The following is a 113,006-nucleotide window of genomic DNA, read 5'->3' as shown; positions in this document are numbered from 1 at the left end:
GCTCCTGCCGCGCATCCTGCCGGCCGCTGCGCACGAGCGCCCAGCCGCCGTGCAGCTTCTCGCCGTCGAGCCGGAACGTCAGCTTGCCCGCGCGATAGCCCTTGCGCGCCTGCGCGACGCCGCCGTCCGGCTCCCACACGCCGGCGTCCCAGACGGTCACGGAACCCGCCCCATAGTGGCCCTTCGGAATCTCGCCCTCGAATTCCGCGTAGTCGAGCGGGTGATCCTCCACATGCACCGCGAGGCGCTTCACCGACGGATCGACGCTCGGCCCCTTCGGCACCGCCCACGATTTCAGCGTGCCGTCGAGTTCGAGCCGGAAGTCGTAATGCAGCCGGCGCGCATGATGTTCCTGGATCACGTAGCGCAGCGGCGCGGCGCCGCGCCGGGTGCGCGCGCCGTCGGGCTTCGGCCTGGCCTTGCGCTTCGGGTTCGGCTCCGGCGTCGCGTCGAAGCGGCGCTTGTGTCGATAGGGATCGAGCTTGCTGGGCATGATGTCGTCCTCGCGGGCCGCGTCACGCCGCCCGCTTCTTGTGCGGTGCGGCCTTCTTCGCCGCGCCGCGCGTCGTGTGCGTGCCCGTGCCGGCCTTCGTCGGCGTGCGCTTCGCGGCGGCCTTCTTCGCCGGTGCGCGCGCGCGCGGCGCGGCGCCGTCGTCCGCCGCTTCGTCGCGGGCGCCGCCCCCCTGGCGCAGGCTGCGTTTCAGCAGTTCAGTCAGGTCGACGACGTTCGCGGCCGCGCGCGCCGACGCGGACGGATGCGCGCCGAGATCCCCGACCTCCTCGATCTTGCCGGAGCGCACCTTGCGCTCGACCAGTTCGAGGATGTCGTCGCGGAACGTGTCGCGATACTGGTCCGGCGTCCAGTCGCCGGACATCTCGGCGATCAGCTTCTTCGCCATGTCGAATTCGCGCGCGCTCACGCCGGCGCGCCGCGCATCGGCGGCGGGCGCCGGCAGCTCGTCGAGCGGGCGCAGCTCCTCCTGCCAGCGCAGCGTGTCGAGCGCGAGCAGCGGCCCGACCGGAATCAGCGCGCCGAGATGCTGACGGTCGCGCATCACGACGTGCGCGATGCCGATCCGGCCGCTGTCCTTCAGCGCGTCGCGCAGCAGCGCATAGACCTTTTCGCCGTGGCGATCCGGCACGAGGTAGTACGGCGTGTCGAGATACAGGAACGACACGGCCTGCTCGTCGACGAAGGTCAGGATGTCGACCGTCTGCGTCGATTCGGGGTTGGCCGCGCGAATCTCGTCGTCGCTCAGGATCACGTAGCGTTCCTTTTCGTATTCGTAGCCGCGCACGATGTCGTCGCGCGTGACTTCCTTGCCGGTGCGCTTGTTGATCTGCCGGTAGCCGACCGGGTCCATCGAGCGCTTGTCGAGCAGCCGGAACGACGGCTTGACCGTGCGCGTCGCCGGGTAGAGCTGCACCGGCACGTGCACGAGCCCGAAGCTGATCGCGCCTTTCCAGATCATCCGGGATGCCATGGTGTGCCCTCCTTCATCGCATGGGCGCGGGCGTCACGGCTTGCGCCGGATCACGCTCACATGCCCGTTGCGCTCGAGGATCGCGGCCGACACGCCGGCGAGGCTGCGCTCGCCGAGCGCCTGCCGCACGCTTTCGTGGACGTCGCTCTCCGTGATGAGCGCCGCGCGCATTTGCGCATCGTCGAAGCGGCCGTCGCGATACACCTCGCGCTCCGCGCCCACCACGAGCCGCTCGAGGCGCGCCCAGCGCACGCACATCCACGCGAGCGCGCGATGGATGAGCACGATCGCGAGCGACGCGACCACCGTCGCGACGAACGGCGACGCGCCGACCACCGCGCGGCTCAGCGTCGCGCCGAGCAGGATGCCGACGACGTAGTCGAACGGCGAGCGCTGCCCGAACGCGCGCCGTCCGGCGATGCGGATCAGCACGAGCGCGATGAAGAACACGACGAGCGCGCGCAACGTCATCTGCATGGGGTTCAGCAGCCGGCCCTCGCCGAACAGCGTGACGATGATCTCCATGGCGTGTCGTCGCGCGTCACGGGCCGCGCACGGCCTCGTCGATCATCCGTGCGGTGACGTCGATCATCGCGCTGCATTCGATGCCGGCGTCCTCGACGCGCGGCGTGCGCGCGTCCACCGCCTGCCGTGCGATATCGCACAGCCGCGCGTTGACGCGCAGGCGCGCGTCCGCGCCGAGGGACGCGTAGTGCGCGAGCACGACGGGCGCGAAGCCGAGATTCACCGTGCAGCGCCATTCGCGGCCGCTCGATTCGTCCGGCACCGGCAGGCGGACCCACGACACCTGGATCGTGAGCCCGCCCGACGCGTCGTCCGCATAGACGACGACGGTCGCCTGCGACGGAAAGCCGTTCGCCAGCGCGCGTTCGAGTTCGGCCACCCGCTCCATCACCTCGGGGGGCGGCGTCGTGCCGCCGCGCTCGCGCGCGGACGGCGGCTGCGGAGTCGTCATCGTCTGACCACGCCCAGCAGCAGCGTGACCAGGAAGATCACGACGAAGATCACGAACAGGACCTTCGCGATTTCCGCGGCGCCGGCGGCAATGCCGCCGAAGCCGAAGACCGCCGCGATGATCGCAACGACGAAGAAAATGAGCGCGTATCGAAGCATCTTGCCCTCCCTTGAATGGAGATCGTGGAAACCGCGGCATGCGCTAAGCGTCGCGCTTGTGCTTCGGCTTGCCGCGCGTCGGCGTCGCCGCCATGTCCTCGAGCTGCTTTTCGCTCATCGACTTGTACATCGACTTCGACGGCGGCTTGAGGTCCTTCGCTTTCGTCGTGCCGCGCTTGGCGGACAGGGCGGCCCCGGCTGCGCGCTGCTGGGCCTGGGATTTTGCTGGCATGGTGTGACTCCCTTTCAGGTTCGCGTGCGTCCGGCGCACGATGCCTGTGCGGTCGCAATCGTCATTCCGGTGCTCGCCGCCGCATGCCGGCGGGCGGCGTTCGTTGCATGCGCAGGTGGATGACGTGCAACTTCCATGCCGATGGCCTCACGCGCGGGGCGCGGGCATCGGGCATCGATTCGCCCGTGCGGCATAGCGGCAGCGCCCTGCTTTTTTTACAAATCGCCAGCAAGTTTGGGGGCGCGCGCGGCAGGCGGCGCCGCCGCGCGTTCGCGCGAGCGGGCACGCGAAGTGCGTATTCGGGGCGCCGCCCCGGCGCGCTGCGCCGATGCGGCGCACACCTTCCATCCACCAACCTGCGTGGCGATCCGGGCGGATGCTCGCGGCGATCGCGCAAGGCAAGCGGGTTCCCCATCCGAGAGGACGACATGGCTTCCCTTCGAACCGTTGTGACTTTGTGCTCGATCGTCACCGCGCTGGCGGCATGCGGCGGCGGCAACGACGTCGGCACCGAGCTTGGCATCTCCCATCCGCAGGCCCGCTTCATCAACGCGGTGCCGGCCGGCCCGAACCTCGACTACTACCTGAACGCGAAAATCGACGCGTCGGGCGTCCCGTACAAGGGGGTGACGCGCTATCACGACGTCGACTCCGGCACGCAGAACGCCAGCTATGACGTGTCGGGCACGACGACGACCGTCGCGGCGCAGACGTTCAGCGCGGCGAACGGGCATCACTACACGACGATCGCGCTGCCCAGCACGCAATCGCCGATCTCGGTGATCGACGATCCGTTCGACAAGGGCCTGCTGTCGGACAAGGCGCGCGTGCGCAGCTTCAACGCGTCGCCGAACGCGCGGGACGTCGACGTGTACGTCGTGGCGCCCGGCACCGACATCACGACGCAGAGCCCGACGCTGTCCGGCGCGGCCTACCAGAACGCATCGCCGGCTACCGGGCAGGATTCCATCTACCTGAGCGGCGGCACGTACCAGGTGATCGTCACGACGGCGGGCAGCAAGACCGCGATCCTGAAGACCGCGCCCGTCAACCTGGCCAACAGCGCGGACTGGCTGCTGGTGACGATTCCGGCGGGCGGTATCGCCGATGTCGTGCCGAACCACATCCACGTGCTGGTCGCGCAAGGCAACGAGGCGGATACGGCCGCGCTGGAGCTCGGGCCGCAATGACGGCGCGATGACGGCTTCCAGGCCGGTGACGGGTGCGCGGATACGGCGCCCGTCGCCGCCTTGAGCATCAGCTGCATCAGCTGCATCAGCTGCATCAGCTGCATCAGCGGCGTCAGCGGCGTCAGCGGAATCAGCGGAATCAGCGGCGTCAGCTGCATAAGCGGAATCAGCGGCGTCAGCTGCATAAGCGGAATCAGCGGAATCAGCGGAATCAGCGGAATCAGCGGAATCAGCGGAATCAGCGGCGTCAGTCGATCCGCTCGAAGCGGATCACGTGCTCCGTGCGCGTGACGTCGCCATGCGCGATCTCGACCACGCCCACGTGGCGGACCTGCCAGCCGGGGCGCGTCGCGATCTGCGGCAGGCTGCCGCCCGGCCGGCTCTCGAAGCCGCCGAGCCCTTCGTCGGGCGTATCGACGCTGTCGTCGAGCGACGCGTTCGAGTAGATCACGTTGTCCTGCCATTCCGACGCGCCATGGCGCGCCTCCATGCCCTTGCCGTCGACGTCGACCGTGTTGTCGGTCGCGGCCATGTTCGCGTTGTCGAGCGTGACGATCCGGCTCGCGGCGCGCCGCACGGGGTCGACGCTGTCGCTCGCGTACGCATCGCGATCGATCGGCGGCAGGCCGGTCGGCGCCTTCGCCGCGACGGCTTCCGCGGACAGCGGCTTGGGCGGGTGCGCGAAGCCGGCCGCCTGGGTCTGCGCGTCCGGCATGTCGGTGCCGGCGGCCGGCGTTTTCACCGGGCTCTGCGCCGCGATCTCCTGCTGCTGCTTCGGTGTGGGGTTCGATTCGCTGTTCTGCATCGTGGCTCCCGGTACGTCGGCCGCGCATGCCGCCCCGTCGCCGACGGCACGGCACGCGCGGCGCGCGAGCGTCAAGTCAATAAACCGTCGCGGGCTGCGCGCCGGGGTTCCGGCTCTCGCCGCTCGACGGCGCGGTGCCGCCCATCGGCGCGTGCGTGTCGTAACGGCTGCTCGCGTCCGTGGTGGGGGCCGGCATCGCGCCGCTCTGCTGCTCGGTCGTGCCGGGGCGCGTGCCGCCATACGGGCCGTTCTGCGTGCATGCGGCCATCCCGCACGTGGCGACGATCGCGCAGGCGATCGCGCACAAGGTTCGATTCGGTTTCATTGGCTTTCCTCCGGAAAGTGACAGCCGGGCGCGTGTCGCGCTTAGAACCGGTTGATATGAAAATCCCCCGCATACGCGGAAGGGCTGCGCCGTGCCATCATTTCGGCGAATTTCGCGGCGATGCGCGCGAGCGCCCCACGCTTGCGCGGGGCGTCCCATCGGTCGAACGACGCGAATGCGTCGCGATCGAACGTGACGGCGACCACGGCGGGATGGCCGTCGATCCGGAAGCCGACACGCAGCGTATCGGCCGGCCGCTCCTCGATATGGAACGGCATGCCCCGGGCGTCGAAATACCCGCCGATCGTCTCGGCCAGCTCGCGCTTGATGCCGGGCGCCACGCGTATGCTCATCGCGCCCCTCCCGGCCGCATCGGGCGGCGGCAGGCGGACGGCGCCGCACGCACCGGCGGTTCGCGGCCGGGCGGTTCTCGTTCGGGCGGCCGGTGCTCCGGCGGGTCGCCCTCCGGGTGCCGATATGGCTCCGGCATGTCGGGCGGCAGGTCGTCGTTCTCGTCGGGCGGCGCCGGGTCCGGTTCGACGTCGGGCAGCGGCGGTTCGGGCCGATGGGACGTCAGCGGGTCAGGTTCCATGCGTCTGTCCTCCTGACGGATATGCCGCAGTGCCGCAACCGGCATGCCAGCCCGGCACGGGCCGTGGCGCCGCGAGCCGGCAGCGGTCATTGAAATAGCTACATCGGCCGGACAAATCTTTCATGCGTCGTATGCGGCCAGCACGAGCCACAGTTCGCGGCCGTCTTCGCGCGCAGGCGCGGCCAGCGCGAAATCGTCCTGTGGCCGGCAGGCTTCCTGCAGCGCACGGCGCGCGGCTTCGGTGTCGCCGAAGCAACGCGCGTCGAGCCGGCGCACCTCCGTCTTGCCCTCGAACATCAGCCGCCCGGGGCGCGCGATCAGCGGCTCGCGCTTCCATGCCTGGAAGCGCTCCTTGACCGTCTCGAATCTGCCGCCGCACACGTTGAGTTCGTAATGCACGCTCGGTGTCTGCTTTTGCGGTGCCATTCCCCCTCCCCTGTCGCCCAACGGGCCATGTGTTGCGGAGGCCGGTCGCCACGCCGACCTCGCGTCGTGACGGTGGCACCCTCCGTGCGGCAATGCGCATACCCATACCGTCATACGGGTACGGCCGTTGCGACAGCAAGCCCATCGTCAGCCAGGAGTCTCGACATGACCCACCCCAAACATTCCGGCCGCGACACGCCGGCCCGCGAGCAGGCCACGCCGCCGCTGAAGGAGCACGACCAGGCACGCACGCGCCATTCGGAGCGGCATATCGACAAAGCGCTCGAGGACACGTTCCCCGCCAGCGATCCGCCGTCGACGGGCGGCGTCACGCGCATCGATCCGTCCAGGCAGAAGAAAAAGTGAGCGCCGCCGCGGCATGCCGCTTGCGGAGGTCGCCCCACACCGATACGAGGAGAGTGCCATGCACCGCGTCAACGCAATCCTGCCGCCGGAGTTTGCTTGGCCGACGGAGCGCGACGACGCCGGCGCATCGCGCGACGTGCTCGCGACCACGCCCGAATGCGTGTCGCAGCCGAAGCAGACGTGACGGCGCGCTCGCACGGCGTGCCCGATCGATCGTTCCAACCGCGCGACACATCGCCCGCTACGGGCCTCGCTCGCGCCATCCAGGAGGACTACCATGCATACCCCCGACCAAGGCCGAACCACGATCATCCGCAAGGGGCGCGAAACGGCCGACGGCCCCGGCCCCGACGTGATGGCCGCCAGCACGCTGGAGGGCGACAAGGTCCTGACGACCGATGGCGACGACGTCGGCAAGATCAAGGAAATCATGCTCGACGTGAGTTCGGGCCGAGTCGCCTACGCGGTGCTGTCGAGCGGCGGCATCCTCGGCATCGGCGACAAGCTGCTCGCGATCCCGTGGAGCGCGCTGACGCTCGATACCGAGCGCAAGTGCTTCCTGCTGTCGGTGTCCTCGGAGCGCATCCGCAGCGCGCCGGGCTTCGACAAGGATCACTGGCCGGCGATGGCCGATCCGCAATGGGCCGGCCCGATCCACCAGTATTACGGCAGCGCGCCTTACTGGGACGTCGGCGACGATCTCGGCCTCGGCCTGCCGGAAGACGACGTGCCGCCGCCCGACTATCGTCCGGATCGCGGCCCCGGCCATCGCTGATCCATCCTTTGCGATTGCATCATCGCGGGCGCCTTGCGGCGCCCTTTTTTTCATGTGTCGCGCGCACCGCAGCCCGCTTTTTTACAAGCCGCGTGTAATGGCCCGTGCGTCGTGCGCGCGCCGCGCCCGTCACGGCGACGGCATGCCGATTGCGCGATCGAGCGCACGACCGAAAGGGAGCCGCAGATGCACGACCAATCGTTCCATGCCGCGCGCGCCGCCGGCGATGCGCAAACCGGCGCCGATCATGCGTAAGCCGCCGAACGACCCGCACGACGCTCCCGCCACGCTCGACGCGTGCCGGCGCTGCCCGCTGTGGGAGCACGCGACGCAGGCCGTCCCCGGCGTGGGCCCTCGCGATGCGCGCATCATGCTGATCGGCGAACAGCCGGGCGACCGCGAGGATCGCGCCGGCGAGCCGTTCGTCGGCGCCGCGGGCCACGTGCTCGATCGCGCGCTCGAGGATGCGGGGTTGTCGCGCGCGTCGGTCTACCTGACGAACGCGGTGAAGCACTTCAAATGGGAACCGCGCGGCAAGCGCCGGCTGCACAAGACCCCCGCTCAGCGCGAGGTCGACGCATGCGGCTATTGGCTCGACCGCGAGATCGACGCCGTCCGGCCCGAGGTGATCGTCGCGCTCGGCGTGACCGCGCTGCGCGCGGTGCTGCACGACCACGACGCGACGCTGCGCGGCGCCACGGCCACGCTGCAGACCGCCGACGGCTACGCGGTGGTTGCCACCTACCACCCGTCCTACGTGCTGCGCACGCGCGGCGCCGATGCGCGCGAGCACGCGTATCGCGTGCTCGTCGATGCGCTGCGGACGGCGGCCGGCCTCGCGCATGCTGACCGTCAGCGCGCCCATGCCGCCCGATGATGGGTCGATGACCGATGGGCGCACGCGTGCCCGGCGCGATCGCGGCGTGCGGCGGCGCGGCCGTGGTATCGGCGGCTCGGCCCCGGCCTGCTCGCCGGCGCATCGGACGACGACCCGAGCGGCACTGCCGTGTACGCGCAGGCCGGCAGCCGGTACGGCTTCCACCTGCTGTGGCTGCCGGTGGTCGTGCTGCCGATGATGGTCGAGGTTCAGCTCGCCGCCGCCTGTGTCGGGGTGCCGGACACGGCCGCTATCGCGAGGGCGTCGTCGCGGCGATCCGGCGGCACTACGCGGCACGGTTCGCGAAGACGCTGATCGCGCCGGTCGTGGTCGTCAACGTGATCCGCGCGCTGTACTGGAGCGCGCGGTGCTCAACGGCGTGGCGGCGGTTCCTGCTGGATTTACGCTTTGGCCGCGGCTGCGCTGCCCCGTAGCGAGAGCGTGAGCACCATCACACGCTGACGTTGAGCGCCGGGATTCCGGTCGCGTGAGGTTGACCTGCCCAAGGCGTCTATGTGCTTTCCCCACTGCCGCTGCCGGGCATCCTCGTGCTCCGGCGACGCGTGCCGCTCGGATGAAGCACGTCGAGGAACGTTCTGCCCTCGTCGGTCAGGTACGCGCGCCGTCCGCCTGCGGCGCACTGTTCCAGTGTCACCAGTTGGCGTTCGAGCAGCGCATCGAGCTCGGCGCGATTCATGTCGAGCTGGTCCGGCGCTTGGCGAACCAGCATCAGGGTCGCAAATTCGTGTGGACTGAGCATGTCCGTCTCCCGTGAAACTGGGCCCCGAATGCAGGGGAACGATGCAGAAAAACGAGCCGCGACGATGGAGCGTGCCGCCTGAAATCTGCCCGCCATCGTTGCACTTTGCGTGCTTGCCTTAGCTGTATTAGCCGATATCGATCGTCCGACTGGTGGGCCGCGCCGGCTCCGTCTTCGGCACGGTCAGCGTGAGTACGCCGTTGTCGAACTTTGCCAAGGTGTGATCGGGGTCGGCGTTTTCCGGCATCAGGATCGTGCGCATGAAGCTTCCATGAGCACGCTCCAGCCGGTAGCAGCCGTTTTCCTCGCTTTGCACATCCTGCTTTTTCTCTCCGCGCAGCACGATTGCCCCATCCTCGACGCTCACCTTCAGATCTTCGCGCTCCATTCCGGGCAGCTCGGCGGTCACGCGCAGCACCGGCCCTTCGTCGACGACGTCGATGCGCGGCTGGAAGCGCGATGAACTGAAGTCGCCGAACCATCGTTCGAGCGCGCCACGGCCTGCAAACGGGTCATGAAAGTACTCCTCCACTGCACGCCACGGGTCGCGCGAGAACAGTCGCGGGATGTCCGCCCACGAGGATCGCCACGGTTCGCTTGTCGGCGGGCTTTCCGGGCCTTCTGCGTCCGGCTTGCGGGCAGTTCCCCGCAGAAACTTGAAGGGATTCCACTTTCTCAAATCGGTATTCATGGCGTCCTCCGATTCAGCTTCGATCTGTTTTGTTTCGCGTGTGGCGGCCGGCCCATCCGGAGAGCGTGCGTGCGCCGAGTCTCAACGCGCCGCGCTTGTGCAACGCTCGCCGAAACACGGCAGGTGCGCGATCGCCGCCACCCGTGCTCCCGACCGCCGATCGTTGCCCACAGGTCAAGTGGTCTTGACTTCAATGCGCCGTGGGCGCGCCTCGTCGCGGCGTGGGATCGTCAGCTTCAGCACCCCGTCCTGCAGGCTCGCCTCGATCTTCGACGTATCGAAGTCCGGCGACAGCGTGAACGTCCGGGCGAAGTGCGGTTCGCGGACTTCGGCATGCTGCACACGCAGGTTTGCCGGCGTCGGCACCACCGCCTCGGCCTCGATCGCGAGGCTGCTGTCGTGAACCTTGACGTCCAGCTTGTCCTTCGTCACGCCGGGCAGATCGGCCCACAGCGTGACGCCGTGGCTGTCCTCGTATATGTCGACGGCCGGGACGAGCGTGATCCGGCGCGCGGGCTCATCGGTATCGCGACGGGCTACGGTGGACGGGTCGCGTTCAGTAAGTTGGGTCATGTCGTTCATGATCGGCTCCTCGAGTTACTGGACAGTGATGGCGCGCGGCTTGGACGACTCGCGCTTGCCGACGCTGATCGACAGGCAGCCATTTTCGTAACGCGCCTGGACCTTGTCGGGATCGGCGGTGTCGGGCAGCTCGATGACGCGCCGGAAGGCACCGACGAAGCGCTCCTGCGCATACGTACGCGTCTCGCCTCCAGTGTCGGGTCGCGTCGATTTGCGCTCGCCGCTGATGGTCAGCAAGCCCTTGTCGATCGATACGTCGAGTTCGGTGGCCTTGATGCCCGGGGCGAAGGCAACGATCTCGATCGACGCGTCGGTCGCGCCGATGTTGATCTGCGGAAACGCGCCGAGCCGGCCGGCGCGAATGCTGGACGGGAAACCGCCGAAGAGTTGCGCCATCTGCTGCTGCAGGCGGTCGAACTCGCTGAAGAGGTCGGTTCCGAAGTAAAGATCGCTCATGATCGTATCCTCCTCGATGGCAACCGGGAGGCGAACGGGCCTACGCGCTCCAGTTCGCCTGCCGGACGCCGGCAAACAAATCGAAACACGCAGCGCGCGGAATGGAACGGCCCGCGCGTCTGCCTGAGCGAACATCAGGATAGGATCTCTGCCGAAAATTTCAAGGGGGGCGGTGGCGGATTTCCTGCGGAACACGTTTTGCGCGACAGAGAGCCGGAACGATCCGCCGCCGGGCCGCCAGGCGACCGCGCACACCGACAACCGCCATCGAGGCCATCACATGTATCGGGTACCGTTATCGGTCTTGAGGCCGACCCAAATTACGATCGGCATGGACTACGTGCATGCCAAGGCGCTCATCACCGCCCGCTACAGCGGCACCCGGCTCAAGCGGTTCATGCGCGATCACGCGCTCCACGTCGTCGTCGGTCCGCACAACGCGCTTTATGTCGTCGATCATCATCACTGGGCGCGCGCGTGGCTGGATCTGGGTTACTTCGATGCGCCGGTTACCGTCGTCGCCGACTGGCACCACCTCGGGCCTCGGCGCTTCTGGAAAAAAATGCAGGCGAGGCGCTGGGTGCATCCTTTTGACGAGCATGGCAGGCGACGCAGCATCGATCACCTGCCATCGACGATCACCGGTCTGGTCGATGACCCCTATCACAGCCTGGCGGCGTTTTCCCGGCGCGCAGGCGCGTACCGCAAGCCGACGCGCGCGTTCGTCAGCTTCGTGTGGTCGGAGTTCTTGCGGCAGCATGTGGCTGCGCCCGACAAGGAAGCGGGGTCGTTCTCTTTGGCGTTGCTCAGGGCGATCAAGATTTCCCGCAGCAAATTGGCCGAAGGCATGCCGGGCTATCTTGGCGACAAGCTGCCGTGACCGGTGTCGCGACCGGGCCGGGATCGACGAACGTGAGGGCTTCCCGGCCAGCGCGGCGCCGGCATGGAGCCCACGCCGGCGCCGGCACGCGCAGGGCGTTGTGAGTGAACATGGAATCTCCTTCAAGAAGCCGCGTTCCGGATGGGCAGGAAACGCACCCATGGCAAGGACACGGACGCACATCGGACGCCATTGCCGTGTACACAGCCGATATCGACATACGCGCATGGCAGCCCTGCCCCGCATCGGCGTCGCGGGCGGCGTCCAGTGTCGAATTTTCAAAGGCTTGTCACAACGCATACCCCTATCGCGCACCAGCCTGGATCTGGGTCGCAAAGTTTCCCGGGTCCACACAGGCGATCGACGCAATGACCGCCGGACCGACGAACAGAAACGCCGCGGCCGTGCCTCGACGCCCGCCGGACAGCGTGTCCCGGATTGCCGGCGTTGTCTGGTCGGTGAGAGAAATTCGCGCCATCGGTTCGTGTGTTCAGTTTCGGATCGCGGCACCTGCGTGCAATCGCATCGGCCGCCGCAGCTTCAATATGGGAACATGCCGTGCGTGATTTCCGTTGCCCGATGTCGGGCGTCAACCGGAGAATCACCATGAACACCCAGCGGTCTGGTCACAAGGACGAAACCCAGCGCGACAAGAAAACGACGGAGCGCAGCCCGCATAGCGGGCAGAAGGACGAAGGCAGCCGCAGCAAGCACGAAGCTCGACAGGAGCCGAAGGAACAAAACCGGCCCACCGAACGGCGCTCGTGAGCGGCGATACGAAGCGGGTCGCGTTGCCTGGCACGATGGACCGGCGGCAACTTGATGTCGGCCCACGGCCGCGGCTCAGGCGACCCGCATCACCGGCTTCACGCAACCGTCCCCGCGCGTGCGGCAGCGCTCGTACAGCGCGGGGCCGTCCTCGAGCCGCCCGCGATCGGTGATGACGAACGCGGGATCGATCTGCCCGTTGCGGATGCGCGCGAGCAGGTCGTCCGTCCAGCGGTTCACGTGCGTCTGGCCGCCGCGCATCGTGAGGCCCTTGTTGACGAACGCGCCGAGCGGCACGTGGTCGACGAGCCCGCCGTACAGCCCCGCGATCGACACCACGCCGCCGGGGCGGCACGTGTAGATCATCTCGCGCAGCACGTGCGGCTGGTCGAGGCCCGGCACGATGGTTTCCTTGAAGCGATCGAGCGTCGCGTCGACCGCATCGGCCGCGTGCGCCTCGAGGCCGACGGCGTCGATGCACTTGTCGGGCCCGCGGCCGCAGGTGTGCTCGGTGAGCGTGTCCGACACGCTCAGGCGCGTGAAATCGACGGCCGTGGCACCAAGCTCGCGGGCGAGATCGAGGCGCGCCGGCACGCAGTCGATCACGATCACCTCCCCTGCGCCGAGCAGCCGCGCGGCAAGCGCCGCGTAGAGCCCGACCGGCCCGGCGCCCCAGATCGCGACCACGTCGTTCGGCTGGATCGCGCACTGCGCCGCGGCTTGCCAGCCGGTCGGCAGCGTGTCGCCGAGCGGCAGTGCGCGCTCGTCGTCGACGTCGTCCGGAATGCGCACCGGGCCGACGTCGGCGAACGGCACGCGCACATATTCCGCCTGCCCGCCCGGATAGCTGCCGGCCAGGTGGCCGGAGCCGAACAGGCCGCCGGTCGCCTGGCCGTAGACCCGCTCGACGAACGCGCGATTCGGGTTCGACGTCTCGCAGCACGCGAAATTGCCGTGCCGGCACTGATGGCACATGCCGCACGCGATCGTGAACGGCACCGACACGCGATCGCCGACCCGCAGGCGCCGGTTCTCATGACCGACCTCGACGACCTCGCCGAGAAATTCGCGGCCGAGGATCGTCCCGTCGTTCACGCCGGGCATGACCGCGTCGTACAGATGCAGATCGGCCCCGCCGATGCTGCAAAGCGTGACCTTCACGATCGCGTCGCGCGGATCCACGATCGTCGGATCGGCAACGCGCTCATGGCGCACCGCATGCTTGCCGTGCCAGCACAATGCCATCATGTCGTTCTCCTTGACTCAGCGGAACCGCGGCGCCGCGCACGCGCACGCGCCGGCGGCGATCACGTCATCTTGCCGCGTGCCCGCTCGGCCCGCGCGGCTTCGGCCGCGGAGCCGACCTTGCGCACTTCCTCGGGCGGCGGCAGCACGGCCTTGAAGCCCATCGACGCGATCCACATCTCGCGCGCCCAGCCGCGCGTGTGATAGAGGTGATGATCCTCGTCGGGCTCGACCTCGTCGTGCGCGTCCTTCAGCAGCTTCGCGGCGTCGCCGGACAACTGCTCGGCCGCATAGCCGATCAGTTCCCAGTTCAGGTGATCCTTGGTCTCGGCCAGCACCACGCATTCGGCCGCGACGATCTGCGCGGCGGCCGGCTCGGCCTGCTGCTTCGCCGTCTCGATCGTCTTCACGAGCGCGTGCCCGATCGACGAGACGGCCTTGCGTCCGGGCGTCTGCTCGTCGGGATCGAGCCCGAGCGCGTCGAAGATCCCGCGCAGCACTTCCTGGTGCCGCAGCGTCTCCTTGCGATACTTCTGCCACTCTTTGCGCAGGTCTTCGTCCGTCGCGCACGCGAGCGCGGCGTCGTAGAGCTTCTCGCCGCCAAGCTCGGTTTCGAGCGCCTGGCAGAGCAGCTCGCGAATGTCCGCGTGTTTCGGTTGCCGGTGGGCCATGACTGTCTCCTGAAAAACGGGCCGCGTGCGCGGCCCTCGGGGTTGAACGGCGCGCGCTATTGCGCGCCGACCTTGCGGGCAAGCGCCTGCGCCATCGTCAGGTGATGCCTGAGCGTCGGCAGCGTCGCCTGCGCGAATGCGCGCAGGCCGGCGTCGTGGCCGCCGCGCGCCTCGTCCTCGAACAGCCGCACCGCGTTTTGATGCGCGTTGGGGCCGGCCGCGGCGACGTACGCGGCATCGAAGTCGCGGCCGCGCTTGTCGCGCAGCGCCTCGACGTCCGGATCGACGCGCCGCGCCGACGGCTCGGCAGCGCCGTCGCGCGCCGCGAGCTGCCGCAGGCGTTCGTTCGCCTTGCCGTGATCGTCGATCATGTGTTGCGCGAACGCGCGCACGTCGGGCGACGTCGATTTCTCGAGCGCGAGCCGGCTGGCTTCCACCTCGCTCTTGCCGGCAAGCTCGGCCTTGTCGACGAAGTCGGCGTCCATGCCCCGCGCGCGCGCGGCATCGCGCGTGTCGCCGGCGTCCGGCGCCGGCTTGACCAGCTCGGGCGGCGTGCGGGGATTCGTCGCCGCGGGCTCGCTCGGCGTTTGCGCGTGCACGGCGGCCGCGAGGCCCAGTGCACCGGCGGCCAGCGCCGCGATGATCCGGATGTTCGGTTCCATGTGTCCTCTCCTGATACGGGCGGCCGCCTTCAGCCGCCGACGATCGACCCGCCGTTCGGATGCAGCGTCTGGCCGGTCATGTAGCTCGCGCCGTCGGACGCGAGCAGCACGTAGCAGCCGATCAACTCGTCCGGCTGCCCCGGGCGCTCGAGCGGCACCTTCTTGCCGAAGTGCGCGACCTGGTCGGCCGTGAACGTCGACGGAATCAGCGGCGTCCAGATCGGCCCCGGCGCGACCGCGTTGACGCGGATGTCCCGCCCGGCCAGCGACAGCGCGAGCGAGCGCGTGAACGACACGATCGCGCCCTTGGTCGCCGAGTAGTCGAGCAGCGTCGGGTTGCCGTGGTAGGCCGTGACCGACGCGGTGTTGACGATGTGGCCGCCGTGCGCCATATGCGGCAGCGCGGCCTGCACGCAGAACACCATGCCGAACACGTTGGTGCGGAAGGTGCGCACGAGCTGGTCCTCCGTGATCGCGTCGATGTCGGGCTGCGGATGCTGCTCGCCCGCGTTGTTCACCAGCACGTCGAGCCGGCCGAGCCGCTCGACGGTGCGCGCCACCGCGCCCCGCGCCTGCTCGCGCACGCCGATGTCGCACGCGATCGCCTCGCAGCGCCGCCCGGCCGCCTCGATCAGGCGCTTCGTATGCGCGGCGTCGTCCGATTCGTTCAGATAGACGATCGCGACGTCCGCGCCTTCCTTCGCGAAGCCGATCGCCACCGCGCGGCCGATGCCGCTGTCGCCGCCCGTGACGAGCGCCACCTTGCCGGCGAGCTTGCCGCTGCCGACGTAGGCCTCGGCCTCGTCGCTCGGTTTCGGCCGCATCTCGCGCTCGACGCCGGGCCGGCTCGATTGGGTCTGCGGTGGGACGGTGCGGGTTTCGGTCATGTCGTTTCTCCGGTTGAATGCAACGGCGCGGCCCCGCTCACGCGGGCCGCTTCGGCGCATCGCCAGGGCGGCGGGCCGGATCGAAATCGCACCATCGTCCGTCCTGCCAGTCACCGTCGATGCGCTCGATCGAGGTCGCGCCGCTCGCGCGCAGCACGGCTTCCGCCGTCTCCGCCGACGCTTCGGTGACGTGCGCGGCGAGCATCACGCCGCCGTCGCCGCTCTCGAACGGCCCGGCGCCTTCCTCCGCGCGCTCGCGGATCCCGCCGAGCGCACCGCCCAGCGCGCCGACGCAGGCGCCGGCGAGCGCGGCGATCGCGGGCACCAGACCGTCGCGCCAGCCGAGCGCGTAGACGCCGAGCCCGACCATGCCGCCCGCCAGCAGCCCGCGCAACGCGCCGGCCATCGCGCCGCGGCCGCCCGGCCGCCCGGCGGCATCCGCATATTCGTCGCCGTCGATCGGAAAGCGCGCATGGCGGCCGCGAGGATTCAGGAAAAAGATCGATACGTCGTCCTGGCCGAACGCGCGGTCGTACAGGCAGCGTGCGCTGCCCTGCGCGTCGTCGAACGTCGCGAAACGGCCTGCCACGATCATCGCCATGCCCGCCTCCTCGTGACGGCCCGCCGCGGCAGCGCGGCGGGCGCCGGCCTCAACCGAGCCGGCCGACTTCCTTCGACACCGATGCCGGCGTGTCGTACTCGCGATCGGGAATGCGCTTGAGCATGTCGACCACGTGGCTGTCCGCGTGCGAGCGCTCGGCGCACTTGACGACGTCGGCCTTGCTCGCCGGATAGTCCATGCCCTTCAGCGCCTTCTGCACGTCGACGGGGCTCGGCGACTTGCCGTGGCCGGCCTGGCGGCCGCCCTTGTCGGGGTCCTGCTGCGAGCGGTCGCCTTCGTGCGCGCGCGTGCGGCTCGTTTCATGGCCTGTATGGTGACGGGATGTCATAGCCTGCCTCCTTCGATGGTGGATTGACGTTCAGGATGCCGCCCGCCGTGCGCGGGCAAATGCGGTGACGACGAGCGCCGCGGCGGTCAGCGCGATCGCGCCGGCGACCTTCGGCCGTTGCACGACGGTGTTGTACGCGCAGCCGCGCAGCACGACGCCGTCCATCCCCTCGCGCTCCTGCAGCGCGCGGCCCGGCTCGTACAGCGCGTTGTCGTCGCGCGGCCGCGCGGGCCGCACCGTGCGCTGGCCGCGCGAGAACAGCGTCGCCGCGACGCGATCGAACAGCCGTGGCGCGTGGTATGCGCTCGCGGACGCGAACTTCGCGGCGCCGCCGACGAACAGCGCGCGGCGCGGATGCGCGGCCGCGAACAGGATCGCGTCCGCCGCGATGTCCGGGTCGTAGATCGGCGGCGCCAGCTTTGCCTCGACGTTCATGTAGTTCTTCGCGTGCATCACGAGCATCGTGTCGATCGCGGCCGGCTTGATCAGCGTGACGGACACCGGCAGGTGGTCGGCCTCCAGCTCGAGCCGCAGCGAATCGGTGAACCCTTTCACCGCGTGCTTCGATGCGACGTACGCGCTTTGCAGCGGCACCGGCGCGTCGGACGCCTCGCTGCCGAGGTTGATGATCGCGCCGCCGTGGAAGTCGCTCTTGCGCCGGAAGTGATCGACCGCGACGAGCGAACCGTGCACCACGCCCCAGTAGTTGGTGTCGAACAGCTTGCGCTGATCCTCGAGCGGCACCGCGCTCGACGTGCCGAAGATCGACACGCCGGCGTTGTTGATCCACGTATCGAAGCCGCCATAGGTTTCGACCGCCTGCGCCGCGACGCGCTGCACGTCCTCGTAGTTGCCGACGTCCGCGACCACCGGCACCGCGAGGCCGCCGTGCGCGCGGATTTCCTCGCACAGCGTGTCCAGCGCCTCCCTGTTGCGCGCCGCGAGCACCAGCTTGGCGCCCTGCTTCGCGGCCTTGCGCGCGGTGACGAGGCCGATACCGCTGGACGCGCCGGTGATCACGATCGTCTGTTCGCCGACCGGTTTCAGCATGCGATTCATGGATGCCCTCCTGGTGCGGCGCCGCCGTTTTACTTCGCACGGAGCGTGAGCTGGTCGCGCACGGAATGCACGCCTTCGAGCTGCTTCACGGCGTCGACGGCCAGCGTGCGCTGCTGCTCGTCCGGCACGCTGCCGGTCAGCGTGACGACGCCGCCCCGCGTCTTCACGTGGATATCGCCGGACGACAGATCCTTCGTGCCGATGAGTGCCGCCTTCGCCTTGGTCGTGATCGTCGCGTCGTGGATCTTCGTGCCGGTCGACGTGTGCATCGTCGATCCGCTGTCGTCGCCGGCCGCCATCACGCCCGGCGCGGCGCCGGCGCAGAACGCGGCCGCGGCGATCGCGGCGGTCGCGCCGAGACGCTTGGCCGGATGGCGCTTCAGCCATTCTTTCCACGCTTGCAATTGTCTTGCGTTCATCGTGACCTCCTTTCGTCAAGCCGGCATTGCGCCGGACATGCTGGCTGTCGCAAGGCGCGTACCGCGCGCCGGGCTTGCCGGGCGGCCTTGTCCACCGCGCCGGCCACGGCCGCCGGGCGTGCTTTCATCCAACGCGTTGTAATTTTTGCGTCGCGTCGAGATGCGTTGCGCGCATGGATCGACGGGTACATCGCTTGCGGGGTCGGCGCGCACGAAGCCCACATCGCGCGGTTCCGATCGACGGAGCAACCCTCATGCAAAGAATCGCGTTGATCAGCGACCATGCGTCGCCGCTGGGCGTGATCGGTGGCGTGGATGCCGGCGGGCAGAACATCTACGTGGCCCACGTCGCGAAGCAACTGGCGGAGCGCGGGCTCGACGTCGACGTCTACACCCGCCGCGACGATCCGCACCTGCCCGACGTCGTGCCGATCGGCGCGCGGATCCGCGTGATCCACGTCCCCGCCGGGCTGCCCGTCGAGGCGCCGCAGGAACGGCCGCTGCCGTACATGGGCGCGTTCGCGGACGACGTGATCGCCCGGCTGCGGCGCGAAGCCGCGACGATCGACCTGATGCACGCGAATTTCTTCATCTCGGGCGACGTCGCGCTGCGCGTGAAGCGGCGGCTCGGCATTCCGTTGGTCGTCACGTTCCATGCGCTCGGGCGCGTCAGGCGGCTGCACCAGGGCGCGGCCGACGGCTCCCCGACGCGCGCGTCACGATCGAGGACACGCTCGCGCGACGCGCCGACCTGCTGATTGCCGAGTGCCCGCAGGACGCGGACGATCTGCGCACGCTGTATCGCGCGGACGCGAAGCGGATCGCCATCGTCCCGTGCGGCTTCGATGCGGACGAATTCCGGCCGGTGGCGCGCGCCGCGGCGCGCGCACGGCTCGGCTGGCCCGACGACGCGTTCGTGGTGCTGCAGCTCGGCCGCCTCGTGCCGCGCAAGGGCATCGACACCGTGATCGACGCGCTCGCGCGGATGCCGCCCGACCCGCGGCGTCCGGCCCGCCTCTACGTGGTGGGCGGCAGCCAGTACGCGCCCGATCCCGCGCGCTATTTCGTCCAGCAGCAGGCGAACCGCCGCGCGCGCGGCGGCGAGCCGATGCGCGGCGCGCCCGTTGCGTCGCCCGTGCTCGCGCAGCTCGGCCTGCCAGGCCCCGCCGCACCGGCCGAATGACGCGGCACCGGACGGCGCGCGCCCGTCAGCCCGTGCCGTCCGTCGTGCGCGCGATCGCTTCCGCCAGCTCCCGCACGTCGACCGGCTTGCGCAGGTAACCGTCGAAGCCCGCCTCGCGCACGCGGTGCTCGTCCGCCTGCCCCGCATGGGCCGTCACGGCGAGCACGCGCACGCCCGCACCGCTCGCGTCGTGACGCAGCGCGTCGAGCAGCCAGAAGCCGTCGCCGTCGGGCATCGCGAGATCGGACAGCACGACGGTCGGGCGCACCTGCGCGACCATCTCCATCGCTTCGCGGCCCGACGATGCGACGTCGACCTGCGCGCCGAGCGTGGTCAGCGCGGCGGACAGGCTCGTGCGCGTGGTCGCGTCGTCGTCGACCAGCAGCACGTGCTGGCCGTCGAGCGCCATCGGCTCGTCGTCTTCCGCCTGCTCGGCCAGCCACGCCATCACGCCGACCGGCTGCCAGCCGATCGGCAGCATCACGGTGAAGGTCGCGCCGTGGTTGCGCCCCTCGCTCTCGACCGTCACCGCCCCGCCATGCAGCTCGACGATGTGCCGCACGATCGACAAGCCGAGGCCGAGGCCGCGGCGCGGCGACGCCGGCGATTCGTCCGCGCGGCTGAATGCGTCGAACACCTTCGGGATGAACCCGCGCGCGATGCCCTGCCCGGTGTCCGCGACGGTCAGCACCGCTTCGCTGCCGGCCCGCGCGAGGCCGACCGTCACGCGGCCGCCGCGCGGCGTGAACTTCAGCGCATTCGACAGCAGGTTCGACAGCATCTGCCGGAGCCGGTCGCCGTCGCCCGACACGACGCACGCATCGACCGCGCAATCGGTGTCGAGCACGATGTCGTTCGCCGACGCCGCCTTGCGGAACACGTCGGTGACATCGGTGACGATGCGCACGAGGTCGACCGGCATCGCTTCGAGGCGCAGCTTGCCCGTTGCGAGCGACGACACGTCGAGAATGTCGCCGACCATCCGCGACAGCGACCGCGCACTGCGGTCGATCGCGTCGACCGCCTGCCGGTGCAGGCTCGCGTCGGCGGAGTTGCGCAGCACCTCGACCCAGCCGTAGATCACGTTGAGCGGCGTGCGCAGCTCGTGCGAGACCATCGCGAGCAGTTCGTCCTTGAGCCGGTTCGACGTCACGGCCTGCCGGCGGGCGTCGCGCGCGCCGCGCAGCGAGCGCTGCGCACGCCGGTCGCGGCGGCGCTGGTCGGCGGCGCGCCGCACGCCGAGCGCCAGCGCGACGCGTTCGCGCATGCCGTCCTGCGGCGGGCACGCGGCGACCGTCGCGCGGAACCGCTCGCCGTCGACGCCCACGCACAGCAGGTCGAGGGGGCCGACCATGTGGCGCATGTCGCGAAACGCGTCGTCGAGCGGATGCCGCCGCAGCCAGCGCGCCGCGACCAGCATCGCGACGTCGCGCCCGAGCACGTCGTCGGTGTCGTAGCCGAACATCCGCTGCGCGGCCGGGTTCCAGCTCACGATGCGGCGCGCCGCGTCGATGCCGATCAGCGCATCCGGCGACGCGTCGATGACCGCGCGCACCGTCCGGTTCGCGTCGGCGCGCGCCCGCTCCGCGCGCGCGTCGCGCAGCAGCAGCACCGCGCCGTCGACGTTGCCGCTTTCGTCGAGGATCGGCGACGCGATCTCGACGATCGGCATCGGTTCGCCGTCGTGCATCAGCCAGTGCTGATCGGAGATCGCGGCATCGCCGCCGTCGAGCACGCGATCGAGCGGCGTCACCCGCACCCGCCGCCCCTTGCCGTCGTAGACGCGCAGCACGTCGTGCACGGGCCGGCCGATCGCGTCGTGCTGCGTGCAGCCGGCCAGCGCCTCCGCCCGCGCGTTGACGAACGTGACCCGGCCTTGCAGGTCGCTCGCCAGCACGCCCTGCGCGAGCGACTGCAGCATGGCCTCGTATTGCCGGCGCGCGATCGACTCGCGGCGCAAGTGCGTGCCGTGGACGAACCGCGCGCGGCGCAGCATCGTCGCGATCGCACAGGCGAGCACGCCGGCCAGCACGAAGGTGCCGAGCCGGATGAGCCGTTCCGGCAACGATTGCGTATAGGCGGACGGATCGGACAGGAACAGCGTCCACGCGAGCGCGCCGCTGGCGGCCGTCGCGGCGAGCCCCAGCGGAAACGACGTTGCCCACGCCACGCACGCGAGGATCGGGTAGTACAGCAGCAGCGGCAGGTTCACGCCGCCGAAGCGGATCGCGAGCGCCTGCAGCACCGTCGCGATCGCGACCAGCGTGATCGCGATCGCGACGCCCCGCAGAAATCTTGCACCGTGTGTCATCGCGTTGCCTCCCATCGCCGCGCATCGGCGCGCCGGTACGCGACTTGCGCGCACGCATGACGCCGCCCATCTGCGCGGCGCCTCATGGAGATCCGTTCATGCCCTTCCCGACGCGCTGGCTCGTCGTCTCGCCGCACCTCGACGACGCCGTATTCAGTTGCGGGCAACTGCTCGCCCGATCGCCGGGCTCGGTGGTCGCTACCGTGTTCGCCGGCATTCCGCCGCGCGGCACGCTGGCGCGCCGGATGGCACGCGCTTGCCGGGCTCGGCTGGACGCTTCGGGAGCGCCGCACGCTCGGTGCGCGCGTCGAACGGATGCGGCGGCGGGTCGCGGCGGGCGAGCCGGAGGGCGACAACTAGCCGCGTGCGCCTGTTCATCACGTGCCCGGTTTGTCCGGCGGCTTGCCGGATGACGCATCGGGCGTTGCGTCAGGTGTTGCGCCGGGCGTTGCGTCAGGCGTTGCATCGGGCGTCTCTTCGAGTTGCGCGAGCCGGTTGTAGATCGTCTTCAGGCTCACGTCGAGCAGCTCGGCCGCCTGCGCCTTCACGCCGCCGCACTGCGCGATCGTGCCCTGGATCAGTTGTCGGTCGACTTCGTCGAGCGACGTGCCGAACGGCACGACCACCCGATCGTCATGCGGATCGACCATCGCCGACAGTTCCTCGAGGATCGGCGGCGGCAGCGTGTCGATCACGTCGCCGTCGCAGAAAATGGCCGCGCGCTGCACGAAGTTGCGCAATTCGCGCACGTTGCCGGGCCACCCATACGATTTCAGCGCCTCGCGCGCGGCCGGCGCGAAGCGCAGGTTGCGGCCGCTCTCGGCGCAGAACTGCTGCAGGAATGCGTCGGCGAGCATCGGGATGTCGTCCTCGCGCTCCCTGAGCGGCGGCAGCGCGATCGGAAACACGTTGATCCGGTGATACAGGTCGGGCCGCAGCTTGCCGTTCGCGAGCGCGTCTTCCGGATCGCGATTCGTCGCGGCGACGATCCGCACGTCGACGTCGACTTCGCGCGTGGAGCCGAGCCGCGTCAGCTGGCCCGTCTCCAGCACGCGCAGCAGCTTGACCTGCGATTCGATCGGCATCTCGGTGATCTCGTCGAGAAACAGCGTGCCGCCGTCCGCGCGCTCGAAGAAACCCTTGTGCTGACGGTCCGCGCCGGTGAAGCTGCCGCGATCGTGGCCGAACATCTCGCTCTCGACCAGGTTCGCCGCGATCGCGCCGCAGTTGATCGCGAGGAACGGGCCGCGCCGCCGCAGGCTCAGGTCGTGGATGGTCTGCGCCGCCAGCTCCTTGCCCGTGCCCGATTCGCCCGTGAGCAGCACCGACGCCTCGGTGCGCGCGACGCGGCCGATCGCGTCGTAGGTCGCCTGCATCGCGCTCGAGCTGCCGATCATCCGTCCGAAGCGCCCGAGGCTCTGCAGTTCGGAACGCAGCGCCGCGATTTCCTCGTGCAGCGCGCCGGTGCGCGGCACCCGCGCGAAGATGCTGTTCAGGCGCTGCATGTTGATCGGCTTCACGAGGTAGTCGGTCGCGCCGCGCCGCAGCGCGTCGATCGCGGTTTCGAGGCTCGCGTGGCCGGTGGTCAACACCATTTCGCAGTGCGCATGTTTCGGCAATGCATCGAACAGCATCATGCCGTTTCCGTCCGGCAGCACGAGATCGCACAGCACGAGATCGGGTGCGCGCGTCGCCAGCAGCGCGCGCGCCTGTTCGACCGTGGCGGCGGTGTCGCACACCAGCTGCTGCGATTGCGCGAGCGCCGCGAGCATCGCGCGCGTATCGGCATCGTCTTCGACGATCAGGACATAGGGCATCGAGCCTCCCGGGGAATGCGCGCCGCCGGCTTCGCATGCGCGCGTTACAACAGATGAATCATGTGCACGGCACACCGTTCATCGAGTATAGAAGACGTGTGTCGCGCGTTCGGCGCACATCGATTAAATCTATCCGGCCGCGCGGCACGCATTGCGAGATTCAATAATCGGCGCGCATGAAAATCGGTATCCTTTCCGCATGAAAATCGCGAGACGGGCGGCAAAATTTTCGTCCGGCTGCGAGACGTCCGGTCAATTTCTCCCTATCTGACACCACATCATGTCGAGACCCGGCGATGACGGAAAGCGGCTGTTCGGCACCTCGCTGTTGATCCAGGCGCTGTTGCAAAAAATCGCGAAGGTCGCGACCACACGGGCGAGCGTCCTGATCGTCGGCGAAAGCGGCGTCGGCAAGGACATCGTCGCCCGGCTCGTGCACGACATGAGCGCGCGGCGCAACGGCCCGTTCGTGCCGGTGAATTGCGGCGCGATCCCGCCCGACATCGCCGAATCCCAGTTGTTCGGTCACGAAAAAGGCAGCTTCACGGGCGCCGTGTCGCAGCACGTCGGCTTTTTCGAAGCGGCGCGCGGCGGCACGCTGTTTCTCGACGAAATCGCCGAGATGCCGGCCGAATTGCAGGTGAAGCTGCTGCGCACGCTCGAATCGAACACGATCACGCGGGTGGGCGGTCACGAATCGATTCCGCTCGACGTGCGCATCATCTCGGCCACGCATCACGATCCGGTCGCGGCCGTGCGCGAGGGGCGCTTGCGCGAAGACCTGTTCTACCGGATCGCGGGAATCGCGCTGCACGTGCCGTCGCTGCGCCAGCGCGAGAACGACGTCGACAGCATCGCGCAGGCGTTCATCGATCGCCTGAACGTGCGCCATTGCACGCGCAAGCGGCTGTCGAGCCAGGCGATGAAGGCGTTGCGCGCGTATTCGTGGCCCGGCAACGTGCGCGAGCTGCGCAATGCGCTCGAACGCGCGTTCATCCTCGCGGACGATCAGATCGACCTGCATCTGCCGCGTCGCGCGGCGCCGCGCGACGAGATCCTGAAGAACGCGATGACGCTGCACTTCGGCACGAAGCTCGCACATTCGCAGCAGCGCTTCATCCTCGCGTCGCTGCGGCATTTCAACGGCGACAAGCCGCGCACCGCGAAGGCGCTCGGCATCAGCCTCAAGACGCTGTACAACCGCCTCGCGCTGGTATCCGAGCGCGAGCGCGAGCGCGAGCGCGACGCGCAGGCCCGGCGCCGCGCGTGACGCGTCAGCCCACGGCATCGCGCAGCGCCGCATCCCAGTCCCGCACGAACCGCTCGATGCCGAAGCGCGCGAGCGCGTCGCGGCGCGCGGCGGCGCCCCACTCCTGCGCGAGCGCCGGCTCGCGGATCAGCGCGCGCATCGCGTCGACCAGCACGGCGGGCCGCGTATCGGCGACACCGTTGTGCCCGGAGCGCACCAGCTGCGCCATTTCGGTCGTCGCGACCGCGATGATCGGCAGCCCGATCGTCATCGCCTCGATCACCGCGAGCCCGAGGCTCGTGTAGCGGATCGGATTGAAGAAGAACCGGTAGTGCGACAGGAAATGCGGCAGCGCCGGGTTCGGCACCTCGCCGATGCCGCCGAGCTCGGCCGAGCCCATCCCGACGAGATCGAGCGGCACGCTCCGGCGCACGGTCTCGAACACGTCCGCGCCGAGGCGCCGGCCGCGCCGCGCGAGGTGGTTGACGACCGTGACGCCCTTCGGCAGCGTGCCGCGATAGGCGACGTCGTCCGGGATCAGCACGCCGTGCTCGATCACGCGGGTCGGCGTGACGCCGTTGTCCCACATCAGCGCGTTGAACGGCGTCACGTGCACCAGCAGCATGTTCGGATCCTGCACGGGATGCAGCGCGTCGGTCGGGTGTTCGCGCGGCGGGTCGTGTTCGACGAACAGCGCCGGCAGCTCGCGCTGCGCGTCGCTCAGCACGTGCACGCGGTCGTGCCGATAGTGATCGTGATGCTGGTAGAGCACGCAGTCGAACGCCGTGTCGCGCACGCATTCGATCGGCACTTCCCGCACGTTGTCGCCCCACGGCAGATGGCCGACGCGGCCGGCGTAGCCGGGCGGATGCCGCGCCTTCGTCACGACCAGGAAATCGTGCGGCGCCTGCGACAGGTAGTACAGGTAGTTGCCGTGCACCTGCCAGGTCAGCACGCGCAGACGTCTATCCGACATGGCGCACCTCCCTGCCGAGCAGTTCGTCCACGCGGCCGATCACGTCGTCGACGCCGAGCGCGGTCGCGCAGACGTGCTCGTACGGACAGGTGTCGTACATGCATGGCCGGCAGGCCGGATAGATCGCGAGCACGCGATGCCGTTCGCGATCGAGCGGCGCCCAGCGCGCCGCATCGCTGCCGCACGCGACGACGATGCTCGGCGTGCCGACCGCCGCGGCGACGTGCGAGACGCCCGTGTCGTTGCACAACAGCAGCCGCGCGCGGCCGATCAGCACGGCGAGCGTGCCGAGCGGCGTGCCGCCGCACAGGTCGATGCAGGGCCGCTCGAGGCGGCTCTCGAATGCGTCGGCCAGATCCGCTTCCGCGTGCGTGCCGGTCAGCACGATCCGCAAGCCGTGGTCGGCCAGCCAGCGCGCGACCGCGGCGAAGCGCTCGACCGGCCAGCGCCGCGACGGCATGCGCGCGCCGGGATGCACGACCGCATAGCGGCCCGCCTTCAGGCCATGCTTGTCGGACAGCACCTGCCACGTCGCATAGTCGAGGCCGCCGAGCGGGAATTCGAGGTAGTCGCCCCAATCGTCGTAGCCGAGGCTGCGCATCAGCTGCAGATAGCGCTCGATCTCGGGCTTGTCGTCGGGCCACGGAATCGCGTGGTCGAGCGGCGTGGCGCGGCCGTCCGGCGGGACGAAGCCCGCCGTGCGCGCCGCGCCGAACGACGCGACCACCGCGTTCGCGTATTCGCCGCTGCCGTGCAACTGGATCGCGAGATCGAACGCGCGCGACCGGAACGTCTCGCGGAACGCGTCGGCGTGCGCGGCATCGGGCTCGGGTTGCTCGACGAGGCCCGGCGCGCCGGGAAATGCAATGAAGTCGTCGATGTATTCGGAGAATCGCGATGCGAATGCGCGCGCCCACGGCAGGCCGACCAGCGTGATTCGCGCGTTCGGTTCGCCGCGCCGCAAGGCGCGCAGCGCCGGCACCGCGCACAGCATGTCGCCGAGCTGCAGCGCCCTGAACACCGCGATGCGCGGGCGGCCGGGCGTGTCGGGCAGCGAGGGGGAAGGTTCGAGTTTCATAAGAAGATCACCTTGAAATGCAGCGCGCCGCGCACGCGCCAGAACAGCGACACCGGCGGAATGACGATCGACGTGACGATCATTTCCGCGACATGCGACGGCGTGCGGCGCGCGCCGCGCAGCCGCAGCGCGCAGAACGTGCCCGTGATCACCGCCCAGAGAGCCGCGCATGCGGTGCCCAGCGCCGTGCGCCCCGTGGCGAAGCAGGCGAGCGCGGCGCACGCTGCCAGCGTGGCCACGTAGTAATGCCACGGCGGCACGGCGCGGATGTGCAGCCGGTACAGGACGCGATGCTTCTTGTACAGCAGCGCGTCGAAGAACACCTTCGACTGCTGCGCGATGCTCACGCCCCATGGCGCGGGGCGCACCGGGTGGACGATGCGCGCGGCCTGCGCATCGACGATCGGCCCGGCCTGCTCGCGCAGCGCGAACATCAGGTCCGCATCCTCGCGCCACGCGCGCGTGAAGCGTTCGTCGAAGCCGCCGACGCGCTCGAGCGCCGCGCGCCGCACGAAGCAGTTCGCGGTCGCGAAATCGGCGGATGCGAGCCCCGCCACGTCGCGTTCGTAGTCGGTCGGCCGCGGCGGCAGCGGCACGTCGATGCGTCCGGCGGCGGCCGCCGCGCCAGGCTCCGCGAGCAGCGCGTCGGCGCCGTGCCGCAGCCAGTCCGGATCGGCGATCGTATCGTCGTCGGTGAACGCGATCACCGCGCCATGCGCGGCCCGCCAGCCGACGTTGCGCGCGGCGGCGGGGCCCTGCGTGGCGGGCGCGGTCAGGTAGCGCAGCGCGGGCCTGCCGCTCAGGCGCGCCCGATGCGCATCGACGACCGGCCAGGCGCTGCCGTCCGGGTCGTCGTCGACCACGAGGATTTCGTACGTGGCCGGATCGAACACCTGCGCGCACAGTGCGTCGAGGCAGCGCGCGAGCAGGTCGGGCCGGCGGAAGGTCGGCACGACGATCGAGATCACGGGCGGCGGCGCCGGCTGCGCGTTCATCTGCGCTTCTCCAGCAGGAACGAGCCGATCACGAGCGCGTCGAGCGGCGATGTCCAGAAGCATTCCACCGCGTCGCGGGGCGTGCAGACGATCGGCTCGCCGCGCGTGTTGAACGACGTGTTGACGAGCACCGGCACGCCGGTCAGCGCCTCGAACTCGGTCAGCAGCGCGTACAGCAGCGGATGCTGCGCGGCGTCGACCGTCTGCACGCGCGCGGTGCCGTCGATGTGGCACACGGCCGGAATCTCCGTATCGCGGCCCGGCACGATGTCGTAGACGAACAGCATGAACGGCGCGCGCAGGCGCGCCTGCTTGCCGCCCGCGAACCACCGGCTCGCCTTCTCCTCGAGGACGACCGGCGCGACCGGCCGGAAATCCTCGCGATCCTTGATCCGGTTCAGCCGCTGCTGCATCCGCGCATCGATCGGCGACGCGAGGATCGAACGTGCGCCGAGCGCGCGCGGGCCGAATTCCATGCGCCCCTGGAACCACCCGACGACCTGGTTCTCGGCCAGCAGCGCGGCCGTCTGCGCGGCAACGTCAGGCATGCGCCGGTACGGCACCTGTGCGTCCTGCAGGAACGCCTCGATCGCGTCGTCGTCGAACGCCGGCCCGAGATACGCATGGTCCATGCGCCAGTCGCCGCGCGCGCCGCGCATCCGGAAATCGGTCCATAGCGCGGCGCCGAGCGCGGTGCCCGCATCGCCCGCGGCCGGCTGCACCCACACGTCGTCGAAGCGGCCCTGGTCGCGCAGCTTCGCGTTCATCACGCAGTTGAGCGCGACGCCGCCCGCCATCGCGAGATGGCGCTCGCCGGTCGCGCCCGCGAGCCAGTCGGCCGCCTGCAGCACGGTGTCCTCGAGCACGCGCTGCAGCGCATGCGCGACGTCGCAGTGATGCGGCGTGATCGGGCCGCCGCGTTCGCGCGGCGGCCCGAACATCGCGGCGAGGTCGCCGTCGACGAGTTCGTACTGCCCGTCGCCGCGATAGCGCACGAGGCCTTGCATCGCATCGGCGAACACCGGCGTGCCGTACGACGCCAGCGCCATCACCTTGTATTCGTCGGACGAGTGCAGGAAGCCGAGATAGCGCGTGACGCGCTCGTAGAGCAGGCCGAGCGAATGCGGGAGGTCGACCTGGCCGAGGCGCCGGTAGCGGCGGCCGTCGAACGCGCCATAGCTGGTCGTCGCGCGTTCGCCGCGCCCGTCCATCGTCAGCACCGCGCATCGCTCGAACGGCGCGGCGAGAAATGCGCTCGCCTCGTGCGCGAGGTGATGCTCGACGAAATGCCAGCGATACGGGCCGTCGGGCGCGACGCCGCGCAGCCGCCGCTGCAGATGGTGCGGCGCGCCGCCGGCGAGCTGCCGCGGCGCGTTGACGATCGACGACAGGAACAGCGGATGCCACGGCGACCCGGCCGCGCCGCCGGCCGGCCGCGCGTGCGCGGACGGCGACAGCGGCAGCGTGAGCGCGGGCTCGGCGGCGTCGTGGCCGAGCTCGATCCATGGATCGTACGAATACGCGACGTGATGCACGTCGACGAGCGCGATGCCGGCCTGCGCGAGACAGCAATCGATCGCGTTGAACGGCAGCTCCCAGGTCGAGAACGGCACCGGCCGCTTCGCGTGCTTCACGTGCGTGAAGCGCTCCTCCTCCGCCGCGGCGAGCACCTCGCCGTCGCGCACCAGGCACGCGGCGCTGTCGTGGAAGGCGGCGTTGATGCCGAGCGTGTACAGCGGTTCAGGCGTTCCAGGCCGGGGCATCGGTTACCTCCTCGTGGTCGCGGACGCGAACGGAATCACGTTCGGGCCGTCCGCTGCCGCTTCGTCGTCCGTGCACCGGCCGGCCTGCGCCGCGGCGGGTTCGATCTCACGCCGCGCGCCCCCGCGCAGCAGGCTGTGCGCGGCGCGCACCACGTCGTCCACGCCCACGCCGAGCAGGCACGGATGGCCCGGCTGGTCGCACGCGCTGCGATAGCAATTGCGGCACGGCACGTCGACGTTCAGCACGCGGTGCGGCACCTGCCACGGCGTGTGCTGCGGGTTCGTCAGCGCGTACAGGTCCACCACCGGCGTGCCGAGCGCAGCCGCCACATGCACGGGGCCGCTGTTGTTCGAGATCAGCAGGTCGGCCACCTCGATCAGCGCGCCGAGCTCGCCGATCGACAGCGCGCCGGCGAAGCCGACCGCGCGCGGGCCGGCGCGCGCGCACACGGCCGCGACCAGCTCGCGTTCCGCGCTGCTGCCGGTCACGGCGATGCCGTCGAAGCGCGGCGCGAGCTGCGCCGCCACGTCGCCGAAGCGCTCGGCGGGCCAGCGCCGCGACGCCGCGCTCGCGCCCGGATGGACGACCAGCCAGCGGCCGAGCCCGTCGATCGGCCGGGCCGCGCCGTCGAGCCGGGGCAGCGCCGCGCGCAGCCGCGCATGGGCGGCGCGCCGCGCCGCGTAGCCGGGGTCGAACGTCATCCGCCAGTCGGCGGTCGTCGCGCCGACCGTGCGCACCAGCGCCATCTGGCGCGCCACCTCATGCCGCACGCGGCGGTGCGGCTCGGTCTCGGCGACGTAGTCGGTCAGCAGCTGGTACGGGTTCTCGCGGCAATGCGCGAGCCGCAGCCGGATCCCCGCGAGCCAGCACATCATCGCGGCCGGCAGCGCGCTCTGGCTGTAGACGGTGAAGATCGCCGCCGCATCGAAGCGGGCCGTCAGCAGGCGCGCGACCATGTCGAGATCGGCCACCGGGTTGCCCGGCGCATCCGGATGCTTGACCCACGGCGCGTCGTACGCCCACACGTCGTCGATCATCGGCAGGTGGCCCGCGAGCGACGCGGCGGCGCTCGAGGTCAGCAGCGTCAGGTGAACGCCGTCGCCATCGCCGCTTTCCTTCAGCGCGCGCAGCGCGGGCGTCGTCATCAGCACGTCGCCGAGGTTGTCGAGCCGCACGCACAGGATGCGGCGCGCGCCGAACCATGCCCCGTTCATCTGCACACCTCCGGATGACACCGCGCGGTGACGCGCGCGACGATCGCCGCCGCGTCGTCGAGGCGGCCGACGATGTAATGCGGCGTGCGGCTTGCGTCGATCCGCCATTCGGTCTCGTGGCCGCGGTCGACGAGCACCGTGCTGCAATGCGCGGCGCGGCCGGCCTCGACGTCGTCGAGGATGTCGCCGATCATCCAGCTCGCATCGAGCGCCACGCCGAGCGTCGCCGCCGCGCGCTGCAGCATGCCGGGGCGCGGCTTGCGGCATACGCAGTCGCATGCATAGGCCGGCACGACGCCGCCGGGATGGTGCGGGCAGTAGAAGAACGCCGCCAGCGTCGCGCCGTGCTGTTCGAACAGGTCGGCGAGACGCCGGTGGACTACGCCGAGCGCGCTTTCGGTGAAGCGGCCGAGCGCCACGCCCGGCTGGTTCGACACGACGGCGACCGGCATCCCGAGCCGGCCCAGCAGGCGCAGCGCGCGGGCCGCGCCGGGCGCGAGGCGCATGCGCGCCGGATCGACGTTGTACGGCACGTCGTCGAGCAGCGTGCCGTCCTTGTCGAGCAGCACGGCCCCGCGCGCGCGTTCCGGGCGACGAATCAGGGCCATGACGTCTCCCGCATCGGCAGCACCATCAGCTCCGGAATGACCGTGCCGGGCGGCTGCGTCAGCACGAAGCGCACCGTCGCCGCGACGTGCTCCGGCGGCTGCAGCGTCGCCTCGTCGATGTCCGGAAAGCGGTCGAGCAGGAACGGCGTGCGCATGCCGCCCGCGACGATCGCCGACACGCGCACGCCCGCCGGCCGCAGTTCCGCGTGCAGCGCGTGCGACAGCCCGAGCAGCCCCCATTTCGTCGCGTGGTACGCGGACGCGTTGGGCCATGCGCGCTTCGACGCGGTGGACGCGATGTTGACGATGTGGCCGTCGCCGCGCGCCTTCATCATCGGCACGGCCGCATGGCACACGAGGTAGGGGCCGAACAGGTTCGTCATCAGCACGCGCTGCCACGCGGCCACGCTGATGTCGTCGATCGGCGACGTCACGTCGATTCCCGCGTTGTTGACGATCACGTCGAGTTCGCCGAACGCTTCGCGGGCGTCGTGCACGGCCTGCATCACCGACGCCTCGTCGGCGACGTCGAGCGCCTGGCCGACGGCACGCCCGCCGTGGCGGGCGAGCTGCGCGGCGACGGCGGCCGCGCGATCGGCGTCCAGGTCGGCCACCACCACGTTCGCGCCCGCGCGCGCGAGTTCGTCGCAGATCGCCGCGCCGAGCCCGCGCGCGCCGCCCGTGACAAAGGCGGTCTTGCCGACGAGCGGCGGCCGGGAAGAATCGAGGGTTTGGCTCACAGGCGCCTCCGCGTACCCATCCGAACGGTTGACGCTTGTGGGGACAAGCGTCGCTGCGAGGGATCAAGCGAGATCCATGCCCGTGCGGCAATACGCGTCGACACGCGTCGGGCGCGCTCGCGGCAGAGGCGCCACGGCCCGGTCATGCGCGGCGGCCGATCGTTTTTATAAGCGGGTGTAAAACGGCCCCGCGCGGTTCACAGCGCGAGCGCATCGGGCGTTGCATCCGCCCGGTGCTTCGCGAACGCGCGCAGGCATTGCGCGATGCAGCCGGCGAACGCTTCGTCGAACCAGGGCAGCGCGCCGGACACGCCGACCACGATGCCGTCGCGCGCAACGCCGCCCCACAGGTTCGTGTCGCCCGCGCGCAGCCGGTGCGGCTCCAGCGCCTGCACGAGATGGCCGTCGCGGCCCGTCTCCCACGACAGCCGCGCTTTCGCGCGGGCGTACGCGCGATAGTCGGCGTCCCATTCCTTCGGCGCGGGCAGCGAGAACTCGTACAGGATCGCGTCTTCGAACGGCGCGTCGTGCGGGCCGAGCCCGGGATCCATGATCACGATGTGCAGGCAGCCGCTGTCGCCGATGGCGTCGCCTTGCAGCGCGGCGGACAGGCTCGGCAGCAACAGCTCGACGGCCGCGATCGCCGCCTGGCGATCGGCGAACGCGCTGCCGCTGCGGCGCACGGGCAGGCCGCCCGTTGCGGGGTTCAGAAGGTTCGACATGGTGTTCTCCCACGGTGGATCCAGGCGGACGACGGGCGGCGGCCGCGCTCGGCCGGCATGCCGGTCGTCACGCGGCCGCCGCCCGTCGCCGTCGCGATGCGTCGCGCGATGCGCGGCGCCGGTCCTGCCCGCGAGAAGCGTGCGCGGATCAACGGCGTGGCACGTCGCCGGTGGACGGCGTGTCGGCCGGCTCCTCCCGCAGCGGATTCTGCGTCGGGGTGACTGTCCGGTGGTCCGGACGCAATACCGTCGACGGATGCTCGTCGTCGTCGCGCTGCACCCGCACCCGGTTCTCGACGTCGCGCACGCACATGCAGCCGTCGGCGATATCCTCGACGCAATGCTTCATCCAGCGCGCAGGCACGGTGCCGTCCAGTTCGACCCGGCCCTCGTTCACCTGCACGCTGACGTTGCTCACGTCGATGTCGAGTGCGCCCGCCAGCCGTTCGCACACGTCCTCGCGGATGCGCTCGTCCGAGCGCGTATAGCCCTTCGGCCCCTGCCGCCGGCGCGGCGTGTCGGCTTCGCCGAAGCGCGGCCGGTCCTGCGCGCCGCCGCGGCCGCGCGGTTCGCCGCCCTGGCGCATCGCACTCCCGGCGTGGCTGCCGCCATAGTTGGCGTCGCCGTAACCGCCGTAACCGCCGTATCGGCCCGTCCGGTGCTGCCCGTGCAGCTCGGCGCGCTCGTCCGGATAGCCGCCCTGCTCCGTGCGCCGGCCGGGCTCGCCGCCGCGGCGCTGCTCGCCATAGCCGCGCTCGCCGCCGTACTCCGGCGACGACGCGCCGCGCCGGCCGCCGCCGTAGCCGCGCCGGCCGAGGTCCTGCGACGCGCGATCAGCCCACTCGCCCCATTCGCTGCCCCAGTCCTCGGGGCCCGTGTACTCCGACGCGAGCCGGTAGGCCGATTCGTATTCGTCGTCGGGCAACAGCGATTCGTCGTAATTCGGCGTGTCGCGCTCGCCGCGGCCCCAGAACGCGCGTTCGTTGCGCTCCTGCCAGTTCGATGGGCCGCGACGTTGCGTCGGCCGCCCGAGATATCGTCTTTGCATCGCACGTCTCCTTGATCGGGTTCCGCCGCCCCGGGTCGTTCCGCGCGGCGGAAATCGCGTCGCGGTCCCGCAATCGGCGTGCCGGGGCCGTCGCTCGCCCGGTTTCGCGAGCGACGGCGTCGCGCGTGCCGTGCACGACCAATCTGCAACGCGTTGAAGTTTTTGCGCGTATTACGCGTCGTCGGGCGGGATTTCGTCGCTTTCGTCGCTTTCGTCGCTTTGGCCGGCGTCGCTCAGCCGTTCGATGCGGTCGGGTTCGATGTCGGCGGCATCGCGCTCGCCGCCCTCCGCCGACGCGCGCTCGCCCGTGCCCGTGCGATCGGTATCGCTTTCAAGTTCCGCGTCGTCCGGTTCGGGCGCGTGCTCGTCGAGCGGCGAATCGATGTCGAACGGGTGGCGCTTCGCGCCGGCCGCGTCGCTGCCGCTGTCGGACGAGTCGCCCGGCCCGAGCGCACGGCCGTCGCGGCCGCGGCGCGCGTTTTCATCGTCGGGGCCGTAGGGCTCGTTGTCCGGATCCAGTGTGCTCATGTCGTTCACCTCGCTGCCAGGGCCGCGCGGCGGCGCACGTCGCGTCGGGCGGTGCGTCGCCGCGCCGGGAAACCCGTGTCGTGCAAGCGGCGTGCCGCGTCGAAGGGGGCCTCGGCGGCAGGAGGAACGGCAATTGCGACGGCGTGAATTGTCCATGCGGCCCGAACGGCTCGGGGCCCCTGCCGAATTCGGGGCCATCCGCACGTGGCAGACAGCCCGTTCGCCGCATCGAGACATCCCGGCCGAGCCGGCGCACGCCCTCACTTCTCCAACTACAGCGCCGCGCGATGAACATACCAGGCTCCGATTCGCCGCCCGAACGCGATCCGCTCCAGACACCCGATGTCCGGACGCTGACGCACCAATACGCGGAATTCCGCTTTCGCACCGTCGTCGAGTCGATCACCGACTATGCAGTGTTCATGCTCGACCGCGAAGGCCGCGTCGTGACGTGGAATGCGGGCGCGCAACGCATCAAGGGCTATCGCGCGGACGAGATCATCGGCCGTCACTTCTCGTGCTTCTATCCGCCCGACGCGATCGCGGCCGGCCGCCCCGCCCGGGCGCTCGCCGAGGCGGCCGCGCGCGGCCGCTTCGAGGACGAGGGCTGGCGGGTGCGCAAGGACGGCTCGCTGTTCTGCGCGAGCGTGACGATCAGCGCCGTGTACGACGACGCGCAAAACCTGCGCGGCTTCATCAAGATCACGCGCGACATGACCGAGCGCCGGCGGCTCGAGGAGCTCGAGGCATCGACCCGCCGGCTCAGCGTCTTCATCGCGATGCTGGCGCACGAGCTGCGCAACCAGCTTGCGCCGCTGCGCAATTCGATCGGCGTATTGCAAAGCCTGCCCACGGTCGATGCCGCGTTCGAAGCGTGCCGCGACGCCGCGGACCGTCAGCTCGCGCAGCTCACGCGGCTGGTCGACGATCTGCTCGACATCGGGCGGATCACGGCCGGCAAGATCGAGCTGGACAGCCGTCCCGTCGCCGTGCGCGACATCGTCTGTCGCGCCGCGGAGGGCATCGAGCCGCTGCTTGCCGCGCGCGCGCAGAGCATTCACATCGACCTGCCGACCGAATCCGCCGTGCTGCAGGGGGACGAGATCAGGCTGATCCAGGTGCTGCACAACCTGCTCGACAACGCGTCGAAGTTCTCGCCGACCGGCGGCCGGATCGACGTCGACGCCCGCCTCGACGGCCGGGCCGTCGTGATCCGCGTGAGCGACCGCGGCATCGGCATCGCCCCGCACGCACTGGAATCGATCTTCGACCTGTTCGTTCAGGAAGGCCAGGCCAGCCCGCACACGGTCGGCGGCTTCGGCCTCGGCCTCGCGATCTGCCGGTCGTTCGTCGAGCTGCACGGCGGCACGATCACCGCGCACAGCGACGGCCTCGGGCGCGGCGCGACCTTCGTGGTGCGCCTGCCGATCCGCCGCGCAAGCCCGGAGTCGATCGCGTCGCCGCGCGCCGGCGCGGCCCAGCCGGCCTCGCCGTTGCGGATCATCGTCGTCGACGACAACCGCGACGCGGCCGATACGCTCGAAATCCTGCTGCGCGTGAAGGGGCATGCGCCCCATGCGGCATACGACGCGCGACACGCGCTGGCGCTCGCGCAGGAACACGTTCCGCATCTGATGCTGCTCGACCTGTCGATGCCCGATGTCGACGGATTCGCGCTGCTGCGCGCGCTGCGATCGATCGATGCGCTCAGGCGAACGCGGTTCGTCGCGGTGTCCGGTCTCGCGCAGTTGTCCGACCGCCTGCGCACCGCGCGTGCCGGATTCGACGATCACCTCGTCAAACCGGTGGAGATGGCCACGCTCGACGCGCTATTGCAGCGGGTTGCGCGCGACCTGCTGCCGGAAGCCTAGGGCATGCGAATTGTTCCCGCTCACCTTTTCACGGATCGCGAACCCGCAGCGGACGCGTGAGTCCAGTACCACCATTCGTGGTGATCCAGGTTCCTCAGCAATTCCGCGCGACGATGCGCGCGGCGATAACGGCTCGTCGCGGCAATCACCGCACACGCCAGCACGCATGCGACGACCCCGAACCCGATCCATGCTTCGCTCATGGCAGCCTCCGACATCACTCAACGAATTCGCGACACCGCTTTCAGGACGGCGCGGCCCTCCGCCGTCACCTGGACGCGCCGGCGGCCCGATGCGGGTTCATCGACGGCGATCAGGCGATGCTCGATGAGCGTGACGAGTTCGTCACGCTCGAGTTCGATCTGATCGGGGGCGTCCCACGCGATCATCAAGGTCGTCATTTCGTGCGGACTCAGCATGGTCTGCATGGGTTGCTCGTATCGGAGAAATCGGATTGTGTGTACATGCGCAATCGCATGTCGCCCAGCGTTTCGCGTACTGCCCAATGATGCCTTGCCACACGCATTTCCGGTGCGCCGCCGCGTAGGGGGATGCCCTGACGCGTAAACGTTCTCATTGATTTCGATCATGCAGGCATGCGAAATGATCTGAGCATATAGCCTTCAGAAATCCATATAAGCACAGAGTCGTTCGTATTTGAAGCTGTCAGATCATGTAGCGCGCTATTTGACCGAAGCCATCGGCCCCGCTCATTCGACATCCTCACCTTCGTTGTATCGCTGGAGAGACAGCGCGAGTGCATCGACGTCGCCTCGATAGCCTGCAATGACGTCCGCCCGTTCCGGAAATCGTTCACATTGCAACGAAAGCGTTTCCATCGCGGCGGCATGCCGCCTGACGAGCTGCCCGCGCGTGACCCATTCGTAACTGCCTCCGGTGCCGGGCGTCTTCACGTGCTTCAGCACGCCGTCGCCGAGCACCTTGAGCGGCGCGTGTCCATTGATGAATTCCGCGTAGTGTCCGGAGAAGAACTGGTCCCACTCGAGCAATTCCCCGTCGTGCCGAAACGCGTGCAGATGCCCGTCGAGATCGACCGCATAGCGATAGGACAGGTCGTCATGCCCGTCGGCCGACGTCAGCTCGGCAGCCTTGTTCGCTCGATGAAACCGGTCGGCGAGCGATCCGTCGCCATCGGCGAGATGCGCGGCGAGAAAATACAGCGCCGCGCCGGACGGACAGCCGTTCCGAGCGATATAGAACGTGGCGTGGCCGCCGTGCTGCAACGCGAATGTGTAAGTCGCAACGATGCTCATTACGAATTCCTCGTATTTCCGGTGATGACGATCGGGCGCAATCTCAGTAGCAAGCGATATGCCATTGCATGCGATTCGATGTGCATGGCGACGTGAGCCCGAAATACGTGGAAATCCGGCGCGAGCAATTGAAAAAATGTTTCGGCACCGATACGTTTCGCACTGCCCGGCACGCATGTACGCGCCTGTTGCCGTCGCGCGAAGCGTGCGGCCGTCACGGAAGGTCTTGCCTGGCGCGATTCGGCCGCGCCCGCGGGTTTCCCGGCGCGCCTGATCGGTTGCAACCCTGAAACCCGACCGGCTGGCCGGTCGAAGCGCGCCATCGGGAACGTGGCTTGCGGCGGGATTGCCATGATGCCCAACCGGGAGTGAGAGATGCGCAACGGCCACACCGTCGGCAAGGTGGCCGCGTGGCTCGCCGTTGTCGTTGCCCTGACGATTGCCGCGCTGTTCGTGTTCGTCGTGACGTTCGACTGGAACCGTGCGCGCCCCTGGGTCGACGACAAGGTATCGGACGCGATCGGACGGCCGTTCGCCATCAACGGCGAGCTGCGCGTCGAGTGGCGCCGGCCCGCGAGCGAGCAAGGCTGGCGCGCGTGGGTGCCGTGGCCGCGCTTCAGCGCCCGCAACGTCACGATCGCCAACACGGACTGGGCGCGTACGCAGCATTTCGCCACGCTCGACGCGATCAGCTTCGAAGTCGAGGCGCTGCCGCTGATCGCGCGCCGCATCGTGATTCCGGCCATCGACCTCGTCAATCCGTCCGTCGACCTCGAACGCCTCGCGGACGGGCGCGACAACTGGACGTTCCACCTCAGGAAGCCCGATCGTCCGGGCAAGTGGACGCTCGACCTGCACGATGTCGCGTTCACCACCGGCAAGCTCCGCTACTACGACCAGCAGAAGCAATTCGACCTGAGCGGCGTGATCGACACGCTCGGCAAGCCGATTGCGTTCGGCGAGGCGATGAAGCAGCAGGCGGCGCTGGCGCGCAGCGAATCGGCGCAGGCCGTCGGCCAGGCCGGCCAGAAGAAGCTCGCGGCGCAGGCGCAGCGCGGTGCGGCGCCAGCCCCGGCACCCGCGTCGGGTGTCGAAGCGGCCTCCCGCGCATCGGCGGCGGCGTCGCAGGCGCTGGCCGCGGCGTCGCAGGCGTCGGCGGCAATTTCCACGACCAGAATCGCGCCGGCGGCATCGGCCGCATCGGGCGCGTCCGCGACGGCGGCGTCGGGCGCGAAGGCCGCCGCGGCATCCGGTGCATCGGCAGGCGCCGCGCCCGCGGCATCCGCCGGCGCGGCCGACTACACGATCGGGTGGACCGTCGACGGAACCTACAAGAAAGGGCACGTCGCCGGCAGCGGCAAGATCGGCAACGTGCTGGGGCTGCAAGGCGGCGGCGCGCAGCGCCCGTTTCCGGTCCAGGCCAGTTTGCACTTCGGCGATACGACGCTCGCGCTCGTCGGCACGGTGACCGATCCGGCGCACCTGGCGGCGGTCGACCTGCGCCTGTGGCTCGCGGGCACCAGCATGGCGCACCTGTACGACGTCACCGGCATCACGCTGCCCGAGACTCCGCCCTATGCGACCGACGGCCACCTGATCGGGCAATTCCGCGCGTCGGGCAACGTCTTCAAGTACGAGGACTTCACGGGGCGCGTCGGCGGCAGCGACCTCACCGGCACGCTGGTATACGTATCGCGCGAACCGAGGCCGCTCCTGTCGGGCACGCTGGTGTCGAAGGTGCTGCGGTTCGCCGACCTCGCGCCGCTGATCGGCGCCGACACGAATGCGAGCAAGGCGCGACGGGGCGCGCCCGCCGCACAGCCCGCGAACAAATCGCTGCCGGTCGAGACGTTCCGCACGGAGCGCTGGAAGAAGATGGACGCCGACGTCCGGTTCACCGGGCAGCGCATCATCAAGTCGCCGAGCCTGCCGATCACCGGCCTGACGACCCACGTCGTGATGCAGGACGGCGTGCTGACGCTGAACCCGCTGAACTTCGGCGTCGCGGGCGGCACGCTGGCGTCGAACGTCTACCTGGACGGCCGGGGCACGCCGCTCCAGGGGCGCTTCACGCTGCAGGCGCGGCACCTGAAGCTGAAGCAGCTGTTCCCGACCTTCAAGGTCATGCAGACGGCGCTCGGCGAAGTCAACGGCGATGCCGCGCTGTCGGCCACCGGCAATTCGCCGGCGGCGCTCGCCGCCACGTCCAACGGAGAAGTGAAGACGCTGGTCACCGACGGCACGGTGAGCCTGTTGCTGATGGAAGCAGCGGGGTTGAACGTGGCGAACGTGGTGTACGAGAAGCTGTTCGGCGATCGCGACGTGAAGATCAACTGCGCGGCGGCCGATTTCGTGGCCACCAACGGTGTGCTCGACTCGCGCGTATTCGCGCTCGACACCGAGGACGCGGTGATCGGCATGAACGGCACCGTGAACCTGCGCGACGAAACCATGAACCTGACGATTCGACCGCATACCAAGGGGTTCCGGATCGTATCGCTGCGCTCGCCGCTGTACGTCACCGGCACCTTCAAGCAGCCGCACGTAGGCGTGAAGCCGGGCGCGCTGATCGCGCGCGGCGGCGCGGCGGTGGCGCTGGGCCTGCTCAATCCGGTCGCAAGCCTGCTCGCGCTGATCCAGCCGGGCCGCAATCAGCCGTTGCCGTGCCACCAGATGCTGGTCGACATGGAGCGGCGCCCGAGCGCGCCGCCGCCGGGCATGCGCAAGGAGAAAAAGCCTGCGCCGGCGTACATGAGTGCGCCGCCTGCCTCACAGGCTCGCGCGCAGGCGGCGGCCGAACCCGAGCCGGCCACGCGCGCGGGCGGAACTTCCACGCCAGGGCGGTAATGCCGCGGGGTTGCGGCGCTTGCCGCCCTTGGCTGCGCGATTCGCGCGCGCTCCGCACCGCCGATCCGGCCAGCGCGGCGCCCATCGACCCGCGCTTCAGCTCGGGCGATCCGGCGCCGCCGTGCCGATGCTGCCGGCGCGGTGGCCCGCGACCATCTCGTCGAGCCAGTTCACGACCAGCGCCGTGTAGGCCCGCTGGCTGCCGGCGTCGGAGAGCGCGTGATCCGCGCCCTCGATCACGCGATACGTCAACGAATGGGCATGCAGGAAGGATTGCAGATAACTGGCGATGACCGTATGCGGAACGATCTGATCGTGTTCCGATTCGACCAGCAGCACATCGCCGCCGAAGCCGGCCGCCGCGCGCAATGCGCGGTTTTCCGTCGCCGGCACGATGCGCTTGCGATATGCAACCAGATCGTGCTCGACGTGCAGCGCGTATTTCGGCGTCGTCCAGCCGTCGTCGAGATACAGCGCGGGCACGCGCAGGCCGAGCCATCGCACCGGGCGCAGCTCGGTCAGGATCGTCGCGAGATAGCCGCCATAGCTGCTGCCGATCACCGCGATCGAATCGCGATCGACCAGCGGATGCGCGGCCAGCACGTCGTAGGCCGCGATCAGGTCGGCGAGATTCGTCTCGCGCGTGACCGACTGCTGCTCGCCGTGCGTGCGCGCATGGCCCGACAGGTCGAACGTCAGGCAGATGCAGCCCATCGCCGTCGCCTGCCGCGCGCGCTCCATGTACTGCTCCTGGTTGCCGCCCCAGCCGTGCACGAACAGCACGCCGGGCGCGGTCGTTTTCGGCACGAGCATCGTGCCGTCGAGATAGCCGTGCTCGACCTTGATCTGCAGCGGGTAATGATCAGCCTTCATCGACCGAAGCTCCCTGGCGCCGTCGTTCCTCCAGCGCGTAATACTTCGTGAGCGGGCCGGCCTGCGCGTCGACGCCGCGATAGATCACGCACGCCCCGGCGGGCGCCTGCGCATCGTCGCCGTAGATCTCGCGCGTCGATGCGCTGACCAGATACGTGTCGGGGTCTTGCCGGAATGCGCGCAGCGCGCCGATCTCGGCCCCCGTCGCGCCGCCGACGCGCCACGATTGCTCGAGCACGCCGCAATACGGCAGCCCCGCATCGTCACGGCCGCGCGCCACGTCGTAGTTGCGTCTCGATGCGAAGAAGCCGGCATAGTCGGTATGCACGGCCGCGTCGAACGCACGCGCCTTCGCCACGGCCTCGCGTATGTCCTGCGGGAGATCGAGTTGCTCGAGCGCATCGAAGCCGCCCCGCGCCACGACCAGATCCGAGCCGCCGTAGACGTGATGGCCGTGATTGTTGACGGTCAGGTGCTGGATGCCGTAATAGCTCGCGACCAGGTCGTCGAGCACCACCTGCCCGACGCTGTACGTGTCGATGTCGTCCAGATGCCGCTCGATGACGACGCCCTCCGCCTGCAGGGCCGCGTCGCCGATCGCATCGAGTTCCGCGTTCAGCTCCGTCATGTCCGCAACCAGTGTCTGTCCGGCGCCGCCGATGCCATAGGGCCGCTTGATGCGCACGCGGCCGCCTTCAAACAGCGCGTGCGCGGCATTGCAGGCGTCCTCTCGGGAGAACGCCGAGTAGCCCGGCAACACGAGCGATGCCGTATGCGCGCTGAACGCGTGCGACCAGCCAGGCGGCGCAACCGTTGCGCGGTCGGGCAGGCCGTGCGCGATCAGCTTCGTCGCGACGAACGGAAACGGCACGACGCCGCCATACAGGTCGCGCACGGAGCGCACGCCGAGCTTGCGCGCTTCGGCGAGGGTCAGCGTGTCGTCGGGAACCAGGTAACGATGGGCCGGATACGCACATCGTGCATCGAACTTCCCCGCAAACTGCGTGCCCTTGAGTTCCGCGATCTGGCGCGCCAGTTCCCGAAGCGTGTCGGCTTCGTGCCCCTGTTCCGGCGCGTTGCCTTCCTTGCGATGCAGAAGGACGACCGGTAGCGCAGGTGCCGCGCAAGCGGCGTCATCCGTCGATGGTTCCATGCTGCGCCCTCCGTCGCGATACGCTCGTGCAGCAATTTCGATGCCGGCGCCCGGGCCGCGATGGCGCGGCGCGTGATGGCGGCGACATGATGCGAAGCGTCGGCCGTTCATTCATCCACGACCCGATCCGCGGCCGGATCGATCTCGACGAGCCGGCCGTGCGCCGGGTCGTTCACGAACATGTGGCGGGATAGCGGTGCGCGCAGCGGCCGAAATCCATGCAGGGCGCAACTTCCGGACCCGGTCGCGATCACGGATATGGAGGGTCGAACCCATGCCGCCTCGCGCGGCCGACACTCAAGCCGTGTCGCGGCGCGCCCCCTCGTCGGCGTATGCAACGTCCACGCCCCGCCGGCCTTGCGCCGGCGGCACCATCACGTCGACCCGCTCGAACTGCTGGAACGCCTCGGCGATGTGCCGGCGCAGCAGCGCGACGTCCCACGGCTTGGTCAGCACCTTCTGCACCGATCCGTCGTCGAACGTGCCGGCAATCGCCTGCGCGTCGGCGTAGCCGGACAGCAGGATGCGCACGACGTCCGGGTACAGCGCCTTGACCCGCTGCAGCAGATCGATGCCGGGCAGCGCCGACACGATCACGCCCACGCGATGGCGCGCGAGCAGTTCGAGCGCTTCGCCGGAATGGGTCGCGCCGAGGATCTCGTAGCCGTCGCGGCTGAGCGCCCGCCGGATCATTTGCAGCGCCGACCGGTCTTCGTCGACCAGCAGCAGCGTGCGGTGCAGCAGCTCGCGCCGCCGGCAATGATCCGGCAGTTCGGTGCCGACGGCCAGCATGCCGGCGATTTCCGCGCCCGTGACGGGGTGGCTGAAGTAGTAGCCCTGCATCGCGTGGCAGCGATGCCGGTTCAGGAACGACAGCTGCGCCTCCGTCTCCACGCCCTCGGCCACCGTCTCCATGTTCAGCGACTCCGCCATCGCGATGATCGAGCGCGTCAGCGACGCCCCTTCCGCGCTCGTGGTCACGTCGCTCAGGAACGACTTGTCGATCTTGACGACGTCGATCGGCAGATCCTTCAGGTAGGACAGGCTCGAATAGCCGGTGCCGAAATCGTCGAGCGACAGCACGACGCCGAGGGCCTTCAGGTCCTGCAGCGTCTGCGCGATCGAGCGGCGGTCCTGCATCAGCACGCTCTCGGTCAGCTCGAGTTCGAGCCACGCGGGCGCGAGGCCCGTTTCGGCGAGCGTCGTGCGCACCAGTTCGGCCACGTTCTGCTGCTGGAACTGGCGCGCCGACAGGTTGACGGCGATCGGGATCGGCGGATGCCCTTCCTGCTGCCATGCGACGGCCTGCTCGCACGCGGTGCGCAGCACCCATTCGCCGATCGGCAGAATCAGCCCGGTTTCCTCCGCGATCGGAATGAACCGGTCGGGCGGAATCACGCCGATGCCGGGGCGCCGCCAGCGGATCAGCGCCTCGACGCCGCTGATCTGGCCGGTCTTCAGGTCGACCTTCGGCTGGTAGTACAGCTCCAGCTCGTTGTTCGTCACGGCCTGATACAGCGCGTTTTCGAGCCCGGCCCGCTCCTCCACCCGCACGCCCAGCTCGCGCGTGTAGAAGCTGTAGCCGTTGCGCCCGCGCTCCTTCGCGCTGTACAGCGCGGCGTCGGCCGTGCGCAGCAGCGCTTCCGCGCTGGTGCCGTCGATCGGGCACAGGCTGATGCCGATGCTCGTCGTCACGTGCAGGTCGTGCCCGTCGAACGCGAACGGCGCGACGAAAATGTCCAGTACCTTGCGGGCGACCACGTCCGCATCCGCCGGCGTCGACAGGTTCGCCAGCATCACGACGAACTCGTCGCCGCCGAGCCGCGCGACCGTGTCGCCGTCGCGCACGGCCTCCTTGAGGCGCACCGCGACGGCCTTCAGCAGGCTGTCGCCGACCGAATGGCCGAAGGTGTCGTTGACGTGCTTGAAGCGGTCCAGGTCGAGCACCATGACCGCGACCAGCTGCCCCGTGCGCCGCCCGTGCGAGATCGCCTGCTCCATGCGGTCGCTCAACAGGTTGCGATTGGGCAGCCCGGTGAGCGCATCGTGGTTGGCCAGGTATTCGATGCGCCCCTGCTGCACCTTGCGCTCGGTGATGTCCTGCACGATGCCGCGCAGGATGATCGCGTGGTTCAGGTCGCGGCCCGCCTCGGCCTGGTGCAGCACGTGGCGCTCGGTGCCGTCCGCGTGGATCAGCCGATGCTCGAGCGTAAACGCGGCGCCCTCGGTGCGCAGGCTCGTGAACGACTGGATCAGCAGCGGCTGCTCGTCGGCCGGCACGCATTGCAGCAGCCGGTCGAAGGTGGCCGGCGTGCGTTCGGGATCGAGGCCGACGATGCGGTACAGCTCCGGCGACCAATAGCCGTCCTGGCGGCCGGCCTGGTACGCCCAGTTGCCCACGTGCGCCAGCGCCTGCGCATGGGTCAGGCTGGTCTCGGTGTTCGCGAGCTGTTCGAGCGTGGCGGCGGCCCGCAGCAGATAGCGGATCCGGTAGCCGAGCAGCTTCCAGCGCATCGGCTTGGACACGAAATCGGTCGCGCCGGCGTCGAAGGCGCTGGCGATCGACGCGTCGTCGTCGTTGCCGGTCAGCATCACGATCGGCACGCGCTGCCCCTCGGGCAGCGCACGCAGCTGCCGGCAGCATTCGAAGCCGTCGCCGCCCGGCATCTCGACGTCGAGCAACACCAGGTCGGGGCGATGACGCAGGAACGCGTCGACGCCTTCCTGCGGCGCGGCCGCCTCCTCGACGCGAAAACCGTCGGGCTCGAGCGTTTCCACCACCAGCAGACGCGTCATCGCGTCGTCGTCGATGACCAGGATCACCGGTGCGTCGGATTGTCGATCGTTCACGGCTGGGTTCCCTCCTTCTCCGGCTGCGCGCGCGCGGCCGTGTTCGCGTCCACGTCCACCCGTTGCGCGCGCAGGACGGCCTGCGCGCGCGCGAAATCCGCAGCCGCGCCGGCGACCAGGCTCGCCGCCGCCGAGACGTCGGCCGCCCGCGCCAGCTGCTCGATCTCCCGGCAGCGGACCGACAGCGCGTGCGCGCCGACGTTCGCGCTGCTCGATTTCAGCGTATGCGACGCGAGCTTCAGCGCATCGGCGTCGCCGGCCGCGACGGCCGCGTGCATGCCCGCGATCAGCCGCGGCGCATCGAGGTCGAACTGGTCGATGATCCGCGTCAGCACGTCGGGCCGGCCCGGCCGCTGCAGCGCGCGCAACGCGTCGAGCGCCTTGCGGTCGATCACGTTCGCGTCGTCATCCGGGGCGGTGCTTGCCGAATCGGCGGTCGCTTCAGCGGCCACGTCGCCTGCCGCCTCGGCGGTCGTTTCGGCGGGCACGGCGCTTGCCGCCTCGGCGGCCGCTTTAGCGGCCACGGCGCCTGCCGAATCGGCGGCCGCTTTAGTGGCCATGTCGACTGCCGCTTCGACTGCCGCTTCAGCGGTCGCCTTAGCGGCCCCGGCGCCTGCCGCGTCGCTCGCTCCTTCATGCGCCCGCACCGCCGACCGCGCATCGCCCCGCGCAAAGCGCGCGAGCATCTGCAGCAACGCATCGCGGCTGAACGGCTTGCTCAGGTAGTCGTCCATGCCGGCGGCGAGACACCGCTCCCGGTCGCCACTGATCGCATTGGCCGTCAGCGCGATGACCGGCAGCCGCGCCGCGCCCGTCTCCGCCTCGCGCAGCCTCAGCCATTGCGTCGCCTCGAAGCCGTCCATCAGCGGCATCTGGCAGTCCATCAGCACGACGTCGAAACGGTCTTCAAGCAGCCTGTCCAGCGCCTCCCGGCCGTTTTCGGCCACCTCCACCGCATAGCCCGTGTCTTCCAGCATCGCCAGCGCGATCTGCTGGTTGACGGGGTTGTCCTCGACCAGCAGCACGCGCGCCGGCGCCGCGCCGTACGGCGGGCCGCCCTCCGGCGCAACGCCGGCGCCGGCATCGGCATCGACCGGTGCCGCCGACGGCAGCCGGGGCGGCGTCACGCGCATCACCGACGCGATGCACGCGTACAGGTCCGCACCGTGGAGCGGCTTGGTCAGGCGCGCGTCGATGCCGAGTTCGCGCGCGACCTGGATGCTGTCCATCCGCTCGAACGCGGTCAGCGTGATGATCCTGAGCGCGCGCAGCGCGGGATCGTCGCGGATGTGCCGCACGAGCGAGATGCCGTCCATGCCCGGCATCCGCACGTCGACGATGGCCAGGTCGAACGGCTGCCCGTCGTCGGCGGCGGCCCGCAGCTGCGCCAGCGCGTCGTCGCCGCCGCTGGCCGTGGCGACGCGCAGCTGCCATTCGATCGCATGCTCGACGAGCACGCTGCGATCGGTCTCGCTGTCGTCCGCGATCAGCACCTTCAGCCCGGCCAGCGACCGGCTCGCGCTCGTGGCGGCCGCGCCCGCGGCGTCTGCCGGCTCGAGCCGCGCCGTCACGGTGAACACCGAGCCCTGGCCCGGCGCGGATTCGACCGAGAGCGTGCCGCCCATCATCTCGGCCAACTGCCGCGAAATCACGAGCCCGAGCCCGGTGCCGCCATATTGGCGGGCGGTCGAGCTGTCGGCCTGCTGGAACGGCTTGAACAGTTGCGCCGACACGTCCGGCGCGATGCCGATGCCGCTGTCGGCGATCGTGAACACGACGAGGCCGTGCTCCGGCGACGAGACGGCCAGCTCCACCTGCCCGCGCTCGGTGAACTTGATCGCGTTGCCGACCAGGTTCGTCAGGATCTGCCGCAAGCGCACCGGGTCGCCGCGCACCCATTGCGGCACCGGGTCGTGCTTGCGCAAGCGCAGCGCGAGCGCCTTGCGCCGGGCCATGGGTTCGAGCAGCGACACGACGTCGTCGAGCAGCTGATACAGGTTGAACGCGATGCGCTCCAGCACCAGCTTGCCGGCTTCGATCTTCGAGAAATCCAGGATGTCGTCGATGATCGTCAACAAGGTCTGGCCGGACCGGTACACGGTGTCGACGAAGTTGCGCTGCTTCGCGGTGAGCGTCGTGCGCTGCAGCAGCTCGGTCATGCCGAGCACGCCGTTCATCGGCGTGCGGATTTCGTGGCTCATCCGCGCGAGAAACTCCGACTTCGCCGAATTCGCCGCTTCCGCCGCCGCGATCGCGGCCTGCAGCTCGACGTCGCGCCGCTCGATTTCGTCGAGCATCGTGTTGAAGCCCGCGATCAGCGTCGCGACTTCGTCGGTGCCGCGGTGGCGCATGCGCAGCGACAGGTCGCTGCCGCCGCGAATGCGCGCCATCGTGCGCGTCAGGTTCGACAGCGGGCGCGAAATCGACGTGCCGATGCGATGGCTGATCGCGAGGCCGACCACCGCGAGCAGCAGCGACACGACGACGATCATCGCGACCGCGCCCGCCATCGCGCGGTACACCTGCGACACGATGCTGCGCTGCTGCAGGTCGACGCGCAGCACCGCCTGTTCCGCGGCAGCCTCGAGGCGGTTCGCGGTGGTGTCGATATCCGCGACGATGCGCTGCATGGCCGCGTCGTTGGCCAGCGTCCGCTGCTTCGTCGCGACGATGCGGCGGGCCGATCCGGCCAGCTCGGCCGCCAGCGGGACCACGTCCTGCGTGCGGCTCAATTCGCCCTGCCCGCTGGCCACGAGCGCCGCCCGCAGCGCATTCGCCGATTCGCCGAGTGCGTCGACGCCGGTCCGGATCTCGCGATCGGCGCGCGCGAGCTGCCCGGTGTCCGCGCTTTGCGCGGCCACGCGCAAGTGGGCCGTCAATTCCTCGATGCGGCCGTTGACGAGCACCGACAGGTACTTGATCCGCGCGGCCTGCTGCTGGAACGCGGTCGCTTCGTCGAGACGCCGGCGCGCCTTGAAGATGCGCATGGCGTACGGATCGACGATCTCCGCGAGCGTCGTATCCAGCGACTGGAGCGACGTCGAGAGGTCGGCCTTCGCGGCCCGGTAGCGGGCCTTGACGGCCGGCTCCGCGAGCGCCCTGCCGCGCAGCGCGACGAGGCCTGCGGCGCCGTCGAGGAGATCCGTCTCGAGCCGCCCGAGCGTCGCCACGACGTCCCGCGTCGCATCGGCATCGCCATTCGCCGCGGCGATCGCCACGCCATTGCGCGCGCCGTCGAGCGCGGCCTTCAGCCGCTCGCCCAGCGGGACGAGCCGGTATCGGGACGGCGCGTCGTCGATCGCGTCGACGAGGACGATGACATCCTTCACGTCCGCACGGGCCTGGTCCAGCGCATGAATCGCCCGGTTGGACGCGGTGTTGGCCGCCAGCGCGTCGGTCACGGCCGCCACGGCCCGGCTGTCGAGCCGGCCGGTTTCCTTGCCGATGACGTCCAGCAGCGCCGCGCTGCTTTCCCGGACATGCGCGACCCGCGCGCTTTCGGCGTCGAGCATCGCGTTGTCCCGCCGACGCTGGCCGACGCCTGCGTTCATCGACGCGAGCATGCTGCGCAGCTCGGCGGAAGGCACGTCGACGCCGTGCGCGTCGATCGCGCGGATGGCCGCCGCTTCGACCGCGATCCGCTGCAATTGCGCGCCGATCGCCGCCGTCACCGCCTCCTGCCCGGCCCCGTCCTGCGCCTGCGCGAGCCGGCCGAAATCCGTCACGAGGTCGCCGTACGCGCGCTGGAGCGCGTTGCTGTGCGTCTGCAACGGCAGCGACTCCGTCGTCAGCGTGCGCACGCCGGATGCGATGCCGTGCACGGCCAGCAGACTGGTCGCGGATATCGCCAGCACGCCCAGCAGCATCAGGCTGGTGCTGGCGACAAGCTTGGCCTTGATATCCATGCATCCCCCTCGATGGAGACGGCCCGCGCGCGGCCGTCCGGATGCGTTACCTGGCCGGTTCGCCCAGTGGCACGACCCGGCCGCGCTCGATCTCGGAGAGAAACACCGTATTCAACGCCTGATGGTTGTCCGCCCCCAGGTCGACCACCACGCCGCCGATGTCGAGATGCCGGATCGACTCGAGCGCGTGCAACAGGCCGGCCCGGGTCGGCGCGGGGCCCGCGCGTTCGAGCCCGATCAACATGACCTTCGCATCGATGCAGCCCTCGAGCCCCACCACGCCGACGCGCTCTTCCGGAAAGCGGCGCGCGATCAGCCGCATGCAGTCGCGGGTGACGTCGCGGTCGCTGCGGGACAGCGGCACCACCTGCGTGATCAGCATGCCGTCGCCGTCGGCGCCCACGAGGCGCAGCAGGTCGTCGGTGCCGACGAACGAAACGGTCGCGAGCCGGGCCTGAAGGCCCTCGCGGCGCGCGGCGCGGATGAATGCGGCGACCGGCGTGTAGGGGCCGACCATGATGACGACGTCCGGCCGGCCCTCGAGCACCGACACGAGCCCCGTCTCGACCGCCGTCGTCCCGCGGCGGAAGGTGCCCGTGGCGACCACGTCGAGGCCGTGGCGCCGCAGCGCCAGCCGCGTGCCCGCCAGCACCGCGAGCCCGGACGCGTCGTCCTGGTAGAACACGGCGAAGCGTGTCGCGCCGCCGCGCGCGATGAGATGGTCGACCAGCACGCGCGTCTCGTCTTCATAGCTGGCGCGAATGTTGACGACTTCGGGAATGACCGGCCTGCGCAGCGACATCGCGCCGGTGAACGCGCCGACGAGCGGTATTCCGGTGTCCTTGACGATCGGCAGCACCGCCGTCGTCGTCGGCGTGCCGACGTAGCCGAACAGCGCGAAGACCTTGCGCTGCTCGATCATCTCCAGCGTGCCGTCGATGGTCCTGTCCGGGTCGTACTGATCGTCGTCGACGACGAGGTCGATCCGTCTGCCGTGCACGCCGCCGCGCGCATTCGCGTCGTCGAACACGGCCTGCGCGCCGATGCGCAGCGCGCGCCCGAGGCCTGCCGCATCGCCTGACTGCGCGTTGACCATGCCGACGCGGATCGTGTCGTCGTTCACGCCGGGTTCCGCGGCCACGCACGCGGCGGGTGCCGACATCGCGACGAAGCAGGCGGCGACCCACATCCCGCGCCAGGCCGCGCGTCGACCCCCTGGCCTATCGATGTCGACTATTTCCCTGGCGAAAGACCCACTGTCGCTCATTCCACATTCCCGTGCCGCACATGATGATTGCGATCGCGCGTTATATCGCCGCATTCCGCATTGGCGACGGGATGGAATGCGTTAGTTATATATAGCTTGCGGTGAATCCAATCACAAGCCGGGCGTTTAAATCGCGAGCCGTGTACGCCTTGCTGATCGGGCGCGACCGGGATCGTTTACTTTTCGCTCTCTTTTCGATATTCCATTTTTAAATCCGAAACAAAAGCGCGAAAGCGCTCACGGCGCCGCCCTCAGGTTGACGACCGTCCGGCCGTGCCCCTGGCCTTTCGCCAGTTCGCCCGCCGCGTCGACCACCTGTTCGAGCGGCACCTCGCGAATCATCCCGTCGAGCAGCGCGCCCGGCACGCACTGCGCGAGCCGCTGCCACGCCTCGACGCGGCGCGGCGTCGGGCAGCGCACCGAATCGATGCCGGCGACGGTGACGCCGCGCAGCAGGAACGGAAACACCGTGGTTTCGAGCTCGATGCCGCCGACGAGCCCGCAGACGGCCACGCAGCCGCCGTACGACAGCCGCGCGAGCGCTGTCGACAGCACGGGGCCGCCCACCGTGTCGACCACGCCCGCGAACAGTTCGGGTTCCATCCCGTGGCGCCCCGGCTTGCGCGGCGTGACGTAATCGTCGCGGCCGATCGTGCGCGACGCGCCGAGCGACTTCAGGTAGCCGTCGTGCCCCGGCCGGCCCGTCATCGCGACGACGCGGTAGCCGAGCTGCGACAGGATCACGATCGCGAGGCTGCCGACGCCGCCGCTCGCGCCCGTCACGAGGATCTCGCCGCTCGCGGGGCGCACGTCGTGGTGCTCCAGCGCGAGCACGCACAGCATCGACGTGAGCCCGGCCGTGCCGATCCCCATCGCCTGCCGCAGCGTGAGGCCGGGCGGCAGCGGCACGAGCCAGTCGGCGTTCACGCGCTCGACCTGCGTGAAGCCGCCCCAGCGCCGCTCGCCGAGCCCCCAGCCGGTCAGCACGACCGGGTCGCCGGGCCGGAACCGCGCGTCGGCCGACGTCGCGACGACGCCGGCGAGATCGATGCCCGGTATCGCCGGAAACGTGCGGATGATGCCGCGATTGGCCAGCGCCATCGCGTCCTTGTAGTTGATGCTCGAATAATGGACGTCGACCACGACGTCGCCGTCCGGCAGATCGTCGACGCCCAGCCATTCGATCGACGGCGCGACGCCGTCGTCGGTTTCCTTCAGCATCAATGCCTTGAAGCGGGATGCGCTCATCATCATCTCCCTCGCGCCGTGGCGCGTTACGGCGATGCGGTGCGCTTCGCGATCGCGTGCGCGGCGCGCATGCCGGGCAGCGCGTCGACGAAGAAATCCGCCTGCAGCGGCGAACCCGCCTGCACGTCGTACTGCGCGAAATCGCGCACGCCCGCGGCGAGCAGCACCTCGTCGTCGATGAAAAAGTTGCCGGTGCAGGTGGCCGCCGGCTGCGTGAGGATCGCGTGCGCGGCGTCGGCCACGATCTCGGGCCGGCGCGACGCGGCGATCATGTCCGCGCCGCCGAGCTCGTTGCGCACGGCGGCGGTCGCGATCGTCGTCCTCGGCCACAACGAATTGACCGCGATGCCGACGCTCGCGAATTCGGCCGCGAACGCGAGCGTAAACAGGCTCATCGTGTACTTCGCGATCATGTACGGCGGGTAGTCGCGAAACCACTTCGGGTCGGTCGACAGCGGCGGCGACAGCGTGAGCACGTGCGGATTCGCCGATTTCAGCAGATGCGGCAGGCAGGCCTGCACGCACACGAAGGTGCCGCGCCCGTTCACGCCGTGCATCAGGTCGTAGCGCTTGACCGGCGTGTCGAGCGTGCCCGTCAGGCGGATCGCGCTCGCGTTGTTCACGACGATGTCGATCCCGCCGAACGCGGCGACCGTCTCGGCGACGGCTTCCTGCACGCGCGCTTCGTCGCGGATGTCGGCAACCAGCGGCAACGCGTGGCCGCCCGCATCCTCGATCGCCTGCGCGGCCGTGTAGACCGTGCCCTCGAGCTGCGGATGCGGCGTGGCGGTCTTCGCGGCGATCGCAATGTTCGCGCCGTCGCGCGCCGCCCGCAGCGCGATCGCGAGGCCGATGCCGCGGCTGCCGCCCGACATGAACAAGGTCTTTCCGGCAAGGCTCATGCGTCTCTCCTTCATGCCCGCTCGTGCGTGCTTTACTCCTGCTCTTCGGCCGGCACCGCGCGCTCGGCCGCCCGCGCGCCCCGCTTCGAGGCCGGCCGCGAACCGGCGCGCGCCGCCGTGGGCGCCGGGTTCTGCGCGGGATCGTCGTCGAGCTCCGGAAACTGCTGGCGGATCGCCCGCTCCAGCTGCGGCACGCTGCGCCGCACCGCGAGCCAGATGAGCTTTCTCAGGCGCTCGGGGTCGTGCGTGTGCTTCAGGTATTCGGCGCGCGTGCCGATCAGCCGCCATGGAAAATCCGGCAGCCGCAGCCGGTAATCGGGGCTGAGGCACGTCCACGTATAGCCGATGAGTTCGATGTTGCGCACGACGGCGTCCTGCAACAGGTCGGAGCCGAACAGCGCGCGGCGGCCGTCGCGCGTGTATTCGCGGATGCGCGCGATCCGGCTTTTCATGTCGAGCAAATAGCGTACGTCGTCGTCCATGTTCCCTTCTCCTCGCGCGGCGCTACAGCGCGGCGCGTTGCAGATCCGCAGGATTGCCGAGCAACTGCCGCCCGATCGTGTCGAGCACCGCCCGCTGCGCGTCGCGCAGGTAGAAGTGGCCGCCCGGAAACACGCGCACCGCCGCCACGCGTTCGTGCGCGCGCCAGCGTTCGAGTTCGGCGGCCCGCACGATCGGATCGTCCGCGCCGCCGAGCACGGTGATCGGGCAGCCGGGCGGCACGCCCGCCGGCCGGTATGCATCGAGCAGCGTCATGTCGGCGCGCAGCACGCGCACGAATTCCTGCGCGAAGTCGGGGTAGCGCAGCAGCACGTCGGGCATGCCGCCGTAGCGGCACACCGAATCGAGCAGCTCCGCGTCGGTCGCGCGCTCCATGAAGCGCCTCGGGCGCGCGGGGTTCGGCGGCAGCCACGACGATACGAACAGGTGCTCGGGCGCGCGGGCGAGCCGCGCCGCGAGCTCGAACGCGATCGCGCCGCCCATGCTGTGCCCGAACAGCGCGAACGGCCGGTCGAGATGCGGCTGCATCGCGGCGGCGATCGCGTCCGCCGCGGCTTCCATGCGGGTGTGCGGCGCCTCGTCGAAGCGGCTTTCGCGGCCCGGCAACTGCACCGCGAACACGTCGATCGCGGGCGCCAGCGCGGGGCGCCAGTCGCGAAACGCCGATGCGCCGGCGCCCGCGTGCGCGACGCAGAACAGCGACAGGCGCGCCGCCGCCGTCGGCGTTGCCGACGGAAACCACGGGTTCGACATCGTTCGATCGGCGGCCATCGGCGCTCACGCGGCCAGCGCGTCCGAAATCGCATCCAGAATGAACACGCGATCGTCGACGACGCCGAAATGCGCGCCGTCACGCGTGAACAGATTGAATTCGCCGGTCGTGAAATCGCGCCACGCAAGCGCGTCCTCGTGCGTCACGTAGATGTCGTCCTTGCCGCGGAAGCTGGTGATCGGCATCGTCCACGGCGAATTCGGCACGAACACGTAGCGGCTCGCCATCTCGAACTCCGCCCGCACGACGGGCAGCACGAGCTCGCGCAGCTCCGGTATCGCCAGCATCTGCTCGGTCGCGTCGATCTGGAAGTGGCGCAGCGCTTCGGCGAGCACCTCGTCCGATTGCCGGTAGAGCGGCGCGACGATGTCGAACTCGCGCAGCCCCACGAGCGTGGCCGCGAGCTTGCGCTCGAACGCGGCGTCGGCGACGAGCCGGTGCGGCGGCCGCGCGCCCGACGCGAACAGGTGCACGGGCGCGATGCCCTCGCGCTCGATCAGCGCGCGCGCCGTCTCGTACATCGTCAGGCCGCCGATGCAGTGCCCGAAGAACGCGACCGGCTTGTCCAGCAGCGGGCGCAGTTCCGCGAGCAGCCCGTCGACGAATGCGCCGATCCGGTTCACGGGCGGCTCGCCGATCCGCGCGAGCCGGCCGGGCGGCTCGACCGCGAGAATCTCGGCGTGCGGGTCCGTGCCGTTCGCCCACGCGCGGTAGATCGCCGAGCCGCCGCCCGCGAACGGGAAGCAGATCAGCCGGTAGCGCGCGGCGGGATTCGGCCGGATCTCGACCAGCCAGCGTTCGCTCTGCGCCGGCAGCGCGGTGGGCGCCACGTGTATCGACGCAGAGGCGGAGGCCGACACCGCGCGCGCGGCGAGCGCCGCGCCCGCCGGCTCGGGTGCCGCACCGCCGGCCGTGACCTTGACCTTCGGCAGCAGCTCGTCGACGAGCTGCTCGAGGCTCGGCCCCTTCAGCATCGCGGCGGCCGGCAAGCGCACGCCGACGGCCGCGTCGAGCTGGTTGATCAGCGTGATCGCCATCAGCGAATCGAGGCCGAGCTCGCGCAGCGGCTGCGTCGCGTCGAACGCGCCCTTGATCTCGAGCACCGCGCGCACCATCTGGCTGACGATGTCGCGCAGCACGTCGCGCCGTTCGCTTTCCGGCGCGGCCGCCATCCGCGCATCGACCTGCGCGCGCGTGAACAGCGCATTGGCCGCCTGCGCCGGCGCGCCGCGCACGAGCCGCTCCAGCAGCGCCGGGCGCTTCGGATACTGCGCGGCCCATTGCGGCCACTCGGTGATCGTGACGACGGCCTGCTGCAGGCCGCGCGCGAGAATCGCGTGCAGCAGCGCAATGCCGGCTTCCGCGTCGATGTATTCGGTGCCGCGCGCGCGCCAGATCGCCTCGCCGCGCTCGCCCGATTCGGTCGCGAGGCCCGCGCCGCCCCACGGCCCCCAGTTGATCGCCTGCGCGGGCAGCCCGAGCCGGCGGCGATACTCGGCGAGGCCGTCGAGGAACGCGTTGCCGGCGACGTAGTTCGCCTGCCCCATCGCGCCCGTCACGCTCAGCACCGACGAAAACAGCACGAAATGGTCGAGCGGCAGGTGGCGCGTGGCCGCGTGCAGCGCCCAGCCGCCGAGCACCTTCGGGCCGGTCGTGCGCGCGAACTTGTCCCAGTCCATCTGCGCGAGCACGCCGTCGTCGAGATTGCCCGCGCAGTGGAACACGCCCTTCAGCGGCGGCAATTCGGCGCCGATCTGCGCGATCAGCGCGTGCGTGTCGGCCGCGCGCGCGACGTCGGCCTGCTTGACGACCACGTTCGCGCCCTGCTGCCGCCACCGCTCCAGCACCGGCGCGACCTGCTCGCCGGGCGCGCGGCGCGCGGTCAGCACCAGGTGCCGGACGCCCTGCGCGGTAATCAGCCAGTCCGCCACCTTCAGCCCGAGCGCGCCGAGCCCGCCCGTGAGCAGATAGGTCGCGGCCGGATCGAACGGCGGCACGATGCGCTCGGGTGCCGGTTCGTCGTCGCGGTCGAGGCGCAACGCGTAACGATGCCCCGCGCGCAATGCGACTTCTTCTTCGGCGTCGCTCGCGAACAGCTCTGCGGCCAGCGCCGCGACATCCTCTTCGCCGCCGATGTCGATCGTCCCGGCCCACAGTTCCGGATATTCGAGCGCCGCGACGCGCCCGATGCCGCCTGCCGACGCCTGCAGCGGGTCGCCGCCCGGCGCGCGCGGCACGGGTGCGCAAGCGCCGCGTGTGACGAGCCATACACGCGGCATGGCGCCCGCTTCGGCGCCGGCGTCCGCATTCGCTTCGGCGAGCGCCGAGAGCGCCCGCACGAGCGCGAGCGTGCCGCCGCTCGCCCGGCGCTCCGCCGCCGCGAGCGCATCGACCGTGGTCGCTTCGTCGACGCGTTCGCCGAGCCCATGCGCGAGCACGACGCCCAACGCGCCCGCCGAACCGGCCGGGCGTGCGGCCAGCGCCGCGCGCAATGCCGCGTGGACGTCGGCATCCGTGCCGCCGTCCGGCAGCGGCAGCACCGACGCGTGGTGCCCAAGCACCCGCAGCTGTGCGTCGAGCGCGTCGGCAAGGGTGCGCTCGGCGCCCGCGACGATCAGCCAGTGCGACGGCTCGGCCGCCGGGGCCTCCGGCAACGGCTGTGCGGGCCGCTCGACCCAGTCGAGCCGGTGCAGCGCGCGATTGCGCGACGAAGCCGCGTTCGGCGCAATCTGCGCACGCGTGATCGGCTTCACGGTCAGCCCGCCGAGCAGCGCGACCGGCGCGCCGTCGTCGCCGTAGATCTCGATGTCCAATGTGATGACATCCGCCTGCGCCGCATCGCGCCGTTTGGCCCTCACCCATACGCGATCGGCGCCCGGGCGGGCGATCTCGAACCGTTCGATCGAAATCGGCAGCCACGTGCCTTCCGGCTTCGCTTCGAGGCCCGCCAGGCTCCGGTAGTCCGGCACGAGCGCCGGATAGATGTGCAGGCACGCATCCAGCAGCGCCGGATGCAGCGGGTACGCGGCCGCGTCGAGGTGCTCGGGCAACTGCACGCGGCTCACCGCGGCATCGTCGCCCTGCCACAGCGCGACGATGCCGCGAAAGCCCGGCCCGTAGCCGAACCCGAGCGGCGCGATCGCTTCGTAGTAACGCGCCGGCTCGATCGGCGTCATCTGCTCGACGCCGGCCGACGCGGGCAGCGGCGTCGCGATCGGCGCCAGGCGCGGCGCCGCGAGCGTGCTCACGCGCGCGCGCAGGTGGCGATGCCATGCGTCGTCGGCCGCGTCGCGGCTCACGAGCTCGGCGTCGAGGTCACCGCCGTCGCCCTGCAGGAGGGTCTGGACGGCGCGCGCGCCGTCGTCGGGCACGACGAGCGCATCGTCGTAGGTCAGCGAGTCGATCGCGACCGCCGCGCCGCCCGCCCGCTCGCGCCCGGCCGCGGCGAGCGCGACGAGCCCGGCCGCCACCGGCAGCACGGCCAGCCCGAAGATCCGGTGATCGGTGAGCCACGGGATCGCGTCGAGGTCGTAGGTCGCCGCGAACTGCCACGCGGCGAGCAGCGACGACACGCGCCTGCCGGGAATGTCGGCGCCCGGCCCCGTCGCCATGCCTGCGCCGCCCGCCGCTGTGCCCCGGCCGGCGTCGAGCCAGTAGCGTTCGCGCTCGAACGCGTAGGTCGGCGCGGACACGCGGCGCCGCGCATAAGGCGCGTCGAACGCGCGCCAGTCGACCGGCGCACCGCTGCGCCACAGCGCGCCGAGTGTCGCCGTCAGCTCGCCCCATTCGCGGTCGCGGCCGATCGATGCGAGAAAGCGCCGGCCGCCGGCCTCGTCGCTGCCCAGGATCTGCTGCGCGAGCGACACGAGCGTCGTGCCGGGGCCGACTTCGACGAAATCGACGATGCCGGCCTGCGCGAGCGCCTGCACGCCTGAAATGAAATGCACCGGCTGCAACGCGTGGTCGCGCCAATAGGCTGGCGTCGGCGGCGCATCGGCAATCGCGCCGGTCAGGTTCGCGACGAGCGGAATCTTCGGCTTCTTGGCGTGATAACTGCCCGCGAGCGTTTCGAGCTCGGCCGCCGCGCTCGCCATCAGCGGCGAATGGAACGCATGCGACACCGTCAGCTCGCGCCCGCCAATGCCCGCCTGCTGCGCGCGCGCGAACGCGTCGGCGACGGCGTCCGCGCGGCCCGACACGACAGTGTTCTCGGGCCCGTTGTACGCGGCGATCGCGATCGCCTGCGGGTCGCTCGCGTCGAGCAGCCGCTCGACCGTCTCGCCGTCGGCGAACAGCGCCGCCATCGCGCCGCCCTTCGGCAGCGCCTGCATCAGCCGGCCGCGCGCGGCGATCAGCGCGAGGCACGCGTCGAGGTCGTAGCAGCCCGCGACGCAGGCCGCCACGTATTCGCCGACGCTGTGGCCGAGCACCGCGTCCGGCACGATGCCCCACGATCGCCACAGCTCGGCCAGCGACCATTCGATCGCAAAGAGCGCCGGCTGCGCGTAGGCGGTCTGGTCGATCAGCGCCTTCGCCTGCGCATCGCCGTAGAGGACCGACAGCAGCGGCGTGTCGAGATGCGGGCGCAACAGCGCGTCGCAGCGGTCGAGCGCGTCGCGGAACACCGGCTGCGTGCGGTACAGCGCGGCCGCCATTCCCGCGTACTGCGCGCCCTGGCCCGTAAACAGGAACGCCAGCGGCCGCTTGCCGCCGCGCTCCGTCGCCTGCGCGGCCGCGAGCTGCGCCGACAGCTCGCCGGCCGTGCCGCCCGCCACCGTCAGCCGCGCGTTGCGCGGCGCGCGGCCGGTGTTCGCGGTGTAGCAAAGGTCGCCGATGGGCGCGTCCGTCGTCGCCAGGAACTGGCGCCAGCGGTCCGCGAGCGCGGCAAGCGCGGGCGCCGAGCGGGCCGACAGCGCAAGCACGTGCAGCGGCCGGTCGTTCTCCGCCGCTGCCGCTGCCGCCGCCGGGCGCACGGGCGCCTCCTCGAGCACCGCGAACGCGTTCGTGCCGCCGAGCCCGAGCGAGTTGACGGCCGCGAAGCGCGGCGCGGCGTCGCGCGGCCAGTCGCGCAGCGCGGTGTTCACGAAGAACGGCGTCTGCGCGAACGGAATCTTCGGGTTCGGCGTGTCGAAATTCAGGCTCGGCGGAATCTGCCCGCGATCGAGCGCGAGCGCGGCCTTGATCACGCTCGCCACCCCCGACGCCTGTTCGAGGTGCCCGATGTTGGTCTTCACCGAGCCGACCGCGCAAAAGCCGGCGTCCGGCGTGTGCCGCCGGAACGCCTTGGTCAGCGCGTCGATTTCGAGCGGATCGCCGACCACCGTGCCGGTGCCGTGCGTCTCGACGTAGCCGACCGCGCGCGGCGCGACGCCCGCGCACGCGAACGCGTCGAGCATCGCCTTCGCCTGCCCGCTCACGCTCGACGCCGTGTAGCTGACCTTCGACCCGCCGTCGTTGTTGATCGCGGTGCCGCGGATCACCGCATAGATGTGGTCGCCGTCCGCGAGCGCGTCGTCGACGTGCTTCAGCACGATCGCGCCCGCGCCGCTGCCGAACACCGTGCCCTGCGCGTGCGCATCGAACGCGCGGCAGTGGCCGTCCGGCGACAGGATGTCGCCCTGGCGCGCGGTATAGCCGGCGATATGCGGCACGCGCACGGTGGACGCGCCGGCGATCGCCATGTCGCATTCGCCGTTCAGGATGCTGCTGCACGCGAGATGGATCGCGACGAGCGACGTCGAGCAGGCGGTCTGCACGGTGACGCTCGGCCCCGTCAGGTTCAGCTTGTACGACACGCGCGTCGCGAGGAAATCCTTGTCGTTGCCGATGTGCTCGACGCCGCCGGTCGAGCCGCGCAGCGCGGGGTTCGACGCGAAGTAGCTGCTGACCACGCCGCCCGCGCCGGCGAACACGCCGATCGAGCCGTCGCAGGTGTCGGGCCAGTAGCCGGCGTCTTCGAGCGCATCGTGGACGACTTCGAGAAACACCCGGTGCTGCGGATCGATCACGCGCGCCTCGCGCGGCGAATACTCGAACAGGCCCGCATCGAAGCGATCGAAATCGTCGATGACGGGCGACGCCTTCACATAGTCCGGCGCGGCGAGCTGCGCGGGATCGACGCCGGCCCGCAGCAGCGTCGCGTCGTCGAAGAAGCGGATCGACTCGACGCCGTCGACGAGGTTCTGCCAGAACGCGCGCCAGTCGTTCGCGCCCGGCAGCCGGCAGCCGATCCCGACGATCGCGACGCCGCCGTTCGCGCTCGCGAGCGGCGGGCTGGCGTCAGGGGTGGCGGTTGCGTCGCCGGCCGGCTCCGGCGGGTGCGTTGCCGTCATCCGCGCGCCCCCCGCCGTTGCCGGCGGCGTTCGCTCGCCGCCTGCGCTTCGGCCAGCTCGTCGTCGGCATCGGCCGGCACCGGCGCGTTGTCGAACAGCCGCTGGTACGCATCGACGAGCTGCCCGACCGTCTGCACCGACGTGATCGGCACGAGCGTCTGGAACGGGTCCGCGCCGAACGTGAGTTCGAGATCGAACACGAGCTGCGCGAGATCGAGCGAGCTCAGGCCGAGCGTCGCGTTCAGCTTGTCGTCGGCGCGCGGCTCGCGCGGCGGCAGCCCGTGCTGGCTCATGATCCTGGTCACCGCGGCATGGACGAGACGCTCGGTCTCGTCGCGATCGAAAGGCTGGGTCAGCATGTGATGCCTCCATCGACTGCGATTGTTTGCCCCGTCACGAACGCGGCGCGATCGGACACCAGGAAGGCGACGACGTTGGCGATGTCGGCCGTGTCGGCCAGCCGGCCAAGCGGCGTGCGACGCGCGATGCGCGCCCGCGCGGTTTCGTCGAGGTGCTGGACCATGTCGCTCTCGAAATAGCCCGGCGCCACCGAGTTCACGCGGACGCTGCGCCCGCCGAGCTCGCGCGCGAGGCTGCGCGTCAGGCCGTCGAGCGCCGCCTTGGTCGCGCTGTACACGGCCACCCCGGCGTGGCCGCGGATCGCGTTGACCGACGCGATGTTCACGATCGCGCCGCGGTTCGCGCGGATCATCCACTTCGCGCAGCACTGCGTGAGCAGGATCGTGCCGGCCAGGTTGACCGCGATCATCTGCTCGATCAGCTCCTCGCGCATCAGCGTCAGCAAGCCGTCATGGCTCACGCCCGCGTTGTTGACGAGCGCGCCGACGCCGCCCCAGCGCTCGGCCACGCCCGCGACGAACGCCGACACCGCCGCGCTGTCCGTGCCGTCCACCTGCGCCCAGTGGAACCGCGCGCCGCGCATGTCGCGCTCGACCAGGTTCTCGATCTCGGCCGTGCGCGAGCGGCTGAACGTCGCGACCCGCTTGCCCTCGTCCAGGAACGCGCGCACCAGGGCGAGCCCCAGCCCCCTGCTGCCGCCACTGATGATGACCACGTCGTCTGCATCGCTCATACGGGTTGCTCCGTCGTTCGTGACGCTCTGGCCTTCTTGAACCGGTCGTTGTGATGCGCGCCTTCGTCGATCACGATATGCACCGGCACCTTGAAACGTTCGAGGCGGCTCGCGCAGAATTCACGCAGCCGCGCGACGAGCGCCGCCTGCCCTTCCGGCTCGATCAGCGACACGTGCGCGACCACGACGTGGCCGGTCACCGGATTGGGCCGGCCCGACACGGTCACGTCGCGCACGTTGCCGGCCGCCAGCAGCGTGTTCTCGACCTCGCTCGGGTAGACCTTTTCGCCGCCCACGTTGATGATTTCCGAACGACGCCCGAGCACGCGCACGTAGTCGCCGTCCGTCTCGACGACGTCCTGCGTGTTGAACCAGCCTTCATCGTCGAACGGCGACGGCGCGTTCAGGTAGCCGAGCATCGCCGTTTCCGAGCGCACCCACAGCACGCCGTCGACGATCTTGTGCTCGAAGCCGTCGGTGCCGAGCTTCATCCACAGCGAGCCCGAATCCTTCGACTGCGTCGGCAGGATGCCGAGCTCGGACAACCCGTAGGTCTGCTTCAGCTTCACGTCCGGCAGCGCGTCGTGCAGCGCGGCGAGCGTCGTTTCGGGCATCGGCTCGGTGCCGTACGTAATCAGCCTCAGCGACGACAGGTCGTGGCGCGCGGCCGCGTCGGAGATCAGCATCATGTTGATGAAGGTCGGGCTGGTGGGCAGCAGCTCGACGCTGTAGCGCGCGATGGCTTCGCACACCGCATCGGGCGTGCGGTTGGCCGGCGTCACGATCGTGCCGCCCTGGCTCAGCACGTTGAGCAGCGTGTTGATGCCGCCGATGTGGTCGAGCATCAGGAACACGAGCGTCACGTATGCGCGGCCCTTCGCGCGTTCGATCCTGGCGATCATGCGGTCGAGGTCGAGCAGCGACGCCTTGCTGCGGCCGGTCGACCCCGAGCTGAACAGGATCAGGCCGGCCGCGTCGGCCACGCGCAGCCCCGCGATCAGCGGATGCGCATCGGCGGGCGGCGCGCGGCGCTCGACCTGCGCGGCGCCCGCCGCGTCGAACGTCACGACGAAGCCCGCTTCCGCGATCTCGATGAACTCGTCGCGCTTCGCGCCGGCCGACGTGATCGGCACGACGATCGCACCGGCGAACGCGAGCGCCAGCAACAGCGCGCAGACGTTCGGCGCGTAATCGCCGCACACCGCGACGGTGTCGCCGCGCCGCACGCCCCACCGGTCGAGTTCGCCGCGCCACGCGTCGATCCGCTCGCAAAACGCGTCGTACGTGACGGTCTCGCCCGCCGCGACGAGGCACGCCCGCGTGCCGAACGCGCGCATCCGCTGTTGGAAAGAGGTCGTCATCGCGCGCTCACCGGGATGCGTGCGCGTTGGCCGCGTCGTCGTTCGCCGGCCCCGGCGCCGCGAGCCGCACCGCGACCGCCATCGCTTCGCGCAGCGGCTGGCCGAACAGCTTGCCGGCGGTGTTGTCGTCGATCGTGTCGCGCAACACGGACTGGAACGCCTCGACCGCGAGCAGGCTGACGCGCAGCTGCGTGTCGGCGAGCAGGCGCCACGCCTCGTACGTGTCGTTCAGGCTCTGCACCCATTGCTGATAGGCCTGGGTCTGACTCGGAATGACTTCGATTGACATCGCGACAGCCTCCTTGGCGAAGACGCGCACGCATGGCGGCACCCTGGACGCCTGCATGCGCCGTCATGAAAAACGTGCGTCGTGCGTGCGTCAGGACGTGGGCCGGCCGGCCCGGGCGTGGCGATCGAGCACCTCGTGCAACGCGGCCAGCTCGCGTTCGATCTCGTCGCCGCGGTAGTAGAGAAAGGCGCCTGTCTCGCCGCCGACGACCACTTCGAGATAGGGCTCGGCCTCGGAGACACCCGACTCGCAGCCGGCGCTGAGCACGTCGAGGCTGTCCCGCCGCGGCTCGCGGGCCGTCGTCACGATCGACGCGAGGCCCAGCGTGCGCAGCCGGTCGGCCCACGCGGCGAGCTGCCATTCGGCGCCGTCGGGATCGGTCGGCACGTAGAGGCAGAACGAACGCTCGTCGAGCCAGCTCGCGTGATTCGCGCGATCCTCTTGCGCGGCGCTTGCGTCGAAACGGGCCGGGGATGGCGCCGGTGAGGCATCTCCGGCGTCGGCCGATGCCGCGTCGCGATGCCGGCTGAACAGATGCGCGACCGCTGCCGGCCATACGCGCGAGATGATGGATCGACTGGCTTGCCTCATGGGATGCTCCTTCGTGTCCAGCAATCAAACTGGTCGAATCACGACAATTCGATAACAGGCAACATCAAGGCTATTTCCACGCGGCGGAGGCAAAAAAAACGCCGTCCGTTTTGAAAACGGAAATCAGAAAAGCACGGGGAGCGCAGCGGTGACATGGCCGATCTTCCACCCGCTGGCAAATCGTGATCGCCGGAATGGAGCGCCATGCAGTTATGTGATTGAGCATAGGAGGAAATCCGGAAGATGCAAGACGCGATCGCGCGAATTTTGCTGCTTGGCAGCATGCGTATGCGTTCGCGATAATTGCATTGCCGAATTGCGTGCGATTTCGAATAAAACCGCTGCGGAATTTCGGAAATCGATATGGTTATCTGGATCGTCGAAACTCGAATCCGAAAGTCAGGATAAGGAAATAAAAACGGGGCTGGATTATATGCGCGCGATCGAATTCAAGCGCGAATCGGCGCGGTCGTATAACGGGCCGGCATTCCCGGGCGCGAAACCGGCAATGACCGACCGACGGTTGGCTTCGCACCCAACCCGGCACGCGCTGCACGAATGCCGCGACACGCGCCGGACCCGGCAAAAACGACCGTTTTCGCAGCGTTTCAGCTGTCGCCGCCCGCCTCGACGATCGCCAGCGCTCGCGCGCCGTCGCGCTGGGCCGCATCCTCGGCGGAAAAGATTTCCTCGCTGAATGCGATCAATTTGAAGCCGCATCCCGTGGAACGCGGAATCGTGATGCCCCAATGCCAGCCGCCATCCTGCTCGAATACATGGAGGACGGCGGGCGACTGGCCCGGTGGTGGTGCAGAAGTCGTCATGGCGTGCTCTCCCGTCATGGAGCGACCGAGGGGTAACTGCTTCGAACGCACGAGCCCAGTCTACGGGGGTTCATGCTGCGCCGCAATATTGCGATCGCTGCAAAAAATACCGATCGGTGACACGTCACAATTTTGAAATACCCGTGTGTCCATCAAGACGCACGCTTAATATATTGGTACGACAAATACGGCCATTCGGAGGCTTCATGGGCAGCGCTTCGCTCGTATGGGCAGGAGTCCCGCATAACGGTGACGGCGTCGTCTTTCAGGTTCGCATCGCGCGCGGGCTGCAGCGTTTTCATATTTCGCGGGCGATCCTCGAAGCGGTGCACGATCTCGAGCGACTGGCGTCGGACGCGCGGCAGCTCACCTGCTTTTATGAACACCTGGAGCCGATCCTCGGCGTCGCCCGGAAGGCACGTTCGGATGCCAGGGCCGATACCGTCCCGCTGAGCGTTTCCGATTTCGTCCGGACGGTCGAGGCGCGGACCGGACAGGATGCGTGGGCGGCGACGCAGCCAGGCTGACGTTCGTGCTGTCGACTTCATCGCGGAGTTGCAACGGGCCTTCATGACGCTGCGCCGCTCCCGATAACCGGGCCGCAGCCGATCGCCGCATCTCAGGCGATCGAATCGTGAAAGCGCTTCATCTCCTTCTCGATCCACGCAACCAGGCTGAACGACGCATGCGCCTGCACGGCCGGCGGAATCATCACCCTTTCCTCCGTCGCGATGTGCTCGGTGAGGGATTCGCACATCAACCTGCCGAGTTCGGGCTTGCTGCTGATGAGCGGGGACAAGTCGCGACCGCGCAGCTGATAGACCGTCACGGCGGTCACGGCGTAAACGGTCGCGTGAAGCCGCGTGCCGGCGAGCACGACCGACTGGCCGATCGCATCGCCGGGCGCCATCCGCCTGACCTCCACGTCGCCCGCCGCGCCCGGTACGCGCACCGACGCCACGCCCGATTCGACGATCGTCAGCAGGCGCGTTTCGGAATCCGACGCATAGATCACGTCGCCCTTGCCGAACGCGCGCGATGCGAGCGTGTCGGCGAGCACCGCGAGATCCTCGTCGTCGAGGCGCGCGAATAGTTCGACCGCGCGCAGCAGCCGCTCGCGGCGCGAAGCGGAGCCGCGCTCCGCGGCCGTCACCGCGAGCGGGCGCAATGCAACGCCGGCGGCGGCCAGATGCCGATGGGCGAGATCGTAAAGCCGGTTGCGCACGGCCACCTTCTTCTGCAGCGCGTCGACGTAACAGATGAGCGCGTATTCGACCGAGTTCGTCCCGAACGCCTTGACGAGCGCGACCGGTTCCGGACTGGCCAGCACGTCGAGCGAACTGGCGGCGGCCCGGCCGAGCGCGTCGATCACGACGGCGGGCCGCACTGCGGGATCGACCTCGAGCGTCAGCGTCACGCCATGCGTGTTCGCGGGCTCGCTGAGGTTGACGATCGTCGCGCGGGCGGCGGTGCTGTTCGGCACGACGACGAGGTTGCCGAGGCTGTCGATCAGCTTCGTCGCACGCCAGTTGCTTTCGACGATCCGCCCTTCCAGATCGCCGATGGACACCGTATCGTTCAAGCGAAACGGCTGCGTGGTGTTCAGGACCAGGCCGGAGAACACATCGTTCAGCGTGTTCTGCACGGCGAGGCCGAGTATCACGGCCACAGCCCCGGAGGTCGCGACCAGGCCGCTCAGCGGCAGGCCGAGCGAATAGCCCAATGCGGCGACCGCGGCCGCGCCGAAGACGACGCCCGCGGCGATATCGTGAAACAGCCGCTGGCTGCGCCATGCGCGCGGCAGCAGCAGATGATCGAGCATCAGGCTGAACACGATCGCGCACTGCAGCCACCACGCGACGCAGATCGCCTGGATGGCAAGGCGGCCGATGCGCTCGGGCGATGCGGGCACCGCGAGCGGGCTGACGCCGGTCGCGAACAGCACATAGGTGAGCGCCGCGAACGCCGCGCATCGCCACGCCGCTTTCGCCGTGGAGCGGCCGCGCCCCAGCAGCCGCCAGGCGGCCAGGTCGGCAAGCACGATCGGCGCGCCGTACGCGACCGTATCAGGGAGGTTCAGCATATCGGAGCGGGACTCGGGCACGCAGGGCGACCCATGACGACTGCGCGTCGCTGCATGGCATCGGCCTGTCTTGCATTCAATGGATTCCGCGACGTCGACCGGGCGGTCGCCGTGTCGTCAATGTAGGCGCACCGGGCGCGAATGTCCTGTATTCAGGCTGAAACGTTCTGAATTTTGCGGCGGCCGGTGCGCAGGCTCAATCGCGCACGCCGGCCGGGCCGACGCCGAGCGCTTCGGCCTTGCGCACGAGATCCGGCAGCGTGCGCGCCTGCATCTTCTTCATGACCTGCGCCCGATGCACCTTGACCGTGATTTCCTGGAGGCCGAGCGCCGACGCGATCTGCTTGTTCATCCGGCCGGCGATCACATGGCTCATCACCTCGCGCTCGCGCGGCGTCAACGACGCGTAGGCGCGGCGAATCGGCTCCAGCACGCGCTCGCGCGCGAGGCGTTCGCCGTCGCGGGCAAGCGCCCGGCGCACGGCGTCGAGCATCGCCTCGTCGTCGAACGGTTTCGTCAGGAAATCGAGCGCGCCGCCCTTCATCGCCTTGACCGTCGTGGCCACGTCGCCGTAGCCCGTCATGAACAGGATGGGCACGCTCAGGCCCGCGCGCGCCGTCTCCTCCTGAACGGCGAGCCCGTTCTCGCCGGCCAGACGTACGTCGAGGATCAGGCAGCTCGGCACGTCGGGCCGCTCGAACGCGAGGAATGCGCGCGACGACGCGAACGTCTCGGCGCGAAATCCCGCCGAGCGCAACAGCGCGCTCAACGAGCGCCGGAGCGTTTCGTCGTCGTCGACCACATAGACGATCCGCGCGGGATCGCCCGTGCCCGCGCGGCCGGCCGGAGTCGTATCCTGCGTGCTCGCCATTGCGTTCCCTGTATAGGTCCGAGGATTCATCATCGAAGATGGAACGAAGACCGGGGCCGCACGATCATGCGGCCGGGGGCGCCGAAGCGATTCGATCGATCAGGTTGAGCATATCGTCCGACGGGAACGGCTTGCGCATGAACGCGACCGCGCCCTGTGCGAGCGCGCGGCGGACCGATTCGTCATCGCCGTGCGCCGACATGAAGATGACCGGGATCGTCGATCGGCGCTGCACCAGCAGCCGCTGGACGTCGAGGCCGCTCATGCCCTTCATCTTCAGATCGACCAGCACGCAGGACGCCGTGTCCAGCGGGCCGCTCGCGAGGAACTCCTCGCCCGACGCGAACGGCAATGCGGTATGGCCCGCCGATTTGAGCAGGCTCGCGAGACTCTTACGGACCGACGCATCGTCATCGATGATGCAAACAATCGCCATGAAATGAAAACCTGAAAATTTTGTCAATCCGGAACATCGCGGCGACGCCCCGGTCGGGATGCACGGCGCAACCGCTTCGCGCCATGCCCGTGCAACCGGCGTCTCACGCCCACGGCGTGCCGGCCAGCACGGGTTGCGCGGCCACGGCCGGCGCCGGCCGCAGCGCGTCCGCGCGCACCGGCTCCCTGGTCGCAAAGGCCGCGCAGCGGGCGTGGACGCGGCCGGCTTCGCCCGACTCCGCCAGCCGTTCGAGCGCATACGCGCGCACGACCTCGAGGAACGAATAGCACTTCGAGAGCCCGACCGAATGAACCACCAGCAGCGATTTCGACGCAAGACTGACCAGGCAGTCGAGCACCCGCCCGGCGCCGAGTTCGTCGCACGCGGCCAGCGCGCATGCCGCGTCGAGCTGGAACGCATCCGGAAACACCGCGAGGCGGCAGAGCACGGCGCGCTCCGCTTCGTCGAGCAGCCGATAGCTCCACTCGATGGTCGCCCTGAGGGTTTGCTGGCGGGGATGGGCCGTGCGCAGCCCGCCGGACAGCGACAGCACGGATGTGTCGAGATCGGCGGCCAGCCCCTGGATCCCGAGCGACGCGACACGCGCGGCGCCGAGCTCGAGCGCCAGCGGCAAGCCGCTGAGACGGCGGCAGAGGGTCGCGATCGCGTCCAGCGTCTTCGGGTCCGCCGCAAGGTCGGCGCCCATCGCGCGCGCCCGCGTCCGGAACATGCGTACGGCGCCGCACGCGGCGATATCGCCGTCGGTCGCGCCGGCCGGCGGCACGGCCAACGGCCCGACGCGATAGACGCGCTCGCCCGCGACGCGCAGGGGCTCGCGGCTCGTCACGACGAGCACCGCGCCGGGGTTCGCCGCGACGATCGCTTCGCAGAGATCCGCCAGTTCGTCGACGTGCTGCTCCGCATTGTCAAGCACCAGCATGACGCGCCGCTCGCCGATCGCGCGCACGACGTCGGCAGGCTCGGCATCGGACCTGCCCGGCAGTTCGAGCGCCTCCAGCACCGCGGATTCCAGCGTCGCCTCGCCCTGGCAGCCGGCCAGATCGATCCGGCAAAGATCGATGCCGCGCGCGGCCGACCATGCCGCGGCCACCTCCAGCGCCAGATGCGTCTTGCCGACGCCTCCCGGGCCGACGAGCGTCACGACCGCCTCGTGCTCGAGCAGCGCATGCAGCTCGGCGGCCTCCTTTTCACGGCCGATCAGCGGACATTTTCGCGGCGCGGCGCCCGCGCGGGCCACGACGTCCGCGTGCCCGGGCGTTTCCGGCGGGAGGTCGGCCGCGGCCAGGTCCGCCGCCGACGCGAAGCGATAGCCCCTGCCCGATTCCGTGCGTATCCAGCCGTGCTTGCCGCCGAACAGCTTGCGCAACGCCGCGATGTGCACCTGGATGTTGTTTTCGACGACGAACGTGTTCGGCCACACCGCCCGCATGATCTCGTCCTTCGACACGAGCCTGCCGTCGGCCTTCAGCAGCAGCTCGAGAATCTCGAACGCCCGGGCTCCGACGAAGCGGCGCTGTCCGTCGACACATACTTCGCGACACTCAAGGGAAACCGTCACCCGCCCGAACGTATACATGATCCGCACCCGCTTCCGCTGCTCCGCACCTTGCGCCGCCTGGACGGGGCGGCGCGCTCTTCTGCCGAACCGGCCGCATCGCATCGACGCGCGCCGGCAGGCTTGACGGTATCCTACGGCGCGATCCGCGACGCGGCCATTATCCATAGGTTTAATCCCGCGCCGGCCGGCGCCGCGCCGGGAACGGGGCCGAATCAAGGACTACTGCAATTTCCGGCAGGCTGACGCACAATGCACGTGCCGCGAAGCCGAAGCCCCGTCACGAGCCGGCTCCATCCTGCCCGACCCTGCCTGCTATCCGACCGTGAACACATCCTTGCGTGCCCCGGAAGACGCCAGCCGAATGGACGCCGACTGGCTCGCGCGCGCCACCTTGTCGAATGCGGCGCGCGCCGGCGACGTGCTGACGTTCGACCTGACGGACCGCGACACGGGTGTCGTCTGGTGCGCGCGCCAGACCTGGTGGGAATGCGATCTGCGCTGCCGGCAATTCGAGCGCGAATACGCACTGAACGACGCGCTGGAACCGGAATGGGCGCTCATGCCGGTTGCGCTGATCCGCGCCTGCGACGGCCCGGTGCTCGTCTATCCGCGTGCGGACGGGCCTGCGTTCGACACGCTGGCGGACGGACGGCTGCCGCTCGGCGCGTTTTTCGATGCCGCGCTCGGCGCGGTGCGCACGCTCGGCGAACTGCATCGGCGCGGCTGGCTGCACGGCGATCTGCAACCGGCGAGCTTCGTCGTCGCCGCGCACGGCACGGTCATGCTCCGGTCGTTCGCGCATGCATGGAACCGGCAGACCGACAAGCCGCCATCGGACGCGATGCGCACGGATTTCGCCGCATACGCGGCGCCCGAAGTCCCCGAAAACGCCGGCGTCGACGAGCGCTCCGACCTGTACGCGTTCGGCATCACGCTGTTTCGCCTGCTGACGGGCGCGATGCCTTACCAGGCCGCGTCGACGTCCGAATGGGTTCACGCACACGTCGCGATGCAGCCGTCGCCGCCTGCGGCGTTTCGCGAAGACACGCCCCCGATCCTGGGCGACCTGATCCTGAAACTGATCGCCAAGGAGCCGGCCGACCGTTACCCGTCCTGCGAAGCCGTGCAGCACGACCTCGAGCGGCTCCGGCGCGACTGGCTCGCGTCGGGCCGCATCGAGCCGTTCGCGCTGGGCGGCCACGATCCGCTTGCGCGTTTGCGCAGCCCCGACATGCTGGTCGGCCGCGAAGCCGAATCGCGGCGGCTCGCCGACGTGCTGTCGGCCGTCTCCCGCACGGGCGACACGGCGATCGTGCTGATCGACGGCCCGGCCGGCGTCGGCAAGACCGCGCTGGCCGAGGCCTTCGCGCGCCATGCGCGCGAGGCCGCGCCGGCATCCTGGCGCGCGGCGGGGAAAGTCGACCAGTTCCAGCCCGTGCGCCCCTATGCGCCCGTGCTGCAGGCGCTGCGCTCGCTGTTCGGCAGCGCGCTGGCCAAGCGCGACGACGAGATCGCCGCGATCGCCGCACGCGTGCGCGACTGCGTCGGCCGCCAGGCGCATCTGCTGTCCGGCATCTTTCCCGAGATCGCGTGGCTGCTCGATGTCGAACCGGTCGCGTTCGGCCACACCGATGCGCTGCCGGAATTTCGCCTGTGCCAGATCGTCGTGAATGCGTTCCGCGCGTTCGCGGCGCCGGCCGAACCGCTCGTCGTGATGCTGGACGACATCCAGTGGGCCGACGACGCGACGCTCGCGTTTCTCGCGTCGATCGCGCGCGATCCGCCAGCCAATTTCTGCATCGTCGCGGGGTATCGGAGCGCGCAGCACCACGACCACACGCCCGCATTCCGCCGGTTCCTGCGCCGGCTCGATACACCCCGCGTCTCGACCCTGACGCTCGCGCCGCTCGCGCCGCGCGACGTCGCGCGCATGGTGGCGGGCATGCTCGGCGATTCGCCGGAGCGGCTGTCCGCGCTCGGCGACATCGTTCACCGCAAGACCGGCGGCAATCCGTTCTATGTCCAGCAGTTGCTGCGCACGCTGATCGACGAGCAGCTTCTCCGGTACGACGCCGTGCAGCGGGCCTGGCAGTGGGATGCGGCCGACGTCGACGCGCACCATTCGACCGAGAATGTCGTCAGCCTGCTGACGAAACGGATGCGGCGCTTGCCGCACGAATCGAGAACGCTGCTGGCCCTGCTCGCCTGTATCGGCACCGATGCCGACGAAGCGCTGTTGTGCGCGGCGTCCGGCCAGACGCCGGCCGAACTTCGCGGCTGGCTCGACCCCGCGCGCCAGGCGGGCCTCGTGTCGATGCTCGGCCAACGCTGGCGCTTCGCTCACGACCGCATCCTCGAGGCTGTGCACGCGCTCGGCGGGCCTGCGGAGCGCGCGCGGCACCACGCCCGCATCGCCGCCGCGATGCTCGCCCGTTCCGGCGCGCGGTCGACGGAATCCCTGCTCGAACTCGCGGCGCAGATCGAGCAGGCGACAACCGCACCGCTGGACGCCGCGCTCGCACTCGCGTTCGCGAACGCCCTCGTCACGGCCGCCGAGGCGGCCGTCGCGGCCGCGGCACGCGAGCGCGCGCTGTCGTTTCTCGCGTCCGCGCAAGCGTTGCTCGGCCCCGACGCATGGCGCCTGCACCCTGGCCTCGCGAGCCGGATCGGCCTGCTGCGCGGCGGCATTCTCCTCGCGGTCGGCGAAACCGCGCAAGCGGCCGACGTGATCGACGAACTCATGGCGCGCACGCGCACGCCGGCCGATCGCGCCGAGGCGCATCGCCTGAAGGCCGCGCAACTCACCGTCGAATCGCGCTACCGGCAGGCAGTCGACGTCGCGCTGGCCGGCCTGGCGCTGCTCGGCGTGGCGTTGCCGGCCGCCCCCGCCGAGGCCGATCTCGCGGCGGCCTGCGATGCCGTGCGCGACGCGCTCGCCGGCCGCGACATCCGCGAGCTCGTCGATTTGCCCGTGATGACCGACGCGCGCATCGAGGCAACGATGGCGCTGCTGACCGCGCTCGAGGCCGCGATGTTCTATCCGAGCAACGGGCTGATGCTGCTGCACTTCGCGACGATGGTGCGGCTGACCCTGCAATACGGCGTCACGGCCGCGTCGGTGCAAGGACTCGCGTGGTACGGCGTCAGCATCGCCGAGCATCACGACGCGTATGAAGACGGCCTGGAATTCGCGAAGGTCGCGCTCGCGCTCGTCGATCGTCACGGCTTCGAGCGCTACCGCTCGGCCACGCTGATCGCGCTCGACCAGGTGAGCGTCTGGACCCAGCCGCTGTCGTACGCGCTCGAGCGCGCCCGCGACGCGAAGGCCGCGGGCAACGCGAGCGCCGAACTGCGCTGGATGTGCTACAGCTGCAACCATATCGTCAGCGACCTGCTCGCGATGGGCGAAGCGCTGCCGGCCATCCGCGACGAGATCGATCCGCTGCTGGAGATCGCGCGCAGCGCGCGCTACGACGACATCGTCGACCTCGTTTCCACGCAGTCGGAATTCGTCGACGCGCTGCAGCTCGGCCACGGGCGGCCGATCGGCACCTGGCGCGCCCGCGCGTCGGCGAAAACGCCGATGTCGGTCCTGCAGTTCTGGACCGACGTGCTCGCGGGCCAGGCCGCATTCATCTTCGGCGAGGCGGACGCGGCGCGTGCGTCGCTCGATGCGGCGGCTTCGTTCGCCTGGTCGACGCCCGCGCACATCATGCTGTCCGACTTCCATCTCTTCAGCGTGCTGGCGGGCATCGCGAGCGATCGCGGCGCCACGCCGCCCGATCGGCTGCTCGAGCGATACGCCGCGCAGCGTGCCCGCTTCGCGTCATGGAGCGCGCGCAATCCGCCCACGTTCCGCAACAAGCTCGCGCTGATCGACGCCGAGTTCGCACGCGTGCGCGGCGAGCACGTCGTCGCGATGCAGCAGTACGAGACGTCGGCCGCACTCGCGGCGGAGCGGGGCTTCGTGCACGAACAGGCGCTCGCGCACGAACTGGCGGGACGGCACGCCGCCTCGCTCGGGTTGGCCGGCCCCGCGCGCCATCAGCTTCGGCTCGCGTATGCGTGCTACCGGCGCTGGGGCGCAACGGGCAAGACGCAGGCGATGGAATCGCAGCATCCGTTCCTGATCATGGAGCCGCCGCCGGGCGGCGCCGCCTCGCCCGCGCGCGAGGATCTCGACTTCGCGCTCGCGATGCGCGCGGCGCACTCGCTGTCCGAGGAAATCGTGCTGGAGCGGCTGATCCAGACGCTGATGCGCAACATGATCGTGTACGCCGGCGCGCGCTACGGCCTGCTGCTGCTCGCGCGGCACGAGCGGCTGACGATCGAGGCGGCCGCGCGGATCGTCGGCAGCGACGTGATCGTCGATATCGCCCGCAGCGAGCCCACCGAGCAGGACATCCCGCTGTCGATCCTGAACACGGTGGCGCGGACCCGCAAGCCGATCGTGCTCGCCAACGCGCAGCGCGAAGGCGTTCCCGACCACGTCGACAGCCTGCGCGCGCATTCGACGCGCTCGCTGTTCTGCCTGCCGCTCCTGAAGCAGGGGGCGCTGGTCGGCGTGCTGTATCTCGAGAACGCGTTGACCAACGGCGTGTTTTCGCCGCGGCGCATCGCGATGCTCGAAGTGCTTGCGCCGCAGGCGGCCAATGCGCTCGAATCCGCCTGTCTCTACGCGGAACTGATCGAGGAGAACAAGCGCCGGCTCGAGACCGAGGCCGCGCTGAGGCGTGCGCGCACCGAGCTCGCGCGCGCCGCGCACATGACGGTGATGGGGGAGCTGGCCGCGTCGATCGCGCACGAGATCAACCAGCCGCTGACGAGCGTCGTGTCGAGCGTCGGCGCGTGCATGCGCTGGCTGCGCGGCCCACAACCCGATATCGGCGAAGCGCTCGCGAGCCTCGAGGACATTCGCGCGTCCGGCAACCGCGCGGCCGACATCGTGCGGGCCTTGCGCTCGCTGGCCCGGCAGGCGCCGCCCGCGATGGCGCCGCTCGCGATCGACGAGCTGATTCGCGACATGCTGCATCTCACCGCGCCCGAAATCGACGCCAAGCAGGTCGCGCTGCGCATCGATCTGCGCTGCAACGGCATCTGCGTGATGGCGGATCGAACCCAGATCCAGCAGGTGATCCTGAACCTGGTCACCAACGCCCTCGACGCGATGGACGGGCTGGCGGCGCCGCGCGAACTCGAGGTCGCGTCGCGCCATGACGACGGCCACGTGGTCGTCGCCATCGCGGACCGCGGCGCCGGCATCGACGCCGGGATCGCGAACCGGATCTTCGATCCGTTCTTCACGACGAAGTCGAACGGCATGGGCATGGGCCTCGCCATCTGCCGCTCGATCATGGAAGCGCACGGCGGGACGCTCGAGGCCGCGCCGCGGGACGGGGGCGGCACGGTGTTGACGTTCCGGCTGCCGGTTTCGGCGCAGCGCTGACGCAACGGGCGGTGCGCGACCCGCGTGCGAAATACGGCCGCATTCAGAACGTTTCAGCCTCGCTTCAGGATTTGGCGTCGACGCCCGCGTAGACTGCCCTCACCCATCGCCGCACGCGGCCATCGCCCGTACACGGCCTCTCTTCCTGGAGTGACAGCATGCCCCCCGTCGCGCATCCCTGCCGCCGCGCAGAACCCGCATGAAGCCGAAACGACTCTGGCTCGGCGCGGCCGGCGTCGCGATCGCCGGCCTCGCGATCGCGATCGGCATCATGGTTCAGCCGTCGATCGCACCGATCGATCCGCCCGCGCGCGCGTCGTTCGATCCGCAGCGCGTGCGCGCCGGCGCACGCGTCGTCGCGCTCGGCGACTGCATCGTCTGCCACACCGCGAAGGACGGCCAGCCGTTCGCCGGCGGGCTGCCGCTCGCGACGCCGTTCGGCACGATCTATGCGACCAACATCACGCCGGATGCCGACACCGGCATCGGCCGCTGGTCGCGCGACGCGTTCGCGCGCGCGCTGCGCAGCGGCATCGCCCGCGACGGCCACCTGCTCTACCCGGCGTTTCCGTACATCCATTTCACGCGGATGACCGACGACGACATCACGGCCGCCTACGCGTACCTGATGACCCGCGAGCCCGTGCGCGCGGCCGCGCCGGCGAACGACCTGATCTTCCCGCTCAACTTCCGGCCGCCGCTGGCGTTCTGGAACCTCCTGTTCCTGCGCAAGGGCGCGTACCAGCCCGATCCGGCGCAATCCGCGCAATGGAATCGCGGCAAGGCGCTCGTCGACGGCCTCGGCCACTGCGCCTCCTGCCATTCGCCGCTGAACGCGATCGGCGGCGAACAGGCCGGCAAGGCCTTCGACGGCGGCCTCGTCGACGGCTGGGAAGCGCCGCCGCTCAATACGCTCGGCCAGGCCGTGCGCCCGTGGACGCAGGCGCAGCTCGTCACGTACCTGCGCACCGGCCGCGCGAGCGAGCACGGCGCGGCCGCCGGGCCGATGCTGCCCGTCACGCGCGATCTCGCGACGGTGCCGGTGGAGGACGTCGAGGCGATCGCCGCCTACCTCCTGTCGATCCAGAGGCCGGCCGGCGCACGGCCCGCGCCGCCCGCCGCCGCGCGCCATGCGGCGACGCCCGACGAACATCGCGGCGCGATGCTGTTCCAGGCGTCGTGCGCGCAGTGCCACGGGCCTGCGTCGCCGATGCAGTCGATCGGCGAACGGCCGACGCTCGCGTTCAGCACGGCCGTCAACGCCGACACGCCGCGCAACGCGATCCAGATGATGTTCAACGGAATCGGCTGGCATGGCGAGGATACCCTCAACTACATGCCGCCGTATCTCGACCAGTACGACGACGCGCAGATCGCGGACCTCGCCGCGTACATTCGCGCGGCCTACTCCGATCGCCCCGCGTGGACCGGCGTCGAAGCGATGGCCGCGAAGCTCAGAAAGGAGAACAGCGCGCGATGATCACCCTCAACGTGAACGGCGTGCAGCACACGCTCGACATCGACCCGTCCACGCCGCTGCTTTATGCATTGCGCAACGAACTGCACCTGCACGGCGCGAAGTTCGGCTGCGGGCTCGGGCAATGCGGCGCCTGCACCGTGATCGTCGACGACAAGCCGATGTTCTCGTGCCTGCTGCCGGTCGCAGCCGTCGGCGCGCGCCGCGTCAGGACGATCGAGAGCCTCGGCAGCGCCGAGCATCCGGGCCCGCTGCAGCGCGCGTTCGTCGATCACCAGGCCGCGCAGTGCGGCTACTGCATCGCGGGGATGATCATGCGCGCCCAGGCGCTGCTCGAACGCAACCCGAAGCCGACCGAACGCGAGCTGCGCACGCACATGGAGCCCAATCTGTGCCGCTGCGGCACCCACATGCGGATCCTGGCGGCCGTGCGCCAGGCCGCGGGCCTGCCCGAGCCGGACGCCGCGTCCGCCCCTGTCATGATCACCAGGTCACTGTGATGAACGACCACGACGACATCGACGAAGGCCGCCGGCACTTCATGGTTTCCGGCGCGCTGTTCGTCGCGTTCAGCCTCGCGCCGGCCGCCCGCGCCGCCGCGCAGATGGTGATCGCGGACGAAGGCGCCGCCGTGCACGTATCGAAAGCCACGGCCGCGCTCCCCGGCAGCCTGAAGACCAACCCGCTGCTCGACGCGTGGATCAGGATCGCGCCCGACGGCAAGGTCACCGTGTTCACGGGCAAGGTCGAGCTCGGCACCGGCGTGCGCACCGCGCTGCTGCAGGTGGCCGCCGAGGAGCTCGGGATGAAGCCCTCGCTGATCACCTTCCTGACCGCCGATACCGGCGCATCGCCCGACGAGGGCTTGACCGCCGGCAGCCACACGATGGCGGACAGCGGCTCCGCGCTGCTGCATGCCGCCGCGCAGGTGCGCGGGCTGCTGGTCGACGCGGCGGCGAAGCAGTTCGGCGTCGACGCGCGCCTGCTGACGACCGCCGACGCCGTGATCAAGGCGCCCGACGGCCGCACGCTGCGCTACGGCGACGCGGTGCGCAGCGTCGACCTGCATCGCAGCGCGACGCCGACGTCGCCGCTGAAGGATCCGGCCACGTTCATGGTGATCGGCACGTCGCTGCCGCGCGTCGACATTCCGAACAAGGTCACGGGCGGCGTCAGCTACGTGCAGGACATGACGCTGCCGGACATGCTGCATGCGCGCGTCGTGATGCCGCCCGTATACGACGCGAAGCTGCTCGCGTTCGACGAAGCCGCGATCCTGAAGCTGCCCGGCGTCGTGCGGATCGTGCGCAACGGCAGCATGCTCGCCGTCGTCGCGCGCGGCGAATGGCAGGCCGTCGTCGCGCAGCGCGCGCTGGCCGCCGGCTGCCGCTGGTCGCCGGGCCGGCCGCTGCCCGATCGCAAGACGGTGCACGACGACCTGAAGCGGATCGCGACGCAGCGCATCGAGATCGCCAACGCACATGCGCCAACCGCGCCGGCCACCAAAACGCTCGCCGCGACGTTCCGGAAGAACTACCTGCTGCACGGCTCGATCGGGCCGTCGTGCGCGGTCGCCCGGCTCGAGAACGGCATGCTGACCGTGTGGACCCACTCGCAGGGCGTCTACCCGCTGCGCGACGCGCTCGCCGAGATGCTGTCGATGCCGAAGGAAAGCGTGCGCTGCATCCACACCGAAGGGTCGGGCTGCTACGGGCACAACGGCGCGGACGACGCGGCCGCGCATGCCGCGCTGATCGCGGCCGCGCTGCCCGGCAAGCCGATCCGCGTGCAGTGGATGCGCGAGCAGGAACATACGTGGGATCACTTCACGCCGGCGATGGTCACCGAACTCAGCGCGTCGCTCGATGCGGGCGGCCATATCGTCGACTGGAACTACGCGCTGTGGAGCAGTTCGCACAACGAGCGCATCGTCAACGCGGGCCGGCTGCTGCCCGCGCGCATGCTGGAGCCGCCGTTCGCGCCCGCGCCGTCGACGCCGATGCTGCAGCCCGAGGGCGGCGGCGACCGCAACGCGATCCCGCTGTATGCACTGCCGAACCTGCACGTCGTCAATCACTTCTCGCCGACGATGCCGCTGCAGACCTCGGCAATGCGCTCGCTCGGCGCGCACACGAACGTCTGGGCGATCGAGAGCTTCATGGACGAGCTCGCGCACGCGGCCGGCGTCGATCCGGTCGAGTTCCGGCTGCGGCACATGCAGGATCACCGCGCGCGCCACGTGATCCAGCTCGCCGCGACGCGCTTCGGCTGGCCGCGGCCGCCGCGCGCGCGCAACCGCGGAGTCGGCTTCGCGTTCGGCAAGTACAAGAACCTGATGGCCTACGTCGCGCTCGCGGTCGAGATCTCGGTCGTGCCGGAAACCGGCCACGTGACGCTCGAACACGCGGAGGCGGCGGTCGACGCCGGCCAGATCGTGTCGCCGGACGGCATTCGCAACCAGATCGAAGGCGGCATCGTGCAGGCCGCGAGCTGGACGCTGTACGAGGCGCTGCAATACGATACGCAGCGCATTCGCAGCTTCGACTGGAGCAGCTATCCGATCCTGCGCTTCTCGGCCGCGCCGCAGAGCATCAAGGTTCATCTGATCAATCGTCGCGGCGCGCCGTTCCTCGGCGCGGCGGAGGCGTCGATGGGGCCGACCGCGGGCGCGCTCGCCAATGCGATCTTCGATGCGACCGGCCAGCGCATGCGCGAAATGCCGTTCGCCGGCGACGGGCTCAGGAAGCGCATCGACGCATAGCGGCGCACACATGCACACGACAGCGCGCCGGCACGCACCGGCGCCGACGATTCACGGGTTGGAGAGGATCGAACGATGGATACACTGCTTTCGATGCGCGTGTTTACGCGCATCGTCGAGACGGGCAGCTTCACGCGCGCGTCGGATACCACGGGGCTCACCACGCCGCGCGTGTCCGCGCTGCTGAGCGCGCTCGAACAGCACCTCGGCTGCCGGCTGCTGAACCGCACGACACGCCGCATCGCACTGACCGAGGACGGTCAGGCCTACTACGAACGCTGCGTCGCGGTGCTGCGCGAGATCGACGACATGGAAGCGTCGGTATCCCACGCGCGCGACGCGCCGCGCGGCCGCCTGAAGGTGAACCTGCCGCCGGCCATGGCGAAGCAGATCATGGTGCCGGCGCTGCCCGCGTTCCTGGCCGCGCATCCGGGCATCATGATCGAGCTGGGCGTGACCGATCGCCAGATCGACCTCGTCGGCGAGGGCGTCGATTGCGTCGTGCGCATCGGCGCGCTCGACGATTCCGGCCTGATCGCGAAGCGGATCGGCAGCCTGACGACCTGCACCTGCGCATCCCCCGCCTATCTCGAACGGTGCGGCGAGCCGGCCACGGTCGACGATCTCGCGCAGCACGTCGCGGTCAGCCACGTCTCCGCCGACACGGGGCGGCCGCGGGCCTGGGAATACGTGGTCGACGGCGAACCGCGCGTGATGCAGATGTGCGGCACGGTGGCCGTCAACGACGCGGATACCTATATCGCGTGCGGCGTCGCGGGAATCGGCTTGATCAAGACCTCGCTGTTTCTCGTCGAGCCCTACCTGAAGTCGGGCGCCTTGCGCGAGGTGCTGACCGACTTCAATATGCCGCCGCGGCCGATTTCGGTGCTGTATCCGCCGAACCGCCACGTGCCGGCCAAGCTCAAGCTGTTCGTCGACTGGCTCGCCGGCCTGTTCGAGCAGATTCCGACGCTGCAGGGCAAGCGGGGCTGAACGCGGCCGGCGCATGCGCGGTGCGGCGGCCTTTGCACGGTGCGCAAAGCTCGATTGCGCACCGGACGTATTCCTCCGCGATCGATCGACCTCTAACCTGACGGCAGTGCGGTGGCCTGTTTCGCCGCGGCGGCCAGGGCCGTTCGCGCGCAGCAACGCTGCCGGCACGCTCCCCCGACTTCCCGCGGGATCGGCCGCTTCCCCGGCACGGCCCTGCCTTACGTGAGAGGAAACCATCATGTCTTCCCTGCTCGGCAATTACGATCTGCGCGGCCTCGCGCTGCCCAACCGCGTCGTGATGGGCCCGATGACGCGTTCGCGCGCGCCATCGCGCGGCCAGCCGACCGAACTGATGGCCGAGTACTACGCCCAGCGCGCATCCGCCGGGCTGATCGTGACCGAAGCGACCCACGTCAGCCCGGCCTCCGCACCGTTCGAGCTGACGCCGGGGCTCGTCACCGACGAACAGGCGGCCGGCTGGAAAACGATCACGGACGCCGTCCATGCAAAGGGCGGCCGCATCTTCGCCCAGCTGTGGCACGGCGGGCGCGTCGGCTCGATGGCGCTGCTCGGCGGCGCGGCGCCTCTGTCGCCGTCCGGCGTGAACGACGATCTCGAACAGCTTCAGGTATGGGCCCAGCTGAGCAACGGCTACTACACGAAGATTCACGCGACGCCGTCGCGCGCGATGACGACCGGCGAAGTGGTCGAAGCGGTGGCCGAATTCCGGCGCGCGGCGGCGCGCGCGATGGCGGCCGGCTTCGACGGCGTCGAAATCCACGCGGCCAACGGCTACCTGCCGCACCAGTTCCTGTCGTCGACGCTGAACCGCCGCGACGACCGTTACGGCGGCTCGGTCGCGAACCGTGCGCGTTTTCTCGAGGACATCGTCGACGCGGTGGGCGGCGTGATGCCGCTGAGCCGCGTCGGCGTGCGCATCTCGCCGTACGCGACATACAACAACGTGCGCGACGCGGACCCTGACGCGACCTACGCGTACGTCGGCCGCATGCTCGACGAAGCCGGCATCGCCTATCTGCACGCGGCCGACACCAATGGCTGGAGCGGCGAACCCGATCTGCCGCGCATCGTCGAGCACGCGCGCAAGACCTTCGGCGGCACGCTGATCGTCAACGGCGGCATCTCGCCGGAAGCCGCGAACGCGCTGATCGCAGCCGGCGACGCCGATCTCGTCGCGTTCGCGCGCGCCTACATCGCGAACCCCGACCTGGTCGAGCGCATCGCGGCGAACGCGCCGCTCGCCGCGCCCAAGGCAGTGGGCTGGTATGGCGGGGACCGCGCGGGATACGTCGACTATGCGCGTCACGGCGAAGCCGGTGCGGCGGCCTGAGCAACGGGTGCGCGTGTACGCCTCGCAAGCGCCGGGTCATTTCGGCATCGGAAGATAGCGCGTGCGCGCCGGCGACAGGATCGCGAACGGCATGCAACGCAAGTTTGCGGACGACACCGAGGCAACGACATGGACAAATTCTCCTCACTGCGCGCGTTCGTGGAAGTGGCGGAAGCCGGCGGCTTCTCGCGCGCGGGACGACGTCTCGATCTCGCCGCTTCGTCCGTGGTGCGTGCCGTGGATGCGCTCGAGGCGTCGCTCGGCGCCGTGCTGCTGAATCGCACGACGCGGCAGGTGACCCTGTCGGACGCGGGCGCCGTCTACTACGCACACGCGAAGCGGCTGCTCGAGGCGCTCGCCGAAGCCGACGCGCTCGTCTCCGATCGCGGCAGCGAACCGTCCGGGCCGTTGCGCGTGTCCGTTCCCGTCGTCTACGGCGCGCGCTGCATTGCGCCGCACGTCGCCGCCTTCCTCGCGCGCTACCCGAAGCTCGACATCGACCTGCAGCTCACCGACGAACGGGTCGATCTCGTCGTCGGCCGGATCGACGTCGCGATCCGGCTCGGCGCGGCCGAGCCCTCGGCGGATGTCGTCGCGCGGCCGCTCGGCACGTTCCGGCGCTATGTCGTCGCGAGCCAAGCGTACCTGGACGCGCACGGCACGCCGGCGATGCCCGGCGAGCTGGTCGATCACGCCTGCCTGCGCTTTCACTTCGGCGGCGATCAACAGGCCTGGACCTTCGCCGATGCCCACGGCACCACGAAAGTCATCGTTGCCGGGCGCCTCAAGTCGAACCACAGCGAAGTGCTGCGGGATGCCGCGCTCGACGGCGGCGGCATCGCGCTGCTGCCCGACTGGCTGGTCGGCGCGGACGTCCGGTCGGGCCGGCTGCGCCGGTTCTTCGAACAATACGACGTCACGCCCGATGCGGCCCGCTCGGTCATCACCGCGCTCTACCTGCCGAATCAGCGGGGCTCTAAACGCGTCGCCGCGTTCATCGATTTCGTCGAATCGCTCGCGCGCGCGCCAGAATTCCATGAGGAGAACGGAGCATGACGAACGACGTATCGGGGCCGCTGGCTGTCGTGATCGGCGGATCGGTGGGCGGGCTTTTCACGGCGACCGCATTGCGTGCGGCCGGATGGCGCGTCAAGGTATTCGAGCAATCGCCGCGCGAGCTCGACAGCCGTGGCGGCGGCATCGTGCTGCAGCCGCCGATCGTCCGTGCGTTCGCGTTCGGCAGCGTACCCGTGCCGCGCGAGGCGGGCGTCGATTCGGTCGAGCGGATCTATCTCGACGCGCACGACGGGATCGTGCAACGCCTCCGCAGTCCGCAAACGCAAACCGCGTGGAACGTGATCTACACGGCGCTGAAGCGCGCGCTGCCCGCCGGCATCGTTCACGCAGGCGAATCGTTCGAGCGGTTCGAGCAAGGCGGCGACCGCGTGATCGCGCGCTTCGCGAGCGGCCGCGTCGAGCAGGCCGACCTGCTGGTCGGCGCCGACGGCGGCCGGTCGAACGTCCGCGCGCAACTCGTTCCGGACGCACGGCCCGCATATGCGGGCTATGTCGCGTGGCGCGGGCTCGTCGACGAACGCGCGCTTTCCGATTCGGCGCTGCGCACGTTGCGCAACCGCTTCACGTTCCAGCAAGGCGATGCGCATCTCTTCCTGACTTATCTGGTGCCCGGCCGTGACGGCGCGGTCGAGCCCGGGGAGCGGCGCGTGAACTGGGTCTGGTACCGGCGTCTCGCGCCAGACCGGCTGCCGGCGCTGTTCCTCGCACAGGACGGCACGCAGCGCGACGGCTCGCTGCCGCCCGGCGCGATGCGGGACGACCATCGGCGCGAACTCGTCGACGCGGGCCGCCGGATGCTCGCGCCGACGCTCGCCTCGCTCGTCGACGCGACGCGCGCGCCGTTCGCTCAGGCCATTCAGGATCTCGCGGTCGACAGGATGGTGTTCGGGCGCGTGGTATTGCTCGGCGACGCGGCCTGCCTCGTGCGGCCGCATACGGCGGCCGGCGTCGCGAAGGCCGCGACAAATGCGGTCGATCTTGCCGAGGCGTTGCGGGACGTCGCGCGTGGCGAGGCGCTCGATGCCGCGCTGGCGCGGTGGGAGGCCCGCCAGCTTGCGGGCAATGCGTCGCTGTCCAGGCTCGGGATCTCGCTCGGTACGCGGATCATGGGGGCTGCGTGATGGAAGGGCCGACGGCGTAGGCGCGTCGTTCGCTCGCGCAATCGTTATGACCGCGCCGCGGTCGACCGATCCGTGCCGCCGCCCTCACCGCACCCACAGATCGGCGAAAGGCACGAAGCCCCAGGGCACGGCCTCGACGCCGGCCACACGCGATCCCACCTCGATATGCTGGTGCTCGTGCGAGATCGGGATCAGCCAGCCCGCCTCGACCAGTTGCCGGCCGATCGTCTCGTAGTCCGCCATTCGCGCAGCCGCGTCGGTTTTCGCCTGAACCTCGGCCAGCCGGCGATCCAGCTCGACGGTGGAATGCGCCGGCATCCACTGCCGGAACAGGCTGTCGGCACCGAACCACTCGTAGCATCCGAAATCTTCGTCGTCGTGCAGGATCTCGCTGCCCAGCAGCAGGTCGGCCGAATCCAGCCAGTCGCGGCGGATCAGGTCGGCATAGGGCAGCGCCATCACGCGCAGCCTGATATCCGCGTCGCGCAGCCTGGCTTCTATCGCGCGGGCCAGGACCAGCTCGTCGTGGGTCTGTCCCGTCACCAGGGTGAGTTCGGTCCGTGCCGGTATGGAAGGTCTGGGCCCCGGTCTCGCAACGCGATGCCGCCAGGCCGGCAGCAGGCCGGCCGCCGGCCGCCGCGCCGGGTCGTCCCGGCCGAACAGATGGCTCGGCGCGAGCCAGTCCGCCAGCGCCAGCCGCTGCCCGACTTCGCGGAACACGTCGCGCGTGGCGTTGCACACCACGTAGGTACATCCTGCCTGCACGCGCACGATACCCTTGCTGCCTTGCGCATCGGAAGCCGAGTGGCCGAACCTGAGATCGAATTCGTCCACCGGTTCGGAGGCGGGAAGAAACCAGAGATCCACTTCGTCGAGCAGCGCGCGCTCGCGATAGTGATGGCCGAACGCCGACAGCGTGATGCGGTATTCGCTGTGGCGCGTCAGCTTGAACGGCCCGGTTCCGATCGGCATGCGCGCGAAGTCGGGCTTGCGGTGGCGCGGCACGATCGACGCATTGGCCGCCGCCAGGCGATGCGGCCACAAATGATCGATCTCGCTCAAGCGGCAGACGATGCGCCGGCCTTCGCCGATTTCCACATCGCGCAGGTGCCGGTACAGACGCTGGAAGTGGCTCGGTTCGTCGCGCATGCGCAGCAGGGTGTGCCGTACGTCTTCCGGCTCCAGGGTCCTGCCGTCGTGAAAGCTGACGTTCGGCCTGAGCCAGAAATGCCAGGCCCGGCCCGCGTCCTGAGGCTCCCAGTGATGGGCCAGCGCCGGCACCAGGCGCTGCGTAGCCCCGTCGAACTCGGTCAGGCGCGAGAAGATCTGCCGCACCAGATGCGCTTCCAGCCGGCTGATCACGCGATAGGGGTCGAGCAGATCCACTGGACGATAGAGGGGAATGCGCAGGCGATGGCCGTGTGACCCCGCAGCCCGGATCCCGAGAAAATCGGGGAGCAGCTTCAGCAGTTGCTGGCGCTGCGGGTCCGCCAGGCTGGCAAATGCCTGCTCCAGTTCGCCTTCGGCCAGCAGCGCGGCAAGACGGTCGAGCCCCGCGTGCTGCGGCGGCACCAGGATCGTGAGCCGGGAAAAGTGGCCGCGGCCGCGCGAGGCCTCCCATCGCAGCCAGCCTTGCGCCTCCATCTTGCGCAACAGGCCCCGCGCATTGCGCTCGGTGCAATTCAGGGCCCGCGCCAGCGCCGTCAGACCAGGCTGGCTGTCCTGCCCGTCGAGAAACTCGGCAAGCCGCCGAAACTGGTCGATCAGTCGCATAAAAGAGGAAACGAAAATTTCGATATTTGCCGTTTTTATTGTGTCCGACCTTATGCAGAATGTCTACGCAAATAAAATGAATCGAATCCAATCCGGCATCCCATCGATATGCGCCTGCGTCGTTTTGGTGATTTTTTCGATTTTGTTGCCAATGACCAACGCGCATGCGATTTCAATTCTTTCAATTATTAACTCAACCACCGTCGCGTGAATATTGCTACTTGGGCACGGCATCGCGCCGGTCATTATCAATAATCCTGGATAGTTAATGAACGAAATCGAATTTCACCACTCGCCGCCCCACAACCGGCTGGTCCACCAGGTCGAACGGCCCCACGGCGAACCCCGTCAGCTGAAGCTTTTGTGCCGGACAAAACAAAGGGCAGCCATAATGTCTATGGCCGAAATTAAATTCAAATACTTCGAAGCATTCAGCAAAACCTCGCATCAACTCAAAGCAGCGGATGCCTATCGTCATCTCCATTTGCGATTGAGTATCCGCCGCCATCGGCAGTTCGAGACCGTGCGGTTCAATATCGAATCTTCAGGCTCACCTCGATTCAACGGAGCGAATGCCGAATGACCAAAGCCCCGATACTCCGGCCTCTGTACGCGCTGGCCTTCCTGCTGAATTTCGGCCGCGCCCTGACCTTCACCTTCTTTCCGATCTACCTGTCGACGAGCCTGGGGTTTTCTCCCTTGCAGGTGGGCTATGTCCTGGGCTTTCCCCTGATGATCGCGACGCTGGGCGGCGTCTATTGCGGGATCCTGGTCGACCGCTTCACGCCGCTGCGCGCGCTGCTGATCGTGATCGTGGCGTCCGCCGTGATCTATGCGCTGATCCCGACGACCAGCGGGTTCTGGTTCGTGTTCGTCTACCTGACGCTCATCGAGCTGTCGTTCACGACCATGCACCTGTCGATCAAATCCCTGCTCACCGGCCTGCTGCCGGAACAGCAGCGAAGCGCCGCATTTTCGGCCAACTACACGATCATCAACGTCGCGTTCTGCACCGCGCCGGTGGCCGGCATCGCGATCAGCCGTGTCTCGCCGCGGCTTCCGATGCTGGTGTCCGCCGGCTTGATCGTGGCGGCCCTGGCCATCCTGATCGTCCATTTCCAACGCTACCGCATCGATGCGAACACGGCCGGCCCGCAGGCGCGGGATCGCCTCGGAGCAAGGGAGATCCTGGCCGTGCTCGCCAGCGATACGCGCTTGCAGCTGTTCACCCTGGGCGGATTTTTCAGCTCGCTCGTCTACGCGCGATTCGCCACCTACCTTTCCCAGTATCTCGGGCGCGTGACGTTCGAGGCACAGGCCATGGAACTCGTGTCGCTGATCACCGCGGTCAACGCCGCAACCGTCATCCTGCTGCAATACCTGGTGGGGCGCCGGATATCCACCCGCAACATGCTGGCAGCCGTGGTGGCCGGCAGCGCCATGCTGGCAGCGGGGCTGCTGGTTTACGATCGTTCCGTGCTCCCCGCCGTCTGGATCGCCGGAACCCTCCTCTTCACGCTCGGCGAGATCCTGATCGTGCCTGCGGAATTCCTGTTCATCGATGCGATCGCGCGCCCCGACATGAAGGGCGCCTATTTCGGCGTCCAGAACATTGCGATGCTGGGCGGCGGGCTGAATGCAGTCCTTTGCGGGTTCTTGTTGAACAGCGGGCTCGGCGCGAACGCCCTGTTCTACTTCATGGTGTTTTTTTCCATGGTGGGCTGCCTGTTCTACGTGGCAGGCGTTCGCCATCAAGCCGGCGCGAAACCGGTCGGGCCGGCAAACGGGGGAGTTTGAGCGCATGCGGTCAACGATTCTCGAACATTGCGTCGCCTGTTCCCCCAGCGACTGCGCGGCCACCGCGGCATGTTCGCGAGCGCGGCATTCTGTTGCGCGGCCTGACCCATTTGCACGATGGTCTGGTCGACTTGCTCGATGCCTCGGCGCTGTTCGTCAGACGCGGCGGCAATCTCGCCGACGATGTCGGCGATCCGCGCCGGGCGAACCGCAAAGCCCGGAACAAATATGAGAGAATCCGCTCGTCGCGTGACTGGCGCCACGAGATAGAACACTATCGGGAAGCGCGACATTGTCCGACTTGCCGCGCGCCTGGGCTCATTTCCATTTCAAATAACTGACGCCCAGGATATGCCTGCCCCCCTTCACGCATCGCCCCATCCCTTGCTGACGCGTTGGCCGAAGGTTTGCCCGGCCCTGCGGCGTGCCAGCCAGCCTTGGATGCCCGAGACCTCCCCCTTCACTCCCGTCACGTCTCGATTTGAATCGAGCAGATCGATCGTCACTTCCGCGACACGTCGCTCAAAGGACGATGCACGCGTTGCACGGAGTGCCCGATGACAGTCTGCCGATTCGAGAATGCAATCCAGAAAGAAGCGCTCGCGCTATATGGACTTATCAGAAAAATTGAAGTAAGGACGGCCGCTGAGTTGCCGTCGGCAATGGCTGAAATCGAAAACGCCCGAAAAGAAGGGCGTTGGGTCGCCCTTCAACTCGGCTATTCCCTCGGCGCATGGCTCGAGCCGGCGCTCATGGACGAAGGCACTCGCTCGACGAAGGGCGATGTGCCCCGCATGACCGCACTCGTCTTCGAACGTGCCGCGCACGAACCGGCATGGGAATCCCCGTCTCGTCCGCAATCCGGCCGCATCGTCAACGCTGCCCCAAGAATCGGCCTCGGAGAATACCGAAAGAAGATATCCGACATCAAGCATTGGCTGGAGAACGGCGACGTCTATCAGATCAATCTCACTTTTCCGATCGACGTAGAAATAGAGGGCAGCCCCGAACTTCTGTACAGGGAAATCATAAATCGCCACCCGGTAGCGCATGCGGCATTTATCGACGACGGTGAATCGCAGGTGCTGTCATTTTCGCCGGAGCTGTTCCTGTCCAGATCGGGAAGCATCCTGACGAGCCGCCCGATGAAAGGCACGTCTCCTCGGCACCGGAATCCGGAACAAGACCTGATATCCGCTCGCACTCTGCAGGCCAGCACGAAAGACCGGGCCGAGAATGCCATGATCGTCGACCTGTTGCGTAACGACATGGGAAAGATCGCCCGCACCGGCTCCGTCAAAGTGGAGAAGCTGTTCGATCTCGAGTGCTATCCGTCGATTTGGACCCTGACCTCCACGATCAAGGCCGATATCGGACAGGCATCCTTCTTCGAGATACTCCGCGCGCTCTTCCCGTGCGGCTCGGTCATCGGAGCACCGAAAATCGCAGCGATGCGCTACATCCGGCAGCTCGAGCGCGAAGACAGAGGCCTCTACTGCGGGAGCATCGGGTGGATGGCACCCAATGGGGACTTCTCGCTGAACGTCGCCATCCGGACACTCGTGCTGGAAAAAGGCGGCGCCGGCGTGTATGGGGGCGGCGGCGGCGTGGTACTCGACTCCGAAGCGGATCTCGAATGGAGCGAATGCCAATGGAAATCCCGGGTACTCGGCAACGTCTGCGACGAAGGGTGGGCGTGAAACGCCCGGCACGCTTCGGCAATCGACCATGCGCATTCAGCGCCCGATGATGCCGGTCGCCAGACCGGGGGGGTTTGGGCACCATCGTGAGCGAAGCTCATGCAAGAAGCCCGTGGACCTGCGCCATCGGATCGAGCATGCGTCGCTCCTTGACGACGACGATCTCCGAGCCATGAAGCGGCTGAACGTCTCTCCCAGTTTCCTGATCGGCCATGTCGGCTACTGGGGGCGCGCTTTCCGGAGCATCATCCTGGGCGAAGAACGTGCTCAGAAGCTCGACCGATGCAAGTCGGCGCTGCGCGAGGGTCTTCGCATCAGCCTGCACAGCGACCGCTTCGTCTCTCCGCTGGGGCCGCTGCGCTATATGGACCAGGCAATAGGACGGGTGATGGAAGCCGATCCGGAGCTCGGTGTGTTGAACGAGGCGGAATGCCTGACCGTGCCCGAAGCGCTACGCGCGGTGACCATCGACGCTGCGTGGCAATGCCATCTGGACGAGCAGATCGGCTCACTGAAGGAAGGCAAGCAGGCTGACCTCGTGATTCTGGACCAAAATCCGCTTCAGGGTAAACCGAGCAATCCTTATCAACTGCGCAATATTCATGTGCTGGAGACATGGGTCAGCGGGCGCAGGGTTTACGCGGCTTCGCCGACGGAAAACAGCTAGGCCATCACGCTTCGTCGCCGCGCGGTCCGGTTCGCGGGTCACTCGCCTGGATACCGGTGATCAGCGCCCCCCGCCGGAGAATGGTTCATGCGAAATCGTTCCGGGCAAACCGGACTTCTACCGGGAATTCCGCCGTTCGCCACCACGCCCGTGAGGCGGGCCTGACGCCCGCCCGCGCCACGCATACGCCACCCATGGCACATCTGAATTTTTCCAGACGGTATGTACGCCGCCCCAATCGGGCGTTAGCATGCATCCCTGACGCCCGGCTGCTCGGGCGTGCATCGTTTTCTCCACGGAAATTCCCAGATGAAGCTTTCCTTCGAAGCGCTCGAAGCACTGGACGCGATCGACCGCACCGGCACGTTCGCCGAAGCGGCCGAGTTGCTGCACCGCGTCCCGTCGGCGCTGACCTATCTCGTCCAGAAGCTCGAAAGCGATCTCGGCGTGGTGCTGTTCGATCGCAGCGGCCGCCGGGCAAAGCTCACGCAGGCAGGCCGCGTGGTCGTCGACGAAGGCCGGCGGCTGCTGTTCGCCGCGGGCCAGCTCGAAATGCGAGCGCAGCGGATCCAGTCGGGATGGGAAGCGGAACTGCGCATCTGCATCGACGAGATCATGCCGTTCGCGGCGCTGTGGCCGTACGTCCATGCGTTCGACAAGCTGCAGATGGACACGCGCCTGCGCCTGTCGACCGAAGTGCTCGGCGGTTCCTGGGACGCGCTGATCACCCGCCGCGCCGACCTGATCGTCGGCGCGCCCGGCGAGCCGCCGGCGCTCGCGAACATCGTCACGCGCCCGATCGGCGAGATGCGCCACATCTTCGCGATCGCGCCGCACCACCCGCTCGCGGCCGAGCCGGAACCGCTGACGATGGCCGACGTCGCGCGCCATCGGCGCATCGTCATCAGCGATACGTCGCGCGAGCTGGCGCCGTGGTCGATCGACGTCGAGCCCGGCCAGCAGGTGCTCGCCGTGTCGAGCCTCGCCGCCAAGGTCGCCGCGCAATGCGAAGGCCTCGGCGTCGGCGCGCTGCCGGCGTGCATCGCCGATCGCGAGATCGCCGACGGCAAGCTCGTCGCCCGCACGGTCACCGGGATGCGGGACGTCACGCAATGCTTCCTCGCGTGGCGCGACGACGAGGTCGGCCGCGCGCTGGGCTGGTGGATCGAGCAGTTCGACCGCCCGGACCTGATCGAGCGGTTCACCCAAAGCCTCTGATCGAAACGGCCGTCAGGTCGCCACACCGTGCGCGGCGGCGGCCGGCCGCTCGATGCCGGCAAGCGTGCCGCCGAGCCGCATGAGTTCCGCGACGAGCCAGCGTTCGCCCGTTTCTTCGCAGCGCTGCAACGCGGCGTCGAGCACGGCCTTCGCTTCCTCCGCGCGACCGTCGGCGGCGATGCAGCGCGCGTATTGCGCAAGCAGGAACGTCCGCGGCGCGCCATAGCCCGTTTCCGACAACGCGTCGAGCGCGGCACGGAACGGCGCCGCCCGCGACGCACCCGCGCCGGTCGCGGCCTTCACGCATTCGTCGTAGCAATCGCAGCAGGCCAGCCATACGCGAAAGCCCGCGCGGCTCGCGCACGCGCGCAGCGCGGCAATGCCCCGCTCGGCCACGTCGAACGCGCCGGCGAGCAGCGCGACCGGGATCAGCCCCTCGGCCAGCACGTTGCCGATCACGGTGTCGGGCGCGTAATCCCTTGCGAGGTCGAACGCCTGCGTCGCGCTGCGCAGCGCGTCGTCCGGCGCGCCGAGCGCCCACTGCACGCGGGCGAACATCGCCTGCGCGACGATCCCGTGCTCGGGGTGCAGGCCGGCCTCGTGCCAGCGCCGTTCGCCGTACGCGCACACGCTCAGCATCTGCTCGAGCCTGCGGTGCGCGGCTTCCTGCTCGCCCGCATAGTGAAGCGCGCTTGCCTCGGCATGTAACGCGAGCACCTTCGCCGACCCACGTTCGCTTCCGTGCGCCCGGGTGCGCAGACGGCGCGCCCACCGCAATGCGTCGCGCGCATCGCCGGCCTGCTGGCTCGCGCTCCATCGGCCCCACAGCGCGCGCAGCTCGTATTCGGCGTTCCCCGCCGCGACGGCAAGCCCATGTACCTCCGACCAGGCCGCGTGCACGGCCTGCGTCGCGTTCGCCGTATAGGCCAGCGCGACCGCAAACGCGGCGAGCAGGCGCATCCGCGTGTCGTCGGACACCGGCCCGACGTCCGGATCGCGCGCCGCGGCCAGCGCGACGCGCGCCCGCTCGCAGCATTCGTCGACGAGCGACAGGTCGAACAGGCACGGCACCGCGACCGCCGCCAGCGCGATGCCGACCGTCTTGTCGCCGCTCGGCGAGAAGGCCCAGTCGAGCGCGGCGCGCAGGTTGCCGAGCTCGTGCCGGACAGCCTCGAGCCAGGTGGCCGCCCGCGCGTCGAATCGGCCCGCCGGCGCCTGCATGAACAGCGTGTGGAAGAAACGCGCATGCGCGAGCGCCGCGGCCTTGCATTCGCCGTTGTTCTCGAGTTGCCGGAGCGCATAGGCACGCGTCGTCGCGAGCAGCCGGTAACGCGGCGCGCCGCGCGCGTCCTCGCGGATCAGCAGCGATTTCGCGACCAGGCCGGCCACCGCATCGAGGATCGCCGTGCCCGACAGCACACCGCCTTCGACGACGTGCTCGACCGCCTCGAGCGAGAAGCTGTCGCGGAACACGCCAAGCCAGCGCAGCAGCATGCGCTCGTGCTCGTCGAGCAGCCGGTAGCTCCAGTCGTACATCGCCTGCAGCGTCTGGTGGCGCGGCAGCGCGGTCCGGAAGCCGCCCGTCAGCAGCCGGAAGTGGTCGTCGAGATGCGTCGCCAGCACGTCGACGCCCAACAGCGCCGCACGGGCCGCCGCCAGCTCGATCGCGAGCGGCAGGCCGTCGAGGCGCCGGCAGATCGCCGAAATCAGCAGCACGCCGCGCGTATCGAGCGGAAAGCCCTGGTCGGCGGCACGCGCGCGGGCGATGAACAACTGCACCGCGCTCGTCGCCAGGATCGCGTCGCAACCGTCGGCTTCGCCGGGCACGTTCAGCGGCGGCACCGGGCGCAACCATTCGCCGCGAATGCGCAGCGCCTCGCGGCTCGTCGCGAGGATGCGCAGGTCCAGGTGGGCGTCCGCGAGCGCGCCGGCGAGCTGCGCGACCGCATCGATCACGTGCTCGCAGTTGTCGAGCACGAGCAGCATCCGGCGATCGGCGAGGTGGGCGACGAGGGCGTCGAGCGTGGCCGGCCCCGTCGGCTCGTCGATGCCGAGCGCGGCGGCGAGCGCATCGGGCACGAAACGCGGGTCCGACACGGCCGCCAGCGGCACGAATGCGACGCCGTCGGCGAAGCGGGCGGCGACCTGCGTCGCCACCTCCACCGCGACGCGGGTCTTGCCGATGCCGCCCGCGCCGACCAGCGTCACGACGCTCGCGGCATCGAGCGCGGCGATCACTTCCGCGATCGTCTGCTCCCGGCCAATGAGCGCGGACGACGCGACGGCGCACCGCGGCAGCGCGTCGCGCGGCGGCGGCGGCGGCGGTGGTTCGTCCGGCCCGCGCGGCGCATCGTCGTCGCGGCGGAGCGCGAGCCGATAGCCGCGGCCCGGGACGGTCACGATCAGGTCGCGATCGTCGGCAAGCGCCTTGCGCAGCGCGGCGATATGCACCTGCAGGTTGTTTTCCTCGACCACCGTGCGCGGCCACACGCGCTGCATGATGTCGTCCTTCGATACCAGCGCGCCATTCGCGTGGATCAGCAGCTCGAGAATGTCGAAGGCTCGGCTGCCGATCCGCAACGGCTCGCCGTTCGCGCGGATTTCACGTCTATCGAGAAAGACTTGAAGTGCTCCAATGTGGATCATGGCGATTCGGTCTTTCCTGAAATGAGTCAACGGCGGCAGGCGCGGCATGCCGCCGGTCAGGCTATCGATGCTACGTCTTATGCACGTTTCCATGCTTTAAATATTCAGAACCCACTGATCAAATTTATTGAAATGACGCAGTGCGGCAATCCGGACATGCCCTGCGTTGACGCGGGTCTGCCGGGTTTTCGGGCAATATTTCAGCGTCCGGCGCGCTTCCCGGTATTTCATTCCGAAGATCATTTTAATCGGCCGAATGGTGCGACAGCCGCGCATGCTTTATACGAATGAATATTCGAATTTACCCATGCATTCATATTCCAGCCGTGAACCGGCAATTCGGCGCCGCTGCCGTGCGGTGCTTCGCTTCCGCTTCAGAACGATTCAGGTTTTGCGCAGGACTTTCGGTGGACGGCCGCGCACACTGCAGCACAGCGACGGCACAACGGCCCGCTCGCGCCGGTGCGCGCCGGCGGCGTTCCTTTCACCGACACCGGACCTCCCCACCCAAATGAACGACGCACCAACCGCCGACACGATCGCCTTCGACAGCGGCATTGCCGCGCGGCACGACCGCCGCGCGCGCGCGATGGCCGCCCGGTTCGCCCGCTGAGGACGACGACGATGGGACGAAGCGTCGCCGGCATCCCGATTCCCGACAGCGCACTCGCATGCGCGGCGGCCGCGACGGTGGCCGCGCAGGAGCCGGAGATCCTGTACCGGCACGCGATGCGGGTGTTCCTGTTCGCGTCGCTCATCGGCCGGCGCCGCACGCTGGCGTTCGATTCCGACCTGCTGTACGTCGCCGCGCTGTTTCATCTCGTCGGCCTGACGGAGCGTTACCGGCATTCATGCCAGCGCTTCGAGATCGACAGTGCGAATGCCGCGCGCACGTTCCTCGCCGAACACGGCGTGCCGCCGACGGACTCGGCCGACGCGTGGCAGGCAATCGCGCTGCATACCGCATTCGGCCTCCATTCGCACATGGCGCCGCTCACGGCGCTGCTCGGCACGGGCGTCGAAACCGAGTTGTTCGGCGCGCACTTCGACGAAGTCACGCGCGCCGAGCGCGATGCCGTGCTGTGCGCGTGGCCGCGCGGCGCGGGCTTCAAGGAGCTGTTCCTCGAAGCGCTCGCCGAAGGCCTCGCGCAGCGCACGGCGACGACCTTCGGCAGCATCGGCGACGACGTGCAGGAGCGGTACGACCCGAACTACCGCCGCATGAACTTCTGCGGCCGGGTGCTCGGCTCGAACTGGCAGGACTAGTGCCGCGGGCGCGCGTGAACGAAGCCCGGCGAGCGTCACCGCTGACGGTTGAAGCGGAGGATGAGGCTGTCGATTTCCGTCGCGAGGATCATGTCCGCGCAGTTGGCCGGGAGTTTCTCGCCCCGGCACTGCGGCTTGTAGACCGCGTCGCCGATCCGGATCGACCGCCCGCTCAGCGCGCAGCAGCTGCGCTTGCGGGACTTCGCGCTGATCCAGCGCTGTTCGTCGTAGCGAAAGCGCGTCGCGTCGCTCCACGACAGCAGCACCGCCGAGCCGGTCTGCCGCTCGGCGGCGACGACCGTGGCCCGACGGCGCGTGCTGCCGCTCGACGGCACCGGCGCGGCGTTGCGGCGGCGGTAGCCCGCGCCGCTCGCGTCGCGCAGCGATGGCGGCATTGCGCGTCCGGTCTCGGGGGATGCGTCGAGCAGCGTGATCATCCGCGCCCAACGGCTGAATTCGTTCATGGCGGCGTGTCCTTGGAAGTGGCGCAGCCCCCCGTTCGCGTCGCTGTCCGGCACCGGCAGCGCGGCGTGGGCCGACACGGGGCGACGATAACCGCTGCGCGATGAAAAGTCCTTTAGCGAATCTGAATCGTTCTGGCCGCGCTTCCGACACCGCCGACAGGAATCCGAATCACCCCTCGAATCCGTGCGCGCGTTCAAGAAATTTCAGATCGCTTCAGTACAGGCCGGGGGGCTGACGTGTAGCCTCCCCGCTGTGTTCGTATCCGTCGCGATCGCATCGTCGCATCGTGACGGCGAGCGCCTTGCGGTTGTCGGGCGAGGTTGCCACGCACCGATCACCTTCATCATCGTTTCACGCGGTGTCGTTCCGCCGCACGCTCAAGGAGACCCCATGCGTTCCACGCAAACCGACGCCGTCGAATCGACCCGGCGTCGCGAGATGCTGTTCGCCGGCGCGACGGCCGTCGCCGCCGCCGCGCTGCCCACCGCGGCCACTGCCGCCGGCGCGCCGAAACAGGCCGCCGCCCCTTCTGCCCATCACGGAGCCCATGCCATGAACACCATCACGACGAAAGACGGCACGCAGATCTACTACAAGGACTGGGGCGCCGGCCGCCCGGTGGTCTTCTCGCACGGCTGGCCGCTGTGCGCCGATGCATGGGACGCGCAGATGCTGTTCCTGGTGCAGCACGGCTATCGCGTGATCGCGCACGACCGCCGCGGCCACGGCCGCTCGGGCCAGCCGTCGCACGGCAACGACATGAACACCTATGCCGACGATCTCGCCGCGCTGCTCGACGCGCTCGACCTGCGCGAAGCCACGCTGGTCGGCCATTCGACGGGCGGCGGCGAAGTTGCGCACTACATCGGCCGCCACGGCACCAGGCGCGTCGCGAAGGCGGTGCTGATCGGCGCGGTGCCGCCGATCATGGCGAACACGGCCGCCTACCCGGGCGGCCTGTCGATCGACGTGTTCGACGGCATCCGCAAGAACGTCGCCGAGAACCGCTCGCAGTTCTACAAGGATCTCGCGGTGCCGTTCTTCGGCTTCAACCGGCCGAACGCAAAGGTGTCGCAGGGCACCATCGACGCATTCTGGGCGCAGGGGATGATGGGCGGCATTCTCGGCCAGTATCTGTGCGTCAAGGAATTCTCCGAGGTCGACTACACGGAAGACCTGAAGAAGATCGACGTGCCGACGCTGATCCTGCACGGCGACGACGACCAGATCGTGCCGATCGATCATTCCGCGCACCTGTCGGCGAAGCTCGTGAAGAAGGCGCAGCTCAAGGTGATCCCCGGCGGCTCGCACGGGATGTGCGTCGTCGACGCCGACAAGATCAACGCCGAACTGCTCGCGTTCCTGAAGGCGTAACGCGCCGGCGCTCGCGGCGACGCCCGGGCGCCTCGGGCGCCGCGAGCGCCTGCCGGCGCGCGCCGAATTCGCTCACGCGTGCCGGCGCGGCGGCGGCGCGGTGCCCGCCGGCTGCCATTCCCGTTGAAATTCCCGCTGCAATACCGGCATCGATGCCGGCCCGGCCAACGCCTTTTCGCCCGCCCGCTCGCGCGCGTAGCGCGCATGGCATACGGCGACGCGTTCGAATTCCCCCTCGGCGCGCAGCTTTTCCAGTGCATACGCGCGGGTCGATTCGCTGAGCCGGTACTGCGCGCGGGCGGTACGGAACTCGACGCTCAACAGCGACTTCGCGACCAGCTCGCCGAGCCCGCCGATGGTCTCCTCGATCGGCGTACCGAATACCGCCGCCACCGCGCACGCAGCGTCGAACGTGAACGGGCCGAAGAAGCATCCGAGGCGCCGAAACAGCGCGCGCGCCGCGGGGCTCAGCAGCGCATGGCTCCAGTCGAACGTCGCGCGCAGCGCCTGGTGGCGCGGCAGCGCGGCTCGCAAGCCGCCCGTCAGCAGGTTCAGGCGGTCGTCGAGGCGCGTGGCGACGCCTTCGATGCCGAGCGTCGCGACGCGCGCGGCCGCCAGTTCGATCGCCAGCGGCAGCCCCTCGAGACGCCGGCAGATGTCCCCGGCCAGCCGGATGCCGGCTTCGTCGGGCGCGCAATCGGCCGTCGCCGCGCGGACGCGGCAGAGAAACAGCTGGACCGCGGAACAGCCGGCGATCTCGTCGGCTCGCGCGCCGCTGGCGGGCACGGCGAGCGGCGCAACGCGCAACATCTGCTCGGCCGGGACGTGCAGCGGCTCGCGGCTGGTCACGAGCATCCGCAGCGTCGCGATGCGCGCCGCGAGCGCGTCGACGAGACCGGCAACCACGTCGACGACGTGCTCGGCGTTGTCGAGCACCACCAGGCAGCGCGACGCGGCGAGCGCGTCGGCGATGCCGTCGATGCCGTCGATGCCCGGGTCATCGTGGCCGGCCATGTCGAGCGCGGCGGCGAGCGCGCGCAGCACGTCGTCGCGCGTCGTGGCGCGCGCGAGTTCCACCCAATGCACGGTGTCGCGCGCGCGGCGCCGCAGGTCGCGGGCGACGTGCGCGGCGAGGCTCGTCTTGCCGATGCCGCCGGCGCCGACCAGTGTGACGACCGGCATCCGGTCGAGCATGTCGACGATCTGGCCGATCTCGGCCTGCCGCCCGATCAGCGGCGCGAATGAGGAAGGCAGGCCGTCGCCGCGCAGCGGCGCGTGCTCCGGCCGAGCCGCCGGTGCATCCGCGCGCGGGCCGGCCACCAGCATGTAGCCCCTGCCGGGCACGGTCTTGATCAGGTCGCGGCGGTCGCCGAGCAGCTTGCGCAACGCGGCGACGTGCACCTGGAGGCAGTTCTCCTCGACGATTACGCCCGGCCAGACGGCGTCCATGATGTCGTCCTTCGACACGACGCGACCGGCCGCGCGATGCAGCACCTCGAGAATGTCGAACGCGCGCGCGCCGATGCGCAGCGGCATGCCGTGGCGGCGAATGTCGCGCTGTTCGAAATCCACCGACAACGTCCCGATCTGGATCATGGCTGCCTCCGGCGACCTTTCGACGATGGCCCGCCGAACGCTGCGGCATCGGGCCGGGAATCGGCGCCCTGCGCCCCCTGGCGCACGATCGTGACTGGCATTGCCACGTGTGCAACCCGACTGTAAGCAGCCGCGGGCCGCCTGTCTTGAACGAAAGTCCACTGTGTGGGGGGCACGCCGCGGATTTTCGTTCAATTATGCTTGGGGCTGTCACGCGTCCCGTATAAACTGGCCGCCGGATTGTTCGCTCCCCTTCAAGGATTCCGCGCCATGTCGCCTTCACTCGCCGCGCCCCCCGCACCGCCGCCCAAGGACACGCTCGGATGCGTGGCGGGCCTGCTGTCGAGGGATGTCGAACATGTCGCGGACGGCCTCACGCTGCATCGCAAGTGCATGCCCAGCGAGCAATTCGAGCGCATCGTGATGCCCGCCTGCGACCGCGGCTTCCTGGTCGGCGTTTCGCTGAACGACGGGCATCGCCGCACGTTGTATCGGGGTGCGCGCAGCGCGGAACGATCGTTCCGCCATCACTCGATCTACATCCGGGACTTTTCCGAGCATTTCCACGCGGACCTCTACGGCAATTTCGATTTCGTGCTCGTGGAGCTGTCACGCGCGTATCTCGACCGGCTCGGCGACGAACACGGCGGCGCGCCCATCGGCGGCCTGACCTGCGCGGCCGACGCGCGCGACCCGCTCCTCGGCCATCTCGCGCATGCGGTTGCCGACAGCCTCGACGTGCCGGGCGCGCTCAATACGCTGTTCGTCGAGCAGATGGGGCTCGCGATCGGCACGCACCTCGCGCGCCGCTACGGCAGCGCGGCCCAGCGCGACCTCGCGCGCAAGGGCACGCTGTCGCCCGCGCACCTGGCGCGCGCGAAGGAACTGCTGATGCAGAAGGCGAACGCCGGCGTGTCGCTCGCGGATGTCGCGCAGGCGTGCAACCTGTCGCGCGGTTATTTCATCCGCGCGTTCTCGCGGACCACCGGCCGCACGCCGCACCAGTGGCTGCTCGATCAGCGCGTGGCCGAGGCGCGGCGGCTGATCGAAACGACCGCCATGACGCTCGCTGAAATCGCCGCGGCGTGCGAATTCGCGGACCAGAGCCACCTGAGCCGCGTGTTCGCGAAGGTCGTCGGCCATGCCCCCGGCGCGTGGCGGCGCGGCGCGGGGCGCTGAACCGACGCTTGCGCCGGCGCATAGCCCATCGCACGGCGCAATGCAAGTTAATCGTTATGAAGATTCCGGCGGCGGGGACGCATTCAGAACGTTTCATGTGACGGGGCGCGACGGGTCGCCTATCCTCGGCGTGCCAGCCCGGCACCCACCGAACCGCCGACCACCAGGCATCACCAGGAATCACCATGAACGACACCCGACTGCCCGTGCTGCTGAGCTTCAACGGCGGCTTCGTCGATACCGCGGGCTTTCTCGCGCTGCAAGGGCTCTTTACCGCACACGTGACCGGCAACTTCGTCACGCTCGGCGCGACGCTCGTGTCCGGCACGTCGGGCGCGATCGCGAAACTCGCGGCGCTGCCCGTGTTCTGCGTCGCGATCGTGCTCGCCACTGTCTGCGCGAACCGGCTGAACGCACGCGGCGCCGACGCGCTGCGCGTGATGCTGCTCGCGCAGGCCGCGCTGCTGACGGGCGGCGCGGCGCTCGCGGTATCCGTCGGGCCGTTTCCCGACAGCGATGCGCTGCCCGCCCTCGCGACCGGCATGACGCTCGTCGTCGCGATGGCCGTGCAGAACGCGCTGCACCGCCTGCATCTGTCCGACGCGCCGCCCACCACGCTGATGACGGGCACCGTCACGCAGATCATGATCTCGCTCGGCGAGCGCATCGGTTCGCACACGCCGCGCAAGCCGGGCGACGATGCGCGCCTGCGGAAGATGGCCGTCAGCGTCGCCGCGTTCGCCGCCGGTTGCGGCGCGGCGGCCGGCCTCTATCTGGCGGCGGGGCTGTGGTGCCTGTTCCTGCCGCCGCTGCTCGTGATGATCGGCCGCGCGTGCAGCGTTGCGCCGGGCAGCGCGCCCGACAGCACGCCGCGCTGATTGCCCCCGTCTCCCGCCGCGCGCCTCGCGTCGCGCGTCGATAAAAAAAGCTGCCGCGTCGCCGACGCGGCAGCTTCTTCACGTGTTCACGGTTCGAGCCAGGCGAGCCCGGCCCGCCGTCCTTACTTCGCGTGCACCGCCGGGATGATCTCGTGGGCGTTCGCGGTACGCTGCTTCGCCTTGTGCACCATCGTGTACGCGTAGTCGACGCCGATCCCGTACGCGCCCGAATGCTCCTTCGCGATCGCCATCACGGCGTCGTAGGTGCCGCGGTGCGCCCAGTCGCGCTGCCATTCGAGCATCACCTGCTGCCAGGTCACCGGCACGACGCCGGCCTGGATCATGCGCTGCATCGCGAAGTCGTGCGCTTCCTTCGTCGTGCCGCCCGACGCGTCGGCCACCATGTAGATCTCGTAACCGCCTTCGAGCATCGCGCACAGTGCGAACGTGTTGTTGCACACTTCGGTCCACAGGCCCGACACGACCACTTTCTTGCGGCCGTTCTTCGCGAGCGCGTCGCGCACCTTCTGGTCGTCCCACGAGTTCATCGAGGTCCGCTCGAGCAGCGGGTGATCCGGGAACACGTCGAGCAGCTCCGGATACGTGTAGCCCGAGAAGCTCTCGGTCTCGACGGTCGTGATGATCGTCGGGATATCGAAGGTTTTTGCCGCCTTCGCCAGCGCGACCACGTTGTTCTTCAGCACTTGCCGGTCGATCGACTGCACGCCGAATGCCATTTGCGGCTGCTGGTCGATGAAAATCATCTGACAGTTGTCCGGGGTAAGTACTTCGAGTTTCGGGTTGCTCATGTTGACTCCATCCTCTCAATCATCAAAACGTTACGGGCAGGCCGGCTTTCGCCGCACAACCGATGCGTCGGACGCACGGCAAGCGTGTGTCGCCGCATCGGCGCCGCCGAGCTTTTCGGCGTCTTTTTCATGCTAGCAACGTCCGGCTGAAATATCCTTAAATCTCCTTAATTCACCCGCGATGCACGGCGCAAGCGCGCATCGCCTGCCTACAATGCAATCGTCGCGGAGCATGCCGCACGCGCATTCCTGCCTTTCGCCTCATTCGTCCACGCACCGCCCGAGGTTCCACCCATGAAGATCTATGTCCTGTCGTTGCTCGCCGGCCTGCTGGTCGGCGTGATCTACAGCCTGCTGCACGTCCGCTCGCCCGCGCCGCCGCTCGTCGCGCTGGTCGGCCTGCTCGGCATCCTCGCCGGCGAGCAGGTCGTGCCGGTCGCCAAGCAGATGCTGTCGGGCACCGCGTTCCACACGGCATGGCGCGAATCGAAGTGCAATCAGCATATGTTCGGCGCATTGCCGGGGCGCGACGCGAATGCCGCCACCCAGGTCGCCAGCCAATCCACGGAGAACCGTACATGACCACGTCCAGCCCGAAATCGCCCGACATCATCCTGCGCAACGGGCGCTTCACGACCCTGAACCCGTCGCGCCCGACCGCGAGCGCGGTCGCGATCACCGACGGCGTCTTCTCGGCCGTCGGCGACGACAGCGAAGTGATGGCCCTCGCGGCCGGCCACACGGAAGTCGTCGATCTCGGCGGCCGCTCGGCGCTGCCGGGCCTGATCGACAATCACCTGCACATCATCCGCGGCGGGCTGAACTTCAACATGGAGCTGCGCTGGGACGGCGTGCGCTCGCTCGCGACCGCGATGGACATGCTCAAGCACCAGGTGGCGATCACGCCGGCGCCGCAATGGGTGCGCGTGGTCGGCGGCTTCACCGAGCACCAGTTCGTCGAGAAGCGGCTGCCGACGATCGAGGAACTGAACGCGGTCGCGCCCGATACGCCGGTGTTCATCCTGCACCTGTACGACCGCGCGATGCTCAACGCCGCCGCGCTGCGCGTGGTGGGCTACACGAAGGACACGCCCGAGCCGCCGGGAGGCGAGATCGTGCGGGACGCGCACGGCAACCCGAGCGGCCTGCTGCTCGCGAAACCGAACGCCGCGATCCTGTATTCGACGCTCGCGAAGGGCCCGAAGCTGCCGCTCGAATACCAGGTGAACTCGACGCGCCACTTCATGCGCGAGCTGAACCGCCTCGGCGTGACGGGCGCGATCGACGCGGGCGGCGGCTTCCAGAATTATCCGGAGGACTACCAAGTCATCCAGCAGCTCGCCGATGCGAAGCAGCTGACGATCCGCCTCGCCTACAACCTGTTCACGCAGAAGCCGCAGCAGGAGAAGGACGATTTCCTGAACTGGACCAGGACGTCGCGCTACAAGCAGGGCGACGACTATTTCCGCCACAACGGCGCGGGCGAGATGCTGGTGTTCTCCGCGGCGGACTTCGAGGATTTCCGCCAGCCGCGCCCGGACATGGCGCCGGAGATGGAATCCGATCTCGAGGACGTCGTGCGGATCCTCGCGCAGAACCGCTGGCCGTGGCGCATGCACGCGACCTACGACGAGACGATCAGCCGCGCGCTCGACGTGTTCGAGAAGGTGAATCGCGAGACGCCGCTCGCGGGCCTCAACTGGTTCTTCGATCACGCGGAGACGATCTCCGAGCGTTCGATGGATCGCATCGCGGCGCTCGGCGGCGGCGTCGCCGTGCAGCACCGGATGGCGTACCAGGGCGAGTATTTCGTCGAGCGCTACGGCGCGAAGGCCGGCGAGGCGACCCCGCCCGTCGCGAAGATGCTGTCGAAGGGGCTGAAGGTGTCCGCGGGCACCGACGCGACGCGCGTCGCGAGCTACAACCCGTGGGTGTCGCTGTCGTGGCTCGTGACCGGGCGCACCGTCGGCGGCCTGCGCCTGTATCCGCAGGCGAACTGCCTCGACCGCGAAACGGCGCTGCGGATGTGGACCGAGAACGTCACGTGGTTCTCGAACGAGGAAGGCAAGAAAGGCCGGATCGAAGTCGGCCAGCTCGCCGACCTGATCGTGCCCGACCGCGATTTCTTCGCATGCGCCGAGGCCGACATCGCCGACACGACGTCGCTGCTGACCGTGGTGGGCGGCAAGGTCGTCTATGCGGCAGGCCCGTTCGCCGGCCGCGACGCGCCGCCGCCGCCCGCGATGCCCGACTGGTCGCCCGTGCGCGCATTCGGCGGCTATGCCGGCTGGGGCGCGGCAGGCGGCGACGGCCAGCCGCTGCACCGCGCGGCCGCGCAGATGTGCGGCTGCGCGAGCGCGTGCGGCGTGCACGGCCATGCGCATGCGCGCGCGTGGTCGAGCGAGGTGCCGGCCTCCGACCTGAAATCGTTCTGGGGTGCGCTCGGCTGCGCATGCTGGGCCGTCTGATGAACGGCATCGTCCGCCGGATCGACGCCCACGCGGCCGCGCTGCTGCGGCCGCTGGTGCAGAGCCGGTTCGTCCGCTGGCTGGGCCTGCTCGGCCTGTGCTCCGCCTACCTGCAGGGCGGCCTGCACAAGGCCGGCGATTTCGGCGCGGCCATCGCCGAGATGCAGCACTTCGGCGTCGAGCCGGCCGCGCCGGTCGCGGCGCTGGTGATCGCGGTCGAGCTGGTCGCACCGCTGCTGATACTCACCGGCGTGCTGCGCTGGCTCGGCGCCGGCGTGCTCGCGGGCTTCACGCTGTTCGCCGCGAGCGTCGCGAACGCGTTCTGGCACGCGCCGCCGGATGCCCGCTTCGGGCTCACCGCCGCGTTTCTCGAACACGTCGGGCTCGCATGCGCATTCGCGCTGGTTGCGCTGCACGACCTGCATGAGCGCAGCGTGCCCACTCCCCCCGACACCGGCTCCCGATAGCCGGTTCATCCTCTCATGCCAACACCATGTCGAACCAGGTAATGAAACAAACTTCGATGAAACTCAAGACGCTCGTGCTTTCCGCCGCACTCGGCCTCGCCGTGTCGATCGGCACGGCGGGCGTCGCGCACGCCGCGCAGCCGGCCCGCCCCGCGCCGACCGTCGCCGTCGCGCCGCAATTCGATACGACCCACGTGTACGTCGCGCCCGAGGACGTCGACCGCTTCGTCGCGAGCTTCCTCGCGACCTTCGGCGGCAAGAGCACGCCGCAGGTCGTCGCGACGGTCACGCCGACGCCCAGCTCGACCACGTCGCAACTGCTGCAGACGCCGGTCGGCACGGTGTCGCTGTTCGGCTTCAAGACGCCCGTGCCCTATCCGTTCGGCGCGGAACGCACCGGCTACCTCGTGAGCGACATCGACCGCGCGATCCGCGATGCGCGGGCAGCCGGCGCGAGCGTGCTGGTCGAGACGTTCCCGGATCCCATCGGCCGCGACGCGGTGATCCAGTGGCCGGGCGGCGTCAACATGCAGCTCTACGTCCACACGACGAAGCCCAACTACGCGCCGTTCGAACGCGTGCCGGAGAACCGCGTCTACGTGCCCAGCGACGTCGCGAACGCGTTGATCCGCGGCTTCGCGCGCTTCTCGCACGGCAAGGTGGTGTCCGACGTCGCGCAGGCGCCCGGCGTCGAGATCGGCCGGCCCGACGACCACTATCGCCGGGTGCGGATCGAATCGCCGTTCGGCAAGATGGTCGTGCTCGTGACGGACGGCCGCCTGCCCTATCCGTACGGCCGCGACACCACCGGCTACGAAGTCGCGAACCTGGCGGAGACGCTCGACAAGGCGAAGGCCGCGGGCGTGACCGTGCTCGTGCCGCCGTATTCGGCCGATGGACGCGACGCCGCGATGGTGCAATTCCCCGGCGGCTACGTCGCCGAGATCCACCAGACGGCGCAGCCGTGACGCGCACCGCCAGCCGCGCGCCTGAACCGCGTCGCGCGCGCGCCGTGCGGTTCTGCGCATCGCTGTTCGCGCTGCTGCCGCTCTGGCCGATGGCGGCCGCCGCGCAGGAAACCGACGCGCCGATCGTGCCGGACGACCTGCCGGCGCAGCGCCCGGCGATCATGACGAACCGCTGGCAGGAACGCTGGTATGCGCTCGCGAACCCGGCCTTGCGCACCGAACCGCTCGACAGCCTGAAGTACATCCCGCTGTCGGCCACCGATCCGTACAGCTACGTGTCGCTGGGCGCGGTGCTGCGCGAGCGGTTCGAATCGTCCGACGCGGGCAATTTCGGCGTCGGGAAGACGGCCGGCGATTCGTACCTGATCCAGCGTTTTCGCTTCAACGTCGACGTGCACCTGAACCGGCACGTCGAGCTGTACACCGAGTTCGAGGATGCGCGCGCGTTCGGCAAGAACACCGTGACGCCCGTCGACAAGAATCCGCTCGACCTGCGGCTCGCGTTCGTGTCGTTCGTGCAGCCGTTCGATGCGGGCACGTTGAAGGTCCGCGTCGGGCGGCAGGATTTCCTGTTCGACCTGCAGCGCTTCGTGTCGTCGCGCGACGGCCCGAACGTGCGGCAATCGTTCGATGCGGTGTGGGCGAACTGGGTGAGCGGCCCGTGGCGCGTGATCGGCTTCGTCAGCCAGCCGGTGCAGTATCGCGACGTCAAGGCGTTCGACGATACGTCGAACCCGGGCATGCGGTTTCATACGATCCGGATCGAACGCCAGGTGCTCGGGAAAAACGAGCTCTCCGCGTACTACTCGCTGTACGAGCGCGACAACGCACGCTACATCGGCGCACGCGGCAACGAACGCCGCAACGTGTTCGATGCGCGCTTCGCGGGCGCGGCCAGCGGCATCGATTGGGATCTCGAAGCAATGGGGCAGACGGGCAGCGTCGGCCCCGAGCGCGTGCGCGCGTGGGCGGCGGGTTCGCGCGTCGGCTACACGTTCGCCAAGGCCGCATGGTCGCCGCGCGTCGGATTGCAGATCGACGCGGCGTCCGGCGACCGGCATCCGGGCGACGGCACGCTCGGCACGTTCAATCCGCTGTTTCCGAACGGCTACTACTTCACGCTCGCGGGTTTCACCGGCTATTCGAACCTGATTCACGTGAAGCCGTCGATCACGGTCAAGCCGTTGCCGAAGCTCACGCTGCTCGGCGCGCTCGCATTCCAGTGGCGCGCGACGACGGACGACGCGGTCTACACGCAGCCCGCCACCCCGGTCGCGGGCACCGCCGGGCGCGGCACGCGCTGGACGGGGGCATATGCGCAGGTGCGCGCCGACTATACGTTCAACAGCCACCTGACGGGGGCCGTCGAAGGCGTCTACTATGCGGTCGGCGATACGATCCGCGCGGCGGGCGGCCACAACAGCGAGTACCTGGGCGTCGAGCTGAAGTTCGGGTGGTGAGCGCGCGGCCACGCGGGAAGGACTCGCCGGCCGGCGCCGGGTCGGCCGCTTTCCATTCGGGGCTGCCGGCCCGTCACGTTCCGGAATGGCGTCCCTCGCACCTGATCTCGGCCGAAGGCATGCCGAACAAGTAGCCCTGCGCCAGCACATCCGGAAATTGCCGGATCCAGTCCAGTTGACGATCGTTCTCGACGCCTTCGACGACGACCGACAGACCGAGCTTGCGCGCCATCTCGATCATGCTCGCGACGATCAGGCAAGGTCGCGCGTCATGCGGGATATCCTCCAGCAGCGAGCGATCGATCTTCACTCCGCTGAGCGGATATCGCCACAAGTTGACCAGCGACGCATATCCCGTGCCGAAGTCGTCCATGACGATCCCGACGTTCATCGCACGCAACGCATCGAGCTGGGCCATCACGTGATCGGCGTGCTCCAGCGTGGCCGTTTCCGTCATTTCAAGAATCAGCCGCTCCGGCGGAACATCGAAACGCCGAAGGACGGAGCGAATCGCATCGGGCACCCCGCCTGCCGTCAGGCAAACCGCTGAAAGGTTGACGGATATGGGAAAGCGTCCGCTCCCGATCTTGAGCGTGCGACACACCTGCTCCAGCACGACTTCCGTGATGCGGAGAACGAGCCCCGTCCGCTCCGCCGTTTCGATAAATGCCCCGGGCGTCACCAGCCCTCTCACGGGGTGCTGCCAGCGGATCAGCGCCTCGTGCGACACCACCCGGTTCGACGCGACGTCGACAACCGGCTGGTACACGACGAAAAACTCATGACGCAGCAGCGCGATGCGCAGATCGTCGTGAAGACCGGCATCCGTATGCTGCTGCGTGCTCACGCCGTCGGCATGACATGGGTCGCTGTGCATCCCGCCTCCGCTGTTGCAAAGTCCGCCAACGCCCGGCCGTTGCAATCGGGCCAGTGGCCGCGATTCATTGCGATTCGTCGTTCCGGCGCAGCGCGTCGTCGACATGATCGATCCGGAATTGCTCGGGATCCTTGCCCACCAGCCAATGCGGCGTGCGCCCTCTCCCGGACCACGTGGCGCCCGTTTTCGGATCCCAATACTTCGGCTTGACCGACACGCGAACGCGCCGATTCCGACCTTGCTGCGCGAGGGAGCCGCGAATGACACCGCTCTCCGCGAGCAGCTCGACGACGCGTTCCGCGATCAGGCGCGCCTCCTGCTCACGGGCGACCTCGATTTCCATCTTCAGCTTTTCGAGTTGATTCAATAATTCGCGATACGTATTCATGGCCGTTTCTCGTCGATACGCGTCTGCCGAGGCTCACGCCGCCCGGCGCTGTCTTACCTGCACCACCCGCTCTACCGCGCCACGCCCCAGTTGAATCCGACCTGCCTGCGGATGATCAGGCAGCTCGGTGGCGAGTCGACGAGCGTCACGGTTTCGCGCGGCCGAGCCGGATTCACGTAGACGGTCACGGCCTTGACCAGCTGCGTACCGCTGTAACCGGCCAAGGTCGAACGCGCGACCGCCTTGCACGGCGTCGGCGCGCTGGAAATCCGCTCGACCATGATCGTGCAGCCGCCCGCCGGCGATGGCGCCGTTGTCAGCGACAACACCGCGGACGCGTCCGGGTATTCGAGCCCGGATAGCGAGAACACCGGCTCTCCATCCGGATTGCCGCGATCCCAGTCCAGCGCGACATCCGTATGCTTCGTTTGCGCGAACATGCGATCGGATATCTGAGAAACCGCTGCCAGGCAGCGTCGCGCACCCACGGCGCGTGCCGCCTGTGCGAGTACCGTTTGGGGGAGATCTGGCGTCGTCGACGGCACCATCGAACCGGATTGGGCGATGGCCACCTGCATGGAAACTCCCGTCAGCGCACCAATGCCGCATGCCACCTTCAGGCATGCGGCATACCATGATTTCGCCGAAGGGCGTCGTGCACGCGAATTCGAAATGAACATGGCTGGACTACTGCTTCGATAAAAAGGGGGCATCCCGTGACGCCCCAACCACCACGGCACAGCTGCTCATCAAGGAACCTGACGCGAGGCCACCAAGTCGCTCCCTGCGATAAACCGATGCCTTTCCGGCAACCTGCTACGACCTGCCGATATCCATCAGCACTTCTACCCGACGATTCTTCCCGCGCCCGGCTTCGGTCGCATTCGAATCGACCGGATTTTCCTTGCCGTATCCGTGATTCACGAAGCGTTCCGCCTTGAGCCCGTGCGCCTGGAGATACGTTGCGACGGCGCGTGCGCGACGCTCGGAAAGATCCTGGTTGTACGCGTCGGATCCGACCGAGTCGGTATAGCCGTTGACGGTCACCGTGCCGATCCGCGCACCGCGAACCTGATTGATCAGGTCATCCAGCCGCGCCCGTGCGGCAGGCTTCAGCGTGTCCTTCGCCGTATCGAAGTTCGCATCGGCACTCAGTGACACGTTTTTCGGCAACGATGATGTGGATGGCGTAACGGCAGGCTCGGCCGGCGAAGCCTGCGCCTCAGCGCCGCATTGGAACGTGATGCTCCGGTCATCGGGCTTTCCGTCGGTCGTGACGCCCAGGCGAGATTCGGCGGACAGCATCCTGACCGGCTGCCCTTTGCAGATCTCGTCCGCCTGTTTCCGACAAGCGCCCGGCCCTTCGAGGAGACCATGGCAAGTCACGCGATAGGCCGCCTCACCATTGGGTAACGTAAGCGTGTAATTCGAATAGGTCGGCCCCGATGCGCTCGTGCATCCGGCGAGCAACACCAGACCGAACAGAATTACGGATTTTCCAGTAGACATGACGTCCCTCACTCTTGTTGTTTCACGTTCGCCCATGCCTGGGAAGCACACCGCGACACGCATGGCGTCCCGATGCGTCCCGTCGCTCGCTTACCACTGGTAGCCGACACCCACACCATACGTGTAACCCGCACTGCCGCCGCCGACTCCACCTTTCAGCTTCAGGTTGTCCGTGAGGCGCGCGGTGAACCCGATCGCAACGGCGCTGTAGCCTTGATAGCTCGCGCTGCCAATCCCGACGGCAATCGTCTTGCCCGCGTCCACCTCCGGAATCATCGTCAGCGCGGTGGCGGCCGCAACGCCTGCATACGCCTTGCGAGCCACGTCGTTGACGCTGGACTGCACGGCGCCCAGCTGCGACACGTTCACCGCGTCCGTCGGGTTGACGCCTGCCGCGACATTCGTGATCCGACGCTCGCTGCCGGGCGCACCGACCGATACCGTGTTTGCCTCGGTCGCCATCGAGTTCGCGCCCAGCGCCACCGCACCGGGCGCCATCGCCGCTGCGCCCTGGCCGATCGCCGTGGCGTTGCTGCCCGACACCAGTGCCTTGGCACCGATCACGGTCCCGCCATCGCTGTTCGCGCTGGCGCCGTTGCCCAGCGCCACGGAGTTGGCTTGCGATGCGATCGCGTTTGCGCCGATTGCGACCGCATTCGTTCCGGTTGCGCCCGTGTTGTCGAAATTCCCTTGCTGCGAGCCGGCGTCGTTCACGCTGACGTAATGGGCGGTGCTACCCGTCGATGCAGTGGACAGGCGACTGATGCTCGTCGACAGCGACGTGATCAGCGTGGTGCTGGTTCCCTGGCTCGTCGAAAGCGACGCGATATTCGACATCGTCGACGTCGACAGGCTGTTGATCGCCTGGATCGTCGTGTACAGCTGCGAGCCGTTGACCGCGTCCGTGCTGCTCGCCGTTACCCGGCCGGCTGCCACGTTGGTGATCTGGCGTTCCGCGCCCGGTGCGCCCACGCTGACGACGCTGACCGGTGTCGCACCGGCGAACGTGTAGCTCGCGCCGCCGATCGTCGCACTTGCCGTCGGGTTCGCCGCCGCCGTCGTCGAACCCGAACCCAGCGCAACGTCGCCCGCGTTGTTCGCCACCGCATTCGGGCCGATCGCCACCGAATCGGCGCCGAGCGCCTGGCTGTCCGGCAGCGTCGAATTCGCGTGGAAGTACTTGATGCCGCCGCCGTTGACAATGTTGTTGACGGTATTGCCAAGGCTGTCGACCGCCTGATTGGTCGCGTACAACTGCGACCCGTTGACTGCATCGGTGCTCGTCGCCGAGGCCCTGCCTGCCGCCACGTTGGTAATTTGGCGCTCCGCGCCCGGTGCGCCCACGCTGACGACGCTCGTCGGACTTGCGCCGGCAAGCACATACGTCGTGCCATTGATCGTCGCGCTGGCGGTCGGGTTCGCTGCCGCCGTTACCGAGCCCGAGCCCAGCGCCACGTCGTTCGCGTTGTTGGCCACGGCGCTCGAGCCCAGTGCGATCGAACCCGCGCCCGCTGCCGTCGATGTGTTGCCGAGCGCGACCGAGCCCGTCCCCGTCGCGACGTTGGCATTGCCCAGCGCGACCGCGCCCTGGCCGTTCGACGTGTTGTTCGCCCCCATCGCCACTGCGCCCGTGCCGGTTGCCACGTTCGGATCGCCGATCGCAACCGCGCCGTCGCCCGACGCCGTGTTGCCGACCCCGATCGATACCGCCTTGCCGCCCGTCGCCATCGCGCTCTGACCGATCGCGACCGCGCCGCCCGAGTTCGCATTCGCGCCGTCGCCGACCGCTACGCTGCTTGCGCCTGCCGCCGTTGCGTTCGTGCCTGCGGCCAGTGCGTTGATGCCGGTCGCGCCGTCGTTGTTGTAGTTGCCCTGCTGCGTGCCGTTGTCGTTCACGCTGTAGTAGTGTGTTTTCGATGCGTTCAGCGCGGTCGAAAGCGAGCTGAAGCCGGTCGAGGTCGACGTCGACAGCGAGGCGACGCTGCTATTGGTCGTGCTCAGGCCGGTGGACAGCGAGCCGATGCCGGTCGAGGTCAACGTCGACAGCGAGGCGACCGTGCTGTCGGTTGTGCTCAGGCCCGTCGACAACGAGCTGATACCGGTCGAAGCCGACGTGGACAGCGATGCGATCGAGCTGGTGGCCGCGCTCAAACCCGTCGACGTGGACGTCGACAGGCTGTTGATCGCCGTGTTCGTCGCGAACAGCTGCGAGCCGTTGATCGCGTCCGTGCTCGTCGCCGTCACCTGGCCTGCTGCGACGTTCGTGATCTGGCGCTCCACGCCTGGCGCGCCGATGCTCACGACGCCCGTCGGATTGGTGCCCGCGTAGTTGTACGTCACGCCACCGACCGTGCCCGACACCGTCGGATTGGCCGCCGTCGTCACCGAGCTCGAGCCCAATGCCACGTCGTTCGCGTTCGTCGCCATCGCGCCCTTGCCGATCGCGACCGAACCGCTCGCGCCCGAGTTCGCGCCGTCGCCGACCGCCACGCTGCTCGCACCCGCCGCAGTCGCGTTCGTGCCCGCGGCCAGTGCGTTGATGCCGGTCGCGCCGTCGTTGTTGTAGTTGCCCTGTTGCGTGCCGTTGTCGTTCACGCTGTAGTAGTGCGTCTTTGCTGCGTTGATCGCCGTCGAGGTCGAGGTTGAGAGCGACGCGATCGAGCTGGTCGCCGTGCTCAGACCCGTCGACGTGGACGTCGACAGCGATGCCACCGTGCTGTCAGTCGTGCTCAGGCCCGTCGACAACGAGCCGATGCCGGTCGATGCCGACGTGGACAGCGATGCAATCGAGCTGGTCGCCGTGCTCAACCCTGTCGACGTGGACGTCGACAGCGAAGCCACCGTGCTGTCAGTCGTGCTCAGGCCCGTCGACAACGAGCCGATGCCGGTCGAAGCCGACGTGGACAGCGATGCAATCGAGCTGGTCGCCGTGCTCAACCCCGTCGACGTGGATGTCGACAGACTGTTGATTGCCGTGTTCGTTGCGAACAGCTGCGAGCCGTTGATCGCGTCCGTACTCGTCGCCGTCACCTGGCCCGCTGCAACGTTGGTCACCTGACGCTCGGCGCCGGCTGCGCCGACGCTGACGACGCTGCTCGGCGTCGCACCAGCGAACGAGTAGCTTGTGCCGCCGATGGTCGCGCTCGCCGTCGGGTTCGCCGCCGCCGTGACGGAGCCGCTGCCGAGTGCGACGTCGCCGGCATTGTTCGCAGCGGCGTTCGGGCCGATGGCGACCGAATCGGTGCCGAGAGCCTTGCTGTCCGGCGCAGTCGAGTTCGCGTGGAAGTACTTGATGCCCTGGCTGTTGATACTGTCGATCGCGGCGCCCACATTGTTGACGGTACTCGTCGTGCCGTTCGCGTTGTACGTGGTGTACGACGGCGCGGAAATCGTGCCGGTCGCCGGATTGTAGGTCGCACCACCGCCAAGCGCCGCAGCGGTGCCGCTGCCGAGGTTGTTGGTGGTGGAGACAGCGGTGCTCAAGCCCGTCGACAGCGAGCCGATGCCGGTCGAGGCCGACGTGGACAGCGATGCGATCGCGCTATTGGCCGACGAGATGCCGGTCGAAGCGGAGGTCGACAGTGACGTGGCCGTGCTGTTGGTGGTCGACAGCCCCGTGGACAGCGAGTCGACGCCACTTTGCGCCGTGCTGATCCCCGTCGACGCTGATGTCGACAACGACGTCACCGTGCTGTTGGTCGTGCTCAACCCCGTCGACAGCGAACCGATGCCGGTCGACGTCGAGGTCGACAGCGACGCGATCGAACTGTTGGCCGACGAAATTCCTGTCGAAGCCGACGTCGACAGCGACGTCACCGTGCTGTTGGTCGTGCTCAACCCCGTCGACAGCGAACCGATGCCGGTCGACGTCGAGGTCGACAGCG

At 69.1% G+C, this 113,006-nt stretch carries 105 protein-coding genes, 5 pseudogenes and 1 riboswitch (1 of these 111 running past the window's edge); of the genes and pseudogenes, 39 read left to right on the top strand and 71 right to left on the bottom strand.

Annotation, left to right across the window (positions count from 1 at the left end; translation table 11 throughout):
* The 6 genes in view from ligD to HWY45_RS22190 are tightly spaced (at most 59 nt apart) and all read right to left on the bottom strand, a layout consistent with a single transcriptional unit that may run on beyond the window.
* Window positions 1–493: the beginning of a non-homologous end-joining DNA ligase gene (gene ligD / locus HWY45_RS22215; protein WP_150998898.1), read on the bottom strand. Its footprint begins 2,492 nt before the window's first position; only the first 493 of its 2,985 coding nucleotides appear in the window; its start codon is at window positions 491–493; the stop codon falls past the left edge of the window.
* 22 nt (window positions 494–515) lie between these two features.
* The gene (gene ku, locus HWY45_RS22210; RefSeq protein ID WP_059806090.1) at window positions 516–1,484 is read right to left on the bottom strand and encodes a non-homologous end joining protein Ku; all 969 of its coding nucleotides are present in this window, start codon (window positions 1,482–1,484) and stop codon (window positions 516–518) included.
* 33 nt (window positions 1,485–1,517) lie between these two features.
* Window positions 1,518–2,009 carry a DUF421 domain-containing protein gene (locus HWY45_RS22205; RefSeq protein ID WP_059880509.1) on the bottom strand — a complete coding sequence of 164 codons (492 nt, stop codon included), beginning with the start codon at window positions 2,007–2,009 and terminating at the stop codon, window positions 1,518–1,520.
* 16 nt (window positions 2,010–2,025) lie between these two features.
* A complete protein-coding gene (locus HWY45_RS22200) occupies window positions 2,026–2,397 on the bottom strand; it encodes a DUF3022 domain-containing protein (protein ID WP_059880699.1) in 372 nt (123 codons plus the stop codon).
* A 59-nt stretch (window positions 2,398–2,456) separates the two neighbouring features.
* On the bottom strand, window positions 2,457–2,618 hold the full coding sequence (locus HWY45_RS22195; RefSeq protein WP_081064404.1) for a DUF1328 domain-containing protein: 162 nt from the start codon (window positions 2,616–2,618) through the stop codon (window positions 2,457–2,459).
* 43 nt (window positions 2,619–2,661) lie between these two features.
* Window positions 2,662–2,850 (bottom strand): DUF3008 family protein, encoded by a 189-nt coding sequence (locus HWY45_RS22190; protein WP_059880512.1) that lies wholly within the window; start codon window positions 2,848–2,850, stop codon window positions 2,662–2,664.
* A gap of 428 nt (window positions 2,851–3,278) precedes the next feature.
* Here HWY45_RS22190 and HWY45_RS22185 point away from each other — a divergent pair, with 428 nt between their 5' ends.
* Entirely contained in the window at window positions 3,279–4,040 is a 762-nt protein-coding gene (locus HWY45_RS22185; protein ID WP_059880514.1) for a DUF4397 domain-containing protein, read from the top strand.
* Between the two features lie 247 nt (window positions 4,041–4,287).
* On the opposite strand, the gene HWY45_RS22180 is transcribed toward HWY45_RS22185, so the two are convergent.
* From HWY45_RS22180 to HWY45_RS22160, 5 genes are all read right to left on the bottom strand, one after another.
* Entirely contained in the window at window positions 4,288–4,845 is a 558-nt protein-coding gene (locus tag HWY45_RS22180) for a DUF3005 domain-containing protein (protein ID WP_059880703.1), read from the bottom strand.
* Window positions 4,846–4,921: 76 nt separating this feature from the next.
* Entirely contained in the window at window positions 4,922–5,170 is a 249-nt protein-coding gene (locus tag HWY45_RS22175; RefSeq protein ID WP_150998901.1) for a hypothetical protein, read from the bottom strand.
* 41 nt (window positions 5,171–5,211) lie between these two features.
* Window positions 5,212–5,523 (bottom strand): hypothetical protein, encoded by a 312-nt coding sequence (locus HWY45_RS22170; protein ID WP_059806101.1) that lies wholly within the window; start codon window positions 5,521–5,523, stop codon window positions 5,212–5,214.
* On the bottom strand, window positions 5,520–5,762 hold the full coding sequence (locus HWY45_RS22165; RefSeq protein WP_059806105.1) for a hypothetical protein: 243 nt from the start codon (window positions 5,760–5,762) through the stop codon (window positions 5,520–5,522). Before HWY45_RS22165 ends, HWY45_RS22170 begins: the two co-directional genes overlap by 4 nt.
* Window positions 5,763–5,882: 120 nt before the next feature.
* Window positions 5,883–6,188, bottom strand: coding sequence for a hypothetical protein (locus tag HWY45_RS22160; protein ID WP_059880521.1), 306 nt, complete (start codon window positions 6,186–6,188; stop codon window positions 5,883–5,885).
* 165 nt (window positions 6,189–6,353) lie between these two features.
* Between HWY45_RS22160 and HWY45_RS22155 the strand changes: the two genes are divergently transcribed.
* From HWY45_RS22155 to HWY45_RS36920, 5 genes and pseudogenes are all read left to right on the top strand, one after another.
* Complete coding sequence (locus HWY45_RS22155) at window positions 6,354–6,554, top strand: hypothetical protein (protein WP_059557402.1); 201 nt, start codon at window positions 6,354–6,356, stop codon at window positions 6,552–6,554.
* Window positions 6,555–6,612: 58 nt separating this feature from the next.
* On the top strand, window positions 6,613–6,738 hold the full coding sequence (locus tag HWY45_RS37175) for a hypothetical protein (protein ID WP_257785953.1): 126 nt from the start codon (window positions 6,613–6,615) through the stop codon (window positions 6,736–6,738).
* Window positions 6,739–6,831: 93 nt separating this feature from the next.
* Window positions 6,832–7,329 (top strand): PRC-barrel domain-containing protein, encoded by a 498-nt coding sequence (locus HWY45_RS22150; protein WP_059880524.1) that lies wholly within the window; start codon window positions 6,832–6,834, stop codon window positions 7,327–7,329.
* Between the two features lie 247 nt (window positions 7,330–7,576).
* Complete coding sequence (locus HWY45_RS22145) at window positions 7,577–8,206, top strand: UdgX family uracil-DNA binding protein (protein ID WP_330993980.1); 630 nt, start codon at window positions 7,577–7,579, stop codon at window positions 8,204–8,206.
* 42 nt (window positions 8,207–8,248) lie between these two features.
* Window positions 8,249–8,547, top strand: a pseudogene (locus HWY45_RS36920) (divalent metal cation transporter); the annotation flags it as partial.
* Between the two features lie 170 nt (window positions 8,548–8,717).
* On the opposite strand, the gene HWY45_RS22140 reads toward HWY45_RS36920, so the two are convergent.
* The 4 genes from HWY45_RS22140 to HWY45_RS22125 form a co-directional block, all read right to left on the bottom strand.
* A complete protein-coding gene (locus tag HWY45_RS22140; RefSeq protein ID WP_060293849.1) occupies window positions 8,718–8,966 on the bottom strand; it encodes a hypothetical protein in 249 nt (82 codons plus the stop codon).
* 127 nt (window positions 8,967–9,093) lie between these two features.
* Window positions 9,094–9,657, bottom strand: a complete 564-nt coding sequence (locus HWY45_RS22135) for an Hsp20/alpha crystallin family protein (protein WP_059880533.1) — start codon at window positions 9,655–9,657, stop codon at window positions 9,094–9,096.
* Between the two features lie 174 nt (window positions 9,658–9,831).
* On the bottom strand, window positions 9,832–10,239 hold the full coding sequence (locus HWY45_RS22130; protein WP_059806120.1) for an Hsp20/alpha crystallin family protein: 408 nt from the start codon (window positions 10,237–10,239) through the stop codon (window positions 9,832–9,834).
* Between the two features lie 15 nt (window positions 10,240–10,254).
* Window positions 10,255–10,695 carry an Hsp20/alpha crystallin family protein gene (locus tag HWY45_RS22125; RefSeq protein WP_059880535.1) on the bottom strand — a complete coding sequence of 147 codons (441 nt, stop codon included), beginning with the start codon at window positions 10,693–10,695 and terminating at the stop codon, window positions 10,255–10,257.
* 280 nt (window positions 10,696–10,975) lie between these two features.
* On the opposite strand from HWY45_RS22125, the gene HWY45_RS22120 reads away from it, so the two are divergent.
* Window positions 10,976–11,575: a ParB-like protein gene (locus tag HWY45_RS22120; protein ID WP_063895629.1), complete on the top strand. Its 600-nt coding sequence runs from the start codon at window positions 10,976–10,978 to the stop codon at window positions 11,573–11,575.
* 310 nt (window positions 11,576–11,885) lie between these two features.
* Here HWY45_RS22120 and HWY45_RS36915 read toward each other — a convergent pair.
* Window positions 11,886–12,053, bottom strand: a pseudogene (locus HWY45_RS36915) (Nramp family divalent metal transporter); the annotation flags it as partial.
* 128 nt (window positions 12,054–12,181) lie between these two features.
* On the opposite strand from HWY45_RS36915, the gene HWY45_RS22115 reads away from it, so the two are divergent.
* The gene (locus HWY45_RS22115) at window positions 12,182–12,343 is read left to right on the top strand and encodes a hypothetical protein (RefSeq protein ID WP_155631921.1); all 162 of its coding nucleotides are present in this window, start codon (window positions 12,182–12,184) and stop codon (window positions 12,341–12,343) included.
* A gap of 75 nt (window positions 12,344–12,418) precedes the next feature.
* Here the strand turns inward: HWY45_RS22115 and HWY45_RS22110 are convergent, their stop codons facing one another.
* The 8 genes from HWY45_RS22110 to HWY45_RS22075 are packed head-to-tail and all read right to left on the bottom strand — an operon-like array spanning window position 12,419 to window position 18,236.
* Complete coding sequence (locus HWY45_RS22110) at window positions 12,419–13,591, bottom strand: alcohol dehydrogenase catalytic domain-containing protein (RefSeq protein WP_059880541.1); 1,173 nt, start codon at window positions 13,589–13,591, stop codon at window positions 12,419–12,421.
* Window positions 13,592–13,650: 59 nt separating this feature from the next.
* Window positions 13,651–14,259 carry a ferritin-like domain-containing protein gene (locus HWY45_RS22105; RefSeq protein ID WP_059880544.1) on the bottom strand — a complete coding sequence of 203 codons (609 nt, stop codon included), beginning with the start codon at window positions 14,257–14,259 and terminating at the stop codon, window positions 13,651–13,653.
* A gap of 56 nt (window positions 14,260–14,315) precedes the next feature.
* Complete coding sequence (locus HWY45_RS22100; protein ID WP_059880547.1) at window positions 14,316–14,921, bottom strand: DUF4142 domain-containing protein; 606 nt, start codon at window positions 14,919–14,921, stop codon at window positions 14,316–14,318.
* A gap of 29 nt (window positions 14,922–14,950) precedes the next feature.
* Window positions 14,951–15,808: a glucose 1-dehydrogenase gene (locus HWY45_RS22095; RefSeq protein ID WP_059880550.1), complete on the bottom strand. Its 858-nt coding sequence runs from the start codon at window positions 15,806–15,808 to the stop codon at window positions 14,951–14,953.
* A 37-nt stretch (window positions 15,809–15,845) separates the two neighbouring features.
* Entirely contained in the window at window positions 15,846–16,409 is a 564-nt protein-coding gene (locus HWY45_RS22090; RefSeq protein ID WP_059880552.1) for a hypothetical protein, read from the bottom strand.
* 49 nt (window positions 16,410–16,458) lie between these two features.
* Window positions 16,459–16,758: a DUF2795 domain-containing protein gene (locus HWY45_RS22085; protein ID WP_059806149.1), complete on the bottom strand. Its 300-nt coding sequence runs from the start codon at window positions 16,756–16,758 to the stop codon at window positions 16,459–16,461.
* A gap of 30 nt (window positions 16,759–16,788) precedes the next feature.
* Window positions 16,789–17,817 (bottom strand): SDR family oxidoreductase, encoded by a 1,029-nt coding sequence (locus tag HWY45_RS22080; protein WP_059557373.1) that lies wholly within the window; start codon window positions 17,815–17,817, stop codon window positions 16,789–16,791.
* A gap of 29 nt (window positions 17,818–17,846) precedes the next feature.
* Window positions 17,847–18,236 (bottom strand): BON domain-containing protein, encoded by a 390-nt coding sequence (locus HWY45_RS22075; RefSeq protein WP_059806152.1) that lies wholly within the window; start codon window positions 18,234–18,236, stop codon window positions 17,847–17,849.
* A 254-nt stretch (window positions 18,237–18,490) separates the two neighbouring features.
* Between HWY45_RS22075 and HWY45_RS22070 the strand changes: the two are divergent.
* Window positions 18,491–19,296: pseudogene (locus tag HWY45_RS22070) on the top strand (glycosyltransferase); the annotation flags it as partial.
* Window positions 19,297–19,444: 148 nt separating this feature from the next.
* On the opposite strand, the gene HWY45_RS22065 reads toward HWY45_RS22070, so the two are convergent.
* The gene (locus HWY45_RS22065; protein ID WP_059880708.1) at window positions 19,445–21,730 is read right to left on the bottom strand and encodes a hybrid sensor histidine kinase/response regulator; all 2,286 of its coding nucleotides are present in this window, start codon (window positions 21,728–21,730) and stop codon (window positions 19,445–19,447) included.
* A gap of 98 nt (window positions 21,731–21,828) precedes the next feature.
* Between HWY45_RS22065 and HWY45_RS37455 the strand changes: the two are divergent.
* Window positions 21,829–22,062: pseudogene (locus tag HWY45_RS37455) on the top strand (hypothetical protein); the annotation flags it as partial.
* A 45-nt stretch (window positions 22,063–22,107) separates the two neighbouring features.
* Here the strand turns inward: HWY45_RS37455 and HWY45_RS22055 are convergent.
* Window positions 22,108–23,547 carry a sigma-54-dependent transcriptional regulator gene (locus HWY45_RS22055; protein ID WP_081063147.1) on the bottom strand — a complete coding sequence of 480 codons (1,440 nt, stop codon included), beginning with the start codon at window positions 23,545–23,547 and terminating at the stop codon, window positions 22,108–22,110.
* Between the two features lie 280 nt (window positions 23,548–23,827).
* Here HWY45_RS22055 and HWY45_RS22050 point away from each other — a divergent pair, with 280 nt between their 5' ends.
* Window positions 23,828–24,817, top strand: coding sequence for a sigma-54 interaction domain-containing protein (locus tag HWY45_RS22050; protein ID WP_059880555.1), 990 nt, complete (start codon window positions 23,828–23,830; stop codon window positions 24,815–24,817).
* A gap of 4 nt (window positions 24,818–24,821) precedes the next feature.
* Here HWY45_RS22050 and HWY45_RS22045 read toward each other — a convergent pair whose 3' ends face one another.
* The 10 genes from HWY45_RS22045 to HWY45_RS22000 form a co-directional block, all read right to left on the bottom strand.
* The gene (locus HWY45_RS22045; protein ID WP_059880558.1) at window positions 24,822–25,772 is read right to left on the bottom strand and encodes a glycosyltransferase; all 951 of its coding nucleotides are present in this window, start codon (window positions 25,770–25,772) and stop codon (window positions 24,822–24,824) included.
* Window positions 25,762–26,850, bottom strand: coding sequence for a glycosyltransferase family 9 protein (locus HWY45_RS22040; RefSeq protein ID WP_059880561.1), 1,089 nt, complete (start codon window positions 26,848–26,850; stop codon window positions 25,762–25,764). The genes HWY45_RS22045 and HWY45_RS22040 overlap by 11 nt, the downstream gene beginning before the upstream one ends.
* Window positions 26,847–27,845 (bottom strand): glycosyltransferase family 2 protein, encoded by a 999-nt coding sequence (locus HWY45_RS22035; RefSeq protein WP_059806189.1) that lies wholly within the window; start codon window positions 27,843–27,845, stop codon window positions 26,847–26,849. Before HWY45_RS22035 ends, HWY45_RS22040 begins: the two co-directional genes overlap by 4 nt.
* Window positions 27,842–29,608: a carbamoyltransferase family protein gene (locus tag HWY45_RS22030; protein WP_059880564.1), complete on the bottom strand. Its 1,767-nt coding sequence runs from the start codon at window positions 29,606–29,608 to the stop codon at window positions 27,842–27,844. Before HWY45_RS22030 ends, HWY45_RS22035 begins: the two co-directional genes overlap by 4 nt.
* Before the next feature lie 3 nt (window positions 29,609–29,611).
* Window positions 29,612–30,823 (bottom strand): glycosyltransferase family 9 protein, encoded by a 1,212-nt coding sequence (locus tag HWY45_RS22025; RefSeq protein WP_059880711.1) that lies wholly within the window; start codon window positions 30,821–30,823, stop codon window positions 29,612–29,614.
* Entirely contained in the window at window positions 30,820–31,431 is a 612-nt protein-coding gene (locus HWY45_RS22020) for a D-glycero-alpha-D-manno-heptose-1,7-bisphosphate 7-phosphatase (RefSeq protein ID WP_059880569.1), read from the bottom strand. Before HWY45_RS22020 ends, HWY45_RS22025 begins: the two co-directional genes overlap by 4 nt.
* Window positions 31,422–32,171 carry an SDR family oxidoreductase gene (locus HWY45_RS22015; protein WP_059806199.1) on the bottom strand — a complete coding sequence of 250 codons (750 nt, stop codon included), beginning with the start codon at window positions 32,169–32,171 and terminating at the stop codon, window positions 31,422–31,424. The genes HWY45_RS22020 and HWY45_RS22015 overlap by 10 nt, the downstream gene beginning before the upstream one ends.
* Window positions 32,172–32,368: 197 nt before the next feature.
* A complete protein-coding gene (locus HWY45_RS22010; RefSeq protein WP_059880572.1) occupies window positions 32,369–32,893 on the bottom strand; it encodes a hypothetical protein in 525 nt (174 codons plus the stop codon).
* A 148-nt stretch (window positions 32,894–33,041) separates the two neighbouring features.
* Complete coding sequence (locus tag HWY45_RS22005; RefSeq protein ID WP_059880575.1) at window positions 33,042–33,941, bottom strand: BON domain-containing protein; 900 nt, start codon at window positions 33,939–33,941, stop codon at window positions 33,042–33,044.
* A gap of 171 nt (window positions 33,942–34,112) precedes the next feature.
* On the bottom strand, window positions 34,113–34,469 hold the full coding sequence (locus HWY45_RS22000; RefSeq protein WP_059880578.1) for a hypothetical protein: 357 nt from the start codon (window positions 34,467–34,469) through the stop codon (window positions 34,113–34,115).
* Between the two features lie 287 nt (window positions 34,470–34,756).
* Here HWY45_RS22000 and HWY45_RS21995 point away from each other — a divergent pair, with 287 nt between their 5' ends.
* Window positions 34,757–36,340, top strand: coding sequence for a PAS domain-containing hybrid sensor histidine kinase/response regulator (locus HWY45_RS21995; RefSeq protein WP_059880581.1), 1,584 nt, complete (start codon window positions 34,757–34,759; stop codon window positions 36,338–36,340).
* Window positions 36,341–36,360: 20 nt separating this feature from the next.
* Here HWY45_RS21995 and HWY45_RS21990 read toward each other — a convergent pair whose 3' ends face one another.
* The 3 genes from HWY45_RS21990 to HWY45_RS21980 all read right to left on the bottom strand — a co-directional run bounded on the left by HWY45_RS21990 (window position 36,361) and on the right by HWY45_RS21980 (window position 38,004).
* Entirely contained in the window at window positions 36,361–36,543 is a 183-nt protein-coding gene (locus tag HWY45_RS21990) for a hypothetical protein (protein WP_081069720.1), read from the bottom strand.
* A gap of 18 nt (window positions 36,544–36,561) precedes the next feature.
* Window positions 36,562–36,768, bottom strand: coding sequence for a hypothetical protein (locus HWY45_RS21985; protein WP_124595836.1), 207 nt, complete (start codon window positions 36,766–36,768; stop codon window positions 36,562–36,564).
* A gap of 282 nt (window positions 36,769–37,050) precedes the next feature.
* Window positions 37,051–38,004: a hypothetical protein gene (locus HWY45_RS21980; RefSeq protein WP_230946884.1), complete on the bottom strand. Its 954-nt coding sequence runs from the start codon at window positions 38,002–38,004 to the stop codon at window positions 37,051–37,053.
* Between HWY45_RS21980 and HWY45_RS21975 the strand changes: the two genes are divergently transcribed.
* Entirely contained in the window at window positions 37,990–40,461 is a 2,472-nt protein-coding gene (locus HWY45_RS21975) for an AsmA family protein (protein WP_059880585.1), read from the top strand. The two genes, HWY45_RS21980 and HWY45_RS21975, sit on opposite strands and share 15 nt — an antisense overlap.
* Before the next feature lie 96 nt (window positions 40,462–40,557).
* On the opposite strand, the gene HWY45_RS21970 is transcribed toward HWY45_RS21975, so the two are convergent.
* The 16 genes from HWY45_RS21970 to HWY45_RS21895 form a co-directional block, all read right to left on the bottom strand.
* On the bottom strand, window positions 40,558–41,334 hold the full coding sequence (locus tag HWY45_RS21970) for an alpha/beta hydrolase family protein (protein ID WP_059806221.1): 777 nt from the start codon (window positions 41,332–41,334) through the stop codon (window positions 40,558–40,560).
* On the bottom strand, window positions 41,324–42,487 hold the full coding sequence (locus tag HWY45_RS21965; RefSeq protein ID WP_059880588.1) for a DUF3182 family protein: 1,164 nt from the start codon (window positions 42,485–42,487) through the stop codon (window positions 41,324–41,326). The genes HWY45_RS21970 and HWY45_RS21965 overlap by 11 nt, the downstream gene beginning before the upstream one ends.
* Window positions 42,488–42,784: 297 nt before the next feature.
* On the bottom strand, window positions 42,785–45,337 hold the full coding sequence (locus tag HWY45_RS21960) for an EAL domain-containing protein (protein WP_059880591.1): 2,553 nt from the start codon (window positions 45,335–45,337) through the stop codon (window positions 42,785–42,787).
* Complete coding sequence (locus tag HWY45_RS21955; protein ID WP_059880594.1) at window positions 45,334–49,242, bottom strand: hybrid sensor histidine kinase/response regulator; 3,909 nt, start codon at window positions 49,240–49,242, stop codon at window positions 45,334–45,336. The genes HWY45_RS21960 and HWY45_RS21955 overlap by 4 nt, the downstream gene beginning before the upstream one ends.
* A 46-nt stretch (window positions 49,243–49,288) precedes the next feature.
* The gene (locus HWY45_RS21950; RefSeq protein ID WP_230946885.1) at window positions 49,289–50,431 is read right to left on the bottom strand and encodes an ABC transporter substrate-binding protein; all 1,143 of its coding nucleotides are present in this window, start codon (window positions 50,429–50,431) and stop codon (window positions 49,289–49,291) included.
* A 315-nt stretch (window positions 50,432–50,746) separates the two neighbouring features.
* Window positions 50,747–51,757 (bottom strand): MDR family oxidoreductase, encoded by a 1,011-nt coding sequence (locus HWY45_RS21945; protein WP_230942632.1) that lies wholly within the window; start codon window positions 51,755–51,757, stop codon window positions 50,747–50,749.
* Between the two features lie 26 nt (window positions 51,758–51,783).
* Window positions 51,784–52,659, bottom strand: coding sequence for an SDR family oxidoreductase (locus HWY45_RS21940; RefSeq protein ID WP_059566845.1), 876 nt, complete (start codon window positions 52,657–52,659; stop codon window positions 51,784–51,786).
* A gap of 32 nt (window positions 52,660–52,691) precedes the next feature.
* Entirely contained in the window at window positions 52,692–53,141 is a 450-nt protein-coding gene (locus HWY45_RS21935; protein ID WP_059880596.1) for a HepT-like ribonuclease domain-containing protein, read from the bottom strand.
* Between the two features lie 22 nt (window positions 53,142–53,163).
* Entirely contained in the window at window positions 53,164–53,931 is a 768-nt protein-coding gene (locus HWY45_RS21930) for a thioesterase II family protein (protein ID WP_059880599.1), read from the bottom strand.
* A gap of 6 nt (window positions 53,932–53,937) precedes the next feature.
* On the bottom strand, window positions 53,938–60,264 hold the full coding sequence (locus HWY45_RS21925; protein ID WP_059880602.1) for a type I polyketide synthase: 6,327 nt from the start codon (window positions 60,262–60,264) through the stop codon (window positions 53,938–53,940).
* The gene (locus HWY45_RS21920) at window positions 60,261–60,623 is read right to left on the bottom strand and encodes an acyl carrier protein (protein ID WP_059880604.1); all 363 of its coding nucleotides are present in this window, start codon (window positions 60,621–60,623) and stop codon (window positions 60,261–60,263) included. The genes HWY45_RS21925 and HWY45_RS21920 overlap by 4 nt, the downstream gene beginning before the upstream one ends.
* Window positions 60,617–61,357 (bottom strand): SDR family NAD(P)-dependent oxidoreductase, encoded by a 741-nt coding sequence (locus tag HWY45_RS21915; protein ID WP_059566840.1) that lies wholly within the window; start codon window positions 61,355–61,357, stop codon window positions 60,617–60,619. The genes HWY45_RS21920 and HWY45_RS21915 overlap by 7 nt, the downstream gene beginning before the upstream one ends.
* Window positions 61,354–62,718, bottom strand: coding sequence for an ANL family adenylate-forming protein (locus HWY45_RS21910; RefSeq protein WP_059880607.1), 1,365 nt, complete (start codon window positions 62,716–62,718; stop codon window positions 61,354–61,356). The genes HWY45_RS21915 and HWY45_RS21910 overlap by 4 nt, the downstream gene beginning before the upstream one ends.
* Window positions 62,719–62,725: 7 nt before the next feature.
* Window positions 62,726–63,007 (bottom strand): hypothetical protein, encoded by a 282-nt coding sequence (locus HWY45_RS21905; RefSeq protein ID WP_060149246.1) that lies wholly within the window; start codon window positions 63,005–63,007, stop codon window positions 62,726–62,728.
* Between the two features lie 90 nt (window positions 63,008–63,097).
* Entirely contained in the window at window positions 63,098–63,598 is a 501-nt protein-coding gene (locus HWY45_RS36630; protein ID WP_059880610.1) for a hypothetical protein, read from the bottom strand.
* Between the two features lie 608 nt (window positions 63,599–64,206).
* Window positions 64,207–64,422: a hypothetical protein gene (locus HWY45_RS21895; protein WP_150998640.1), complete on the bottom strand. Its 216-nt coding sequence runs from the start codon at window positions 64,420–64,422 to the stop codon at window positions 64,207–64,209.
* Between the two features lie 206 nt (window positions 64,423–64,628).
* Between HWY45_RS21895 and HWY45_RS21890 the strand changes: the two genes are divergently transcribed.
* Entirely contained in the window at window positions 64,629–64,949 is a 321-nt protein-coding gene (locus HWY45_RS21890) for a hypothetical protein (RefSeq protein ID WP_059880613.1), read from the top strand.
* A gap of 92 nt (window positions 64,950–65,041) precedes the next feature.
* Here HWY45_RS21890 and HWY45_RS21885 read toward each other — a convergent pair whose 3' ends face one another.
* The 4 genes from HWY45_RS21885 to HWY45_RS21870 all read right to left on the bottom strand — a co-directional run bounded on the left by HWY45_RS21885 (window position 65,042) and on the right by HWY45_RS21870 (window position 69,409).
* Window positions 65,042–66,505: a mechanosensitive ion channel family protein gene (locus tag HWY45_RS21885; RefSeq protein ID WP_059880615.1), complete on the bottom strand. Its 1,464-nt coding sequence runs from the start codon at window positions 66,503–66,505 to the stop codon at window positions 65,042–65,044.
* 196 nt (window positions 66,506–66,701) lie between these two features.
* A complete protein-coding gene (locus HWY45_RS21880; protein WP_059880618.1) occupies window positions 66,702–67,376 on the bottom strand; it encodes a response regulator transcription factor in 675 nt (224 codons plus the stop codon).
* Between the two features lie 64 nt (window positions 67,377–67,440).
* Window positions 67,441–67,812 (bottom strand): response regulator transcription factor, encoded by a 372-nt coding sequence (locus HWY45_RS21875; protein WP_059880621.1) that lies wholly within the window; start codon window positions 67,810–67,812, stop codon window positions 67,441–67,443.
* A gap of 103 nt (window positions 67,813–67,915) precedes the next feature.
* A complete protein-coding gene (locus HWY45_RS21870) occupies window positions 67,916–69,409 on the bottom strand; it encodes an ATP-binding protein (protein ID WP_170304023.1) in 1,494 nt (497 codons plus the stop codon).
* Window positions 69,410–69,752: 343 nt separating this feature from the next.
* On the opposite strand from HWY45_RS21870, the gene HWY45_RS21865 reads away from it, so the two are divergent.
* From HWY45_RS21865 to HWY45_RS21830, 8 genes are all read left to right on the top strand, one after another.
* Window positions 69,753–74,837, top strand: coding sequence for a trifunctional serine/threonine-protein kinase/ATP-binding protein/sensor histidine kinase (locus tag HWY45_RS21865; RefSeq protein ID WP_059880626.1), 5,085 nt, complete (start codon window positions 69,753–69,755; stop codon window positions 74,835–74,837).
* Window positions 74,838–75,036: 199 nt separating this feature from the next.
* Complete coding sequence (locus tag HWY45_RS21860; protein WP_059880629.1) at window positions 75,037–76,317, top strand: c-type cytochrome; 1,281 nt, start codon at window positions 75,037–75,039, stop codon at window positions 76,315–76,317.
* The gene (locus tag HWY45_RS21855; protein ID WP_059880631.1) at window positions 76,314–76,814 is read left to right on the top strand and encodes a (2Fe-2S)-binding protein; all 501 of its coding nucleotides are present in this window, start codon (window positions 76,314–76,316) and stop codon (window positions 76,812–76,814) included. Before HWY45_RS21860 ends, HWY45_RS21855 begins: the two co-directional genes overlap by 4 nt.
* Complete coding sequence (locus HWY45_RS21850; RefSeq protein ID WP_059880634.1) at window positions 76,814–79,075, top strand: xanthine dehydrogenase family protein molybdopterin-binding subunit; 2,262 nt, start codon at window positions 76,814–76,816, stop codon at window positions 79,073–79,075. The genes HWY45_RS21855 and HWY45_RS21850 overlap by 1 nt, the downstream gene beginning before the upstream one ends.
* A 75-nt stretch (window positions 79,076–79,150) precedes the next feature.
* The gene (locus tag HWY45_RS21845; protein ID WP_059566831.1) at window positions 79,151–80,068 is read left to right on the top strand and encodes a LysR family transcriptional regulator; all 918 of its coding nucleotides are present in this window, start codon (window positions 79,151–79,153) and stop codon (window positions 80,066–80,068) included.
* A 238-nt stretch (window positions 80,069–80,306) separates the two neighbouring features.
* Window positions 80,307–81,419, top strand: a complete 1,113-nt coding sequence (locus tag HWY45_RS21840; protein ID WP_059880637.1) for an alkene reductase — start codon at window positions 80,307–80,309, stop codon at window positions 81,417–81,419.
* Window positions 81,420–81,548: 129 nt separating this feature from the next.
* Window positions 81,549–82,475: a LysR family transcriptional regulator gene (locus HWY45_RS21835; RefSeq protein ID WP_059880641.1), complete on the top strand. Its 927-nt coding sequence runs from the start codon at window positions 81,549–81,551 to the stop codon at window positions 82,473–82,475.
* The gene (locus tag HWY45_RS21830) at window positions 82,472–83,617 is read left to right on the top strand and encodes an FAD binding domain-containing protein (RefSeq protein WP_059880644.1); all 1,146 of its coding nucleotides are present in this window, start codon (window positions 82,472–82,474) and stop codon (window positions 83,615–83,617) included. The genes HWY45_RS21835 and HWY45_RS21830 overlap by 4 nt, the downstream gene beginning before the upstream one ends.
* An 84-nt stretch (window positions 83,618–83,701) precedes the next feature.
* On the opposite strand, the gene HWY45_RS21825 is transcribed toward HWY45_RS21830, so the two are convergent.
* On the bottom strand, window positions 83,702–85,390 hold the full coding sequence (locus HWY45_RS21825; protein WP_059880647.1) for an SgrR family transcriptional regulator: 1,689 nt from the start codon (window positions 85,388–85,390) through the stop codon (window positions 83,702–83,704).
* A 63-nt stretch (window positions 85,391–85,453) separates the two neighbouring features.
* The gene (locus HWY45_RS21820; protein WP_059880650.1) at window positions 85,454–85,636 is read right to left on the bottom strand and encodes a hypothetical protein; all 183 of its coding nucleotides are present in this window, start codon (window positions 85,634–85,636) and stop codon (window positions 85,454–85,456) included.
* A gap of 22 nt (window positions 85,637–85,658) precedes the next feature.
* On the opposite strand from HWY45_RS21820, the gene HWY45_RS21815 reads away from it, so the two are divergent.
* Together HWY45_RS21815 and HWY45_RS21810 are read left to right on the top strand one after the other, a co-directional pair.
* Complete coding sequence (locus tag HWY45_RS21815; RefSeq protein ID WP_150998637.1) at window positions 85,659–85,973, top strand: hypothetical protein; 315 nt, start codon at window positions 85,659–85,661, stop codon at window positions 85,971–85,973.
* On the top strand, window positions 85,970–87,187 hold the full coding sequence (locus HWY45_RS21810; protein ID WP_059880657.1) for an MFS transporter: 1,218 nt from the start codon (window positions 85,970–85,972) through the stop codon (window positions 87,185–87,187). The genes HWY45_RS21815 and HWY45_RS21810 overlap by 4 nt, the downstream gene beginning before the upstream one ends.
* Window positions 87,188–87,426: 239 nt before the next feature.
* A riboswitch (ZMP/ZTP riboswitch) is annotated at window positions 87,427–87,512 on the top strand.
* A 40-nt stretch (window positions 87,513–87,552) separates the two neighbouring features.
* Here the strand turns inward: HWY45_RS21810 and HWY45_RS21800 are convergent.
* The gene (locus HWY45_RS21800; protein ID WP_155628773.1) at window positions 87,553–87,693 is read right to left on the bottom strand and encodes a hypothetical protein; all 141 of its coding nucleotides are present in this window, start codon (window positions 87,691–87,693) and stop codon (window positions 87,553–87,555) included.
* A gap of 51 nt (window positions 87,694–87,744) precedes the next feature.
* Here HWY45_RS21800 and pabB point away from each other — a divergent pair, with 51 nt between their 5' ends.
* The 3 genes from pabB (at window position 87,745) to HWY45_RS21785 (ending at window position 90,772) form a co-directional block, all read left to right on the top strand.
* Window positions 87,745–88,887 (top strand): aminodeoxychorismate synthase component I, encoded by a 1,143-nt coding sequence (gene pabB, locus HWY45_RS21795; RefSeq protein WP_059880660.1) that lies wholly within the window; start codon window positions 87,745–87,747, stop codon window positions 88,885–88,887.
* 112 nt (window positions 88,888–88,999) lie between these two features.
* A complete protein-coding gene (locus HWY45_RS21790) occupies window positions 89,000–89,554 on the top strand; it encodes an amidohydrolase family protein (protein WP_059891341.1) in 555 nt (184 codons plus the stop codon).
* A gap of 309 nt (window positions 89,555–89,863) precedes the next feature.
* Window positions 89,864–90,772 (top strand): LysR family transcriptional regulator, encoded by a 909-nt coding sequence (locus HWY45_RS21785; RefSeq protein WP_059806299.1) that lies wholly within the window; start codon window positions 89,864–89,866, stop codon window positions 90,770–90,772.
* Window positions 90,773–90,784: 12 nt separating this feature from the next.
* Here the strand turns inward: HWY45_RS21785 and HWY45_RS21780 are convergent, their stop codons facing one another.
* Complete coding sequence (locus HWY45_RS21780) at window positions 90,785–93,418, bottom strand: ATP-binding protein (RefSeq protein WP_059880665.1); 2,634 nt, start codon at window positions 93,416–93,418, stop codon at window positions 90,785–90,787.
* Between HWY45_RS21780 and HWY45_RS21775 the strand changes: the two genes are divergently transcribed.
* The 3 genes from HWY45_RS21775 to HWY45_RS21765 are packed head-to-tail and all read left to right on the top strand — an operon-like array spanning window position 93,395 to window position 94,684.
* Complete coding sequence (locus tag HWY45_RS21775; RefSeq protein WP_150998634.1) at window positions 93,395–93,709, top strand: hypothetical protein; 315 nt, start codon at window positions 93,395–93,397, stop codon at window positions 93,707–93,709. The genes HWY45_RS21780 and HWY45_RS21775 overlap by 24 nt on opposite strands.
* A 16-nt stretch (window positions 93,710–93,725) precedes the next feature.
* On the top strand, window positions 93,726–94,031 hold the full coding sequence (locus HWY45_RS21770) for a hypothetical protein (protein ID WP_150998631.1): 306 nt from the start codon (window positions 93,726–93,728) through the stop codon (window positions 94,029–94,031).
* Between the two features lie 11 nt (window positions 94,032–94,042).
* Window positions 94,043–94,684 carry an HD domain-containing protein gene (locus HWY45_RS21765; protein WP_059566817.1) on the top strand — a complete coding sequence of 214 codons (642 nt, stop codon included), beginning with the start codon at window positions 94,043–94,045 and terminating at the stop codon, window positions 94,682–94,684.
* Window positions 94,685–94,719: 35 nt separating this feature from the next.
* Here HWY45_RS21765 and HWY45_RS21760 read toward each other — a convergent pair whose 3' ends face one another.
* Window positions 94,720–95,148 (bottom strand): DUF3331 domain-containing protein, encoded by a 429-nt coding sequence (locus HWY45_RS21760; RefSeq protein ID WP_059880722.1) that lies wholly within the window; start codon window positions 95,146–95,148, stop codon window positions 94,720–94,722.
* A gap of 391 nt (window positions 95,149–95,539) precedes the next feature.
* Between HWY45_RS21760 and HWY45_RS21755 the strand changes: the two genes are divergently transcribed.
* Window positions 95,540–96,523 carry an alpha/beta fold hydrolase gene (locus HWY45_RS21755; RefSeq protein ID WP_059566815.1) on the top strand — a complete coding sequence of 328 codons (984 nt, stop codon included), beginning with the start codon at window positions 95,540–95,542 and terminating at the stop codon, window positions 96,521–96,523.
* Window positions 96,524–96,613: 90 nt separating this feature from the next.
* Here HWY45_RS21755 and HWY45_RS21750 read toward each other — a convergent pair.
* Window positions 96,614–98,119: pseudogene (locus HWY45_RS21750) on the bottom strand (ATP-binding protein); the annotation flags it as partial.
* Between the two features lie 270 nt (window positions 98,120–98,389).
* Between HWY45_RS21750 and HWY45_RS21745 the strand changes: the two are divergent.
* Both HWY45_RS21745 and HWY45_RS21740 read left to right on the top strand, forming a co-directional pair.
* Complete coding sequence (locus HWY45_RS21745) at window positions 98,390–99,298, top strand: AraC family transcriptional regulator (RefSeq protein ID WP_059806312.1); 909 nt, start codon at window positions 98,390–98,392, stop codon at window positions 99,296–99,298.
* A 185-nt stretch (window positions 99,299–99,483) separates the two neighbouring features.
* A complete protein-coding gene (locus HWY45_RS21740; RefSeq protein WP_059806317.1) occupies window positions 99,484–100,176 on the top strand; it encodes a YoaK family protein in 693 nt (230 codons plus the stop codon).
* 122 nt (window positions 100,177–100,298) lie between these two features.
* Here HWY45_RS21740 and HWY45_RS21735 read toward each other — a convergent pair whose 3' ends face one another.
* Window positions 100,299–100,985: a hydrolase gene (locus HWY45_RS21735; protein WP_017335687.1), complete on the bottom strand. Its 687-nt coding sequence runs from the start codon at window positions 100,983–100,985 to the stop codon at window positions 100,299–100,301.
* A gap of 294 nt (window positions 100,986–101,279) precedes the next feature.
* Between HWY45_RS21735 and HWY45_RS21730 the strand changes: the two genes are divergently transcribed.
* The 5 genes from HWY45_RS21730 to HWY45_RS21710 are packed head-to-tail and all read left to right on the top strand — an operon-like array spanning window position 101,280 to window position 106,348.
* Complete coding sequence (locus HWY45_RS21730; RefSeq protein WP_059806321.1) at window positions 101,280–101,567, top strand: XapX domain-containing protein; 288 nt, start codon at window positions 101,280–101,282, stop codon at window positions 101,565–101,567.
* On the top strand, window positions 101,564–103,453 hold the full coding sequence (locus HWY45_RS21725) for an amidohydrolase (RefSeq protein ID WP_059880671.1): 1,890 nt from the start codon (window positions 101,564–101,566) through the stop codon (window positions 103,451–103,453). The genes HWY45_RS21730 and HWY45_RS21725 overlap by 4 nt, the downstream gene beginning before the upstream one ends.
* Complete coding sequence (locus HWY45_RS21720) at window positions 103,453–103,920, top strand: DoxX family protein (RefSeq protein ID WP_230941879.1); 468 nt, start codon at window positions 103,453–103,455, stop codon at window positions 103,918–103,920. The genes HWY45_RS21725 and HWY45_RS21720 overlap by 1 nt, the downstream gene beginning before the upstream one ends.
* A gap of 56 nt (window positions 103,921–103,976) precedes the next feature.
* Window positions 103,977–104,888 carry a VOC family protein gene (locus tag HWY45_RS21715; RefSeq protein ID WP_196481544.1) on the top strand — a complete coding sequence of 304 codons (912 nt, stop codon included), beginning with the start codon at window positions 103,977–103,979 and terminating at the stop codon, window positions 104,886–104,888.
* Complete coding sequence (locus HWY45_RS21710; protein WP_230946886.1) at window positions 104,885–106,348, top strand: alginate export family protein; 1,464 nt, start codon at window positions 104,885–104,887, stop codon at window positions 106,346–106,348. Before HWY45_RS21715 ends, HWY45_RS21710 begins: the two co-directional genes overlap by 4 nt.
* A 73-nt stretch (window positions 106,349–106,421) precedes the next feature.
* Here the strand turns inward: HWY45_RS21710 and HWY45_RS21705 are convergent, their stop codons facing one another.
* The 5 genes from HWY45_RS21705 to HWY45_RS21685 form a co-directional block, all read right to left on the bottom strand.
* Window positions 106,422–107,330, bottom strand: a complete 909-nt coding sequence (locus HWY45_RS21705) for an EAL domain-containing protein (RefSeq protein ID WP_081069725.1) — start codon at window positions 107,328–107,330, stop codon at window positions 106,422–106,424.
* Entirely contained in the window at window positions 107,290–107,613 is a 324-nt protein-coding gene (locus HWY45_RS21700; RefSeq protein WP_059566807.1) for an H-NS histone family protein, read from the bottom strand. Before HWY45_RS21700 ends, HWY45_RS21705 begins: the two co-directional genes overlap by 41 nt.
* 71 nt (window positions 107,614–107,684) lie before the next feature.
* Entirely contained in the window at window positions 107,685–108,191 is a 507-nt protein-coding gene (locus HWY45_RS21695) for a hypothetical protein (protein WP_063895628.1), read from the bottom strand.
* Window positions 108,192–108,429: 238 nt separating this feature from the next.
* A complete protein-coding gene (locus HWY45_RS21690; protein ID WP_059880725.1) occupies window positions 108,430–109,122 on the bottom strand; it encodes an OmpA family protein in 693 nt (230 codons plus the stop codon).
* Between the two features lie 90 nt (window positions 109,123–109,212).
* Window positions 109,213–112,605 (bottom strand): YadA-like family protein, encoded by a 3,393-nt coding sequence (locus HWY45_RS21685; RefSeq protein WP_279607722.1) that lies wholly within the window; start codon window positions 112,603–112,605, stop codon window positions 109,213–109,215.
* Here HWY45_RS21685 and HWY45_RS37170 point away from each other — a divergent pair.
* Window positions 112,598–113,006: hypothetical protein (locus tag HWY45_RS37170; RefSeq protein ID WP_279607721.1), on the top strand; the 409-nt coding region annotated here is incomplete at its 3' end. The genes HWY45_RS21685 and HWY45_RS37170 overlap by 8 nt on opposite strands.

Source organism: Burkholderia stagnalis, assembly GCF_902830275.1.
GTDB lineage: Bacteria > Pseudomonadota > Gammaproteobacteria > Burkholderiales > Burkholderiaceae > Burkholderia > Burkholderia stagnalis.
This window is presented reverse-complemented; position numbering and strand designations above follow the sequence as displayed.

Coding starts and splice junctions, on each gene's coding strand:
- ku (WP_059806090.1), bottom strand. CDS start 1,484: ATGGCATCCCGGATGATCTGGAAAGGCGCGATCAGCTTCGGGCTCGTG.
- HWY45_RS22205 (WP_059880509.1), bottom strand. CDS start 2,009: ATGGAGATCATCGTCACGCTGTTCGGCGAGGGCCGGCTGCTGAACCCC.
- HWY45_RS22200 (WP_059880699.1), bottom strand. CDS start 2,397: ATGGAGCGGGTGGCCGAACTCGAACGCGCGCTGGCGAACGGCTTTCCG.
- HWY45_RS22195 (WP_081064404.1), bottom strand. CDS start 2,618: ATGCTTCGATACGCGCTCATTTTCTTCGTCGTTGCGATCATCGCGGCG.
- HWY45_RS22190 (WP_059880512.1), bottom strand. CDS start 2,850: ATGCCAGCAAAATCCCAGGCCCAGCAGCGCGCAGCCGGGGCCGCCCTG.
- HWY45_RS22185 (WP_059880514.1), top strand. CDS start 3,279: ATGGCTTCCCTTCGAACCGTTGTGACTTTGTGCTCGATCGTCACCGCG.
- HWY45_RS22180 (WP_059880703.1), bottom strand. CDS start 4,845: ATGCAGAACAGCGAATCGAACCCCACACCGAAGCAGCAGCAGGAGATC.
- HWY45_RS22175 (WP_150998901.1), bottom strand. CDS start 5,170: ATGAAACCGAATCGAACCTTGTGCGCGATCGCCTGCGCGATCGTCGCC.
- HWY45_RS22170 (WP_059806101.1), bottom strand. CDS start 5,523: ATGAGCATACGCGTGGCGCCCGGCATCAAGCGCGAGCTGGCCGAGACG.
- HWY45_RS22165 (WP_059806105.1), bottom strand. CDS start 5,762: ATGGAACCTGACCCGCTGACGTCCCATCGGCCCGAACCGCCGCTGCCC.
- HWY45_RS22160 (WP_059880521.1), bottom strand. CDS start 6,188: ATGGCACCGCAAAAGCAGACACCGAGCGTGCATTACGAACTCAACGTG.
- HWY45_RS22155 (WP_059557402.1), top strand. CDS start 6,354: ATGACCCACCCCAAACATTCCGGCCGCGACACGCCGGCCCGCGAGCAG.
- HWY45_RS37175 (WP_257785953.1), top strand. CDS start 6,613: ATGCACCGCGTCAACGCAATCCTGCCGCCGGAGTTTGCTTGGCCGACG.
- HWY45_RS22150 (WP_059880524.1), top strand. CDS start 6,832: ATGCATACCCCCGACCAAGGCCGAACCACGATCATCCGCAAGGGGCGC.
- HWY45_RS22145 (WP_330993980.1), top strand. CDS start 7,577: ATGCGTAAGCCGCCGAACGACCCGCACGACGCTCCCGCCACGCTCGAC.
- HWY45_RS22140 (WP_060293849.1), bottom strand. CDS start 8,966: ATGCTCAGTCCACACGAATTTGCGACCCTGATGCTGGTTCGCCAAGCG.
- HWY45_RS22135 (WP_059880533.1), bottom strand. CDS start 9,657: ATGAATACCGATTTGAGAAAGTGGAATCCCTTCAAGTTTCTGCGGGGA.
- HWY45_RS22130 (WP_059806120.1), bottom strand. CDS start 10,239: ATGAACGACATGACCCAACTTACTGAACGCGACCCGTCCACCGTAGCC.
- HWY45_RS22125 (WP_059880535.1), bottom strand. CDS start 10,695: ATGAGCGATCTTTACTTCGGAACCGACCTCTTCAGCGAGTTCGACCGC.
- HWY45_RS22120 (WP_063895629.1), top strand. CDS start 10,976: ATGTATCGGGTACCGTTATCGGTCTTGAGGCCGACCCAAATTACGATC.
- HWY45_RS22115 (WP_155631921.1), top strand. CDS start 12,182: ATGAACACCCAGCGGTCTGGTCACAAGGACGAAACCCAGCGCGACAAG.
- HWY45_RS22110 (WP_059880541.1), bottom strand. CDS start 13,591: ATGATGGCATTGTGCTGGCACGGCAAGCATGCGGTGCGCCATGAGCGC.
- HWY45_RS22105 (WP_059880544.1), bottom strand. CDS start 14,259: ATGGCCCACCGGCAACCGAAACACGCGGACATTCGCGAGCTGCTCTGC.
- HWY45_RS22100 (WP_059880547.1), bottom strand. CDS start 14,921: ATGGAACCGAACATCCGGATCATCGCGGCGCTGGCCGCCGGTGCACTG.
- HWY45_RS22095 (WP_059880550.1), bottom strand. CDS start 15,808: ATGACCGAAACCCGCACCGTCCCACCGCAGACCCAATCGAGCCGGCCC.
- HWY45_RS22090 (WP_059880552.1), bottom strand. CDS start 16,409: ATGGCGATGATCGTGGCAGGCCGTTTCGCGACGTTCGACGACGCGCAG.
- HWY45_RS22085 (WP_059806149.1), bottom strand. CDS start 16,758: ATGACATCCCGTCACCATACAGGCCATGAAACGAGCCGCACGCGCGCG.
- HWY45_RS22080 (WP_059557373.1), bottom strand. CDS start 17,817: ATGAATCGCATGCTGAAACCGGTCGGCGAACAGACGATCGTGATCACC.
- HWY45_RS22075 (WP_059806152.1), bottom strand. CDS start 18,236: ATGAACGCAAGACAATTGCAAGCGTGGAAAGAATGGCTGAAGCGCCAT.
- HWY45_RS22065 (WP_059880708.1), bottom strand. CDS start 21,730: ATGACACACGGTGCAAGATTTCTGCGGGGCGTCGCGATCGCGATCACG.
- HWY45_RS22055 (WP_081063147.1), bottom strand. CDS start 23,547: ATGCCCTATGTCCTGATCGTCGAAGACGATGCCGATACGCGCGCGATG.
- HWY45_RS22050 (WP_059880555.1), top strand. CDS start 23,828: ATGTCGAGACCCGGCGATGACGGAAAGCGGCTGTTCGGCACCTCGCTG.
- HWY45_RS22045 (WP_059880558.1), bottom strand. CDS start 25,772: ATGTCGGATAGACGTCTGCGCGTGCTGACCTGGCAGGTGCACGGCAAC.
- HWY45_RS22040 (WP_059880561.1), bottom strand. CDS start 26,850: ATGAAACTCGAACCTTCCCCCTCGCTGCCCGACACGCCCGGCCGCCCG.
- HWY45_RS22035 (WP_059806189.1), bottom strand. CDS start 27,845: ATGAACGCGCAGCCGGCGCCGCCGCCCGTGATCTCGATCGTCGTGCCG.
- HWY45_RS22030 (WP_059880564.1), bottom strand. CDS start 29,608: ATGCCCCGGCCTGGAACGCCTGAACCGCTGTACACGCTCGGCATCAAC.
- HWY45_RS22025 (WP_059880711.1), bottom strand. CDS start 30,823: ATGAACGGGGCATGGTTCGGCGCGCGCCGCATCCTGTGCGTGCGGCTC.
- HWY45_RS22020 (WP_059880569.1), bottom strand. CDS start 31,431: ATGGCCCTGATTCGTCGCCCGGAACGCGCGCGCGGGGCCGTGCTGCTC.
- HWY45_RS22010 (WP_059880572.1), bottom strand. CDS start 32,893: ATGTCGAACCTTCTGAACCCCGCAACGGGCGGCCTGCCCGTGCGCCGC.
- HWY45_RS22005 (WP_059880575.1), bottom strand. CDS start 33,941: ATGCAAAGACGATATCTCGGGCGGCCGACGCAACGTCGCGGCCCATCG.
- HWY45_RS22000 (WP_059880578.1), bottom strand. CDS start 34,469: ATGAGCACACTGGATCCGGACAACGAGCCCTACGGCCCCGACGATGAA.
- HWY45_RS21995 (WP_059880581.1), top strand. CDS start 34,757: ATGAACATACCAGGCTCCGATTCGCCGCCCGAACGCGATCCGCTCCAG.
- HWY45_RS21990 (WP_081069720.1), bottom strand. CDS start 36,543: ATGAGCGAAGCATGGATCGGGTTCGGGGTCGTCGCATGCGTGCTGGCG.
- HWY45_RS21985 (WP_124595836.1), bottom strand. CDS start 36,768: ATGCAGACCATGCTGAGTCCGCACGAAATGACGACCTTGATGATCGCG.
- HWY45_RS21975 (WP_059880585.1), top strand. CDS start 37,990: ATGCGCAACGGCCACACCGTCGGCAAGGTGGCCGCGTGGCTCGCCGTT.
- HWY45_RS21970 (WP_059806221.1), bottom strand. CDS start 41,334: ATGAAGGCTGATCATTACCCGCTGCAGATCAAGGTCGAGCACGGCTAT.
- HWY45_RS21965 (WP_059880588.1), bottom strand. CDS start 42,487: ATGGAACCATCGACGGATGACGCCGCTTGCGCGGCACCTGCGCTACCG.
- HWY45_RS21955 (WP_059880594.1), bottom strand. CDS start 49,242: ATGGATATCAAGGCCAAGCTTGTCGCCAGCACCAGCCTGATGCTGCTG.
- HWY45_RS21950 (WP_230946885.1), bottom strand. CDS start 50,431: ATGTGGGTCGCCGCCTGCTTCGTCGCGATGTCGGCACCCGCCGCGTGC.
- HWY45_RS21945 (WP_230942632.1), bottom strand. CDS start 51,757: ATGAGCGCATCCCGCTTCAAGGCATTGATGCTGAAGGAAACCGACGAC.
- HWY45_RS21940 (WP_059566845.1), bottom strand. CDS start 52,659: ATGAGCCTTGCCGGAAAGACCTTGTTCATGTCGGGCGGCAGCCGCGGC.
- HWY45_RS21935 (WP_059880596.1), bottom strand. CDS start 53,141: ATGGACGACGACGTACGCTATTTGCTCGACATGAAAAGCCGGATCGCG.
- HWY45_RS21930 (WP_059880599.1), bottom strand. CDS start 53,931: ATGGCCGCCGATCGAACGATGTCGAACCCGTGGTTTCCGTCGGCAACG.
- HWY45_RS21925 (WP_059880602.1), bottom strand. CDS start 60,264: ATGACGGCAACGCACCCGCCGGAGCCGGCCGGCGACGCAACCGCCACC.
- HWY45_RS21920 (WP_059880604.1), bottom strand. CDS start 60,623: ATGCTGACCCAGCCTTTCGATCGCGACGAGACCGAGCGTCTCGTCCAT.
- HWY45_RS21915 (WP_059566840.1), bottom strand. CDS start 61,357: ATGAGCGATGCAGACGACGTGGTCATCATCAGTGGCGGCAGCAGGGGG.
- HWY45_RS21910 (WP_059880607.1), bottom strand. CDS start 62,718: ATGACGACCTCTTTCCAACAGCGGATGCGCGCGTTCGGCACGCGGGCG.
- HWY45_RS21905 (WP_060149246.1), bottom strand. CDS start 63,007: ATGTCAATCGAAGTCATTCCGAGTCAGACCCAGGCCTATCAGCAATGG.
- HWY45_RS36630 (WP_059880610.1), bottom strand. CDS start 63,598: ATGAGGCAAGCCAGTCGATCCATCATCTCGCGCGTATGGCCGGCAGCG.
- HWY45_RS21895 (WP_150998640.1), bottom strand. CDS start 64,422: ATGACGACTTCTGCACCACCACCGGGCCAGTCGCCCGCCGTCCTCCAT.
- HWY45_RS21890 (WP_059880613.1), top strand. CDS start 64,629: ATGGGCAGCGCTTCGCTCGTATGGGCAGGAGTCCCGCATAACGGTGAC.
- HWY45_RS21885 (WP_059880615.1), bottom strand. CDS start 66,505: ATGCTGAACCTCCCTGATACGGTCGCGTACGGCGCGCCGATCGTGCTT.
- HWY45_RS21880 (WP_059880618.1), bottom strand. CDS start 67,376: ATGGCGAGCACGCAGGATACGACTCCGGCCGGCCGCGCGGGCACGGGC.
- HWY45_RS21875 (WP_059880621.1), bottom strand. CDS start 67,812: ATGGCGATTGTTTGCATCATCGATGACGATGCGTCGGTCCGTAAGAGT.
- HWY45_RS21870 (WP_170304023.1), bottom strand. CDS start 69,409: ATGTATACGTTCGGGCGGGTGACGGTTTCCCTTGAGTGTCGCGAAGTA.
- HWY45_RS21865 (WP_059880626.1), top strand. CDS start 69,753: ATGGACGCCGACTGGCTCGCGCGCGCCACCTTGTCGAATGCGGCGCGC.
- HWY45_RS21860 (WP_059880629.1), top strand. CDS start 75,037: ATGAAGCCGAAACGACTCTGGCTCGGCGCGGCCGGCGTCGCGATCGCC.
- HWY45_RS21855 (WP_059880631.1), top strand. CDS start 76,314: ATGATCACCCTCAACGTGAACGGCGTGCAGCACACGCTCGACATCGAC.
- HWY45_RS21850 (WP_059880634.1), top strand. CDS start 76,814: ATGAACGACCACGACGACATCGACGAAGGCCGCCGGCACTTCATGGTT.
- HWY45_RS21845 (WP_059566831.1), top strand. CDS start 79,151: ATGGATACACTGCTTTCGATGCGCGTGTTTACGCGCATCGTCGAGACG.
- HWY45_RS21840 (WP_059880637.1), top strand. CDS start 80,307: ATGTCTTCCCTGCTCGGCAATTACGATCTGCGCGGCCTCGCGCTGCCC.
- HWY45_RS21835 (WP_059880641.1), top strand. CDS start 81,549: ATGGACAAATTCTCCTCACTGCGCGCGTTCGTGGAAGTGGCGGAAGCC.
- HWY45_RS21830 (WP_059880644.1), top strand. CDS start 82,472: ATGACGAACGACGTATCGGGGCCGCTGGCTGTCGTGATCGGCGGATCG.
- HWY45_RS21825 (WP_059880647.1), bottom strand. CDS start 85,390: ATGCGACTGATCGACCAGTTTCGGCGGCTTGCCGAGTTTCTCGACGGG.
- HWY45_RS21820 (WP_059880650.1), bottom strand. CDS start 85,636: ATGACCGGCGCGATGCCGTGCCCAAGTAGCAATATTCACGCGACGGTG.
- HWY45_RS21815 (WP_150998637.1), top strand. CDS start 85,659: ATGAACGAAATCGAATTTCACCACTCGCCGCCCCACAACCGGCTGGTC.
- HWY45_RS21810 (WP_059880657.1), top strand. CDS start 85,970: ATGACCAAAGCCCCGATACTCCGGCCTCTGTACGCGCTGGCCTTCCTG.
- pabB (WP_059880660.1), top strand. CDS start 87,745: ATGACAGTCTGCCGATTCGAGAATGCAATCCAGAAAGAAGCGCTCGCG.
- HWY45_RS21785 (WP_059806299.1), top strand. CDS start 89,864: ATGAAGCTTTCCTTCGAAGCGCTCGAAGCACTGGACGCGATCGACCGC.
- HWY45_RS21780 (WP_059880665.1), bottom strand. CDS start 93,418: ATGATCCACATTGGAGCACTTCAAGTCTTTCTCGATAGACGTGAAATC.
- HWY45_RS21770 (WP_150998631.1), top strand. CDS start 93,726: ATGCATTCATATTCCAGCCGTGAACCGGCAATTCGGCGCCGCTGCCGT.
- HWY45_RS21765 (WP_059566817.1), top strand. CDS start 94,043: ATGGGACGAAGCGTCGCCGGCATCCCGATTCCCGACAGCGCACTCGCA.
- HWY45_RS21760 (WP_059880722.1), bottom strand. CDS start 95,148: ATGAACGAATTCAGCCGTTGGGCGCGGATGATCACGCTGCTCGACGCA.
- HWY45_RS21755 (WP_059566815.1), top strand. CDS start 95,540: ATGCGTTCCACGCAAACCGACGCCGTCGAATCGACCCGGCGTCGCGAG.
- HWY45_RS21745 (WP_059806312.1), top strand. CDS start 98,390: ATGTCGCCTTCACTCGCCGCGCCCCCCGCACCGCCGCCCAAGGACACG.
- HWY45_RS21740 (WP_059806317.1), top strand. CDS start 99,484: ATGAACGACACCCGACTGCCCGTGCTGCTGAGCTTCAACGGCGGCTTC.
- HWY45_RS21735 (WP_017335687.1), bottom strand. CDS start 100,985: ATGAGCAACCCGAAACTCGAAGTACTTACCCCGGACAACTGTCAGATG.
- HWY45_RS21730 (WP_059806321.1), top strand. CDS start 101,280: ATGAAGATCTATGTCCTGTCGTTGCTCGCCGGCCTGCTGGTCGGCGTG.
- HWY45_RS21725 (WP_059880671.1), top strand. CDS start 101,564: ATGACCACGTCCAGCCCGAAATCGCCCGACATCATCCTGCGCAACGGG.
- HWY45_RS21720 (WP_230941879.1), top strand. CDS start 103,453: ATGAACGGCATCGTCCGCCGGATCGACGCCCACGCGGCCGCGCTGCTG.
- HWY45_RS21715 (WP_196481544.1), top strand. CDS start 103,977: ATGAAACTCAAGACGCTCGTGCTTTCCGCCGCACTCGGCCTCGCCGTG.
- HWY45_RS21705 (WP_081069725.1), bottom strand. CDS start 107,330: ATGTCGACGACGCGCTGCGCCGGAACGACGAATCGCAATGAATCGCGG.
- HWY45_RS21700 (WP_059566807.1), bottom strand. CDS start 107,613: ATGAATACGTATCGCGAATTATTGAATCAACTCGAAAAGCTGAAGATG.
- HWY45_RS21695 (WP_063895628.1), bottom strand. CDS start 108,191: ATGCAGGTGGCCATCGCCCAATCCGGTTCGATGGTGCCGTCGACGACG.
- HWY45_RS21690 (WP_059880725.1), bottom strand. CDS start 109,122: ATGTCTACTGGAAAATCCGTAATTCTGTTCGGTCTGGTGTTGCTCGCC.